We start from the raw sequence: 110,613 nt of genomic DNA, 5'->3' as shown, positions 1-110,613 counted from the left end.
CGCGCGTCCTGCCGAACTACTCTAACCCCGCGTACCGTGCCAGGACCGCTTATCCACAGGCCCATAGGATGGCAGCTATGGGCGGGGACGGCAGGGTCGGCGGACTCCGGCCGCTGCTGCTCTGGACGGGTGTCGGGGTCCTGCTCGTCGCCGCGTTCCTCGCCGCGCTCGGCGCCGTCCAACGGGCGTTCTACAGCCCGGAGGGTTTCGTCTCCGCCTACGTCGGGGCGCTCGCCGACCACGACCTGACCACCGCCCTGGCCATGCCGGGGGCCGCGCCGACGAAGCAGGCGCTCGCCACCGCAGGGCTCCCCGGGAACGCCTCCGCCGAGCTGCTGCGCTCCGACCTGCTCCCGGACTACAGCGGCGCCCACGTCGTCTCCGACACTGCCGCCCCGGGCGGCCGCCGCACGGTCACCGTGCGCGTCGACGCCGACGGGCACCCGCTCACCGCCGCGTTCGAGCTCCGGCAGACCGGCGCGATCCTCGGCCTGCTGCCGACCTGGGAGTTCGCGCGCACGCCGGTCGGCGTCGCGCACATCACCGTCGCGCACGCCCAGACCTTCACCGTCGGCGGCCGCACCGTGAGCCCGCGCGCCGCCGACCCCTCCCAGCCGGCGAGCGCCTTCACCGTGAGCGCCGGCTACCTCGTCCCCGCGCCGGCGCTCTACACGCTGGGCCACTCCGACACGTACACGCGCGCCACTCCGGTGGGGGTGACGACCGCCCCGGCCGCCACCGTTCAGGCGACGGTCGACGCGCAGCCGAACGACGCCTTCACCGCCGCCGTGCAGAAGGAGCTGAACGGCTTCCTGGACGAGTGCGCGAAGCAGCAGGTCCTCCAGCCCGCGGGCTGCCCGTTCGGCGCGGTGATCGACGACCGCGTGCAGGGCGCGCCGACCTGGAGGATGACGCAGTACCCGGAGGTCCACCTCGTGCCCGGCGAGAGCTCCTGGACGATGTCGCAGGCGGTCGGGGTCGCGCACCTCTCCGTGACGGTGCAGTCCATCTTCGACGGCAGCGTCGAGCACCGCGAGTCCGACGTGAAGTTCGCCGTCTCCCTCACCAGCGTGGTCATCCGCCCCGACGGCTCCCTCGACATCGTGGTGGGGCAGTAGCCGCTACCGCTGCGCCGTCCCGTCCCTGGACGCGAGCCGGGCGAGCTGCTCGTTGTACGCCTTCAGCTCGGCGTCGCCCGTGCGGTCCGCGTTGCGGTCCTGCCGCTTGGTCTCGCGCTCGTCGCTGCGGCTCCACTGGATCGCCACCACGATCGCGAGGATCACGGTCGGGATCTCGCCGATGCTCCACGCGATCCCGCCGCCGGTCTGCTGGTCGACCAGCGGCGTCGCGCCCCACGTCCGCCCCATCGCGCCGAACCAGTCGGCCAGCAGGAGCCCGTTCATCTGCATGATCGACAGCCCGAAGAACGCGTGGAACGCCATCGTGCCGAGCAGCAGCAGGAGCCGGAACGGGTACGGCAACCGGTACTTGACCGGGTCGATGCCGATCAGGGACTGCACGAACAGGTAGCCGGTGATCAGGAAGTGCACGACCATCCACTCGTGCCCGATGTGGTCGGTCGTCGCCCAGCGGATGAGCGGCGTGTAGTAGAACGCCCAGAGCGACCCGGCGAACAGCCCCGCCGCCACGAGCGGATGCGAGATGATCCCCGCGAACCGGGAGTGCACGGCGAGCAGGATCCACTCGCGGCCGCCGCGCGTGCCGTCCTGCCGTTTGCGGATGGCCCGGGCGGCGAGTGTCACGGGCGCGCCGGGCACGAGCAGCAGCGGCACCGCCATCGTCAGGACCATGTGCGCCGACATGTGCGCCGAGAACAGGTACTTCTCGTAGACGTTCACGCCGCCGTTGGTGATGTAGAAGAGCAGCACGATGCCGAGCGTCCACAGCACCGTGCGGTAGATCGGCCAGGCGTCGCCGCGCTTGTGCAGCCTCCACACGCCGGCCAGGTAGAAGAACAGCGCGAAGCCGCAGCCGAGCACCCAGAGCAGGTCGAAGTTCCAGCTCGTGAAGAGCCGGTCCCAGGTGAGCTCCGGCGGGAGCTTCTCGCCGGTGAGGATCTCCGCCGGTGTCGGCGTCGCGGCCCGCGTCTGCGGCACCGGCGTCACGGTGCGCGCGAGCGCCGCGGCGACGCCGGACGCGATGCCCATGAAGGCCAGCTCGGCGGTGACGATCCACCAGAACGTCCGGCCCTCGCCGAGCCGCTTCAGCCGGTCGATGAGGACGCGGCGCTGCATCAGCCCGAACAGCCCGAGGACAACCAGCACGGCGACCTTGACGAGCACGAGGATGCCGTACGGCGTCGCCAGCTCGGCCAGCGTCCCGACGCGCAGCTCGGCGTTCACGTACCCGGAGGTGGCCACGACGACGAAGCAGATCAGCGCGATGCTGGAGTACCGCTCCAGGACCGTCACCAGCCGGCCGTCGCCCAGGGTGCGCTTGATGACGATGAGGGTGAGGAGGCCGCCCAGCCAGATCGCGGCGAACAGCACGTGCAGCCCGAAGGAGGTCACCGCGGCGTCGTGCCCCGCCGCCTCCGAGCTGTGCCCCTGCTGCGCCATCGGCACGACCGCGGCCATCGCCAGCAGCGTGACGAAGATGATCGCCGTCTGGTTGCGCACTGCGAAGCAGAGCACCGTGACGGCGGCGGCGATGAGGGTGATGCCGAGCCACGCCTGACCCAGCGACACGCTGGTGATGAACGAGCTCAGCCCGTTGGTGAAGGTCTGGTCGAACGACCACGGCACGTTGGCGACGCTGACGAACGTGAACAGGCCGGTCACCGCGGCGGCGACCGTCATGATCGCCGCGCAGGCGGCGGCGAAGTCGAGCGCCGTGCCGTACTCGTCCCTGTCCTTGTTGAACGCGAAGCTGGCCAGGATCAGGGCGCCGACGGTGCCAGAGAGGCTGAGGTTGACGACGAGCGTCGAGATCGGCAGGCCCCAGCGCACCAGCGCGCCGGGGTCGAGGAGGAGGGGCGCGGCGGCCCCGCCGCCGAAGGAGAGCGCCGCGACGACGGACACGAGAGCGGCCGCCAGCAGCACGGCGGGACCGATCACGCGGAGAAGTCTGGGCACCCGTCAAGCCTACGTCTCCGCCGCTGTGCGCCTGCCCACAGCGCAGCGGCTCGCGCGAGCCGCGGATCCCTGTCGGCACAACGGAACGGGGGCGGCGCCGCTGCTGCGACACCGCCCCCGTGGAAGCCTGGTTCAGGCTGTTACTTGACGGCAGCCTTGAGCTTCGAGCCCGCGGTCAGCTTGACGCGGTGGCCGGCCGGGATCGAGATCTCCTCGCCGGTCTGCGGGTTGCGGCCGGTGCGAGCGGCGGTCTCGGTGCGCTCGGCGGCGAGCCAGCCCGGGATGGTGACCTTGCCGCCACCCTTGACGGTCTCGCTGATCGTGGCGAAGAACGCGTCGACGACGCTCGAGACGGTGGCCTGGCTCTGACCCGACGCCGCGGCGACGGCAGCAACGAGCTCGGTCTTGTTCAGGTTGTCAGCCATTGAGTGTCCTCCTCGGACCTTGTGCTGGTAGTTCAGCTTCTTGTGGAACGGTTGAGGCCACGGTGGGCCGTAACGTTTGGTCGGTTGACCGCCTCGAATGTATCAGAAACCCGCGGAAACACGCGGATTCTCGCGGATTTTTCGCCTCTTGCCAGGGCGCGTCCAGCCCCGGGTACGACGAAGGGGCGCCCGGCGGATGCCGGACGCCCCTCCAAAGGGTGTCGCGCTGCCGCTTCTCAGCGGCGGATGCTGGGGTGTTACCAGCTCGACTTGGTGATGCCGGGCAGCTCGCCTCGGTGCGCCATGTCGCGGAAACGGACACGCGAGATGCCGAACTTGCTGAGGTTTCCGCGGGGACGGCCGTCCACTGCGTCGCGGTTGCGAACGCGGATGGGGGAGGCGTCGCGGGGGAGCTTCTGGAGGCCGACGCGGGCGGCCTCACGCGACTCGTCGGTGCCGTTCGGGTCGACGAGGGCCTTCTTGAGCTCGGCGCGCTTCGCGGCGTAGCGCTCGACGATGACCTTACGCTGCTCGTTCTTGGCGATCTTGGACGTCTTGGCCATGTTTAGCGCTCCTCTCGGAAGTCGACGTGCTTGCGCACGATGGGGTCGTACTTCTTGAGCACGAGACGGTCGGGGTTGTTGCGGCGGTTCTTCTTGGTCACGTAGGTGTAACCGGTGCCCGCCGTCGAACGGAGCTTGATGATCGGACGGATGTCCTGCTGCTTCGCCATTGTTAGATCTTCTCCCCACGGGCCAGGAGGTCCTTCACCACGGACTCGATGCCACGGGCGTCGATGACCTTGATGCCCTTGGCGCTCAGCGTCAGGGTGACGTTACGACGAAGAGACGGGACGTAGTACGTCTTCTTCTGGATGTTCGGGTCGAACCGGCGCTTCGTGCGACGGTGCGAGTGCGAGATGTTGTGCCCGAAGCCGGGAACGGCTCCAGTCACCTGGCACACTGCTGCCATTGCTTTCTTCTCCAATACCGTGATGCAGTTGCATCACCCAAGGTCACTTGTCGGCGCACGACTTCCCACGTTTTCAGGTGTGGGGTTTCGTACACGGCTAACGGAGTGGGAGGAGCCCACTCAGCCAAACATCCATGCTACGGCACGGAGACGGGTCGGGACAAATCGCACAGGTGGTTGCACTACCGATTCAGGCTCCCCGACATCGCGGACCCCGCGGCCATCAGACCCCCGATGAGGATGAAGCCGATGATCACCACCCAGACGGCGAGGATCAGGCCGGAGAGGATGACGCCGGTGATCGCCATGCCTCGACCTGCGGGCTCCTTCCGAGGCCGACGATGCCGAGGATCAATGAGACGACCGGCACGAGGAACGTGAAGCCGAGCACGATCGAGGCCAACCCGAGGACCATCGAGGCGATGCTCATGCCCCGCGGCTGAGGTCCGGAGTACGGCTGAGGCGGAGCTGGCGGCATCACCGGGGCGTGCCTCTCTGGTTGCGGGGGTTCCTCTGGCGACAGCGGTCGCGACTCCGTACTCATGCAGCTCATTCCTCGCCTCACAGCATCCGGCTGGACGCCAGGAACCATCTAACCACGTAAGCAGTGATATACCGACCGTAAGTCGACGGGTGCCGACCCGCGGTGGAAGCTGTCAGACGCTCTCCGCCGCAGCCTTCGCCGTGCACCCCGCGCACAGTCCGAACACGTCCACCACGTGCTGCGCCTGCGTGAACCCGTGCGACGCCGCCGCCGCGCGCGCCCACTGCTCGACCTCGTCGGCCTCGATCTCCACCGTCAGCCCGCACTTGCGGCAGATCAGGTGGTGGTGGTGCCCGGTCGTGCAGGCGCGGTACAGGCTCTCGCCCTCCGGGGACTGCAGGGAGTCGGCGTCGCCTTCGGCCGCCAGGTCGGCGAGCGCGCGGTACACGGTCGCGAGGCCGATCGGGGAGCCCGTCTCGTGCAGCGTCAGGTGCAGTCCCTGCGCGCTGATGAAGCCTTCCGTCGAGGACAGGGCCTCGCGGACGGCCTCCCGCTGCCAGGTGTTGCGCTTCACTGTTCCAGGCTAGCCTCTCCGGCTCACGAGTCGCCGGGAACCTCGTGCGCCCACGAGCCGGCAGGCGACGTAGATGAGGAACGAGATGGTCGTCACGTACGGGCTGATCGGCAGGGAACTGCCGAGCGCGAGCAGGATGCCGCCCACCACCGAGAGCAGGGCGAAGCCCACGCTCAGCAGCGGGACGAACACCGGCGACGAGGAGATGCGCATCGCCGCGGCCGCCGGGGTGACGAGCAGCGACAGGACCAACAGGGCCCCGACGATCTGCACCGACACCGCGACGGCGAGGCCGAGCAGCACCATGAAGGCGAGCGCGACGAAACGGGTCGGGACGCCGCGGGAGGCTGCGACGTCGGCATCCAGGCTGTCGAACATGAGCGGGCGCCACATCAGCAGCAGGGCGATCACCACCACCGCGCCGATGACGAGCAGCGAACCGAGCTGCGGGTCGTCGACCGACACGATCTGGCCGGTGAGCAGCCCGAACTTGTTCGCGCTGCGGCCGGGATACATCGCGAGCGCGAGGATCCCGAGCCCCAGCCCGAAGGGCATCAGCACCGCGATGATCGAGTTGCGGTCCCGCGCCTTCGCCCCGAGCAGGCCGATCAGGATGGCGGCGATCAGCGATCCGGCGAGCGACCCGGCCACGACGTTCACACCGAACAGCAGCGCGACGGCCGCTCCCGCGAACGAGAGCTCGCTGATCCCGTGCACCGCGAACGCCATGTCCCGCTGCATCACGAAGACGCCGATCAGGCCGCCGACGACGCCGAGCACGGCGCCGGCGAAGATCGAGTTGCGCACGAGCGCGAGCAGCTCGCCGTAGTCGGTGAAGTTGAAGAGCTGCGACCAGAGATCGTTCATGCGGCCGGCTCCGGGTGCGAGGAACGGGTGTGGTCGTGGTGCGAGTGGGTCTCCGCATCCGGAATACCGACCACGACGATGCGCCCGCGGCTGCGGATGACGTCCACCGGCGTCCCGTACAGGTCGGTCAGCACCTCGCTTCGCAGCACCTCGTCCGGCGTTCCGGTGCGGAACCGGCCGCCGGCCAGGTAGAGCACGCGGTCGACCATCCCGAGCACCGGGTTCACGTCGTGGGTGACGAAGACGACCGCACTGGCGTGCTCGCGCCGGCGGCGGTCGATGAGCTCGCTGACCCCGCGCTGGTGCTGGAGGTCGAGCGACAGCAGCGGCTCGTCGCAGAGCAGCAGCGTCGGGTCCCCGGCGAGCGCCTGCGCGACCCGCAGCCGCTGCTGCTCGCCGCCCGACAGCGACCCGACCGGGGTGTCCGCGTACCGGCGCGCGCCGACGGAGTCGATGAGCCGCTCCACCTGCGCGCGGTCGGAGCGGTTCGGGAGGGGGAGGCCCCAGCGGTGCCCGTTGACGCCGAGGGCGACGAGGTCGCGGGCGCGCATCGGGGTGCCGGCCGGGATGAGCTTCTGCTGCGGGATGTAGCCGATGCGCCGGTCACCGCGCCGGACCGGGTGGCCGTCGAGCACGATGCTCCCGGAGTCCAGCGCCTGCTGGCCGAGGATCGTCTTCAGCAGGCTGGTCTTGCCCGATCCGTTCGGCCCGAGCACGGCGACGAACTCGCCGGCGTGCACGTCCAGGTCCAGCCCGCTCCACAGCGTGCGGTCGCCGAAGCCGAGGGCGGCGTCGCGCAGGCTGAGCACGACGTCGCGCTCGCCCGGGGCGGCCACGCGCTCGATCGGCTCGCTCATCGGGCCAGCGCCGCTCCCACGGCGTCGAGGTTCGCGTTCATCCAGCTCACGTAGTCCTTACCGGCCGGCAGCGTCTCCCGGACGGGGACGACCGGGATGCCCGCCGCCGTGGCGGCCGCCCGCACGCGGTCGGTCTCCGGCCCGCTGGTCTGTTCGTTGTAGGCGAGGAGCCTCACCTTGTGGGCGCTGAACAGCGCGAGGGTCTGCTGCAGCACGAGTGGTGAGACATCCGTCCCCGCCTCGATGGCGGCACTGAACTTCTCCGGCGTCTTGTTCACGAGTCCGCTCGCCTCCAGCAGGTAGAGCGGGACGGGCTCGGTGACCGCGACCCCTTCGCCGGCGTACGTCGCCTTGAGCTCGGCCTCCCGGTTCTGCAGGGCGGCGAGCTTGGCGGAGAAGGCGCGCGCGTTCGCCGCGAACGTCGCCTTCTGCGACGGGTCGGCCTTCGACAGCGCGTCCGTCAGGGCGGTCGTGAACTTCTGGACGGTGGGGAAGTCGTACCAGACGTGCTCGTTGAGCTCGCCGCCGACGGCCTTCTTGCCGGAGATGTCGACCACGTTCAGCACCGTGGCCTTCGTGTTCTTCGAGCCCGTGCGGAGGGTGTCCATGAAGTCGTCGTAGCCTCCGCCGTTCTCGATGAGGATGTCGGCCTTCGACACGGCGAGCTGGCTCTGGGCGCTCGCCTCGAACGAGTGCGGGTCCTGGGCCGGGTCGGTCATCAGGGCGGTCACGTCGACTGCATTGCCTGCGATGGTGGAGGCGATGTCGCCGTAGACGTTGGTGCTGGCGACGACGCGGACTTTGCCGTCGGCGGACGAGGATCCGGCGGCGCAGCCGGTGAGCGCCGCGACGGTCGCGGCGGCGAGGGCGAGAGTGAAGACGGAACGCTTCAACATGGGGACCTGTCTAATTCGTGGGTGTCCCACGAATCTATCCCTAATTGAGAACGATTGTCAAAATCAACTGCAGGCTCAGTCCAGCAGCAGCGCGGGCTCCTCGATGATGGAGGCCACGTCCGCCAGGAAGCGCGAGGCCACATCCCCGTCCACCACGCGGTGGTCGAACGACGCGCCCACCGTCGTGACGTAGCGCGGGCGCACCTCGCCGTCGACGACCCACGGCTTCTGCTTGATGGTGCCGAGCGCGACGATGCCGACCTCGCCCGGGTTCAGGATGGGCGTCCCGGTGTCCATCCCGAACACGCCGATGTTCGTGATGGTGATGGTGCCGTTCGCCATGTCGGCCGGGGGAGTCCGGCCCTCGCGTGCGATCAGGGTCAGCTCCTCGAGCGCCTTGGCCAGCTCGAGCAGGGTCATGCCCTGCGCCTCCTTCACGTTCGGGACGATGAGCCCGCGCGGCGTCGCGGCGGCGATACCGAGGTTCACGTAGTGCCGGACGATGATCTCCTCGTCGGTCCACGTGGAGTTCACGGTCGGGTTGCGGCGCACGGCCCAGATGATCGCCTTCGCCACGATGAGCAGCGGCGACACCTTCACGCCGACGAAGTCGGGCGAGGTCTTGAGGCGCTTGACGAACTCCATCGTGCGGGTGGCGTCGACGTCCACGAACAGGCTGACGTGCGGGGCGCTGAACGCGCTCGAGGTCATCGCGTTGGCGATCGCCTTGCGCACGCCCTTGACCGGGATGCGGTCCTCGCGGTCGTCCGGCCACGCGGGCGTCTGGATGTTGCGGAACACGCTCGCCTGGGTGGCCTCCCGGAGCACGTCCTCCCGGGTGATGTCGCCGATCGGGCCGGTCGGGGTCACGAGAGTGAGGTCGACGCCGAGGTCCTTCGCCAGCTTGCGGATCGGCGGCTTGGCGATCACGGGCGCACTGCCCACCGGGGAGGCGCCGGCCGGTGCCGACGCGGCAGAGGCCGCAGGCGCAGCGGAGCCGGGCGCGGCCGCGGCCGGTGCGGCGGGCGCAGGCGTGAAGGTCACCGGGATGGAGGCGGTGCCCGGGTGCGTCACCCGGCGCCGGCGGCTGGTCCCGTGGCCCGCGGCGCCGTAACCGACGAGCACCGCGCCCGGCTTGGGCTCGTCCGCCTCGTGCGACACGCTCTGCGCGGTGTCGGCCTCTGCCTCCTCGACCTCGCTCACCGGCTCGGCCGGTGCCGCAGCCGCAGGCGACCCGGCGGTGACGGTGATGATCGGCGTGCCGACTTCCACCGTCTGGCCCTCGGACACGAGCAGCTCGCCGACGGTCCCCTCGAACGGCGACGGCAGCTCCACGAGCGACTTGGCGGTCTCGATCTCCACGATCACCTGGTTGACCGCGACCGGCTCACCGGGCGCGACCTTCCACGAGACGATCTCGGCTTCGGTCAGACCCTCGCCGACGTCGGGCAGCAGGAACTGGGACTCGCTCATGTGCGGCTTCTTTCGTTCGGCGCGCGCTCAGTACGCGAGCGCGCGGTCGACGGCTTCGAGGATCCGGTCGGCGTCGGGCAGGTAGACGCCTTCCAGCTTGGCCGGCGGGAAGGGGGTGTCGAAGCCGGCGACGCGGAGCACGGGCGACTCGAGCGAGTAGAAGGCCCTCTCGGCGACCACCGCGGCGACCTCGGAGGCGACGGACACGGTGCCGGGCGCCTCCTGCGCGACGATGAGGCGTCCGGTCTTCTGCACCGACTGGAGCACGGGGGCGTAGTCGATGGGCGAGAGCGAGCGGAGGTCGACGACCTCCAGGCTCCGGCCCTCCTCGGCGGCGACCTCGGCGGCGCGCAGCGCGACAGGGACCATGCCCGCCCACGCCACGATCGTCGCGTCCGTGCCGGTGCGCACCACGCGGCTGGCGTGCAGCGGCACCGGGTTCTCCTCGGTGTCGACGTCGCCCTTCGGCCAGTAGCGGCTCATCGGCTCGAAGAAGATCACCGGGTCGTCCGAGGCGATGGCCTCCTGGATCATCCAGTAGGCGTCGTTGGGCGTCGACGGCGCGACCACGCGGAGGCCCGCGGTGTGCGCGAAGTACGCCTCCGGCGCCTCCTGGTGGTGCTCCACCGCGCCGATGTGACCGCCGTGCGGAATGCGGATGACGACCGGCATCGAGACCGCTCCGCTGTGCCGGTTGGTCAGCTTGGCGAGCTGCGTGGTGATCTGGTCGAAGCCGGGGAAGACGAAGCCGTTGAACTGGATCTCCACCACCGGGCGGTAGCCGCGCATCGCCAGGCCGATGGCCGAGCCGATGATGCCCGCCTCCGCGAGCGGGGTGTCGAGCACGCGCTTCGCGCCGAACTCGGCCTGCAGCCCTTCGGTGACGCGGAAGACGCCGCCCAGCGGGCCGATGTCCTCGCCCATCAGCAGCACCTTCGGGTCCGCGGCGAGCGCGCGCCGGAGGCCGGCGTTGAGCGCCTTCACCATCGGCATCGACTGGATGCGCGGGCCCGCGGGCTCGGCGGGGTTCTCCGCCTCGGGGGCGGCAGCCTCCTGCGGTTCGCCGACCTCGGACTCGGCGTCGATCGCCTCCGGCTGCTCCGGCACCGTCTCGTCCTCGACCACGAACTCGCGGGTCCACTCCTGCTCGGCCACGTGCTCCTCGAGCACGAGCGAGTCCGGGTCGCTCTCCACGATCTCCACCACGTCGATGGCCTGCGTGTCGTCGAACGGCTCGTCGTGCACGGCGCTGTCACCGTCCGGCGTCTCGTCCTCCATCAGTTCGGCCTCCACGTATCCGGTCTCGCCTCTCGGGTCGCTCATGCGTCACCTCCGAACGACGCTTCGTACTCCTGCAGCCAGCGCCGCTGCTCGTCCATCACGGGATGCGGCTCACTGTAGACGTTGTCGAACATGCTCTCGATCGGCGGCGCCTCGAGTGTCAGGGTACGACGGCGCACGTCGGCGGCCAGGTCAGCCGCCTCCTCCTCCGCCGCGTCGAAGAACGCCTGGCCCACGCCCTGGTTCTCCAGGAACGCGCGGAACCGCAGGATCGGGTCGCGCTCGGCCCAGTACGCCACCTCGTCGTCGGTGCGGTACTTGGTCGGGTCGTCGCTGGAGGTGTGCGCACCCATCCGGTAGGTGAGGGCCTCGATCATGCTCGGGCCCTCTCCGCTGCGCGCGTCGTCGAGGTGCTTCGCGGTCACCGCGTAGGCGGCGAGCACGTCGTTGCCGTCGAGCTGCACGCCCGGGATCCCGAAGCCGCTCGACCGCAGGTACAGCGGGGTGCGCGACTGCGTCTTCACCGGCACCGAGATGGCCCAGTGGTTGTTCTGCAGGAAGAAGACCTGCGGGGTCTGGTAGCTGGCGGCGAAGACGAAGGCCTCGCTGACGTCGCCCTGGCTGGTCGCGCCGTCGCCGAAGTAGGCGATCACGGCCTCGTCCACCTCGGCGTCGCCGGTGCCGACCTTGCCGTCGAGCTTGACGCCCATCGCGTAGCCGGTCGCGTGCAGCGTGTGCGAGCCGATGACGAGCGTGTAGAGGTGGAAGCCGTGGATGGCGGGGTCCGTCGGGTCCCAGCCGCCGTGCGTGGTGCCGCGCAGCAGGCCCATGATGCCGACCGGGTCGATGCCGCGGATCATGCCGACCACGTGCTCGCGGTACGACGGGAACAGGTTGTCCTGCGGCTTGGCCGCGCGGGCGGAGCCGACCTGGGCACCCTCCTGTCCGCGGCTCGGCACCCAGAGGCCGAGCTGGCCCTGGCGCTGGAGGTTGGCCCCCTCGTTGTCCACGGCGCGCACGCGAACCATGTCACGGTAGAAGGTGCGGTAGTCGTCCTCCCCGAGTCGCTCGAGGTAGGGGAGGTACTCTCCCGCCTGGTCGCTCGGCTGGAACCGGCCGTCTCGGGTCAGAAGCTGGACGGTGTTCGCCGGGCGCGGGGTATCGTTCGTCGCAACCACCGTTCTAACCTAACCGCTTGCCGGGGTGCCCATTTGGTAGGTTCCGCACAAGATCGGCGGTGACCTCCAGGAGTTTCTCCACAGATTCCTGCTCTCCGACGCTGATCCGGATGCCCTCCGGCGGGAACGCCCGCACGGTCAGCCCCGCGTCGAAGAACGCGTCGTTCGCGGCGGCGGTCTCCTCGCCGGTCGGCAGCCAGACGAAGTTGCCGTTCGCCTCCGGCACGTTCCAGCCCTGCTCCAGCAGCGCGTTCCGCAGCTTGTCGCGGCGCATGGCGATGCGCGCGACCCGCTCCATGAGCTCGTCCTCGGCGTCGATCGACGCGAGCGCGGCGACCCGGGAGGCGTCGGTCACCGACAGCGGGATGGCCGCCGACCGCGCCGCGTTCAGCACCGCCGCCGGCCCGACCGCGTAGCCGATGCGCAGCGCGGCGAGCCCGTACGCCTTCGAGAACGTGCGCAGCACCACGAGGTTCGGGTAGCGCGCGAGCAGCGGGATGCCGTCCACCGAGGCGTCGTCGGTGACGAACTCGTAGTAGGCCTCGTCCAGCAGCACCAGGAGGTCGCGGGGGACGGACGCCATGAACGCCTCGAACTCGGCAGCCGTGACGACCGGTCCGGTCGGATTGTTGGGCGTGCAGACGATGACGACGCGGGTGCGGTCGGTGATCGCCGCAGCCATCGCCGGGAGGTCGTGCCCGCCGTCGGCCCGGTTCGGCACCTGCACGCTGGTCGCGCCGGCGACGGTGACCAGTCCCGGGTAGGCCTCGAACGACCGCCACGAGTAGACGACCTCGTCGCCGACGCCCGCGGCGGCGGAGATGAGCTGCGCGAGCAGGGCGACCGACCCGCTGCCCAGGTGCACCTGGTCGACCTCGACGCCGTGCCGCTCGGCGAGCCGCCCGCGGAGGTCCGCGCCGCCCGCGTTCGGGTACCGGTTGAGCTCGCTGAGCGTACCGGCCACGGCCTCCACGACGGAGGGGAGCGGGGGATAGGGGTTCTCGTTGCTGGACAGCTTGAAACCGTCCGCCGGCGCCGGGCGCCCCTGCTTGTAGGCGGGGACCGCCACGATCTCGGGCCGCAGGCGCACGCGCGCGTCTTGGTCAGTCACAGACCCAACTTAGTCGCGGGCGCATACCGGCGGGAGCATTCCTCTCTATTGGGGGCGACGACGCAGGATGGTGAGGCGGATGGAGGAGTTGAGGAACGCGGCGGCGAGGAACAGCCCGAACACGACGCTGGACGCCGTCTCGGGATAGCGATCGGTGCGCACCGGGAGGAAGAAGGCCAGCAGTTCGATGAGCACGTAGATTCCGCCGATGAACCATCCCACCCTCGGGCGGGCGGTCAACCGCCACCACGGCCGCGGCGGTTGCACGGGCTCATCCTCACCCCGGAACGACCGTGCGAGCGCGATGATCGCGATCGGCCAGAGGACATTGCTGACCACCGTCACCACGGTGACCGGTGCGGCGAGCTGGGCGAGTTGCGTCAAGAGCCGCCACCCCACTTCCAGGAAGACGATGAACCCGAACTTGTGCCACGGATTCATCACCCGCAGCGGCCACCACTGGAGCGGCGGATACAGCTTCTTCTCGCGCTGGGCGGGGAAGGGCTCCGGCGTCACGAGGCCGTCTCTGTTCGACACGCGCCGACTCTAGCGGCGAGCCCCTGTCCGCCGCGCCTCCCGTTTGGGAGGATGTGCCCATGCGATTCCTGCTGAAGGTCATCATCAATGCGGTGGCCCTGTGGCTGACGACGCTCATCGTCAGCGGCGTCACCGTCGTCCCCTACGCCGCGGGCACCACGGCGACCGTCCTGACCTACCTGCTCGTCGCCCTCATCTTCGGCGTGGTCAACGCGATCGTCGGCACGGTGGTCCGCATCGTGGCTTTCCCGCTCTACATCCTGACCCTGGGCCTCATCTCGTTCATCGTGAACGGGCTGCTGCTGCTCCTGGTGTCGTGGATCAGCGGCCTGATGGGCTTCGGCCTCCACGTCGCGGGGTTCTGGTGGGGCGTGCTCGGCGCGCTGGTGCTCGGCATCATCGGCTGGCTGATCGGGCTGATCTTCCGGCCGTTCACGCGCGAGCGCTGACCGCCCTTCCGAGTGCGGGAGAATAGAGGCGAATCCACCACGCCGATCCCCGCGAGGAGCCCCATGACCGCCCTGCCTCCCCAGCCGCTCAGCCCCCTGGACGGCCGCTACCGGTCCGCGGTGATCGGCCTCGGCGACCACCTCTCGGAGGCCGGCCTGAACCGGGCCCGCGTCCAGGTCGAGGTGGAGTGGCTGATCTACCTGACCGGCCACCGGATGTTCGGCTCCTCCCCGCTCACCGACGAGCAGGTCGCCCAGCTCCGCGCCCTCGCCGACGATTTCGGCCAGCCTGAGATCGACCGGCTCGCCGAACTGGAGGCCACCACGAAGCACGACGTGAAGGCCGTCGAGTACCTGGTCCGCGAGCGTCTGCACGCGCTGGGCCTCGACCACATCGCCGAGCTCACCCACTTCGCCGCCACCAGCGAGGACATCAACAACCTCTCCTACGCGCTCACCGTGAACGCCGCCGTCGCGCAGGTCTGGCTGCCCGCGTTCCGCAACGTGATCGCCGAGCTGCGCGCCCAGGCCGTGCAGTACCGCGACGACGCCATGCTCGCCCGCACGCACGGCCAGCCCGCGACCCCGACCACGATGGGCAAGGAGCTCGCGGTGTTCGTGCACCGCCTCGACCGCATCCGCACCCAGGTGGAGGCCACCGAGTACCTCGGCAAGTTCAGCGGCGCGACCGGCACCTTCGCCGCGCACCTCGTGGCAGACCCCGACGCCGACTGGCCCCGCATTTCGCAGGAGTTCGTGGAGAGCCTCGGCCTCGACTGGAACCCGCTCACCACACAGATCGAGTCGCACGACTGGCAGGCGGAGCTGTACTCCCGCATCTCGCACGCCAACCGCGTCCTCCACAACCTGTGCACGGACATCTGGACCTACATCTCCCTCGGCTACTTCCGGCAGACCCCGGAGCCCGGCGCGACCGGCTCCTCGACCATGCCCCACAAGGTCAACCCGATCCGCTTCGAGAACGCGGAGGCCAACCTCGAGCTCTCGAGCGCCGTCCTGGACTCCCTCGCCGCCACGCTGGTGACCAGCCGCCTGCAGCGCGACCTGACGGACTCGACCACCCAGCGCAACATCGGCGTCGGGCTCGGGCACTCGCTGCTCGCCCTGGACAACATCCAGCGCGGCCTCGCCCAGATCTCGCTCGACCGCAACGCGCTCGCCACTGACCTCGACCTCAACTGGGAGGTGCTGGCGGAGGCGATCCAGACCGTCATCCGCGCGGAGGTCACAGCCGGCCGGTCCACGATCACCGACCCCTACGCGCTGCTGAAGGAGCTGACCCGCGGCAAGCGCGTGGACCACGAAGCCCTGACGGCGTTCGTGGCCGGCCTGGAGATCGGCCAGGCGGCGAAGAACCGCCTGCTGGCGCTCACCCCCGCGGGCTACGTCGGGCTGGCGTCGGAGCTGGTCGACCGGCTCTGACGCCGCCGGGGGTGGCTGCACGAGCGCCGGTCGCGTTGGGTCCCGCTTGGTTTGGCGTCCGGATCCGCGTCGGTTTCGACGTTCGCGACCCGTGCAAGGCTCGCCGTTGGGGACCGGCGCCGGCTCAGTACCGGCCGGGCGAACCGTCCTGCCTCAGTGCCCCCGGGGCGTCCCGCCGTCGCGGCGGTCGTCGCGGCCGGCTTCGCCCGGCTTCGCCGTGTCGCCGTGCCCCGCGGCCTTCTCCTGGGCTTCCACGTCCTGCTCGTGGATGTCCTCCACCTCGGCCGCGGTCGGCTTGAACGCGAGCGCGAACAGCGCCATCAGCACGAGCGAGAGGATGAAGGCGATCCCGAGGGCAACCCCCGCGAGGATGAACTCGCGCGTCGCGATCAGGACGATGAGGCCGACGAACACGGCGAGGCCCGCGGAGATGCCGAGCAGCTCGGCGGGCAGGAAGCGGTCGCGCCGGGTCGGCTGGAGGCTGTTGGTCACGCTGGGGTCTTTCTTTTCGCGCTTGGTCACGATCCGCTCTCCGTCCGGCGGGCGGCCGCGGCGGTGCGGGCCGCCGATCGCAGGGAGGCCGCGCCGATGCCCTGGAAGACCCCGACGATCACGGCCCAGGCGCCGAACAGGCCGATGGCGAGCACAGCGTCGGCCGGCACGAACAGGAGCACCAGAGCCAGGATCGCGGTGAGCGCTCCGGTGATGAGCCAGTCGCGCGCGGCCGCGTCGCTCCGGCGCTCGCGCATGCCGCTGTAGAGCTCGAGGATGCCGGTGAGCGCCGCCCACACGGTCACAACGTAGAGGTAGAGGCCGAGCCCGCTGGTGTTGAGGGCGATGGCGAGCACTCCGGCGAGGATGCCGATGCAGCCCTGCACGGCGAAGAGGGTGCGGGTGAGCCCCTTCGAGGCGAAAAGGAGGCTGAGGACGCTGGTCGCGAGGCCGTCGGCCACCGCGAAGACCCCGAAGACGATGAGGCCGAACTGCGGGGTGTGCGCGTCGCGGGTGAAGGTGACGACGGCGGCCGCGGCGAGCGCGACGATTGCGCGCACAGCGGGGACGACCCAATATCGGCTCGAGTTCGGATCGCCCTGATTCTGGGGAACGGCGGGTGCCACTCGGCGACCTCTCTCAGTCAGGATGCGGTCCCAGTCTAGTCGCGGGCTTCCTGCGCGTTTGCCGCGCGGAGGCCTCCCGCGGCCGCTGCGCCCGGCCGTCCGGCGCGGGTGAGGCTGCCTTCCTGACCCCTCAGAAACTCCTTTTACGGATGTCTGCTAGGCGACGGCGGGGAGTTCGTCGCCACCCGCACGTGCCCAGGCGACGATCCCCGCAATGGCGCCGACGACGAGCACGAACGCGCCGGTCGGCAGCACGGTGGCGCTGATCGGATGGTGCCAGCTCAGCGCGACGAGGATGCCGGCCACCGCCCCGAACACCGTCACGATCGAGAACATCCCCGAGACCGCGCGCGCGAGACCGGTCTGGAAGAGCGCGCGCACCCCGAGCGCAATGGCCAGGATGACCCAGGTGACGGCGAGCGGCGCCCCCACGACCGTCCCGAAGTCGTCCCTCAGCAGCACGCCCGGCACGATGTAGACGATGCTCGCCGCGAGCAGGAGGAGCGCGCCGACCGCGGAGAAACCGGCCAGCCGCCCGCGCTCGGACCGCAACCGCATGACCGGCTCGATCAGCGAGGTCCAGGTGAAGGCGAGCGCGAAGGACACCACCGCGAGAGCGACAGGACCTGCGCCCTGCAGCAACGGGATGAGGATGGTGTTCACCCCTCCATTGGATCGCGTGGGGCGGACCCGCGCGTCCTCCCTGAGGATGATCCGCGGTCGGAGCAGGCTCCGGGCCGGCTATCGGCTGGCCCAGCGCCGGCGCGCCGCCCGTGCCTACCTGGCGAGCTCGGCCTTCGCATAGCCGACGAGGGCGTTGGCGTGCCCGTGCCCCATCCCGTACTCGGACTTCAGCCAGCCGACGACCTCCATGTGCGTGGCCCCGGTGTCCAGCTGCTCCACGACCAGATCCAGCCACTCCTGCACGGGTCGCCCGTATTTCTTCTCGATGCTCGGGAAGTACGACGGCGGCCCCATGACCTTCTCGCCGGGTGCGATCACGGGCGCGACGACACGGTGCTCGGTCATGCGGGCAGTCTAACGCCGGCGGGGTCGCCCTCCTCATCCCCGCACCCCGGTCGACGGCCCGTGGTTGCACGGAGTGGATGGCCTCAGCTCGTCGAGGGCGCCGCGGAACTCGTGGGCGGCCGTGTTGCTGCTGGCGACTGTCAGGAGCGCAGCGGCTGCAGGAGACGATGCGGCTCCTTGAGCGCCGCACCGAAGATGTCGTTCGGATACGGGGTGGTCTTCTGGACCACGACGTCAGAAGCTTCAGGGATCGCACCGCAGATGCTGCAGGAGCCGTTGGCGTTCAAGTCCCCGTCGTCGGTGCGGTGCTTGTACTGCATGCGCCGCGCCGGCTCGACGTAGTTCTCGTTGCCCCACTGCGCCAGCCCGACCACGACCGGCCAGAGCGCTTGGCCCTTGGCGGTGAGCTCGTACTCGTCGCGGGCGCCGCTTCCCGCGACGCGGTCGACGACGCCTTCCTCGACGAGGTGGTTGAGCCGGTCGGTGAGCGTCGCCGGAGGGAGGCCGATGTGTTTGCGCAGCTCGCTGTACCGTCGGATCCCATAGAAGAGATCGCGAATGATCAGGAGCGTCCACCGCTCGCCCACGACCTCGAGCGAGCGCGCGACCGCGCAGTCCTGGCCTGCGTAATCGGTTCCCAACGGCATGACACCAGCGTATCACGAAGATTCAATGATTGAAGCTTGTCAGTTCAATGATTGATGTGCATACTGGTGCACATGGCTCAAACAACCTCGCCGGCACGACCGGCCGCCCGCCGCGACAGGGACGTGTCCGGGATCCGCGTGCCCCGCACCGTCGGCTTCGTCGCGATGTCCGGAGCGCTGCTGGCGTTCTTCGTGGCCGCCGGCGCACCGACGCCGCTGCTGCCGATCTACGAGGCGGAGTGGAAGTTCGCCCCCTCGATGCTCACCTTCGCGTTCGGCGTCTACGCCCTTGCGATGATCGTCTCGCTGCTGGTCGTCGGATCCCTCTCCGACTACATCGGCCGCAGACCCGTGCTGATCGGCGCGCTCGCTCTCGAGCTCGTCTCCGTGATCGTCTTCCTCTTCGCACCCTCCATCGGCTGGATCGTCATCGGGCGCGTCCTGCAGGGACTGGCGACCGGCGTCGCCTCCAGCACCTTCGGCGCCGCGATCGTCGAGCTCGCCCCGGAAGGGCGCAAGCGACTCGGCGCGGTCATGTCGAGCCTCGCGACCACCGCAGGCCTCGGCATCGGCGCTCTGTTCTCCGGTCTGGTCGCGCTGGCGATCCCGGCCGAAGCGGCGACGATCGTCTGGATCGTTCTCATCGTGCTGATGGCCGCAGGCACTGTACTGGCCTTCCTGACCCCGGAGACCTCCACCCGCCGTGCAGGCGCGGTGCGCTCGCTCATCCCACGGATGTCGATCCCAGCCACGGTGCGGCGGCTGTTCGCTGCCACCAGCCCCACGATCGTGGCGGTGTTCCTGGAGACCGCGTTCTTCCTCGGGCTGGTGCCCACGATCCTCGCGGCCGCGTTCGGCGTGACCACCCCGATCATCGGCGGCCTGATCAACTTCGTCATGTTCACGGCCGCCACCGCGGCCGCCGCGCTCACCGGTGGCGTGCACCCGCACCAGCTGAAGATCTGGGGAAACCTGGGCGTCACCATCGGCACCCTCCTTTTCCTCGGCGCGATCCCCACCGGGGCGATCTGGCTGGTCTGGGCTTCCGCGATCGTCGCCGGGGCTGGGATGGGAGCGGCGTTCTCCGGAAGCAGCCGCGGCCTCGTCCCTGAGGTGAAGCCCCACGAGCGCGCCGGACTGTTCGCCGCGTTCTTTACGGTCGCCTACCTGTCCTTCGGCGGCTCGGCCATCATCGCCGGCTTCATCGCCGCCGCGACCGGGGTCACCGCCATGGCGGTCGGCTTCAGCATCATCATGGCCGCCATCGCCCTCCTCGGCCTCGCCCTCAGCATCGGACTCTTCGCCCGCCGCCCCGGTAACCGCCGCAGCTGATTGGCCGGTCCCGGTTCACCAACCGCTCTGCAGCTCGCGAACGTGGGGGTCCGCCGCGTCAGCCTCGGCTCGGGAGTCGCCCAAGCCGCATACGGGGTGGCACTACGTGCATCGCGCGAGGTGCTCTCCGATGGGACCTGCAACGCCTTCTCTGAGCCACTAAGCGCTCCTAGCACCCCCAAAGAATTTGAGGCTGCCCTCTGTCGGATTCGGGTCCGACGTGGTGGCGCAGAGAGGGTTCCGCCTTTCGGGTAGGCGGTCCCTCCCCGGGGGTCTCATGACGCCCCCGCTTCATGAGACCCCCTGTGGAACGACCTACGAACCCTGTGGAACGACCTACGAACGCCCCGCTGCGCGTCGCACGACTCGCGCAGCACCCAGCTGTCAGCTGTCCCGCTCAGCTCCCGTGGCTGCGGGCGATGACTTACGCAGCTTCCGTACGCGGCATGACCCAAAACGGCAGCACCCCAGGTCGGCAACATCGGCACCGGCCGCTGGCCGCCGAATAGATCGTCCCGATCGCCAAAACGCACAACCTGCGTGGCGGAAAGTCAGTCCTTGTCGGCGGTTAACAGGTCCGATCAGATCGGCGCCATGTCCGTGAAGCGGGAGTACATGCCCTGGAAGGCGACCGTCACCGTGCGGGTCGGGCCGTTGCGGTGCTTCGCCACGATCAGGTCGGCCTCGCCGGCGCGGGGGTTGTCCTTCTCGTAGGCGGACTCGCGGTGGAGGAGGATGACGACGTCGGCGTCCTGCTCGATCGAGCCCGACTCGCGGAGGTCACTGAGGGCCGGGAGCTTGTCGGCGCGCTGCTCCGGGCCACGGTTCAGCTGGGAGAGGGCGATCACGGGGACCTGCAGCTCCTTGGCGAGCAGCTTCAGTGCGCGCGAGAACTCGCTGACCTCCTGCTGGCGGCTCTCGACGCGCTTGCCGCTCGTCATGAGCTGGAGGTAGTCGATGATGACCATTTTGAGGCCGACTCGCTGCTTGAGGCGGCGGCACTTGGCGCGGATCTCGACCAGGGTCATGTTCGGGCTGTCGTCGATGTAGAGCGGGGCGTCGTTGATGCGGCCGCGCGTGGAGGCGATGGTCGTCCAGTCGCGGTTGTCGACGGTGCCCTTGCGCATGTGCTGCAGCGGGACGGTGGCCTCGGCGGAGAGGAGGCGCATCGCGATCTCGCTGCGCCCCATCTCGAGCGAGAAGAAGATCGTGGGCATGTCGTGCTTGATGGCGGCGGCGCGCGCGAAGTCGAGGGCCAGCGTGGACTTTCCGAGCGCGGGGCGCGCGGCGACGATCACCATCTGGCCGGGGTGGAGGCCGTTGGTCAGCTCGTCGAGCTCGGCGAAGCCGGTCGGCACGCCGGTCATCGAGCCGTCCTTGTGCTTGGCCGCCTCGATCTCGTCGATCGCCACGGTGACGGCCTCGGTGAGCGGGACGTAGTCCTCGACCTCCTGGTGGCCGGTGACGGAGTAGATCTCGGCCTGGGCGTTGTTGACGAGGTCGAGGACCTCACCCTCGGCCTTGTAGCCCATCTGCGTGATGCGGGTGCCGGCCTCCACCAGGCGGCGCAGCAGCGCCTTCTCGGTGACGATGTTGGCGTAGTAGCCGGCGTTCGCGGCCGTGGGGACGAGGCTCGTGAGCGTGTGGAGGTACTCGGCGCCGCCGGCGCGGGAGAGCTCGCCCAGCTTGGTCAGCTCGTCGGTGACGGTGATGACGTCGGTCGGCTCGCCGTGAGAGTACAGCGAGAGGATCGCGTCGTAGATGATCTCGTGCTTGGGGATGTAGAAGTCGGTGCCGCGCACGACCTCGACCACATCCGCGACGGCGTCCTTGCTGAGCAGCATGCCGCCGAGGGCGCTCTGCTCGGCGAGCAGGTCGTGAGGAGGGGTGCGCTCCGGAGAACGGGCCTCGCCCGGTTCGCGGCTGTCGGCGAGACCGATATGGGCGATCGACACGTGCTCTCCTCACTTCTCCTGTTGTCGGACGCGCACCAGTCGGTGCGCCCCCCTTCAGCCTGCGCCGCCCAAGACCGGACGGCGCGCGGGCACGCCGAGTGCGGCCGCCCCGGGCAGCGTCGCCATGGTGCCGGGGAGGCCGCGCCGAGGCGCGTCCGCTCGCAGACTACGGACGGCCACCGACAACGTCCCGCAGCCTCCTGCGAGCCGATCCTCGGCGGTCGTCCGTCGACGTCGCTCCACCCTACGAACCGCTCGCCGCGGCCACAACTCCACCTGTGGATAACCCTGGGGAAAATCTGGGCGAAACGCCGACGGGTCTGTGCACAAGGTGTGGGAATCGCTGTGGAAAACTAAAAAGTTTCGGGATGAAACACCGCTCTGACCAGCAAATTCCGTTTCCCCAGGCTGTGTGTAAAAAGTTCTGTCCACCCTGTGGTCGACGCGCTCCGCCCGGGCGCGCGCGCTGTGGATGGAGCCGGGGAAAACTTCCTTAACGACGTGTAGCGGCGGGCTCTCGCCCGCCGCTACACTGTGAGATTTCGTCGCTACTTGGCGGCGACCACCTGCAGGGAGATGACGGCCGAGAGGTCGTCGTGCAGGCGGACGGTGGCCTCGTGGTCCCCGACGGCCTTGATGGCGTTGGGGAGCTCGATCTTGCGCTTGTCGAGCTCCCCGATGCCCGCGGCCTTGACCGCGTCGGCGACGTCGCCCGTCTTCACGGAACCGAACAGGCGGCCCTCGCGGCCGGCCTTGGCGACCAGCTTGACGCGGGTCGCCTCCAGCTTCGCCTTGAGGTCCTGAGCAGCCTCGATCGTGTGCAGCTCGCGAGCGGCGCGAGCCGCCTTGATCTGCTCGACCTGCTTCTCGCCACCACGGCTCCACACGATGGCGAAGCCCTGGGGGACGAGGTAGTTGCGTGCGTAGCCGTTCTTGACGTCGACGACGTCACCGGCGGAACCGAGGCCGGTGACCTCGTGCGTGAGAATAACCTTCGACATTCTGTCTCTCCTCCTTAACGGCCAGAGCCGGCGTAGGGGAGGAGAGCCATCTCGCGCGCGTTCTTGACGGCGCGGGCGATCAGGCGCTGCTCCTGCACGGAGACACCAGTGATACGACGGGCGCGGATCTTTCCACGCTCGGAGATGAACTTCCGCAGAGTCGCGACGTCCTTGTAGTCAATGACGCCGACGCGGACGGACTTCGCCGGTGCGGCGTTCTTCCCGTCCTTGCCCTTGCGGATCGGCTTGCGGCGGTCGCCGCTCGACTTTCCAGCCATGATTTCCTTTGCTTTCCCGCCTGGCAGGCAGGTGCCTGCCAGACAAACTCAGTTGTTGGGACCCGTTAGAACGGGGTCTCGTCGTTGTAGGAGCCCGGAGTGTTCCAGACGTCGGCGCCTGCGGACGGGTCCGCAGGGGCGGAGGCAGCCCACGGCTCCTCGACAGCGGGAGCACCGCCGCCGAAGCCACCGCCGCCGACACCGCCGGGACCGCGAGACGACTGGGCACGGGTCACCTGAGCGGTGGCGTACCGCAGCGACGGCCCGATCTCGTCGACCTCGAGCTCCATGGAGGTGCGCTTCTCGCCCTCCTTCGTCTCGTAGGAGCGCTGCTTGAGCCGCCCCTGAGCGATGACGCGGGACCCCTTGGTCAGCGAGCCTGCGACGTGCTCGGCGAACTCACGCCAGACGCTCGCGCGCAGGAAGAGAGCCTCACCGTCCTTCCACTCGTTCGCCTGACGGTCGAACGTGCGGGGAGTGGACGCGATGGTGAAGTTGGCGACAGCCAGCCCGTTCTGCGTGTAACGCAGCTCGGGGTCGGCCGTGAGGTTGCCCACCACGGTGATGACGGTCTCGCCGGCCATGGGACTAGGCGCCGGCCTTCTCGGAGGAAGCAGCGGCCTTGTCGGAGGTGGACGCCTTGCGGGCGGCCTTCTCGTCGGCGCGCTTCTGAGCGGCAGCGACCTGGGCGATGGCCTCTTCGGCACGCAGCACCTTGGTGCGCATGACGGCCTCGCTCAGCTTGAGCTGGCGGTCGAGCTCCTTGGTGGTGTCACCGGTCGCGGTGAGCTGCACGACGGCGTAGATGCCCTCGGACTTCTTGTTGATCTCGTACGCCAGGCGGCGACGACCCCAGATGTCGATGTTGTCGACAGATCCGCCGTCGTTACGAACGACGTTGAGGAACTTGTCGAGGCTGGGAGCTACGGTGCGCTCATCGATCTCGGGATCGAGGATCACCATCAACTCGTACTGATGCATGACTAACCCACCTCCTCTGGTCTCAGCGGCTGCAGACGTTCTGCAGCAGGAGGGTTGTACATCCGTTGCGTAGGCAGGACTCTGCCCGCGCAACTTATCAAGATTAGCGGATGTGCTGGTCCCGCGCCAACCGGGGCGCTGGGCGATGGTGTCTACGACGGTCTCTGCGATGCTCATGCGTCCAGCCTCCCGGCGAGCGGCGCACCGCGGGCGGGCTCGCGCAGATCTGTGGACAACTCGACCGAGGACCAACGCTGTGGGGGACCGGTGCCGTGGAGGACCGCCTACCGCGCCTCCCACCACGCGAGCAGCCGCCGTGTCGCCTCGTCCTCGCCGAGCGGTCCTTCGTCGAGCCGCAGCTCCAACAGATAGGAGAGCGCCTGACCGACCTCGCGTCCCGGCTTCAGCCCCAGCAGGCGCATCACCTGCTCGCCGTCGAGGTCGGGCCGGACGGCGTCCAGCTCCTCCTGCGCCTGCAGCTCGGCGATGCGCTGCTCGAGATCGTCGTACGCGAAACCGAGCCGGTCGGCCTTGCGCCGGTTGCGCGTCGTCACGTCCGCCCGGGTCAGCATGTGCAGGCGCTCCAGCTCGCCGCCGGCGTCGCGCACGTAGCGGCGGACGGCCGAGTCGGTCCAGTGCGCGTCCGAGTACCCGAAAAAGCGGAGGTGGAGCTCGATCAGGCGGGCGACCGAGTCGATCGTGGCCTTGTCGAAGCGCAGGGCGGTCAGCCGCTTCTTCGCGAGCTTCGCCCCGACGATGTCGTGGTGATAGAAGCTGACCGCGCCGCCCGGCTCGAACCGGCGCGTCGCCGGCTTGCCGATGTCGTGCAGGAGGGCCGCGATCCGCAGCACCAGGTCGGGCGCCTCCCCGGGGTGCCGCGCCTTCTCGTAGCCGATCGCCTGGTCGAGCACGGTCAGGCTGTGCTGGTAGACGTCCTTGTGGTGGTGGTGCTCGTCGACCTCCAGCCGCAGCGCCGGCACCTCCGGAAGCACCTGGTCGGCGAGTCCGGAGTCCACGAGGAGCTCGACGCCGGGGCGCGGGTCGTCGGCCGACAGCAGCTTGGTGAGCTCGTCGCGCACGCGCTCGGCGCTGACGATGCCGATCCGCTCGGCCATGCCGGCCATCGCGCCGCGCGTCTCGTCGTCGACCGTGAACCCGAGCTGCGCGGCGAACCGCGCGGCGCGCATCATCCGCAGCGGGTCGTCGCCGAAAGACACCTCGGGGCTCGACGGCGTGGTGATGCGCCGGTCCAGGAGGTCCTCCACGCCGCCGGAGGGGTCCACGAGCCGCACCTCCGGAACACGGAGGGCGAGGGCGTTGATGGTGAAGTCGCGGCGCAGGAGGTCGCCCTCGAGGGTGTCCCCGAACTGCACCTCCGGCTTGCGCGTCTCACCGTCGTAGCTGTCGCTGCGGTAGGTCGTGATCTCGACCGTGTCGTCGCCGAAGCGCGCCCCGATCGTGCCGAACGCGCGGCCGATGTCCCACACGGCGTCGGCGATCGGCCGGACGACGCCGAGGATGTCGTCCGGACGCGCGTCGGTCGTGAAGTCCAGGTCGTGCACCTCGCGGCCCAGGAGGGCGTCGCGAACCGGGCCGCCCACGAGCGACAGCTCGAAGCCGGCCGCGGCGAACGCCTGGGCGAGCCGATCGACCGTCGGGGTCTTCGCCAGGGCGCCGAGACGGTCGAGGGATTCGGCGACGGACTGCATGGTGCCTCAGTTTAATGGGAGGCCGGACGCGCCGCTCACCTCGGCGCGGGGCCGCGTGCTCGCCGGGCTCTCACAGGGGCCGGCCTCTAGAATCGTCGACATGGAGGCGGAACCGGGATCGTGCGTCGGCGCATGAGCGTACCCGGCTTCACCCTCCGGGGTGCCCGACTGCCTGCCGCCCTGATCGGCGTGGGCGTCGCCGTCGTCGCCCTGCTGGCCGGTCCCGCGACGAGCCCGGCGACCGCCGCCTCCGGCTCCTCGCACGTCGCGACGGCGTCCGTCCGCACCGCTGCGGACGCCTCGATCTCCGCGTCCCTCACCGCTGACAACGGCGGTGTGCTGGCGCCCGGACAGGAGCTGGTCGCCTCCATCGCGGTGACCAACCCCACCGACGCCGCCTACACGGCCGGCTCGGTCGGGCTGTGGCTCGACCCGCAGCCGCGCACGTCGCGCGCGGAACTCGCCTCCTGGCTCACCTCCACGAACGCGGTCGCGGACCGCGTCGACCTCGGCAAGGCGACCCTCCCCAACCTCGAGCCGGGCTCCAGCGTCGTGGTGCGCGTGAGCGTGCCCGCGGCGGCCATCCCGTTCGCCGCCAGGACCACCTCGGCCGTCTACGGGCTCGGCGCCTCGGTCGACATCGGCCCGGCGGTGGCGAGCGCCCGCGGCTCGGTCGTCTGGAGCCCCGCGGCCGCCGCGACCCGCTCCGCCGTCGGCGTCGTGATGCCGATCGTGAGCCCATCGACCGGCGACGGCCTCATCTCCGCGCAGGACCTGACCACATACACGGCGCCGAACGGCGTGCTGACCCGCGACCTCGACGGGCTCCAGAACCACGCCACCGTCGCGATCGGCATCGATCCGATGATCCTCGCGTCCATCCGCGTGCTCGGGAACGCCGCGCCCGCCAGCGCCACGGCGTGGCTCGAGCGACTGAGCACCCTGCCGAACGACACCTTCTCACTCGGTTACGGCGACGCGGACGTCGCCGGCCAGATCCAGGCCGGCCTGCCCGCGCCGCTGCAGCCGACTGCTCTGGGATACGCGCTCGACCCCAGGAACTTCTCGCCGACCCCGACGACGATCGGGGAGCCGCAGACCTCCACGCCCGCACCCGCGGCGACGCCGAGCCCGACGCCGACGCCCGGCACGGGGCCCGCGCTCCCCACCCTCGACCGGCTCCTGGCCTGGAACTACACCCTCCGCGGCATCGCGTGGCCCGGAGACGACACCCTCCGTTCGGCCGACCTCGCCCCCCTCGCCGCCGCCGGACTGGGGACCGTCATCGTCTCCGGCGGCAACACCAATGCCGCCAAGCTCGACTCCACCCCGAACACGCCCGCGCACAGCGGCTCGTCCACGCTGGCGGTCTCCGACCAGCAGCTCTCCGAGGCGCTCCGCCAGGCCGTTTCGGCGCCGAGCGACGTGGCCTGGAACGCGGCGATGTCGAAGCTGAACGCGCAGCTCCAGCTCATCAGCGCCGAGGGCACGACGCCGCGCCACCTGCTCCTCGCCCTCGACCGCTCCTGGCCGTCCAGCGGGACGCAGCTCCAGCGCACCCTGGACGCCCTGTTCACCAGTCCGTTCGCGGGACCGTCGACGTTCCCCGCTCTGCTCTCGTCGGCGGCGTCGTCGGAGTTGGCACTCACCGACTCGTCGGTGTCGCAGACCCGGATCGACAACATCCACCTGCTGCTGCAGGACGAGAAGTCGATCGACGCGTTCGCGACCATCCTCAGCGACCCGACGACGCTCACCGGGCAGACCAGGGCGCAGCTCCTCACCCTCCTCGCGGTCTCGTGGCAGAACCCCCGCACGGACTGGACGGCCGCGGTCAGCGGGAGCAGGCAGGCGACGATCAAAACCCTCCACGCGGTCCACATCCTGCCCACCGAGAACGTCAACCTGGTGAGCGCGCAGGGGTCGATCCCGTTCACGGTCAGCAACGAGCTGAGCACCGAGGCGGTCACGGTCGTGCTCAGCGCGCAGCCGTCGAACAGCCGGCTGGAGATCGACGCCCCCACCACGAAGACCATCCCGCAGGACTCCCGGGCGACGATGCTCGTGCCGGTGAAGGCCAAGGTCGGCAACGGCCAGGTCATCCTGTCGCTGCAGCTGTACAGCCCGACCGGCGTGCCGATCGGCGACCCCAGCTCGGTCACGGTGGACGTCCACGCCGACTGGGAGGGCATCGGGGCCCTGATCTTCGGCGGCCTGCTGGTCCTGCTGTTCGGGTTCGGGATCGTGCGCAACATCCTGCGCCGACGGAGTCAGCGCCGGAAGGACGGGGAGGACGACGATGCCACCGACCACGGTGCCACCGACGTCCCCGCAACCCACGATGCTGACATCCGCCCCGCCCCGGGAGGCACCGATGGCTAGCGTCGGCCGCGCGAGCGCGATGCTCGCCTCCGGCACCCTCGTCTCGCGCCTGCTCGGCTTCGCCAAGGCGTGGCTCCTGGTGCAGGCGATCGGCGCGGTGTCGTTCGCCGCGAACGCCTACGGCACGGCGACCACCATCCCGAACAGCCTGTACGCGATCATCGCCCAGGGCATCCTGAACGCGGTGCTCGTCCCCCAGATCGTGCGGGCGTCGGTCAATCCCGATGGCGGTCGGGCGTACATCAACAAGCTCGTCACGCTCGGGATGGTCGTCTTCGCGTCCATCGCGCTGGTCGCGACCTTCCTGGCTCCCGTGCTGATCGCGCTCTTCGGCGTCCCACCCGAGCAGCGCGAGCTGGCGACGGCGTTCGCGTACTGGTCACTGCCGCAGATCTTCTTCCTCGGGCTCTACACGCTGCTCGGGGAGGTGCTGAACGCCCGGAAGTCGTTCGGTCCGTTCACCTGGGCGCCGGTCGTCAACAACATCGTCGCCATCGTCCTGCTCGTGGCGTTCATCCTCGCCTTCGGCACGGCCGCGCACGGCGGCCACGGGCACGAGTGGTCGTTCTGGATGATCACCCTGCTGGCCGGGGGCGCCACCCTCGGGATCGCGGTGCAGGCGCTCGTCCTGTTCGTCTTCTGGCGCCGGGTCGGGCTGCGGTTCCGCTTCGACTTCGGCTGGCGCGGGGTCAACCTCGGGACGGCGGGCAAAGCGGCCGGCTGGACGTTCGCGATGCTCATCGCCACCCAGCTCGCCGGCCTGATCGAGATCAACGTCTCGAACTCCGCTGGGCCCGACTTCGCCGGTCCGTTCGTCATGCAGAACGCGTGGCTCATCTTCATGCTGCCGCACGGCATCATCGCGGTCTCGATCGTCACCGCCTTCTACACGCGGATGGCCGAGCACGCCCACCAGGGCGCGGTGGACTCGTTCCGGCAAGACTTCTCGTCGGCCGCACGCTCGATCATGCTCTTCATCGTGTTCGCCTCGGCCGCGCTCATCGTCACCGCGTACCCGATCGCGCGGGTGTTCACCGGCGACTACCAGGCGATGGGGCTCGTGCTCATCGCCTACCTGATCGGTCTGGTGCCGTTCTCGCTGGTGTTCATGGCCCAGCGCGCGTTCTACTCGCTCGGCGACACCCGGACCCCGTTCTTCTTCACTCTCGCGCAGGTCCTGGTGATCGTGGTCGGCGTGCTCATCTGCTTCACCGTGCCGCCGTCGATGCGTGCGGCGTCCGTCGCGCTCGTCGTGTCGCTGGCGAGCCTCGTGCAGGCCGTGCTCGCGTTCTGGCTGCTGCGCCGGCGGACGGGGGGAGTGGACGGCACCCGGATCTTCGGGGCGCTCTGGCGATTCCTCGTCGCCGGCGTCGCCGCGATCATCGCCGGCGCAGGCTTCCTCGTCATCCTCGGCGGGGTCGAGCCAGGGGCGTTCCCGGTGAGCCACCCCATCGCAGCCATCGTGTCCACCGCTGTCGTCGGCGTCGTCATGCTCGTCGTCTACCTGGGCTTCCTCGCAATCCTGCGTTCGAGCGACCTGGAGGCCGGTCTCGCACCCGTTCTGGAGCGCGCCGCGGCCCGATCCTCCGCTCGCAGGTGACACGGAATAGCATCCGCCTAGGATGTGTTCTACAGGGCGATGTCTCCGGACGGAGCATCGCAGACCATCAAGGAGTTCCTCCGTGCGGCAGATCATCATCATCGGTTCCGGCCCTGCCGGTTACACGGCGGCCATCTACGCCGCTCGCGCCAACCTCAAGCCGCTGCTGATCGCCTCCTCTGTCGAGGCCGGCGGCGAGCTGATGAACACCACGGAGGTCGAGAACTTCCCCGGCTTCCCCGACGGTGTCATGGGCCCCGACCTCATGTTCAAGATGCAGGCGCAGGCCGAGAAGTTCGGCACCGACATCGTCCTCGACGACGTCGTGTCGGTCGACCTCTCCGGTGACGTCAAGACGGTCACGCTCGGCTCGGGCGCCGTCCACGAGGCGCTCGCGGTCATCTTCGCCACGGGCTCCGCGTACCGCAAGCTCGGACTGGAGGACGAGGAGCGCCTGTCCGGTCACGGCGTCTCCTGGTGCGCCACCTGCGACGGCTTCTTCTTCCGCGAGCGCACGATCGCCGTCGTCGGCGGCGGCGACTCCGCGATGGAGGAGGCCACCTTCCTGACCCGCTTCGCCGACAAGGTGTACGTCATCCACCGCCGCGAGTCGCTGCGCGCCTCCAAGATCATGCAGGAGCGCGCCTTCGCCAACGAGAAGATCGAGTTCATCTGGAACTCGGAGGTCGTCGGCATCAGCGGCGACGAGCAGGTGCGCGCGGTGACGCTGCGCAACCTGGAGACCGGCGAGCAGAGCGAGCTGGAGCTGCAGGGTCTGTTCATCGCGATCGGCAACGACCCGCGCGTGCACCTGGTCCACGGCCAGCTCGACCTCACTCCGGAGGGGACCATCGCGGTCGCCGGCCGGAGCTCCAAGACGAAGGTCGCGGGCGTGTTCGCCGCGGGCGACGTGATCGACCCCACCTACCGCCAGGCGGTCACCGCCGCCGCGTCGGGGACGGTCGCCGCGCTCGACGCCGAGCACTACCTCACGACCCTCCCCAAGGACCTGCTGGAGCGCGCGGCGGAGGGCGCGTCCGGCGATCTCGAACTCACCACCACCGCATAAGGAGAATCAGCAACTATGTCAGCAGCACGTTCCGTCACGGACGCCACCTTCGAGCAGGACGTCCTCAGCAGCGGCAAGACCGTCCTCGTCGACTTCTGGGCCGAGTGGTGCGGCCCCTGTCGCGCCGTCGGCCCGATCCTCGACCAGATCGCCGCAGAGCACGCGGACAAGATCGAGATCGTCAAGCTCAACGTTGACGAGAACCCGCAGACCGCGGCGAAGTACCAGATCACTTCCATCCCCGCGATGAAGGTCTACCAGGGTGGCGAGGTCGTCAAGACCGTCATCGGCGCCAAGCCGAAGCCCGCCCTCGAGGCCGACCTGGCCGCCTACCTCGCGTAGCGCGACAGCCAGGCAGCTTCCACGCACTGTCAGACCCGTCCGGCGCTCATCCGCCGGGCGGGTCTTTCGCGTCTCCGGGAGTCGGCTCGATTTCCAGAGGGATACGTGCCGCCCCTAGCATGAATGAACGACACGAGAAACGGACGATTCGTGACAGAACAGGGCAGCCCTCGCCAGCAGGGCAACAATCTGGACCCGTGGTATCACCACTACGCGCAGCGCACCAGCGGCCTGGCCGCCAGTGAGGTCCGAGCCCTGTTCGCCGTCGCCAGCCGCCCCGAGGTGGTCTCGCTGGCCGGCGGCATGCCGTACGTCGCGGCGCTCCCCGAAGATCTGGTTGTCGGGGCGATGGACCGGGTGATGCGCGAGCAGGGTGCCGTCGCCCTCCAGTACGGCTCCGGCCAGGGGGTCCCCGCGCTGCGCGAGCAGATCCTGGAGGTCATGGCGCTCGAGGGGATCAGCGGCAGCGCCGACGACGTCATCGTGACGACGGGCTCGCAGCACGCGCTCGAGCTGTTCAGCAAGCTGTTCATCGACCCGGGCGACGTCGTGCTCGCCGAAGGCCCCAGCTACGTGACCGCCATGGTGATTTTTCGCTCGTACCAGGCGGAGGTCGACCATGTCCCGATGGACGAGCATGGCCTCATCCCGGAGGCGCTGCGCGAGCACATCGCCCGCCTGAAAGCAGCGGGCCGGCGGGTGAAGTTCCTCTACACGGTGCCCACCTTCCACAATCCGGCCGGTGTGACCCTGTCGTGGGAGCGGCGGCTCGAGATCCTCGAGATCGCCCGCCAGAACGACATCCTGGTGCTGGAGGACAACCCGTACGGGCTGCTCTACTTCGGTGAGAAGCCTCCTGCGGCGATGCGCTCGGTCGAGCGCGAGGGCGTCGTGTACCTCGGCACCTTCTCGAAGACGCTGGCGCCCGGGTTCCGGGTGGGCTGGGCGCTCGCCCCCCACGCCATCCGGGAGAAGCTCATCCTCGCCAACGAGGCGGCCGTCCTGAGTCCGAGCTCGTTCAGCCAGCTCGTCATCTCGGAGTATCTGCGCGATGCGGACTGGCGCGGCCAGATCGACACCTTCCGCGGCGTGTACCGGGAGCGCAAGGAGGCCATGATCTCGGCACTCGAGGAGTACCTCCCGGAATTGTCGTGGACGAACCCGAACGGCGGGTTCTATGTGTGGCTCACGCTGCCCTCGCACCTGGATTCCAAAGCCATGCTGCCGCGCGCCGTCACCGAACTCGTCGCGTACACCCCGGGCACCGCGTTCTACGGCGACGGCTCGGGCGCGCAGAACATCCGGCTGTCGTTCTGCTATCCCACACCGGAGAGCATCAAGGTCGGTGTCCGCCGGCTCGCCAACGTCATCAACGGCGAGCAGGACCTCCTGGACACCTTCGCCGGCACCGGACCACTCACCGCGTCGCGCGCCAGCCGCACCAGCCCGAATCCGCCGACGGATCTGCGCTGACCGGCGCGCCCCGCGCCATCCAGTACGCCCCGCCAGACGATCCAATGCCGAAGAAAGAGCAGATCATGGCCGAAAAAGAAGCACTCGACATCGTCGTTCTCGCCGGCGGCATCTCGCATGAGCGTGACGTCTCACTGCGCAGCGGACGACGCGTCGCCGACGGCCTCCAGTCGTTCGGACACCACGTCACCGTGCGCGAGCCGGACGGCGCGCTGCTCGGCTACCTGAGCGAGACGCGCCCGGACGTCGTCTGGCCCGCCCTGCACGGATCGAGCGGGGAGGACGGCGCACTCCGCGCGCTGCTCGAACTCGCCGGCGTCCCGTTCGTCGGCTCGACCACCGACGCCGCACGCCTCGCCTGGTCGAAGCCGACCGCTAAAACGGTCGTCGCACGCGCGGGCGTCGCCACCCCCGAGTCGATCACCCTCCCGAAGGAGACCTTCCGCGAGCTCGGCGCCAACAGCGTCCTCGCCACCGTGCTCAACGCTTTCGAAGTCCCGCTCGTGGTGAAGCCGGCGCACGGCGGCTCGGCACAGGGTGTCACCATCGTCACGGCCGCGGAGGAACTCCCACGGGCGATGGTCGACGCGTACACGTACGCGGACGTCGCGCTGATCGAGCGCAAAGTCGCCGGGGTGGAGGTCTCCGTGGCCGTGCTCGACACCGGAGACGGCCCGATCGCGCTTCCGCCGGTGGAGATCGAGCCGGTCGAGGGCATCTACACGTTCGACGCACGCTACAACGCGGGGGAGACCCGGTTCTACGTGCCGGCACGACTGGACGCGGCGACCACGGAGGCGGTCTCGGCCGCGGCGACTGCCGCGCACACCGCGCTCGGGCTTCGTCACCTGTCCCGCGTCGACCTGATCGTCGACGCGGCGGGCGTCCCGTGGTTCCTGGAGGCGAATGTCCTGCCGGGTCTCACGGAGACGTCCATCATGCCCCAGGCGATCGCGGCATCCGGTCGGGATCTCGGCGATGTCTACGCGACGCTTGCGGCGGCGGCAATCGCGGACGCGGGGGAGTGATAGCGGTTTCACGTGAAACGGGGGGAGGCCGAATCAGCCTCCCCCCGTTTCAGTTAAGGTGGGGTTTCACGTGAAACGGACCGACGACGTGTAGGTCGGCTGGCCGATCTCGTCCAGAATCCGGTTCAGGTCCTGGATCGTAGCGAAATCGACCACGATCTGGCCTTTTCGTGCACCCAACGAAATCTTCACACGGGTGTTGAGCCGGTCGCCCAGACGCTCGGCGACCTCATCGAGGTGGCCGCGGTGCTTTCCGGGGGAGGCCTTGGTCCGAACCGGCTTGGGCGATCTGCTCGCCGCGGCCTCCGCCGCACGGACGGAAAGATCCTCGTTGACGATCTTGTCCGCCAGCCGCACCATCGCTTCCTCATCGTCTCCGACCGACAGGATCGCGCGCGCGTGGCCCGCGCTGAGGACGCCGGCCGCCACCCGCGACTGCACCGGAGCCGGGAGCTTCAGCAGGCGGATCGTGTTGGTGATCTGCGGACGAGAGCGTCCGATCCGCGTCGCGAGCTGCTCCTGCGTGATCCCGAAGTCCGCGAGGAGCTGCTGGTATGCGGACGCCTCCTCGAGCGGGTTCAGCTGCGACCGGTGCAGGTTCTCGAGGAGGGCATCCCGCAGCATGTCCTCATCGGCGGTGTCCTTGATGACGGCCGGGATGCTGTCGAGTCCGAGTTCCTTGGTCGCGCGCAGTCGGCGCTCACCCATGATGAGTTCGTACTTGTCAGGCTGACCCGCGAGCGGCCGAACGACCACCGGCTGGAGCACGCCGACCTCGCGGATGCTCGCCACGAGCTCGTCGAGCGCCTCGCGGTCGAATTCGAGGCGCGGCTGGACAGCGTTGGGGACGATGTCAGCGGGGGAGAGGTTCGCGAGCCGGGCGCCGGGCACCGCCACGAGCTCCTCCGTCGCCACCGCGGTCCTCGCGGGGAAGAAGACATCCACCGGTCGCGACGACTGATCGCTCGTGGGGATGAGTGCGCCGATACCGCGTCCCAAACCAGTGCGCTTCGCTGCCATTAGCGGGGTACTCCTCTTCGTGCGATTTCAGCGGCCGCCTCGAGGTACGAGAGCGACCCGGACGAGTTCGCGTCATAGCTGATGACGCTCTGCCCATAGCTCGGTGCCTCCGAAATCCGCACGGAACGCGGAATGATCGTGTCGAGCACCTCGTCGGGGAAGTGTTCCCGGACATCGTCGGCCACCTGGTGGGCGAGGTTCGTCCGGGAGTCGTACATGGTCAGCAGAATCGTCGACACCCGCAGTTTCGGGTTGAGGTGACGCTCGATGAGCTGGATGTTCTTCAGAAGCTGGCTCAGGCCCTCGAGCGCGTAGTACTCGCACTGGATCGGGATGAGCACCTCGGTCGCCGCGACGAACGCGTTGATGGTGAGCAGTCCGAGCGACGGCGGGCAATCGATGAGGACGTAGTCGATGTCGTACTCATCGAGGAAGCGACCGAGCGCGCGGGAGAGCCGCTGCTCGCGCGCGACCATGGAGACGAGCTCGATCTCCGCGCCGGCGAGGTCGATGGTGGCGGGAACCACGAACAACCCGTCGAACTCGGGACTCTTCTGGATGACGTCCTCGATCTCCTTGTCGTTCACGACCACGTCGTAAACGCTCGGAGTACCTTCGCGATGCTCCACACTCAATGCCGTGGAGGCATTCCCCTGCGGATCGAGGTCGATTGCCAGCACGCGCGCCCCGGATTTGGCCAGAGCTGCCGCAAGGTTGACCACAGTGGTGGTCTTACCGACGCCGCCCTTCTGGTTGGAGATCGTGAAGATCCGCGTTTGTGACGGCAGCGGCAGCGTCGTTGAAGCGATAGCTTGTCTCCTCCTGGCCAGATCCTGAATCTCCCGGGCGAGTGGTGTCGTTGCGTCGAAGGTGGCTTCACCCACCTCTACGGGAGCATCCTGGTCGGGTTGTTTCACGTGAAACCTCGTCGCTTGGTTCGGTGTACGGCCTCGCCGCGGGGGAGAATCTGGAACGCGGTGCGAACCACTCGTCAACTCTAGCTTGCAAGTCCGACCACACCTCGCAGCACCGCGGAGGCTGTGGAGAACCCGGTTATCCTCAGCGCACCCGTGCCCGAATGACGCGCGTCACGTCGTCCAGCACGCCTTCGCCCAGTGTGAGGACCTCGACGTCGTGGACGCGGAACTTACGCAGCTCCTTCGCCGACGCCTCGACCTCCGCGGCAGCACCGGCGCCCTTCATCAGCACCAGTTCGCCGCCGTCACGGAGCAGGGGAGCGGTCAGGGGGATCAGCTTTCGGAAGGCGCTCACCGCTCGCGCGGTGACCTGGTCCAACGGTTCCGCCAGTCGCACATCTTCGGCCCGATCCCGCACAACGGAGACATTCGCGAGTCCGAGCTCGTCCACCTGCTCGGTGAGCCACGCAACACGGCGCTCCATCGGTTCGATAAGGACGAAGTCGACATCCGGGCGTGCGATGGCGAGTACCAGACCAGGCAGCCCCGCCCCGCTCCCGACATCTCCGACCCGGCCCGGCCTGAGCAGTGGCGCGACGATCGCGCAGTTCAGGATGTGCCGCGACCAGATGCGGGGGAGTTCGAGCGGACCGATGAGGCCGCGCTCTTCACCCTGCGCAACGAGGTGAGCGGTGAATGCGCGCGCGATATCCAACTGCTCGCCGAAGAGCTGTGCAGCGACCGCGGGTTCGGTCTCGACGGAATCAGTCACCGTTTCACGTGAAACTACGCAGGGGTGATGACCGTGTGACGGTCACGACCCTCGCCACGCGAGTTCGACACATAGCCGCGCTCGGACACGATGTCGTGGACGAGCTTGCGCTCGTACGACGACATCGCCGGGAGGGAGGCCTCGGTCGCGCCCTCTTCGAGCCGCGCGATCGCCCGGTCCACCAGGGTGGCGAGCTCCGCCTGGCGCGCGTCGCGCGAGCCGGCGATGTCGAGGATCAAACGCGAGAATTCGCCGGTCTGGTTCTGAACAGCGAGCCGGGTCAGCTCCTGCAGCGCCGTGACCGTGTCCGGCTTCGACAGCAGGCGCAGGTTGGTGCCCTCATCCGCATTCACCGAGATGTACGCGCGACCATTCCGGGTGTCGATGTCGATGTCACCATCGATGTCGGCGATATCGAGCAGCTCTTCGATGTAGTCCGCTGCGATGTCGCCTTCGCGGTCGAGGTCCGCGGCCGGCGCCGACTCGGCGTCGCCGTCGATGTCACTGGCGATGGGGGAGTGGACGGCTTCCTCGTCGGAAGGCGTGTACTCGGTCTGCACGTCGGTCATATCCCTACTTCTTTCCGGCCTGCTTCTTCGCGCGGTTCTTGTTCACCGGCTGCGTACGCTGGGTGGTCACGGGCTTCTGCGGCGCTTCGTTGACCTGCAGGACGACCGCGCCGTCCTGAACGAGCTTGCCCTTGCGGGCCAGGCGAGCCTCGCGGGCGATCGCCGCGTCGGAACCCGGTGTCGGCATGTTGCGGATCACCAGGAACTGCTGGCCCATCGTCCACAGGTTCGAGGTCAGCCAGTAGAACATGACGCCGAGCGGGAAGGCGAAGCCCGAGAACAGGAAGACGAAGGGGAGCAGGTACAGCAGGATGCGCTGCTGCTTGAACTGCGGGCTCGCCTTGGTCTCCGGCGACATGTTCTTGGAGACGATCTGGAGCTGGGTGAGGAACTGCGAGCCGGTCATCAGCACGACCATCGTCGCGGCGATCACCATGACGGCGACCTGCTGCGGGTGGGCGTTCAGCGCGCCCTGAAAGCTCTGGTGCAGCGGGGCGACACCGAACAGCGTGGCGCTGCCGAACTGCTCGGCCAGGGTCGCGTTCAGCGGGCCGACGCCTGCCTTGCCGCTCTGGGCGCCGTTGAGCACCTGGAACAGGGCGAAGAACACCGGCATCTGCAGCAGCAGCGGGAGGCAGGAGCTCAGCGGGTTCGTGCCCGTCTTCTTGTAGAGCTCCATGGTCTCGCGCGACATCGCCTCGCGGGAGAACTGGTCCTTCTTGCCCTTGTACTTGTCCTGGATCTTCTTGAGCTGCGGGGCGATCTCCAGCATCCGGCGCTGGTTCTTGATCTGCCGGACGAAGATCGGGATGAGGGCCGCGCGCACGACGACGGTCAGACCGACGATGGACAGCACCCAGGTGATACCCGCCGCCGGGTCCATTCCGATGGCGCTGAAGACCCAGTGCCAGGCGACGAGAATGAGTTCCACGACCCATTTGATGGGCCAGAGGATGGTACCGATGATGTCCATGTCTGGGTGCTAGGCCTTTCCCTGGCTGGTGGCGACGACGAATCCGAACGGAGTGACCCGGTAGCGGCGCTTCTTCTTGAGGGGGACGTCATCGACCCCTCCGGCTGCCCACGGGTGGCAGCGGGCGATCCGGCGAATGCCGAGCGCGCTTCCGACGATCACCCCATGCTCCTGAATCGCCTGCAGCGCATAGGCGGAGCACGAGGGGTAGTACCGGCACACGTCGCCGTAGAACGGGGAGATCACCGCTCGATAGGCCCGGAGCACCAACACGGCAGCGTTCCTCGGCACGAGGAGCACGGCGGCGATCGCGGTGTTCATGGACGGACGTTGCCTTCGCTGGTGTCCCTCGGACGGTTGTCGTGGGGACTGGTGGTGTGACGGCTGAGGAAACGGTCGGTGGCCCGCGAGACCTCACCGTGCAGATTAGCCCACGTCACTTGGGCGGAGGCTGGCAATGCCCGGATCACCACGTCGATGCCGGCGCCATCGGTGGCTGCCGGGGACAGGTGGGGGAGGAGGTCGTACGCCGCGGCCTTGAGACGGCGTCGCACGCGGTTGCGGACGACCGCGTTCCCGACCGCTTTGCTCACGATGAAACCGAATCGCACCACATCGGAGTCGCGGTTGAGCCGGACGTACGCGACGGTGTTCGCTCCGTTGAAGCGAGCACCTCGTCGCACGATCGCCCGGTACTCCGCGCCCCGCGTGATGCGATGGTTCTTCGCCAGCACGCGTCGCGCCCTACGCCGGAAGGGACTCTGACCCGGAAGGGGTCAGGCCGAGAGCTTCTCGCGGCCCTTGGAGCGACGCGCCGACAGGATGGCGCGACCGGCACGGGTGCGCATGCGGAGGCGGAAGCCGTGGGTCTTGGCGCGCTTGCGGTTGTTCGGCTGGAAGGTTCTCTTGCTCATATCAATCTCCGTGGTGGTCTCTTCACAGGCCGGTGCTGAGTGGAATTCGGCCAGCACGGGGAGGCCAGGAAAGTTTCAGGGCAGCCGAAACGGCTGAAGTCAACTTGTTAAAACTACGTCCTGAGGCCGACCGAGGTCAAACCGATCGTCCCGAAACCCTTGATTATGCACGGGATTAGCAAGAAGCGGGCGAGCGACGCGCCGGAGTATTCCTGGAACCGAATTTGATCCACACCTGTGGACAAGTTAGCGTGAACTCCTAAGTTATCCCCAGGCCATCCCAAAAACGGCCGGAGATCGCTACGGTATTGCACACACAGCGGTGGATAACTCTGTGAATACCCCATGGCGGCATCGTGCCGCCAGCCCGACGTGAGTCACACGGGGGACGACTCGTCTCACGCCGGGCCGACGGCATCCACAATTTCGAAGACGGGGAACGATGGCAGGCGGCGAAGAGTCCATTTCTGTGGCATGGCAGAGCGTGCTGGACAACCTCGAGACGGACGACCGCATCACCCCGCAGTTGCACGGCTTCCTCAGCCTGGTCGAGCCCAAGGGCATCATGGCCGGCACCTTCTACCTCGAGGTGCCCAACGAGTTCACGCGCGGGATGATCGAGCAGCGCAGCCGGGTCCCGCTCCTCAATGCGATCGGCAACCTCGACCAGGCGCTGGAGGTCAACACCTTCGCGATCGTGGTGAACCCCGAGATCCAGCAGGAGTCGATGGCCGGCCCCGCCGAGCCGGAGCCCGCCCCCTATCTGGACGCCGTCGCCCCGATGGTGGCGCCGCCGACCGAGATCACGGCGCCCCCGCGCAACGGCGACACCCGCCTCAACTCCAAGTACAGCTTCGACAACTTCGTCATCGGCCAGTCCAACCGATTCGCGCACGCGGCCGCGGTCGCCGTGGCGGAGGCGCCGGCGAAGGCGTACAACCCGCTCTTCATCTACGGCGACTCGGGCCTCGGCAAGACCCACCTCCTGCATGCCATCGGCCATTACGCGATGAGCCTCTACCCGGGCATCCGCGTCCGGTACGTGTCGAGCGAGGAGTTCACGAACGACTTCATCAACTCGATCGCGAACAACCGCGGCTCCTCGTTCCAGGCGCGCTATCGCAACATCGACATCCTGCTGATCGACGACATCCAGTTCCTGCAGCGAGCGGTCGAGACGCAGGAGGCGTTCTTCCACACCTTCAACACCCTCCACGACCACAACAAGCAGGTGGTCATCACCAGCGACCTGCCGCCGAAGCACCTGACGGGCTTCGAGGACCGGATGCGGTCGCGGTTCGAGTGGGGCCTGATCACCGACGTCCAGGTCCCGGACCTCGAGACCCGCATCGCGATCCTCCGCAAGAAGGCGCAGAGCGAGAAGATCCTCGTCCCGGACGACATCCTCGAGTTCATGGCTTCGAAGGTGTCGAGCAACATCCGCGAGCTGGAGGGGACGCTCATCCGTGTCACCGCCTTCGCGAGCCTCAACCGGACTCCGGTCGACATGCCGCTCGTGCAGACGGTGCTGAAGGACCTGATCACGCTCGACGACGACAACGTCATCGCGCCGACGGACATCATCACCAACACCGCGGAGTACTTCAAGCTCAGCGTGGACGACCTCTACGGGTCGAGCCGTTCGCAGGCCGTCGCCACCGCGCGCCAGATCGCGATGTACCTCTGCCGCGAGCTGACGAACCTGTCGCTGCCGAAGATCGGGCAGCTCTTCGGCGGCCGCGACCACACGACCGTGATGTACGCCAACAAGAAGATCAGCGAGCTCATGAAGGAGCGGCGCTCGATCTACAACCAGGTGACGGAGCTCACCAGCCGGATCAAGCAGAACCACCGCTACGGCAAGTAGCCGGCGGTCGGGCTCGAGCGCACGCCACGCCGCGGCGCTCGAGAAAGTTATCCACAGATTGATCCCCAGAGTGGGGAGAGTTCGTTATTAACACCTGGGGATAACTTGTGGAGAAGTTCCGGAAAGTCGGCCGTTTAATGGGGACGAACGGCTCAGGGCTGTGAAAAGCCGTCGATCGGGCTCGCGCTCGACATCCTTGTCAACAGTGGGATTCCACCGGTCATCAACAAGTCACGAGGGTGTAGTTCCCGCTGATTGCAAGGTATCCACCGAGTTATCCACAGTTTCCACAGCGGTTAACACCATTAATGATTAATCCTTCTCAGTTAAGGCCGGCCGACAACCTCAAGCGCTGGCCCGAATGACAACTTCTCGGCCGAAGGCCAAGCGCTAGGATCGGTGTCGTTCGTATCCGAGCGCCGACCAGGGGAGACTTCGTGAAGTTCCAAGCCAATCGGGATGTCTTCAGTGAGGCCGTCTCCTTCGCCGTGAAGCTTCTTCCGCAGCGGACCACCCTCCCCATCCTGAGCGGCGTCCTGATCGAGACCACCGACACCGGCCTGCAGCTCTCGTCGTTCGACTACGAGGTCTCCGCCCAGACGGAGATCGCCGCCGAGGTCGAGGAGCCGGGTCGCGTGCTCGTCTCCGGGCGGCTCCTGGCAGAGATCGCCGCCAAGCTCCCGAACGCACCCGTGCAGTTCTCCACCGAGGAGTCGAAGATCGTCGTCCGGGCGGGATCGGCGAACTTCACGCTGCTGTCCATGCCGGTCGAGGAATACCCGAGCATTCCGCAGGTCGGCGGGGAGGCCGGACTCGTGCCGGCCGAGGAATTCGCCGAGGCCGTCGCCCAGGTGGGTGTCGCCGCGTCGCGCGACGACGTCACTCCGGTGATCACGGGAGTGCAGCTCGAGGTCGGGAACAACACGCTCGGCCTGGTCGCGACCGACCGCTACCGCGTCGCCGTCCGCGAGATCGACTGGGACAACGGCACCACCTCCGGCGAGGCCCACACCGCACTCGTGCCCGCGCGCACCCTGACCGAGATCGGCAAGACCTTCGGCCACTCCGGCACGGTGTCCATCTCGATCACCAACCGCGACGACCGCGAGCTCATCGCGTTCACGGCCGACAAGAAGACCGTGACGTCGCTGCTGATCAAGGGCAACTTCCCGCCGGTCCGCCGGCTCTTCCCCGAGCAGGTCGACAACTACGCGGTGATGAACACCGCCGAGCTCATCGAGGCGACGCGCCGCGTCTCCCTCGTCCTGGAGCGCGAAGCCGCGCTCCGCTACACCTTCACCGCCGACGGACTGACGCTGGAAGCGATCGGTTCGGAGCAGGCGCAAGCATCCGAGAGCATCGACGCTCTCCTCACTGGCCAGGAGACGGTGGTTTCATTGAAGCCGCAGTTCCTGCTCGATGGTCTCGGTGCCGTGCACTCGGAATTCGTGCGCATCTCCTTCACCAAGACCGAGAACCCCAACAAGCCGGGTCCGGTGCTCATCACGAGTCAGACCTCCAAGGATCAGTCCGGTTCGGACTCCTACAAGTACCTGCTGCAGCCCAACCTGCTGCTTCGCTAGGACCCGGTCCCGCTCCACGAGAGAAGAAGGACAATCATGCACATCGGCCTCATCGGTCTCGGACGCATGGGCAACAACATGCGCGCTCGCCTGGAGAAGAAGGGCATCGAGGTCACCGGCTACGACACCAATCCCGCGGTGTCGGATGTGGCAACGCTCGCCGACCTCGTCGCCGCGCTCCCCGCTCCGCGCACCGTCTGGGTGATGGTGCCGGCCGGCGAGGTCACCGACTCGGTGATCTCCGACCTGGAACCGCTGCTCGAGAAGGGCGACCTCGTCATCGACGGCGGCAACTCGAAGTTCACCGAGGACTTCAAGCACGCCGAGCAGCTCGCCCCGAAGGGCGTCGACTTCATGGACGCCGGCGTCTCCGGAGGCATCTGGGGCCTGGAGAACGGCTACGGCTTGATGGTCGGCGGCTCCAAGGAGCAGGTCGAGCGGGTCATGCCGGTCTTCGACGCTCTGCGTCCGGACGGTCCGCGCGACGAGGGATTCGTCCACGTCGGCGAGGTCGGCGCGGGCCACTACGCGAAGATGGTGCACAACGGCATCGAGTACGCGCTGATGCAGGCGTACGCCGAGGGCTACGAGCTCCTGGACACCCGCAAGGACATCATCAAGGACGTCACCGGCACGTTCAAGGCGTGGCAGCGCGGCACGGTCGTGCGCTCCTGGCTGCTCGACCTCCTGGTGCGCGCCCTGGAGCAGGACCCGGAGTTCGAGCACATCGAGGGTTTCGTGCAGGACTCGGGCGAAGGCCGCTGGACCGTCGAGGAGGCGCTCAACAACGCCGTCCCCGTCCCCACGATCAGCGCCTCGATCTTCGCGCGCTTCGTCTCCCGCCAGAAGGACTCGCCCGCGATGAAGGCGGTCGCCGCCCTCCGCAACCAGTTCGGCGGCCACGCCGTGAAGGCCGTGGACTAACCCTCATTGAGAGTTACACATCTTTCCCTGACTGATTTCCGCAACTATCGCACAGCGGACGTCCCGTTCGCGGCCGGCGCCAATCTGTTCGTCGGCCGCAACGGTCAGGGCAAGACCAACCTCGTCGAATCGCTCGGCTACCTGAGCACCCTCGGGTCGCATCGGGTGTCGAGCGATCAGGCGATGATCCGCAAGGACGCCGACTCGGCGATCGTCCGGGCGCGCATCGAGCACGACGGCCGCGAGCTCCTGGTGGAGGTGCAGCTCAACCGTTCCTCGCCGAACCGGGCGCAGGTGAACCGCGGCGCGATCAAGCCGCGGGAGCTGCCGCGGTACTTCTCCAGCGTGCTGTTCGCCCCGGAGGACCTCGCACTGGTCCGCGGCGAGCCGGGGATCCGCCGGCGGTTCCTCGATCAGCTCCTGATCCAGCGGAATCCGCGGTTCTCGGCGGTCATCGCCGACTACGAGCGCGTGCTCAAGCAGCGCAACACCCTGTTGAAGTCCGCACGCGCCTCCCGCGTGAAGGGCGACCAGCTCGGCACGCTCGACATCTGGGACGAACGGCTGGTCGCGCTCGGCAGCGAGCTGCTGGACGCGCGGCTCGACCTGGTCGCGCGGCTGAGCGATCCGCTCGTCGCGGCGTACCGGTCGGTGGCCGGCGACGACCACCATCCCCGGCTCCTCCCGCAGCTCACCATCCGCGGCGCCCACGTCGACGACGAGGACGACGAGGACGACACCGCCGTAACCAGCTCAGCAGGTGACACGGCCGAGGTGTTCCGCGGCGCTCTGGCGGCCGTCCGCCCGAAGGAGCTGGAGCGCGGGCTCACCCTGGTCGGGCCGCACCGCGACGACGTGCTCTTCGAGCTCAACGGGCTGCCGGCCAAGGGCTACGCCAGCCATGGCGAGTCATGGTCGTTCGCCCTCGCTCTCAAGCTGGCCTCCGCCGAGCTGCTGCGCCGCGAGTCCACCACCGGCGACCCCGTGCTCATCCTGGACGACGTGTTCGCGGAGCTGGATCAGGCCCGCAGACGGATGCTTGCAACCGCCGTAGCCGGTTACGAGCAGGTGCTCATCACGGCCGCGGTCTACGACGACGTCCCCGAGACCCTCACCGCCCATACCGTGCGGATCGAGGCCGGGACTATCGTGGAATCGTGAGCGAGGCGTCGGCCGTCTACCTGCGGATGAAGGAGCTCTTCACGGGCACCCCCTCCCGCAGCCGGCGCGCGAAGCGAAACGAGATCGACCCTTCTGCGTCAAAGCCGTTCGGGTCCGGACGCGACCCGCGCGGCCTCGGCGACGTGGTCGACGCCCTCGCCCAGCAGCTCGGCTGGACGGCGCCGCTGGCGAAGTCCGATCTCCTGGAGGGCTGGGAGCAGCTCGCCGGCGAGGAGACCGCGAAGCACGCCGTGCCGGACCAGATCACGGACGGCGTGCTGGTGGTCCGCTGCGAGTCGACGGCCTGGGCGACGCAGCTTCGGATGATGCGTTCGGAACTCCTGGTGCGGATCGGCGAGCGGTTCCCGGACGCCGACATCCAGTCGATCCGTTTTCAGGGGCCGGACGCCCCCTCCTGGAAACGCGGCCCCAGGTCGATTCCAGGGCGCGGTCCGCGCGATACTTACGGCTGACTGCACAAAAGAGGTCGCCCGAGCAAAGAAAACGCGTCAGAGGCGCGATTTCGGGCGTTCCGGCTCCCCGCCCTTGGTAGAATGGAGAGTCACTGTCGAGTGCGGTCAGGAGCCAAATTTCATATGACGATGGAACCGAACAGGGCCGAGGCGGAACACGACTACGGCGCGAATGAGATCCAGATCCTCGAAGGTCTCGAAGCCGTCCGCAAGCGACCCGGAATGTACATCGGCTCCACCGGCCCCCGCGGCCTCCACCACCTCGTCTACGAGATCGTCGACAACTCGGTCGACGAGGCCCTCGCCGGCCACGCGGACAACATCGAGGTGACCATCCTCCCCGACGGCGCGGTGCGAGTGGACGACAACGGTCGCGGCATCCCGGTCGATGAGCACCCGGTCGAGAAGAAGTCGACGGTGGAGGTCGTCCTCACGATCCTGCACGCCGGCGGCAAGTTCGGCGGCGGCGGTTACGCGGTCTCCGGCGGCCTGCACGGTGTCGGCAGCTCGGTCGTCAACGCGCTGTCCTCCCGGCTCGACGTCGAGGTCCACCGGCAGGGGTACGCGTGGCGCCAGAGCTACCGCGACGGTGTCCCGCAGGCGCCGCTCGAGCAGGGCGAGAAGTCCGACCGCACCGGAACCATCATCACGTTCTGGCCGAGCCCGGTGACCTTCGAGACCGTGGTCTTCGACTACGACACCCTCCGCACCCGGTTCCAGCAGATGGCCTTCCTCAACAAGGGCCTGCGCATCTCCCTCCGAGACGAGCGCGCCCCCGAGGTCGAGCCCGTGGAGGGCGAGGTCGAGGAGGAGGCCCAGGTGTTCGCCCCCCGCTCGGACGTCTTCCTCTACGAGCGCGGTCTGACCGACTACGTGCACTACCTCAACGCCGCCAAGAAGGCCGAGGTCGTACATGACGAGATCATCTCGTTCGAGTCCGAGGACAACGACCGCAAGATCGCGCTCGAGGTCGCGATGCAGTGGACGACGAGCTACAACGAGTCCGTCTTCACCTACGCGAACACGATCAACACCCACGAGGGCGGCACGCACGAGGAGGGTTTCCGAGCTGCGCTGACCACGCTCGTCAACCGTTATGCGCGCGAGAAGAACATCCTGAAGGAGAGGGACGACAACCTCTCCGGCGAGGACGTGCGCGAAGGCCTCACCGCCGTCATCTCCGTCAAGCTGTCCGAACCGCAGTTCGAGGGCCAGACCAAGACCAAGCTCGGCAACACCGAGGCCAAAGCGTTCGTGCAGAAGGTCGTCGGCGACCAGCTCGGCGACTGGTTCGACCGCAACCCGAACCAGGCGAAGGAGATCATCCGCAAGGCCCTCTCCGCCGCCACCGCGCGCCTCGCCGCCCGCAAGGCGCGCGAGACCGCGCGCCGCAAGGGCCTTCTCGAGAGCGGCGGGATGCCGGGCAAGCTCAAGGACTGCGCGTCCAAGGACCCGACGCTGTCCGAGATCTTCATCGTCGAGGGCGACTCGGCCGGCGGCTCCGCCGTGCAGGGCCGCAACCCGGAGACGCAAGCGATCCTCCCGCTGCGCGGCAAGATCCTCAACGTCGAAAAGGCCCGGCTCGACCGCGCCCTCGCGAACAACGAGGTGCAGGCGATGATCACGGCGTTCGGCGCCGGCATCGGCGAGGACTTCAACCCGGAGAAGGCGCGCTACCACAAGATCGTGCTGATGGCCGACGCCGACGTGGACGGCCAGCACATCACGACCCTGCTGCTGACGCTGCTGTTCCGCTACATGCGGCCGCTCATCGAGCTGGGCTACGTGTACCTCGCGCAGCCGCCGCTGTACCGGCTGAAGTGGTCGAACGCCGACCACGAGTACGTCTACTCCGACCGCGAGCGCGACGCGTTCCTCGCGGAGGGCCTGGCCGCCGGCAAGCGCATTCCCAAGGACAACGGCGTGCAGCGGTACAAGGGTCTGGGCGAGATGGACTACAAGGAGCTGTGGGAGACCACCATGAACCCGGAGACGCGCACGCTGCTCCAGGTGACGCTCGACGACGCGGCGGCGGCCGACGAGATCTTCGCCACGCTGATGGGCGAGGACGTCGAGTCGCGCCGGTCCTTCATCCAGAAGAACGCCAAGGACGTGCGCTTCCTCGACATCTGAGGACGCGCGACGACGAGACCCCACGGTCTGAGAAGAGAGCACTGTGACGGACGAGACCCCCACCGGCGAAGGCTTCGGCATCCACGGCAGGATCGACCAGGTCGACCTGCAGTCGGAGATGCAGCGGTCGTACCTCGACTACGCGATGAGCGTCATCGTCGGGCGCGCGCTGCCCGAGGTGCGCGACGGCCTGAAGCCGGTGCACCGGCGCGTGATCTACGCGATGTTCGACGGCGGCTACCGTCCGGACAAGGCGTTCTCGAAGTGCGCCCGCGTCGTCGGCGACGTGATGGGGCAGTTCCACCCGCACGGTGACTCCGCGATCTACGACGCCCTCGTGCGCCTCGTGCAGCCGTGGAGCCTCCGCTACCCGCTCGCGCTCGGCCAGGGCAACTTCGGCTCGCCGGGCAACGACGGCGCCGCGGCCCCGCGGTACACCGAGACCAAGATGGCCCCCCTGGCGCTGGAGATGGTCAGGGACATCGACGAGGAGACCGTCGACTTCCAGGACAACTACGACGGCCGCACCCAGGAGCCGGCGGTCCTCCCCAGCCGTTTCCCGAACCTGCTGGTCAACGGCTCGGTCGGTATCGCGGTCGGCATGGCCACGAACATCCCGCCGCACAACCTCCGGGAGGTCGCCGACGGCGCCCTCTGGCACCTCGCCAACCCGGACGCGTCGCGCGAGGAGCTGCTCGAGGAGCTCATCAAGCGGATCAAGGGCCCGGACTTCCCGACCGGCGCGCAGATCCTCGGCGTCAAGGGCATCCAGGACACCTACCGCACCGGCCGCGGCTCGATCACCATGCGCGCCGTCGTCAGCATCGAGGAGATCCAGGGTCGCGTCTGCCTGGTGGTCACCGAACTGCCCTACCAGGTGAACCCCGACAACCTGGCGATCAAGATCGCCGAGCTGGTGAAGGACGGCCGGGTCGGCGGCATCGCCGACATCCGCGACGAGACCTCGGGCCGCACCGGTCAGCGCCTCGTCATCGTCCTGAAGCGCGACGCGGTCGCGAAGGTCGTGCTGAACAACCTCTACAAGCACACCCAGCTCCAGGAGAACTTCGGCGCCAACATGCTGGCGATCGTGGACAACGTCCCGCGCACGCTGGCGCTGGACGGCTTCATCACGGCGTGGGTCGAGCACCAGATCGAAGTGATCGTGCGTCGCACCCGCTTCCGCCTCCGTAAGAAGGAGGAGCGCGCCCACATCCTGCGCGGCTACCTCAAGGCGCTCGACGCGCTGGACGAGGTCATCGCCCTCATCCGCCGGTCGCCGACCGTCGAGGACGCGCGCGAGGGGCTCAAGGGGCTGCTCGACGTCGACGACGTGCAGGCGGACGCCATCCTCGCGATGCAGCTCCGTCGCCTCGCCGCCCTGGAGCGCCAGAAGATCATCGAGGAGCACGACCAGATCGAGCTCGAGATCGCGGACCTCAAGGCCATCCTCGCGGACCCGGCCCGCCAGCGGACGATCGTGAGCGAGGAGCTCACCGAGATCGTCGACCGCTTCGGCGACGACCGCCGCACCGAGATCATGTTCGGCTTCGACGGCGACATGAGCGTCGAGGACCTCATCCCCGAAGAGGAGATGGTGGTCACCGTCACGCGCGGCGGCTACATCAAGCGGACGCGCAGCGACAACTACCGCAGCCAGCACCGCGGCGGCAAGGGCGTCAAGGGCGCCCAGCTCCGCGGCGAGGACGTGGTCGACCACTTCTTCGTGACGACGACGCACCACTGGCTCCTCTTCTTCACGAACAAGGGCCGCGTCTACCGTGCCAAGACGTACGAGGTGCAGGAGGCCGGCCGCGACGCCAAGGGTCAGCACGTCGCCAACCTGCTCGCCCTGCAGCCGGACGAGGAGATCGCGGAGATCCTGGACATCCGGGACTACCAGGCCGCGAAGTACCTGGTGCTCGCCACCCGCGACGGTCTCATCAAGAAGACCGCCCTCGAGGAGTACGACACCAACCGCTCCGGCGGCATCATCGCGATCAAGCTGCGCGAGGACGACGAGCTCGTCTCCGCCCTGCTGGTCGAGGAGGACTCCGACCTCCTGCTCGTCTCCCGCAAGGGCATGTCGATCCGGTTCACCGCGACCGACGAGGCGCTGCGCCCGATGGGCCGCTCCACCTCCGGCGTCATCGGCATGCACTTCCGCGGCGAGGACCGGCTGCTCGACGCAGCGGTGGTCTCCGACGAGGGCTACGTCTTCGTGGTGACCGAGGGCGGCTACGCCAAGCGAACCTCGGCCGACCAGTACCGCCTCCAGAACCGCGGCGGACTCGGCATCAAGGTCGCCAAACTGAGCGACGACCGAGGGGATCTGGTGGGTTCTCTCATCGTCGACGAGGACGACGAGGTCCTGGTGGTTCTTGCCAGCGGCAAGGTGGTACGCTCTGCCGTGGCCGAGGTACCCGCCAAGGGCCGAGACACTATGGGTGTCGTTTTTGCACGTTTTGCCGAGACCGACAAGATCATCGCTCTCGCGAAGAACACCGAGCGCAACCTGGATTCCCAGGAAGCCGATGCAGAATCGGTAGCCGACGATGAAACCGGTCGTGCCGGGAAGGATGAAGCCGTAGATGAGCAGTAGCGTCGCCGAGAAACTCGCGAGGAAGTCGACCCGACGACCCACGTCCGCCAAGCAGGTGCGACTGAAGCTCGTCTACGTCGACTTCTGGTCGACCGTGAAGCTCTCGTTCCTCGCAGGCATCTGCCTGGCGATCATCGCGATCGTCGGCACCTTCCTGATCTGGACCGTCCTCGACCGCACCGGCATCTTCGACCAGCTCAACGGGCTGGTGAAGGACGTCTCCGGCGCCAGCGGCGGCGACCTCCGCTCCGTGCTCGGCCTCGGCCAGGTCATGGGCTTCTCGCTGGTGGTGGGCATCCTCGACATCGTCGTGGTGACCGCCCTGGGCGCCGTGTTCGCGCTGCTCTACAACCTGTCGGTCAAGATCACGGGCGGCCTGCTCGTGGGCTTCACCAACAACTGAGCGGGGTCGGCACTCGATTTCACCATCCGGGCTCAGATCAGGTACCCTCATATCTGTTGCCCATTCGGGGATATAGCTCAGGCGGTTAGAGCGCTTCGCTGATAACGAAGAGGTCCGAGGTTCAAGTCCTCGTATCCCCACCATGTGCCCATCACCGGCACCACCGCCCGGGGCCTTAGCTCAGTTGGTAGAGCGCCTGCTTTGCAAGCAGGATGTCAGGAGTTCGAATCTCCTAGGCTCCACAGTGTTATTTCAACGCGAGTGTAATTTCGTCGCGATCAGACGCTGGGCGGACTGATCGGACGCGCGGGGACCGTGCTCGAATAGGCGATGCTCGTCGTGACGCTGCCGAGAGTTCCTACGGCGCCGGACACCTGCTCCAGGTGCCGCATCGACGTCGCGACCACCTTCAGGATGAAGCAGTCGTCGCCTGTGACGTGGTGGGCCTCCACGACCTCCGGCGTCTGCGCCAGCAACTCGTGCAGCGGAGCGTACTGGCTGCTCGGGTAGCGCAGCCGCAGGAACGCCAGGATGCCGTAGCCGAGCCGCTCCGGATCCACAACCGCGCGATAGCCGGAGATGACGCCGGCCTCCTCCAACCTCCGAACGCGCTCCGCCACCGCACTGTTCGACATGTGGACGGTACGGGCCAGTTCGGCGATCGACTGCCGGCCGTCGCGCTGCAGTTCCGCCAGAAGGGCACGATCCACGGTGTCGGCGGTGAACGGGGGATTCGCGGTCATGGCGCGATTCTGGCACGGAAATCGTGGTGGAAGGCGTCGGATGCCGTGGATCGTCTGTTCAGATCGCGCTTCGGCCTTTCTATTGTTGTGTGCATGACGATGACGACCACCTCCGAGGCCGTGCAGCACTTCGCGGCGAAGCTCCGGTTCGAGACCGACCCCTCCGACGTGCGAGCGGCGCAGCTCGCGGGGGAGGAGTTCGTGTTGATCGACAGCCGGGGGGACGCGGCCTGGCGGCAGGGCCGGATCGCCGGCGCGCTCCACCTCCCGACGGCATTGATCCCCGAGCGGGCCGCCGAACTCGTGCCGGCAGGCCGACCAGTGGTCGTGTACTGCTGGGGCCCCGGCTGCAATGGGTCGACTCGAGCCGCGCTGGCCTTCAGTCTCCTCGGCTACGAGGTGCGCGAGATGATCGGCGGCTTCGAGTACTGGGCGCGCGAGGGTCTCCCGGTAGAGGACGACAACGGCCCCATCACGCGCGGCGCTGACCCGCTGACCGCGCCGGTAGACGCCGTGAGTTGCGCCTGCTGACGAACGCCTACTTCAGCAACCGCGACAGCACCCGATCCGCCAGCGGCTTCCCACCCGTCTGGCACGTCGGGCAGTACTGCAGCGTGGAGTCCGCGAAGATCACCTGGCGGATCGTGTCGCCGCACACCGGGCACGGCTGCCCCGTGCGGCCGTGGACGCGCATCCCCGACTTCTTCTCACTCTTCAGCTCCGACGCGGCCAGGCCCTCCGAGCGGGAGAGGGCCTCGTGGAGTGTCTCTTCGAGCGCGGCGTAGAGGCGGTCGATCTCCTCTGCGCTCATCGAGGCCGGCTTGAACGGCGACATCTTCGCGACGTGCAGGATCTCGTCCGAGTAGGCGTTGCCGATCCCGGCGATCAGAGCCTGGTTGCGGAGCACCCCCTTGATCTGCGCGCGGCCTTGGCCGGCGAGGATGGCCGCGAACGCGTCCCGTGTGAATGCGGGGTCGAGCGGGTCGGGGCCGAGGCGGGCGACGCCCGGAACCTCCGCCGGGTCGTGGACGATCGAGATGGCGAGGCTCTTCTTCGTGCCGGCCTCGGTGATGTCGAGGCCGGAGCCGTCGTCGAGGACCAGACGCGCCGCGAGCGGTCCCCTGCCCGGTCGGCCGGTCGGCGGAGGGGGAGGGGTCTCGCGCCAGCGGATCCAGCCGGCTCGCGCGAGGTGGATGACGATGTGGAGGTCACCGGCAGCGATGTCCAGGAACTTGCCGTGCCGGGTGACACCCGAGATCGTCAGGCCCTTCAGAGCGTCGGGCGGCGGATCGAACGTCTTCAGCGCGGAGAACGCGACGATGCTGAGCCGGTCGATGACGCGGCCGGCCAGGCGCTCGCCCAGGTCGGCGGCGAGGGCGGTGACTTCCGGCAGTTCGGGCACCACCCCATACTGCCGCGCTCCACCGACGCGCGGCAGTACCGACGAGCGGCAGTAGGGTGTCGGAATGGACATCAGGGTCGCCGCCTACGGCGTCATCGTCGACGGGCCGCGCATCCTGCTCGCGCACTGGAACGAGGGCGGCCATTCCGGGTGGACGCTGCCCGGCGGCGGGATCGAGCCGGGCGAGGATCCGGTCGACGCGGTGGTGCGCGAGATCGAGGAGGAGACCGGATTCCTGGCGCGGGCGGACGAGCTGCTCGGCATCGACTCGAAGATCGTTCCGGCCGAGGCGCGCTTCGTCCCGGAGGCCGGGCCGCTGCACGCGCTCCGGATCGTCTACAGGGCGACCGTCACCGGCGGGCGCCTGAGGAACGAGCGCGACGGGACGACCGACGAGGCGGCATGGTTCGCCCTCGCGAGCCTCCCGAACCGGCGGGTCGACCTGGTCGACGTCGCGCTGCGGATGGCCGGACTCACGCCGCCCGGGTGACCGTGCGCTGCTCGGACGGGATGATGATCCACATCGCGATGTAGGCGATGAACTGCGGTCCCGGCAGCAGCAGGGACAGCAGGAACAGGACGCGCACAGTCAGCGGCGTGAGACCGAAACGGCGCGCGAGTCCGGCGCACACGCCGCCGAGGATGCGGCCATCGAGGGGTCGTTCGAGAGTGTTCATGCTCCCAGCCTCGCCGCAGGGCGACGCCGGCACCATCGGGGAAACCCCCGATTCGACCCTGGGGTCTGCACAACTCGGGCGGGACTACTCCGAAGCGGGAGTGGTGGGCTCCTCGTCGGCGACCCACAGCTCGTCGTCGGCGCGGAACGTCTGCCACACCGCGTAGAGCAGGCCGGCCGCCGCGATGACGCCGAGACCGACCGCGATGATCGTGCCGGCGCCGGGACCCGAGTTGCGGCTCGCGGCGGACGCCTTCTTCGTGATCTCCTTGCGCGCCTTGGTGAAATCACCGGCGAAGGCGGCGCTGCGCGCGGCCCGGGCGTGGTCGACGACCGAGAGCGCGGTTCCGACGGCGGTGCCGACGGCCGGGATCACATCCCCCACGAGACGCTCGCGGGCCACACCCGCGTAGTGCCCGGCCGAATCCTTGGCCGACTGGGCCACGGGGCGGACATAGGACTCGTAACCCTCGCGCACCCGCGGCGCGAGCTCCTCACGGGAGTAGTGCGCGGCCTGCTTGCGGGCCGCGGCCGCCAGAGCGTTGGCGTTCGCCAGCACTTCCTGCTGCTGCTCCCACAGCTCCTGCGCGTCACTCCGCAGACGGTCGAGCTCCTTCTGGCGCTTCCGTGTCAGGCTCATTCTGGACCTCCATTGCGTCGGCTGGGCGAACTCACTCCATCTTGCCACCGAAAGCCCTGAGGATGGCCCGAGAGCCGAAGAGGCTTCCCGAAACCCAACAGGGCCCTGTGCAAGAATTGGTGCCATGTCTAAGCACACCGCTGTCGCCACGCTCCACACTAACTACGGAGACATCAAGGTCAACCTCTTCGGCAACCACGCTCCGAAGACGGTCCGTAACTTCGTGGGCCTCGCGACCGGTGAGATCGAGTGGACCCACCCCTCCACCGGCGAGAAGACGAACAAGCCGCTCTACGACGGCGTGGTCTTCCACCGCATCATCCCCGGCTTCATGATCCAGGGCGGCGACCCGCTCGGCCAGGGCATCGGCGGCCCGGGCTACCAGTTCGACGACGAGATCAACCCGGAGCTCGACTTCACCCAGCCGTACATCCTGGCGATGGCCAACGCCGGCGTCCAGGGCGGCCGCGGCACGAACGGCTCGCAGTTCTTCATCACCGTCGCGCCCACCACCTGGCTGCAGGGCAAGCACACCATCTTCGGCGAGGTCGCGGACGACGCGTCCCGCAAGATCGTGGACAAGCTTGCCGAGCTGCCGACCGACGCGCGCGACCGTCCCCTCGACGACGTCGTGATCGAGTCGGTCGAGATCGACCAGGCCTGAGGCCTCCCCGGGGAACGGGCGCAGAAGGAACCATGTCTCAGCCCGTCGACGCTCCGGCGAGCGTCTGCTACCGGCATCCCGATCGCGTCAGCCACGTGCGCTGCCAGCGCTGCGGCCGCGCGATCTGCGGTGAGTGCCAGACTCCGGCCGCGGTGGGAGTGATCTGCCCGGAGTGCATGGCGCAGCAGCGCGCCTCCGCGCCGCGCACACGGTCGCCGTGGGTGTCCCGGCTGACCGGGCCGGGCGCGCCGGTGGTCACGTACGCGATCATCGGTCTCTGCGTCGTGGTGTTCATCCTGCAGAACCTGCCGATCATCGGCTCGCAGGTCACCAACGCGCTGCTCTACGCGGGCGCGTACTCGTACCCCACCCATGCGCTGTCGCCGGTGCTCGCGTTCGAGCCGTGGCGCATGCTGACCTCGGTCTTCCTGCACGCGAACATCATCCACATCGCGCTCAACATGTACACGCTGTGGATCTTCGGCATGGCGCTGGAGCCCGTCCTCGGACGTGCGCGTTTCCTCACGCTGTTCCTGATCAGCGGCTTCGCCGGCTCGCTCGGCGTGCTGCTCCTCGCTCCCGCGGGCCAGCCGGTGATCGGCGCGTCCGGCGCCATTTTCGGCATGCTGGGCGCGTTCTTCGTCATCCAGCGACGGCTCGGCGGCAACGCGACGCAGATCCTCGTGCTGGTCGGGCTCAACCTGGCGATCGGGTTCCTGCCCGGCATGAACATCGCCTGGCAGGCGCACGTCGGCGGACTCGTCGGCGGCGCCCTGGCCGGGCTGGTCTACGTCGAGACGCGCACGCCGTCACGGCGCCGCTGGCAGATGCCGCTCATCGTGCTGCTCTGCGTCGTGCTGGTCGGCGCGAGCCTGCTGCACTTCGTCTGACGCGGGCTGGTTTCCCACAACGCGTGGATAAGTTATCCACAGCCTTATTAACAGTGGGGATAATTACACCGGTGTAACTCTCCACAGGCTTATTAACACTGGGGAGAAAGCCGACTGCGGGGGTGTGGGCTGTGGGGAGAACTGCTGTGGATAAGTGGAGTACGGCGGGCGAGAGCGCGGTCAGCGCCAGCGGGTGGTCATCAGGAAGCCGATGAAGGCGATCCCGAAGCCGACCAGGATGTTCCATGCGCCGAGGGCGGGGATCGGGTACTGGTTCTGGCTGACGTAGAAGACGATGATCCAGATGAGCCCGAGCAGCATGAAGCCGAACATGACGGGCTTGAACCAGACGGGGTTGGGGGCGTCCTCGCCGGTTGCGGCCGAGCTGCGCTCGGGACGGGCGGAGCGCTCGAGCTTGGTCTTGGACTTGGTGCGTGCCATAGCACACAAGTGTAGCGGGAGCGTTCTGAAGGTTCATGGCGACGGAGGCGTGGGGTTCCCGGGAAACACCCGGTTTGGCGGGGGTCCGCCCTGCTTAGAATGTGTCATATGACCGAGCCCGTCGAGCCCGAGCGCCATCGCGCCGGCTCTCGTCGCGCGGCCCGGCCGGTCCGACGCAAACGCAGCGCCGGCGAGGTCATCCTCACAGTCATCGGAGAGCTGCTCATCACGGCCGGGGTGCTGGTCGGCCTGTTCCTCGGCTGGCAGGTGTGGTGGAACAACCTCGTCCTGTCGGGTCAGCAGACCTCGGCGGCCCAGGAGCAGAGCAAGAAATGGATCGACGACGCGATCAAGGCGCCGCGGCCGACGCCCACGGACCCGTCGTCGCCGGAAGCGGTCGACCCGCCCGTGATGGCCCAGCCCGCGGACTACGAGCCGTTCGCCGTGATCTACATCCCCCGGCTCGGGCCGGACTGGAAGCGCACGATCCGCGAGACGGTCGACGTCGAGAAGGTGCTCAACAGCTTCACCGCGGGGGTCGGCCACTACGCCGGCACCGCGATGCCCGGGGAGGTCGGCAACTTCGCCGTCGCCGGCCACGACTCGGGCTGGGGCAACACCTTCATCGACCTCTCCAAGCTGCACCTCGGCGACCGGATCTACGTACAGACCAAGGACGGCTGGTACACCTATGTCTTCCGCAACTTCGAGTTCGTGCAGCCGACGCAGGTGCAGGTGATCGCCTCCGTGCCGCACCATCCCGACGTGCAGCCCATCGACCGGCTCATGACGATCACGACCTGCAACCCGCCGTTCCACGCGGGAGAGCGGCTGATCGCCTACAACGTCTACGCGGGCTTCCAGCCCACCCAGGACATTCCGGACGAGATCCGCGCCGCGGTGACGGGAGGCTGAACCATGTACGGAGCACTCTGGCGCATCCTCCCCGGGCCGGTCTGGCTGCGCATCGTCATCCTGGTGGTCCTGTTCGCGGTCGTGCTGTGGGCACTGGTGACCTGGGCCTTCCCGTGGGTGGATTCGCTCCTCGGACCCCAGGAAGGTACCGTTGGGCCGTGACCCGCGTACTCGTCATCGACAACTACGACAGCTTCGTCTACACGCTCAACGGCTACCTGCGTGAGCTCGGCGCCGAAACCGAGGTCGTGCGCAACGACGACATCGCGATCGAGGACCTCCCGGCGCGGGTGGCCGAGTTCGACGCGGTGCTCGTGTCTCCCGGGCCAGGCAAGCCGGCCAATGCCGGGGTGTCCATCCCGGTCGTCGAGCTCGCCCTGAAGGCGGGGACGCCGCTGCTCGGCGTCTGCCTCGGGCACCAGGCGATCGCGGAGGCGTTCGGCGGCGTTGTCACCAACGCCGAGGAGCTCATGCACGGCAAGACCTCGCAGGTGGAGCACGACGACAGCCTGCTCTTCGACGGCGTGCCGCAGCCGTTCACCGCGACGCGATACCACTCGCTGGCGGTCGTCAACGGGACCATCCCCGATGACCTCGTGGTCACCGCGCGCACGGCCGGCGGCGTCATCATGGCGCTGCAGCACCGGACCGCGCCCATCTACGGCGTGCAGTTCCACCCGGAGTCCGTGCTCACGGAGGGCGGCTACCGGATGCTCGGCAACTGGCTCGAGAAGGCCGGTCTCGCGGGCGCGGCGGAGGCTTCGCGTTCGCTCAACCCGCTCGTCAAGCTCGGCTGAACCGGAGAACTCCCCGAACCGCGCGGGTCAGCCCGAGCAGTAGGTGAGCCCGACCGTGCTCCCCTGAGGCACGTCGCCCGGTGCGACCGACTGCGTGTGCACCAGCGGCGCACCGCTGTTCTGCTTGCAGGTGGGGTCGGCCTTCGGATCGGCGGTCAGGCCGAGCTGCTGGAGAAGCGAGGTCGCCGCGGGCAGGGATTGGCCGGTGAGGTCGGTCAGGGTGACCTTGCCGCTCGAGACCGTGAGGCCGATCGCGTCGCCCTCGTGGGCGTTGCTGCCGGCGGCGGGCGAGGTCTGGATGACCACGTTGGCCGGCACCGTCGCCGAGTTCTGCGTCGTGACCGGGCCGAGGGTGAGCCCTGCCGTCGTCAGCGCCTGTTTCGCGGCGTCCTGGGTCATGTTGGTGAGGTCGGGGACGGTCACGGCCTTCTTGCCCGTCGAGACGAAGACGTTGATGGTGTCGCCGGTGGCGACGACGATCCCCGCCGCCGGGTCGGTGCGGATGACCTGACCCGACCCGTAGGTGGAGCTGGGCTCCGTCGACTGCGTCCATTTGAGCTTGAGGTCTTCGAGCTGCTTCGTCGCCTTGTCGAGCGTCTGCCCGGACAGGTTGGGGACTTGGCGGGAGCTGTCCGGCATGGTCGTGCTCGGCGCGATCCGCAGCACCCAGGCCAGGACGGCGACGATGATGACCGCCATCACCGCGATGCCCGCCCAGATCCAGATGACCGGGGGGCGGCGCTGGGTGCGGACCATCGTCTGGTCCTCGGCGAGCTGGCGGAAGGCGGCCTCCGGACCCGACACCGAGCTCGGCGGCGCGCCGAAGAGCGTCTCGGAGAAATCGTCCGCCTGCTTGTGGACGGGGACGCGCCCTGCGGCGGCCTCCTCCAGGTCCTGACGGAAGTCGGCGACCGTCTGGTACCGCTCGAAGCGGTCCTTGGTGAGGGCGCGGGCGACCACGGTGTCCATCGCCGGCGAGACCTTGGGGTTCACGGTGCTCGGCGCGACGGCGGTCTCGCTGACGTGCTGGTAGGCGACGGCGACCGGGGTGTCGCCCCGGAACGGCGGCCGGCCGGTCAGCATCTCGAACAGGACGACGCCGGTCGAGTAGAGGTCGGTGCGGGCGTCGACCGTCTCGCCCTTGGCCTGCTCGGGCGAGAAGTAGCTGGCGGTGCCGAGCACGGCGGTCGTCTGCGCGACCGTGGCGGAGGAGTCGCTGATGGCGCGGGCGATGCCGAAGTCCATCACCTTGACCTGGCCGGTGGTCGTGATCATCACGTTGCCTGGCTTGATGTCGCGGTGCACCACGCCCGCCCGGTGCGAGTATTCGAGGGCGGTCAGGATGCCTTCGGTGATCCGGATGGCCTCCGCGACCTCGAGCGGGCCGCGCTTGATGAGATCTTTCAGAAGGACGCCGTCGACGAACTCCATCACGATGAACGGCAGCTGCGCCTCGTGGCCGTTCGGCTCGCGGACGGTCTCCTCGCCGGCGTCGAAGACGCGGACGATCGTGGGGTGCGTCATCCGCGCCGCGGCCTGGGCCTCCTGGCGGAAGCGCGTGCGGAACGCCGGATCCAGAGCCAGGGACGGCTTGAGCAGCTTGATGGCGACCGTGCGACCCAGCCGGGTGTCCGTTCCGCGGTGCACGTCGGACATGCCGCCGCGACCGACGAGCTCGCCCACCTGATATCGGCCCGCGAGCAGGCGGCTATCTGGGCTCACGTCGGGCTCCTTCTCGGGTGGTGGCTGGTGGCTGACGGCTAGTGTAGCGGGCCGACTCTGGACGTCTCCCCCGGGCGGGGGGAGACCGCCCGTCGTCAGTGCGGTGCGGCTCCCGTCACGGGGTCGGCAGCGAGGTCGCGCCGCCGGTGGGGACGACCGTGTAGGGCGTCGTCGGCGACTGGGCGGACTCCACGGACTCGCCCTGGTTGCAGAAGATGGTGTAGCTCAACGTGTAATTGCCTGCTGCCGTCGGCGTCCACGTAGTTTTGGAGTCGTTCACCGGCTGCTGCTGCTTGCCGTCGACGTACAGGGCGCGCCCGGTGAGGGTCTGGCCCGCCGGGCAGGTCGCCGAGCCGAACGACACCGTGATCGGCGAGTTGGCCGCTCCCTGACCCGACGGCGGGTTGGCCGAGACCGTGTCGCTCGGCGTCGGGATCGGGGTCACCGGTCCGTACACCTTGACGGTGATCGTCGTGCCTTTCTGCACGGGGCCGGTCGGGTTGACCGAATACACCGTGTTGACCTGACCGGCCGAGGACGCCGCGGAGCCGGTCTGCACATCGGCGACCATTCCGACGCCCTGGAGCTTCTGCCGGGCCTGATCGGCGGTGAGCCCGAGGTAGTCGCCCTCGTTGATCTGGACGGTGGTGCTCGTGTCGGTCGGCGTCGGTGTCGGCGACGGCGCCGGCGGCGGCGTCGTGTGGACGACCGGGGGAGCGGTCGAGGTCGGAGCGGGCGTCTTGGGCTGGGCGAGCAGCGCGATGATCGTTCCGATGAGCACCAGGGCCAGGAGCGCGATGAGGGCGATCAGCGGCCACGTCCACGGGCTGCGCTTCTTCTCCTCGACCGGCTCCTCGGTCTCCTCTTCGACCACGGCTCCGGCAGCGGCGGCGGGAAGCACTGTCGTCGCCTGCGTCGGAGCGGCATTGGGGGAGGTCATCAGCACTGTCGCGGCGTCGGCGGCGACCGCTGCGCCGAGCACGGCGGGGACCGAGGCGGCCGCGGCGCGGATGTCGCCGCGGCGCAGCGCCTGCGCCGCGCGTGCCAGGTGCGCCGCCGAGGCGGGACGGTCGGCGGGGTTCTTGGCGATGCAGGCGAAGACGAGGTTGCGGACCGGCTCGGCGACCGTGGCCGGCAGCTCCGGCGGCGCCTCGTTGATCTGCGCCATCGCGATGGCGACCTGCGACTCGCCGGTGAACGGCCGGCGGCCCGCGAGGCACTCGTACGCGACGATTCCGAGCGAGTAGATGTCGGTGGTCGGCGACGCCGGGTGGCCGGAGGCCTGCTCGGGCGACAGGTACTGCACCGTTCCCATGACCTGGCCGGTGGCGGTGAGCGGCACCTGGTCGGCGATGCGGGCGATGCCGAAGTCGGTGATCTTGACCCGGCCGTCCGGCGTGATCAGGAGGTTTCCCGGCTTGATGTCGCGGTGGACCAGCCCGGCGGCGTGGGCGGCGTGCAGCGCTGCGGCGGTCTGCGCGACGATGTCGAGGGTGCGGTCGGTGCTGAGGACATGCTCGCGCTCGAGGATGGTGGAGAGCGCCTCGCCGGGCACCAGCTCCATCACGAGGAAGGCGCTGCCGTCCTCCTCGCCGTAGTCGTAGACGTTCGCGATGCCTTCGTGGTTGACGAGGGCGGCGTGCCTGGCCTCCGCGCGGAAGCGCTCGAGGAAGCCGGGGTCGCCGAGGTACTCGTCCTTGAGGATCTTGATCGCGACGGTGCGGCCGATGACCAGATCGGTCGCCTGCCAGACCTCGCCCATGCCGCCGATCGCGATGCGCGACTGCAGCTCGTAACGTCCTCCGAAGGTGAGCCCTGCTGTGGGTCTCATTTATTCAGCACCGCCTCTAGTACTTTTCTCGCGATCGGTGCGGCGACGGAGTTCCCCGTGCCGCTCTGACCGAGTCCACCGCCATTTTCAACGACTACCGCCACAGCGAATTGAGGGTCGTTCGCCGGCGCGAATCCTGTGAACCACAGGGTGTATGGGTCGGTCGCGCCGTTCTGCGCCGTCCCCGTCTTACCCCCGACCTGAACCCCGTCTATTCTTGCATTGCTCGCAACGCCGTGATCGACGCCGTCGACCATCATCTGCTTGATGGTGTCGGCGTTCTGCTGGCTCATCGGCTCTGAGAACTGCTGGGGCTGGAAGGTCTCGATCGGCTGCAGATCCGACGAGCGGATCGAGTCGACCAGGTTCGGTGTCATGAGCTTTCCGCCGTTCGCGACCGCCGCCGACACCATCGCCATCTGCAGCGGGGTGGCGCGGTCGTCCTTCTGGCCGAACGAGCCGAGCGCCCGCTCCGCCGGGTCGGTGTAGAGCGGGTAGACGCTCTTCTCGACCGGGATCGGGATGCTCAGCGACTGGTTGAAGCCGAACTTGTCGGCCTGGTCTTTGATGACCTGCGGCTGCAGCTGCATCCCCAGCTCGGCGAACGGGATGTTGCAGGAGAGGATCTGCGCGGTCGCGATCGACACGGTCGCGCCGGGGCCGCAGGTGGTCAGCGAGTCGTTCTTGACGACTGTGGGGGAGTTCGGGAGCGGCAGGGCGGCCACGTTCGGGAGCTGGCTGTCCTTGGTGAACTGGCCCGTTCCGAAGGCGGCCGCGCTCATCACCGGCTTGAACGTGGAGCCGGGCGGGTTGAGGTTGCCGCCGATGGTGCGGTTCGTGAGCGGGCTGCCCGACGTGTCGAGGAGCTGCTGGTAGGCCGTGTTGACGGCCGCCGTGTCATGGGAGGCCAGCATGTTCGGGTCGTAGGTGGGCTTGGAGACCATCGCGAGGATCTTGCCGGTCTTCGGCTCCAGGAGCACCACCGCGCCCTGGTGGTTGCCGAGCGCGTCCCAGGCCGCCTGCTGCGCCTTCGGGTTGATCGTGGTCTCCACCGACGCGCCCTGAGGGTTCTTGCCGGTGAGGATCGAGTTGATCCGCTCGAAGAACGCCGAGTTGGACGTGCCGGACAGCCGGTCGTCGAGGGCGCCCTCCAGACCGGTCGCCTCGCCGTTGACCGGGTAGAAGCCGGTCACGGCCGAGTAGAGCGGACCGTTGCTGTATGTGCGCTGCCACTTGTACACGTCGTTCGACGGCACGGACTGCGCAATCGGCTGGCCGGCGACGAGGATCGCGCCACGCTGGGCCGCGTAGCTGTCGTTGCGCGCGCGGGTGTTCCGCGCGTCGGCGGCCAGGCTGTCCGCCTGGAACGCCTGGAGGATCGACGTGGACACCAGGAGTGCCAGGAACATCACCAGCACAATCGTGCTGACTCGCTTGATCTCGCGATTCATCGTTCAGCTCACCACCAGACGGGGTTGGTTGCGGACGGTGTCGGACAGCCGCAGCAGCAGCGCCACGATGATCCAGTTGGCCACCAGGGACGAGCCTCCCGCCGCGAGGAACGGCGTCGTCAGGCCGGTCAGCGGGATGACGCGCGTCACGCCGCCGATGACGATGAAGCACTGCAGCCCGACGGTGAACGACAGCCCGACGGCGAGCAGCTTGCCGAAGTCGTCCTGGCCGGCGAAGCCGATCCGCAAGCCCCGCGCCACGAAGACCAGGTACAGCGCGAAGATCGCGAACAGGCCGGCCAGGCCGAGCTCCTCGCCGATGCTGGCGATGATGTAGTCGCTCTGCGAAACCGGGGTGACCCACGGCTGGCCCTGGCCGAGCCCGGTCCCGATCAGGCCGCCGTGGGCGAGGCCGAAGAGGCCCTGGACGAGCTGGAAGCTGCCGCCCTGCGCGTCGTAGACCTTCTGGGAGAACGGGTCGAGCCAGTTCGCGAACCGGTCGTGCACGTAGGGGAGGAGCTGGCTGGCGACGATCGCACCGCCGCCGATCAGCAGGACGCCCAGGATGACCCAGCTGATCCGGGCGGTGGCGACGTACACCATCACGAGGAACAGCCCGAAGATCAGGAGGCCGGTGCCCAGGTCGCGCTGGAACACGATGACGGCCATCGACATCAGCCAGACGATCAGCAGCGGGCCGAGGTCGCGGCCGCGCGGGAAGCGGATGCCGAGGAACTTCCGGCCCACCATCGAGAGCGAGTCCCTGGCCTGCACCAGGTAGCCGGCGAAGAAGACCGCGAGGCAGAGCTTGGCGAGCTCGCCGGGCTGGAAGCTGAACGGGCCGATGCCGATCCACACCCGGGCGCCGTAGATCTCCCTGCCGATGCCGGGCAGCATCGGCAGGAGCAGCAGCACGAGCGCGGCCAGGCCGAAGATGTAGGTGTAGCGCTGCAGGACGCGGTGGTTGCGGATCACGACGATGACCGCGATCGCGCACGCGATGGCGATGGCGGCCCAGGCGATCTGCTTGACGCCCGCGCTCTCCCAGCCGGAGTCCTTGAAGTGGATGTCGATGCGGTAGATCTCCGCGATCCCGAGCCCGGTGAGCACCGTGGCGATCGGGAGCAGGAACGGGTCGGCCTGCGGGGCGACGATCCGCAGCGCGATGTGCATCCCGATCACGAGGGCGGCCAGGCCGGCCCCGAGGTAGACGAGCGTGAGGTCGAGGTGGCCCAGCGCGCCGAGCTGCACCAGGACGACCGCCACCGCGTTGATGCCGCACGCGATGAGCAGCAGGAACAGTTCGAGGTTGCGCTGTTTGGCGGGCAGGCGCAGTCGTCTCACCGGGCCGGTGGCCGGCCTGGCCTGCTTCCGCTCGCTCACGCTAGTGTCTTGCGGCATCGGTCAGTTGGTCCACGATCGCTCGGGCGGCCGCCAGGTCGTCCGCGTTGATGGTCTGCTGCACGAGTTGTTTGTCGTACTGCGGGAGGCGCTTCACGGTCACGTTGGACTCCTCGTACACGTGCGAGAGCACGATCGGCCCGAGATTCTGCTGAACGCCCTGGTAGATCGCGACCTTGCCGGCGGGCGACGAGCCGACGAAGAAGCGGGACTGGGTCCACTGGTAACCGAGCAGCACGGCGAGCACGATCGCGACGACGAGCGCCGCCAGCCCGATCATCCAGGTGAGCCGGCGGCGGCGCGCACGGCGCTCGTCCTCCTCGATCAGCTCGTCCAGGTAGTCGTCGGACTGCGGCTCGAAGTGCGTCGGGCCGGTGGCCGGCCGCACCGGGTGGAGGCGGAGGGTCGGGAGGCGCGTGGCACGGGTCGCCGGCTTGGGCTCGCCGAACTGGAGCGGAACGGATGCAGAGCCGACGGTGATCGGCTCCTTCACGACATCGCCGCGGGCCACGTCCGCGATGTCGAGGACCACGACGGTGACGTTGTCGGGCGCGCCGGCGTCAAGGCTCTGCTTGACGAGCTTGTCCGCGACCTGCTTGGGCGCGTCGCGCGCGGACAGGGCGGCGATCAGGTCGTCGTGCTTCACGACGCCGCTGAGCCCGTCCGAGCAGATCAGCCAGCGGTCGCCCGGCTTGGTGGCGAGGATGAGGGTGTCGATCTCGGGGGAGGCGTCGACGTCGCCGAGCACCCGCATCAGCACGGAGCGGCGCGGGTGGACCATCGCCTCCTCCTCCGTGATGCGGCCGCTGTCGACCAGGCGCTGCACGAAGGTGTGATCGACGGAGACCTGGCTGAGCTCGCCGTCGCGGAAGAGGTAGATGCGGGAGTCGCCGATGTGGGCGATGGCCATCTGGTCGCCGACCCGCATCAGCGCGCTGACGGTTGTGCCCATCCCGGTGAGCTCGGGATGCTCGAAAACCGTCTCGGCGAGCAGTGAGTTGGCGGCGATCAGCGCGGACTGGAGGGCGAACTCGGCTTCGGACGCCGTCTGGTACTCGCCGTCGGCCTCCCGGATGCGGTTGACGGCGATCGCGCTGGCGACGTCGCCGCCGGCGTGGCCGCCCATGCCGTCGGCCACCACGAACAACTCACGACCCGCGTAGCCGGAGTCCTGGTTGTTCGCGCGGATCTTCCCGACGTGGGAGACGGCCGCTGCCCGATTGCCTGCCACGGGTTACCGTCGCAGCTCGAATGTGGTCGTCCCGATCTTGATCGGGGTGTCGAGCGGAACCTGGGTCGGGACGGTGACGCGGCGGCCGTCGAGGAAGGTGCCGTTGGTCGAGTCCAGATCCTGGATCATCCACTCGTCGTTCCACAGGAGCAGGCGGGCGTGGTGGGTGGAGGTGTAGTCGTCGCGGATGACGAGGCCGGACTCGCTGGACCGGCCGATGGTGATGGGGTCGCGGCCGAGCGCGAGCTCGGTGCCGGCGCGCGGGCCGGAGGTGAGGACCAGGCGGTGGGCCGTCTGGACGCTCGCGTTCGTGCCGCCGACGGCGGTGTTCGCGCCGGCCGGGAGGGTGGAGACGGGGGCGTGCTTCATCACCGGCTCGGTCGGGCCGGCGGGGGCGGGGGCGGCGGACGCCAGGGGAGCCGCGACCGGAGCGGCCGCAGGCGCCGGGAACGGCGAGGCGGGCGCCTGCGACTCCGGCAGCTTGCGCACACGTTGGCCGAACAGGTCGGTGCGGAGGGCGTAGACGATGCCGAACACGAACAGCCACAGCAGCAGCAGGAAGCCGAACCTCAGTACGAGGAGGGTCAGCTCGCTCGGGTTCACGAGGCGCTCCAGAAGTTGTCGCCCTGCGGGGAGCCGGAGGAGGGCGCCGCCTGCGGGAGCACCCGGAAGACGATGCGGGTGCGGCCGATGGTGACGACGGAGTCGGGTTCGAGGATCGCCTTCTTCACCGGCTGCCCGTTCAGCGTCGACCCGTTGGTGGAGCCGAGGTCCTCCACCTGGGCGCGGCGGCCGTCCCAGGTGATCATGACGTGCCGCCGGGAGATTCCGGTGTCCTCGACCGTGATGTCCGCATCCTGACCGCGGCCGACGACCGTGCGGGCGCTGGTGAGCGGGTAGTGCCGCCCGTCGATGTCGAGCACCGGCGTCCAGGCGACGTCGCCCTTCACGTTCTCGGAGTCGATCTGCAGCATCCCCACGGTGATGTCCGGGTCCTCCCGGAGGTCGATGGAGAGGCCGCCGGCGAACGCGTAATGCTGGCTGGCGGCGTGCTTCTGGGCGAATGACACGAGCTCATCGGTGAGCGCGGCGCCCATCGAGCTCATGCGCGCGAAGTCGGCTGCGGACATCCTCAGGACGAAGCGGTTCGGCGCGAGCACGCGGTCCCGGGCGACGACGGCCGCCTTGGTGTCCATCTCCTTGCGGATGGCAGCGGTGAGCTCGACGGGCTGCAGCCCGGAACGGAAGGTCTTCGCGAACGCGCCGTTGACGGCGCGCTCGAGCCCCCGCTCGAAGTTGTCCAGAATGCCCACTAGTCTCCCGCTCCCGGCTTGGCCAGCTACATGCATGTTAGTCGGAACGCCCTGGAAGACACCCCCGCACGGCTTGCTCACAGGTGAAGCCCTCTCCGGGAAGGGGCCGTGGATTCGTGGTCGGAGACGCTGTCGTGTTAGTCTTCCTGGGTTCGCGCGAGTGGCGGAATTGGCAGACGCGCTGGCTTCAGGTGCCAGTGCTCGAAAGGGCGTGGGGGTTCAAGTCCCCCCTCGCGCACGAATGAACGAACGCGAAGGGCCGGAACGACTGGTGAAGTCGATCCGGCCCTTTGTGTTTCGCTGTCGAATCGCCTGGACGAGGTTCGGACAGGCTGAGACGCCTAGTAGAAAGTGTCTCTGTGTGCCGCTGACTTAGGCGGTGCGTGTCAGCAGAGTGGCTGGATGTCGCCGGCAGCATCGTGGCCCCATGACGTCGCGGCACGGATGCTGGTCACCCAGTCGTGGTCACTGTCTTCTCCGCCGCTGGTATTGAAGACGAGGACGCCACCTGTGGCGTTGAGGGTCCACTCGCGGTACCCGCCGTAGCGCGGGTCCCACGTGTCGTTCGTCTTCTGGATGCCCGGGTACGCAGCTTTGAGATCGGTCACCGTGGACCCGAAGGTGATTCCGGTGTCGGTCCGGGCTTCGCCATCGATCTTCTCCGGCTGTGCTTCCTTGCTGTCCACGGCTGCGTACACGTAGCGGACACGGTTGCCGATCTGGCCGACGGTGAGCTCCCACTCCTGCTTCCCGGAGGTGCGCCCGTTGCCGCTGGACCAGTGGTACAGGTCGATGCAGCCGCTCGGCTCCTTGGTGAACAGGGCATCGTTGAGCACGACGGTCGCGTCCTTGCCGAGCTCGATCGGACCGTACCCGGCGGTCGTGAACCGCCAACCGCTGTCGTACGGTGCGTTCGTCGTGGGCGCAGGAGTCGGCTGGACGACCGGCCCGACACTCGGTGTGGGGGCCGGGGTCGCGGCGGGGGCCGGCGTGCTCGTGGCCGCGTGCGTCGTGGGTCGTGGGGCGGGCGCGGCCCGGTCGTCACCGCCGACGGTGCAGCCGCTGAGCGCGATCGTGGCGCCGGCGACCAGCAGTGCGGCGATGAGCTTCTCCATCTTTCCCCCGGTCGAAGTGCGTGCGCTCAAGCTGCAGCGGCCCGATGCGGTGACTATTCACGGTAGCGAACCGAGCGGCCCAGCCGTCCGCTCGGTGGCACCCCAGATCGGGGTGTGTCCCGCGTGCTGCTTACCGGCCCCGACATGCGCCGGTTCGGGTGACCGGTCGAGTCGCAACACCCGCGCCATCACTGGGATCGCGCGGTCTCGTGGAACTTTCGGACCCTGAGCCTGGAATACCGCGCGGTATGGTCCCAAACAGCCCAGTCACCGCGTGGGTCTCCAGATTGTGAAAACCGCCCACGAACGAAGAAAGGCCGGTCTGGGGAAACGTCGGGGCCGGCCTTTCGTGCTTCTCGCGTCGCCGAACCTCGAGCTAGCGACGCAGGGTCGTCGATGGGCGCTCGCCGAAGGCGCGGGAATACTCGGCCGCGAATCGGCCGAGGTGTACGAAGCCCCACCGCATGGCGACGTCCGTCACCCTGACCGTTCCGGGCTCTGCCGCCGAGAGTTCACGCTGCACCTCCTCGAGTCGTAGTCGGCGCAGATATGTCGTGGGGGTCGTGTCCAGTGACCGGCGGAATTCTTCCTGCAGGCTGCGGACGCTCACCGATACCTCCGCGGCAAGCTCGGCAACAGTCCACGGATGTGCTGGATCGCTGCGCAGCAGTTCCACCGCCTTCACGAGGGGTCGCGTGCCCGCAGCGGGTGCGGGGGCGGCCAGTGCGGCCGTGTAGTTGTGTGGCTGCGCGAACAGCAGAGCCTGGATCAGGCTCCGCTCCAGCTGTTGCACGGCGAGCGGGTGGGTGAGTGGGCCCGCCGCCTGCGACGCGGCGCTGTCGATGATGTGGGCGGTGTGGAGGATCGACTTTCCTCCGGGGCTGTCGATGTTCAGTTCGGCCTCGAATTCCAGCGGGCGGCGGGCGCGGGCACCGAGCAGGTGCTCTAGTTCGAGCTGCAGCTGGCCTTTCGGGATCATCAATGCGATCTGCGAGAAGTTCCCACCGAAGTGGAGTTCGAGGGGTCTGCCGGGCGTGAAGACAGCGGCTGTGCGTGGTGTGCCGAATACGGGAGCCTGAAAAGCCGCCCGCATTGTTGCACGGCCGGCCGTGGGGATATTCACAATGAAGTTCGCCGCTTCCACGGTATCGATGCGCACAGCGTCCTGGAATCGAACGAAGGCGCACGTGGTCGTCCCCCCCGTCAGTGCGTTCAGGGTCATGTCGATGGTGCTCGTCGACCTGACGGACGGGAAGTCCAACGGCAGGAAGACATCTGAGAGGACACGACGGACCTCATCGACATCAGGTTGGCACGGGATGCGGCGGCCGCCGAACATCTCGTTTGCTTCCGTGTGCACAGGGAACGAAGGCTCGCCCATGTGTTGACTCCTGCCTGCGGCCGCTGGGCCGAATCGCGTGCATGTGCATGTGCATGTGCCTGTGCTGAGCGCGGTTCGGGCTTCTGGCTGGAACAGGAGGCACCCGAAATCGGTGCCTGGGTTAGACCTTACGTTGGTCCCCGCAGCCCTGCCTGTCATGTCGCGATGACACGCCCACCATGCGCGGTCGGCGACGGCTCCATACCGATCGTCCGGAGATGGCCCTCGTTCCGGTGGATGTGTCCTCCTCCGGGCGCCTCGTGCTCCGCTAGCCTGACCTTCGGCCGCTCAGTGGCGAGCGGTGTCTCTCATGGAGGTGACAGTTGACCACAGCCGATGTCCGTGAAGCGGGCGACAAGGGTCTCAAGGGCGGCGCTCTCGGTCTGGTGTCGAGCGTGGTGGTGGGCGTCGCGTCCACAGCGCCGGCTTACAGCCTGGCTGCGAGCCTCGGGTTCATCGTCGTAGGCGGAACGCTGGCGGCGGGGGTGAAGGCGCCCGGGATCGTGTTGCTGGCGTTCATCCCGATGTACCTGATCGCCGTCGCCTACCAGGAGCTCAACAAGGCGGAGCCGGACTGCGGCACGACCTTCACCTGGGCGACGCGGGCGTTCGGCCCGGTGACGGGGTGGATGGGCGGCTGGGGCATCATCGTCGCCGACGTGATCGTGATGGCGAACCTGGCGCAGATCGCCGGCCAATACTCGTTCACGTTCGTGGGCGGCTTCGGGCTGCCGGCGGTCGGCGCGCTCGCCAACAACACGGTCGCCGTGACCATCGCGGGTCTGGTGTGGATCGCTCTGATGACGTGGATCTGCTACCGCGGCATCGAGGTCTCCGCGCGGGTGCAGTACGTGCTGCTCGCGTTCGAGGTCGTCATCCTGATCTTCTTCGCCGCGTTCGCGCTGGTGAGGGTCTACACCGGAACCGCCGAGCCGTACTCGCTGATCCCGCAGTGGTCGTGGTTCAACCCGTTCACCCTCGACTTCGGGCAGACGATCGCCCCGGCGCTCCTGACCGCGATCTTCATCTACTGGGGCTGGGACACCGCCGTCTCGGTGAACGAGGAGACCAAGGACCCGGGTAAGACCCCCGGCCGTGCGGCGATCATCTCGACCCTGCTGCTGCTCGCCACGTACGCCGTGGTCACGGTCGCCACTGTCGCGTTCGCGGGTGTCGGCACGAAGGGCATCGGGCTGGCGAACCCGGCCAACTCGTCCGACGTGTTCTCGGCGATCGGGCCGACGCTGTTCGGCGGGGGAGCGGTCGGGGCCATCCTGATGACGCTCCTCGGCTTCTCGATCCTGACCTCCGCGTCCGCGTCCACGCAGACGACGATCCTGCCGACCGCCCGGACGGCCCTGTCCATGGCGGTCTACAAGGCCATCCCGGAGAAGTTCGCCCGGATCCACCCGCGGTTCCTGACCCCGACCTGGTCGACCATCGGCATGGGGCTCATCTCCGCCGTGTTCTACCTCGTGTTCACGGCCATCAGTGTGAGCCTGCTGAACGCACTGATCGGGTCGATCGGCCTGATGATCGCGTTCTACTACGGCCTGACCGGGTTCGCCTGCGTGTGGTTCTACCGGAAGACGCTGTTCAGCAGCGCGCGCCACGCGATCATGCGCGGCCTGTTCCCGCTCGCGGGCGGCCTGATGCTGCTGGCGGTGTTCATCTACGGGGTGATCAGCTTCTCGGCGCCCGACTGGCTCACCGACGCCAACGGTAAGAACGTGACCATCTTCGGGATCGGCGCGGAGGCCGTGGTCGGCGTCGGCGGCATCCTGATCGGCGCCGTCCTCCTGATCATCTGGCGGATCGTGCGTCCCGACTTCTTCCAGGGCCGCACGCTGCCGCGACGCTCCGACGACCTCGTGCTGTCGCCCGCCGGCGTGGAGCCCACCTTCGGCCTCCCCGACTCCGGCACGCTCCCGACGTTGATCGCGCCGGACCTGTCCAACCTGCCGCCCGGGCGCACGGCCCTCAACGCGGAGACCCTCGAGCCGGTCGACGAGCCGGCGGACCTGCCGCCGGCGGACCCGAGCCTCCCCCGAAACGTCTGACACCGAACCGGAGTGATCCCCAGCATGCGCATTCTTCTCATCGGAGCCGGCGGCGTCGGCAACGCCATCGCCAAGATCCTGGCGCGCCGCTCGTTCTACGAGAGTGTGGTCGTCAGCGACTACGACCAGGGCCGCGCCCAGGCCGCCGTCGACTGGATCGCAGAACGGCACGGGGCGGAGGTGGCCGCACGGTTCACGGCGACCCGGATCGACGCGTCCGACAGCGGGTCGGTCGCGGAGGTCGCCAAGGCCGCAGGCGCGACGCACGTGATGAACGCGGTCGAGCCGAAGTTCGTGGAGTCGATCTTCGCGGGAGCTCGGGACGCGGGCGCCGACTACCTGGACATGGCCATGAGCCTGTCGCACCCGCACCCGACCGACCCCTACGCGCAGACGGGCGTGAAGCTCGGCGACGCCCAGTTCGCGGAGGCGGACGAGTGGCAGGCCGCCGGGCGCCTCGCGCTGGTGGGCATCGGCGTGGAGCCGGGCCTCTCCGACGTCTTCGCCCGCTACGCAGCGGACGAGCTGTTCAGCGAGATCGACGAGCTCGGCACGCGCGACGGGGCGAACCTCGTCGTCCGCGATGACGAGGGCAACGAGATCTTCGCGCCCTCCTTCTCGATCTGGACGACCATCGAGGAGTGCCTGAACCCTCCCGTCGTCTGGGAGAAGGAGCGCGGCTGGTACACGACGCCGCCGTTCAGCGAGCCAGAGGTGTTCGACTTCCCAGAGGGCATCGGGCCGGTCGAGTGCGTCAACGTCGAGCACGAGGAGGTGCTGCTGATGCCGCGCTGGGTCGACGCGAAGCGCGTCACCTTCAAGTACGGCCTCGGCGAGGAGTTCATCGGCGTCTTGAAGACCCTCCACCTGCTCGGTCTCGACTCGACCGCGCCCCTGCGCGTCCGCAGTGCCGCCGGTCCCGTGGAGGTCGCCCCGCGGGACGTCGTGGCAGCCTCCCTCCCGGACCCGGCCACCATCGGACCCCGCATGACCGGCAAGACCTGTGCCGGCCTGTGGGTCACCGGAACCGGCAAGGACGGCGCGCACCGCGAGGTCTACCTCTACCATGTCGCCGACAACGAGTGGACGATGCGCGAGTACCAGTCCCAGTGCGTGGTGTGGCAGACCGCACTGAACCCGGCGATCGCGCTCGAGCTCCTCGCGACGGGCGCGTGGCAGGGCTCCGGCGTCCTCGGCCCGGAGGCCTTCCCGGCTCAGCCCTTCCTCGAGCTCATGGCCAGGCCGGAGGCCGAGGGCGGCTACGGCCAGGCGTGGGGGCTGCGGGAGCACTGAAGCGCGCCGGCTCCGGCATAGTAGGACCATGACGCGCGACGCCCCTGCCCACCCCAGGGTCGTCCTCGTCACCGGACCGCCCGGCGCAGGGAAGACGACCGGCTCCCGGATCCTCGCCCGCCACTACGGGTGGGCGTACCTGGACGCCGACACGATGTACCAGCCGATGCTGTCCGCCCTCATCCACGCGGCAGGGTTCCCGGCGCACGACCGCTCGCCGGAGACGCTGATCCGCGCGGGCCGCAACCCCGGCAACGACGCGCTGGAGGATGTCATCATCGACAACGTCAGCGCCGGCGTCAGCGTCATCGCGACGAACACGTTCCGGTCGCGACTCAGCACGCCGGGGTGGCTGGAGTCGTTCCGGGAGCGGGTGGCTGCCCACGGCGGCCGGGTGGTCGTGATCTGGGTGATCGCGGCCGAGCCGATCATCCGGGAACGCATCCTCGCGCGCCAATCCTGGCGAGACGCGTGGAAGCTCGCCAACTGGGACCGCTGGGCGAAGGCTGCACTGCGGCCGGCACCTCCCGGGGTTGACGCAGTGATCACCAACGACGGGGATCTGTCGGCGTTCGAGGAGGCGCTCATCGACGTGTGCGACACCCTGCTCGAGGTGGGTTCCCGGCGACAGCGCACCGTCCGCTGACAGCCCTCGAAGCGTCGTTCAGCGTGTGAGGCGCACCCGCACGAGCCGGTACCCGACCCCCACGACCAGCACCACGACACCCGCGGCGATCGACACCACGGGCAGGGTCACCACCAGCACGAGGCACCCCACCGCTCCCGCGACGGCCAGCGCGCGCGGATACCGGCGGTTGGCCCGGTCCTGCGTCCACGCCGACAGGTTCGCGACGAAGTAATACAGGAGCACGCCGAACGACGAGAAGCCGATCGCCCCGCGGAGGTCGGTGACCGCGATGAGCACGCACACCACCAGTCCGAGCGCGAGCTCCGCGCGGTACGGGACGTGGAACCGCGGGTGCACGGCGGCGAACCAGCCCGGGAGGTCGCGGTTGCGGGCCATCGCGAGGCTCGTCCGTCCGATCCCGGCGATCATGGCCAGCAGAGCGCCGAGCGCCGCGGCGGCCGCGCCGATCCGGATCACCAGGCCGGGCAGCGCCGCTCCGGTGGTTTCGGCGACCGCGCTCAGCGGGGCCGGCGCCGCCGCGAGTCCCGCAGGGCCGAGCGCGTGCAGCGCCGAGACGGCGACGAGCGCGTACACGACCAGCGCGATCGCGAGCGCGGTCGTGATGGCGCGCGGGATGGTGCGGGCCGGGTCGACGACCTCCTCGCCCATCGTCGCGATGCGGGCATAGCCTGCGAACGCGAAGAAGAGGAACCCGGCCGACTGGAGGACGCCGTAGAGCGTCGGTGTCGTGCCGGGTGCGGCGGCGCTCGCCGCAGTGTGCGTGAAGCCGATGACGACGGCCACGGTGAGTGCGAGCAGCGCCACCCCGACCAGGATGCGGGTGAGGAGCGCCGTCCGCGTGATCCCGAGCGTGTTGACCACCGTGAGCACGATCACCGCGAGGATGGCGACCGGCTTGACCCAGGCGGCGGGCGCCGCGTAGGTGGCGAAGGTGATCGCCATCGCGGCCGAGCTGGCGGTCTTGCCGACCACGAACGACCAGCCGGCGACGAAGCCGGGCCACTCGCCCAGCCGCTCGCGCCCGTAGACGTACGTGCCGCCGGAGGTCGGGTACTGCGCCGCGAGCTGGGCGGAGGAGGTCGCGTTGCAGAAGGCGATGAATCCGGCCACCACGAGACCCACCAGCAGCCCGGCGCCGGCCGCAGCGGCGGCGGGGGCGAACGACGCGAAGATCCCGGCGCCAATCATGGAGCCGAGGCCGATCATCACGGCGTCGCCGAGGTTCAAGCGCCGGGCGAGCGCGCCCGAGGGCGGGGAGGTGGGGGTGGTCACGGGTGGCAGCTTAGTCGTGGCGGGTGACGCGCAATTAGACAGGTTGAACTGCACAGTTGAGACTGAACAGCTAAACTGACGGTATGCCCGATCCCTCCGCCTCGTCCGTCCGCGCCGCGCTCGACCTCCGGGTCGCGTTCGCGCGGCTCCGCCGCCGGCTGCGCGAGGTGGCGAGCGAGCCCGCGGGCCTCAGCGCGCAGCAGTCGTCGGCGCTGGCGCGCATCGGCAAGGGCGAGGCCAGCACGGCCTCCCGTCTGGCCGAGCTGGAGGGCGTGCGCCCGCAGTCGATGGCCACCACGATCGCGTCGCTCGAGGAGCTCGGCCTCGTCGTCCGCACGCCCGACCCCACCGACGGCCGCCGGCAGCTCGTCTCGCTGACCGACGCCGGCCGGGAGGCCGAGAGCGGCAACCTCGACGCTCGACGCGAGTGGCTGGCCCACGCGATGGAGGAGCGGCTGACCGAGGAGGAGCGCCAGACGGTGCTCGCGGCGACGGCTCTGATCGAGAAGCTGGTGCGCCCGTGATCGACCTCATCGCCGCCAAGCCCGGCCCCGCCGGCCGGTTCGACCGCCGGCTGCTCGCGCCGATGATGATCGGCGCCGTCCTCAACCCGGTCAACTCGTCGATCATCGCCGTCGCGCTCGTCCCCATCGCCACGGCGCTCGGCGCACCGGCCTCCGAGACGGCGTGGCTGGTGTCGTCCCTCTACCTCGCGACCTCCATCGGGCAGCCGCTCGTCGGGCGGCTGGTCGACATGTTCGGGCCGCGGCGCCTCTCCATCGCCGGCGCCCTCCTGACCGGGATCGCGGGTGTGATCGGCGTGTTCGCGCCGAACATCGCCGTGCTGGTGATCGCGCGGATCATCCTCGGCTTCGGCACCTGCGCGGGCTACCCGGCGGCCATGTACCTGATCCGCAGCGAGGGGACCCGGACCGGGATGCGGAGCCCGGCCGGCGTGCTCACCGCCCTGTCGGTCACGACCCAGACCATCGCGGTCATCGGGCCGACGCTCGGCGGCCTCCTCATCCAGGTGGGCGGCTGGCGCGCGACGTTCGCGGTGAACATCCCGCTGGCGATCGCGTCGCTGGTGCTCAGCCTCCTCTTCCTGCCGAAGACGACCGCGCTCGACGCGAACCGTCCACCCCGCGGCCGTCTCGACTACCTCGGCGTCGCGCTGTTCGCCGGCACGCTGGTGAGCCTCCTGCTCTTCCTGATGGACATCCACCTCGCGCAGCTCTGGTTGCTGGCGCTCGCCGCCGCCTTCGGCACGGCCTTCGCGCTGTGGGAGCTGCGCCGCCCCGACCCGTTCATCGACGTGCGCGTGTTCGCGGGCAACGTCCCTCTGCTGGTCACGTACGCGCGCGCCGTGCTCGCGGCGACGGTCTCGTACTGCTACCTCTACGGGTTCACACAGTGGCTGGAGGGCGGCCGCGGCCTGTCGCCGGCTGCCGCGGGGCTCATCCTGCTGCCGACCTTCGGGGTCGGGATCCTGGTCGCGTCGGTGTTCGGGCGCAGGCCGGAGATCCGCTGGAAGCTCCTCGCCGGCGCTGCGGGCCAGATCGTGCTGGCGGTGCTGCTGCTCCTGGTCGGGGCGGAGGCCGCGCTCTGGTTCCTGGTGCTGATCGCGATCGTCACCGGGGTCCCGCAGGGGCTGGTGAACCTCGCCATCCAGAACACGCTCTACCATCAGGCCGACCCGGCCCGGATGGGGGCGACGTCGGGGCTGCTGCGCACGTTCATGTACCTGGGCGCGATGCTCGCCTCGGCCGCGACCGGAGCCTTCTTCCACACCACGGCGGACACCGGGGGACTGCACGACCTGGCCTGGTTCATGCTCGGCGCGAGCGTGCTGTTCCTGGCGATCACGCTGCTGGACCGCTCCCTGCGCCGCGTCGACCGCCTCGCGACCGGCGCGGCGACGGAGTGACCGCGAGCGGTTCCACGCCCGCGCCGCCGGGCAGCACTGCGCCGTAGAATCCTCTCGTGTCCGAGGACGTCCCGGTGCTGAGCGAGGCGCTGTTCGACGTGTTCGCGAGCGGGAGCTGGATCTTCCTGCCCGCCGGTCCCGCGCGCGGCGTCGCGACCGAGCTGGAGGCCGAGATCCTCGACGAGCAGTTCTCCTGGTGCGAGAACCCGCACCTCGGCGAAGGCTCCGGGCTGCTCGTCCTCACCTCCGCTATGAACGGCTGGATGCTGCTGCACGGCGCCACCGAGACCGTCGGCTGGGCGGCTGCCCTCCTCAGCGAGCATCGCGACGTCTACCGGGCCACGATCGACGTGCGGCTGCCGGCGATGAGCTGGAGCTTCCTCGAGCGTGGCGCGGCGACCCGCTCGGTGTCGGTGGAGCTGGGCGACGACGGCGACCTGGTGACCCGCACCTCCGGCCACCCGCTCCCGTTCGAGTCGGACGGCGTGGACCTCCCCGGCACCGGCACCGGCTTCGACGCCTTCTTCTACCCGGTCGCCATCCTGGCCGAGCACGGTGTCACGCTGGGCGACCTGGAGGCCGCTCTCGACCGCCCCAGCGTCACGCTGCGGGTGCGGTGACCCGGTAGCGCAGCATCACGGTCCCGGACGGGAAGGCGTGCTCCTCCTGCAGATCGAGGGAGAGCATCAGGTCGGTCGGCAGCGCGGACGTGCCCCCGCCGACGGACACCGGGACGAGGTAGAGCACGACCTCGTCGACCAGTCCGGCGCGGAAGGCCTCCGCCGCCAGCGTGGGGCCGCCGATCGACACGTCACCGGGCGCGGCCTCCACCAGCGCGCGGACCGCGGACGGGTCGAAGACCGGCTCGATGGTCGTGCGCGGCGTCGTCACCCCGGTGAGCGAGGACGAGTACACGATCTTGTCGGCGCTGCGCCAGATGTCCGCGTACTCGCGGATCACGTCCGGCGCGCCGTCGCCGCCCATGTCCTGCCAGACCCGCATGGTCTCGAACATGCGGCGGCCGTAGAGGTAGGTGCCGATGCCGCGCTCGCGGGCGTTGACGGCGGCGTGCACCTCCTCGTCGGGTGCGGCCCAGTCGAACGAGCCGGAGGTGTCGACGGTGTAGCCGTCGACGGACGCGAGAGCCGAGAAGACGAGAGACATGCGGCGACTCTAGGCTTCCCAGGCGCTGAGGGGGAGGGCCGACTCAGTGCGGCAGGAGCACGGCCAGCGCCCGCAACTCGTTCCCGAAGACCAGCGGCACGACCAGGTCGAGCACGAGTCCGATCACGAGAACCAGTGACGCGGCGCCGGCCGCGAGGATGACCAGCGCGGAGAGCAGCCTGAGCGAGGCGTTGTCCGCCACGCCCGCGAGCATTCCCCGTGCTCGCACCAATCCCCCCTGGTAGTGGCGGTGCTCCCGCGTGATCATCGTCTCCCCCTCCTCGGCCGGCCCCTCGCCCGGCCGATGGGCGGCCCGCCCGCGGAGCGAGCCGGCCACGACATCAAGTCAAGCGGGGGAGCGCGGCCGGGGCATCGGCCGGAGGTCGGGAGGGGGTCATCCCGTGGGATGATCCGCGGTCACCGTGCACCCGTAGCCGGTGTCGGGCGCTCCAGGCACGTCGCCCGTCGCCGAGGCGAGGCGGCGGGCGAGCTGCTCGCGGCGCGCCTCCAGGACCGCGATCGCCGCGTCCACTTCGGCGAGGCCGTCGAGGTACGCGGCGACGGAGGCGGGGCACTCGTCGCTGCGGGCGTGCCCCGAACCGAGGCAGGCGATGAAGGGTGCGGCCTTGCCGGGCGGGATGCCGGTGGCGGCGAGCTCGCGGATCTCGCGGACCGCGCGGAGCTGGGCGTCGTCGTAGTCGCGGTAGCCGTTCGGCAGCCGCTCGGGCGCGACCAGTCCGAGGCGCTCGTAGTAGCGCACCGCCTTCACCGTCACGCCGGCTCGGCCGGCCAGCTCGCCGATCTGCATGTTCCACCTCGCGGAGCGGGGATGACGCGCTCCGCCGACAGCGTAAACCCTGACCCCCGGGTCATGGTCGAATCGCGTTACACTATTAGTTAGTGCCCTAACTAACCAATGGTCGGGCCCTCACCATTCAACCGTCGGGAGAGTCGAAAATGTCCGGTCGCTTCGCGCAGTGGTATGCGCGCTGGAACGCCAAGCTGATCCGTGTGGCCGGTCCCGCGCAGCTCGGCGCCGGGCACCCCGAAGGCCCCGACCTCCGTTCGCCGGCCGCGCCGTGCCCCATCTGCGGACGACCGATGACCGAGCACTCCGTGCTGCGGCCCGAGGGTCAGCGCGACGCCAGCCGGCTGGTCTGCCCGACCGCCGCCTGAAGGGCGCGTGACGCTCAGGACTCGCGCACGGCCGCCGCGATGATCGCGCGCAGGCTCTCCCGCAGGTTCACGATGTCCTCCATCGGCAGGCCGAGGCGTTCCACGATCCGCGGCGGGATCGTCTCCGCCTCGGTGCGCAGCTCCCGTCCGGCGGGCGTGAGGGTGACCTCCAGCGCACGCTCGTCGGCGACGCTCCTCCGGCGCTCGACGTAGCCGTTCGCCTCCAGCCGCTTGAGCAGCGGGGAGAGGGTGGCGGGCTCGAGCTGCAGCGCGTCGCTGAGCTCCTTCACCGACCGCGGCTCGCGCTCCCAGAGGGCGAGCATCACCAGGTACTGCGGGTGGGTCAGGTTCAGCGGCTCCAGCACGGGCCGGTACAGGGCGATCACGCTGCGGGCGGCGACGGCGAGGCCGAAACAGACCTGGTTCTCCAGGGCGAGGGGGTCTTCGGGCACGTCGGCCATTCTAGGCGTCAGCCCGGCCATCCCGCCTTACTCACTCGGCCCGGGAGAACTCCGAGGCCCGCGCGATCTGATCCGGGGTGAGCGCGACGCCCGTGTACCGCTCGAACTGCCGGGCCGCCTGCAGGGCGATGACCTCCGCGCCGGTGATCAGCCGCTTGCCGGCCGCCCGTCCCGCCGCGACGAGCGGCGTCTCGGACGGGAAGGCGACGACATCGAACACGACGGACGAGCGCTCGACGAACGCGTCGTCGAACGACTGGGCGGCCTCATCGGCTCCGCGCATCCCGAGCGGGGTGACGTTCACGATCACGTCGAAGTCCGGCTCGGGCTCGGCCGCGGTCCAGGTGTACCCGTACTTCTCGGCGAGGGCGGCGCCGGCGACCTCGTTGCGGGCGAGCACCGTCAGGTCGTCGAACCCTGCGCCGCGGAACGCCGCGACCACCGCCTTGGCCATGCCGCCCGACCCGCGCACGATGACGCGCGACGCGGGATCGACCGCGTGCTCGGAGAGCAGCTGGGCCACCGCCTCGTAGTCGGTGTTGGAGGCCGTGAGCAGCCCGTCCTCGTTGACGACGGTGTTGACCGACTCGATCGCCAGCGCCGACGGCTCCAGGTTGTCGACCAGCGGGATGATGGCCTCCTTGAACGGCATCGAGACGGAGCAGCCGCGGAAGCCGAGCGCCCGGATGCCGCGGACGGCGCCCTCCAGGTCGTCGGTGGTGAACGCCTTGTAGACGAAGTTCAGTCCGAGCTCGTCGTATAGGAAGTTGTGGAACCGGGTGCCGATGTTGCTCGGACGGCCGGATAGCGAGATGCAGACCTGCATGTCCTTGTTCAGGATGGGCATGAGTCCATTGTGGCAGGGCGGCTGAACACCTTCGCAGCCGCCCCTATCGAACCGTTACGTTCACAACTTGACTACATCTCAGCGATCATTCACTCTTATCGCATGACCGCCGCTTCGGGTCTTCCCCCGCGTGGCGCACGCAATCCCGGGTCGCAAGGTGCGCTGAGGCACTTGAACCAGGAGCGACTCGTCGAGTTCCTCCTGGCCAACGGACCATCCACCCAGGCTGAGCTGGCGCGCGGGACCGGACTCTCCACCGCCACCGTGTCCAACATCGTGCGCGACATGGCGATGAAGGGCGTCGTGGAGACCTCGCCGGTGACCTCCAGCGGACGCCGCGCGCTGCTCGTGCAGCTCACCGACACCGGAGACATCGCGGTCGGCGTGGACTTCGGCCGGCGGCACGCGCGCATCGTGCTCTCGACCCTCGGCTACGAAGTGATCGCGGAGGAGGAGATGGCGCTGCCGCTCGGCTACGACGTCGCCGGCGCGGTGCGGCAGGTCGCGGAACTGCTCGACCGGATGCTCCTCGCCGGCGGCCACGACCGGCAGTCGGTGCTCGCGATCGGGATCGGCATCCCCGGTCCCATCGACCGACGCACCGGAACGGTGCTGCAGGGCGCCATCCTCCCCGAGTGGGTGGGGGTGCGGCTGCGCGACCTCGAGGAGGCCTTCCGGTTCCCGGTGGTCGTGGACAACGACGCGAACCTCGGCGCGCTCGCCGAGGTGACGTGGGGCGCCAACCGCGGGGTCCGCAACCTGATCTTCGTCAAGATCGGCACCGGCATCGGCGCCGGGCTGATCCTCAACGGCCTGCCCTATTACGGGTTCCTCGGGATCACCGGCGAGCTCGGCCACACCCCGGTCGTCGAGCAGGGCGTGATCTGCCGCTGCGGCAACCGGGGCTGCCTGGAGACCGTCGCGTCCACGAGCGTGATGCTCGAGACGCTGGGGCACGGTGCCGACGCCCCGGTGAGCACAGCGGACATCCTGCGGAGGGGTCGCGAGCGCGATCCGGCCGTGCTCCGCGTGGTCAGCGACGCGGGCACGGCGATCGGCGGGGCCATCGGCAGCATCGCCAACGTCATCAACCCGGAGCTGGTGCTCATCGGCGGCCCCTTGGTGGGGCTGGGGGAGGCGCTCCTCGACCCGATCCGGCGCGGCATCCAGCACAACGCGATCCCGATCATCGCCGGGACCACGGTCGTGCGGATCTCGTCCCTCGGCGACCGCGCCGAATCGCTCGGCGCCGCGGCCCTGGTCATCCAGGGCGCTCTCGCCGGCGCGGAGTAGCCCCGGCATTCGCACGGACGCCGCGTTCGCGCTGGGCCGTTACCGATCCGTTGTCTTCACTATTTGACGTCAAGACTGAATTTAGCGTTTACTACTTAGGCGCAACCCACGCACCCGCACAGCGGAACCCAGCCCGAAAAGCACACCAAGGAGCGACGATGCCGTCGAACGCAGTCATCCTGCAGATGCGCGCCATCACGAAGGAGTTCCCGGGCGTCAAGGCGCTCGAGGATGTCTCCCTCACCGTCCACGCCAACGAGATCCACGCCATCTGCGGAGAGAACGGCGCGGGCAAGTCCACGCTGATGAAGGTCCTCTCCGGCGTCTACCCGTTCGGGACTTATACGGGAGACATCGTCTACCAGGGCGACGTCATGCGGTTCAAGGACATCCGGTCCTCCGAGCAGCGCGGCATCGTGATCATCCACCAGGAGCTCGCCCTCATCCCCGAGCTCTCGATCACCGAGAACATCTTCCTCGGCAACGAGCCGGGCCGCGGCGGCGTCATCGACTGGGGCCAGGCCAAGCGCCGCGCCGTCGAGCTGCTCGCCCGCGTCGGGCTCAGCGACGACCCGGACACGCAGATCAAGAACATCGGCGTCGGCAAGCAGCAGCTCGTCGAGATCGCCAAGGCGCTCAACAAGGACGTCAAGCTCCTCATCCTGGACGAGCCGACCGCCGCGCTGAACGAGGCGGAGTCCGCCCACCTGCTCGACCTGATCGTGGGTCTGAAGCACAAGGGCGTCAGCTCCATCATCATCAGCCACAAGCTCAACGAGATCGAGAAGGTCGCCGACCAGATCACGATCATCCGCGACGGCCGCGCGATCGAGACCCTCGACGTGAAGGGCGACGGTGTGGACGAGGACCGCATCATCCGCGGGATGGTCGGCCGTACCCTCGAGAGCCGCTTCCCCGAGCGCACGCCCAACATCGGCGACGTCCTCTTCGAGGTGCGCGACTGGGTCGTGCAGCACCCGCAGGTCGCCGACCGGCTCGTGGTCAAGAACTCCAGCTTCACCGTGCGCCGCGGCGAGATCGTCGGCTTCGCCGGCCTCATGGGCGCCGGGCGCACCGAGCTCGCGATGAGCGTCTTCGGCCGCTCCTACGGCACCTTCGTCTCCGGCGAGGCGTACAAGGACGGCAAGCCGATCCAGCTCCGCACGGTCTCCGAGGCCATCGACAACGGCCTCGCCTACGTGAGCGAGGACCGCAAGGTGCTCGGCCTCAACCTCCTCGACGACATCAAGCAGTCGATCGTCGCGGCCAAGCTGAAGAAGATCGCCAAGCGCGGGGTCGTGAACGACCAGCAGGAGTACGCGGTCGCCGAGGAGTACCGAAAGAACCTGCGGATCAAGACCCCCGACGTCGACCGCGGTGTGAGCACCCTCTCCGGCGGCAACCAGCAGAAGGTCGTGCTGGCCAAGTGGATGTTCACCGACCCGGACATCCTCATCCTCGACGAGCCCACCCGCGGCATCGACGTCGGCGCCAAGTTCGAGATCTACGGCATCATCCAGCAGCTCGCCGCGCAGGGGAAGGGCGTCATCGTCATCTCCTCCGAGCTGCCGGAGCTGCTCGGCATCTCCGACCGGATCTACACGATCTTCGAGGGGCAGATCACCAACGAGCTTCCCATCGCGGAGGCCACCCCCGAAACCCTCCTGAAAAGCATGACCTCGGCCAAGAAGAAGGCAACCCGATAATGACCACTCAGATCGAAGCGAAGAAGAAGTCCGGCGGGATCCGCGACCTCGGCAAGATGTTCGGCGGCGGCCAGTCCACCGGACGCCAGTTCGGCATCCTCGGCGCGCTCGTCGTCATCGTCCTGCTGTTCGAGCTGCTCACCGGCGGCAAGACCCTCGACCCGGTCAACCTGATCAACCTGGTCAACCAGAACGTCTACGTCCTGGTCCTGGCGATCGGCATGGTCATGGTTATCATCGCCGGCCACATCGACCTCTCGGTCGGCTCGGTCGCCGCGGTGGTCGGCATCATCGTCGCGCAGGCGATGACGCAGTGGCACCTGCCCTGGGGGCTCGCCATCGTGCTCGGCCTCCTCGTCGGCGCCGCGATCGGAGCCTGGCAGGGCTGGTGGGTCGCATACGTCGGCGTCCCCGCCTTCATCGTGACGCTCGCGGGCATGCTCATCTTCCGCGGCCTCAACCAGCTCATCGGAAACGCCAACACCATCCCGGTGCCGGACGGCTTCACCTTTATCGGCGGCGGCTTCCTCCCCGAGTGGGGCCCGGAGACCGGCTACAACAACTCGACCCTGCTGCTCGGCATCGTCATCGCCGTCGTCATCGCGGTGCTCGAGGTCCGCACCCGCCGCAACCAGACGAAGATGGGCTCCGAGAAGGCGCCGCTCTGGGTCAGCGTGTTCAAGGTCGTCGTCCTCGACGCCGTCGTGATCTACTTCACGTTCCTGTTCGCGGGAGGCCGCGTCGGCACGTCGTTCCCGGTCTCCGGCATCATCCTCGGCGTCCTGATCATCCTGTACTCGTTCATCACCCGGAACACGATCTTCGGCCGCCACATCTACGCGGTCGGCGGCAACTCGCACGCTGCTGAGCTGTCCGGCGTCAAGATCAAGCGCGTCAACTTCTACGTGATGATGAACATGTCCGTGCTGGCGGCGCTCGCCGGCATGATCGCCGTCGCCCGCTCGATCTCGTCCGGCCCGCAGGACGGCCTCGGCTGGGAGCTCGACGCGATCGCGGCCGTCTTCATCGGTGGCGCAGCGGTCTCCGGCGGCATCGGCACCGTGGCCGGCTCGATCGTCGGTGGTCTCGTCATCGCCGTCCTCAACAACGGCCTCCAGCTCCTCGGCGTGACCAGCGACTGGGTGCAGATCATCAAGGGCCTCGTCCTCCTGATCGCCGTCGGCATCGACGTCTACTCGCACCGCCGCGGCGGCCCGTCCCTGATCGGGCGCTTCCTGGGCGGCCGCGGTCGCCGGGAGTCCGCGGTGGACGCCGCCGGCGCCGAGCAGCCCGCCGTGCTGCCGACCTCGGACCCCGCCGAGGACTCGGCCCGGTCGCTGACCTCCTGAACCCGCACCTCCCTTCGAAGAACCTGCACCATCACAACCAGAGAAAGAGATAAGAATGCGCAAGATCGCACTCGCGACCGTGGCTGTCGCCGCTGCCGCAGCGCTGGCCCTGTCGGGCTGCTCGAGCCGTGACGGCTCCGGCAGCACGTCGACGGCCGCCGGCTTCGCCAAGGACGCCTCCATCGGCGTCGCCCTCCCGACCAAGACCTCGGAGAACTGGGTGCTCGCGGGCGGCCTGTTCACCGACGGCCTCAAGGCTGCCGGCTTCAAGGGCGACGTGCAGTACGCGGGCGGCTCCGGCGTCTCGGACCAGCAGTCGCAGATCCAGTCGATGATCACCAACGGCGCCAAGGTCGTCATCATCGGCGCCGTCGACGGTGGCCAGCTCGCTGCGCAGGCCAAGGCCGCGCACGACGCCGGCGCGACCGTCATCGCCTACGACCGCCTCATCCTCAACACCAAGGACGTCGACTACTACGTCGCGTACGACAACGAGAAGGTCGGCGAGCTCCAGGGCCAGGCCCTCCTCGACGGCATGAAGGCCAAGTACCCGGGCAAGACCAAGTTCAACATCGAGCTGTTCTCCGGCTCGCCCGACGACGCCAACTCGAAGGTCTTCTTCGACGGCGCCATGAAGATCCTGCAGCCGAAGATCTCCGACGGCACGCTGAAGGTCGTCTCCGGTGAGACCGACATCAAGCAGACCGCCACCCAGGGCTGGCTGCCGGCGAACGCGCAGACCCGCATGGACACCCTGCTCGCCAAGAGCTACGGCTCGACCGAGCTGGACGGCGTCCTGTCGCCGAACGACACCCTCGCGCGCGCCATCATCACCTCGGTGAAGGGTGCAGGCAAGCCGGTCCCGACCGTCACCGGTCAGGACTCGGAGGCCGAGTCGGTCAAGTCGATCATGGCGGGCGAGCAGTACTCGACCATCGACAAGGATACCCGCAACCTGGTCAAGCAGGCCATCCAGATGGTCAAGGACCTGCAGGCGGGCAAGAAGCCGGCGACGAACGACGACAAGTCGTACGACAACGGCGCGAAGGTCGTCCCGGCCTACCTGCTGAAGCCGCTCATCGTCACCAAGGCGAACGCGGCGCAGGCGTACGCCAACGACCCGACCCTGGAGCCGCTGACCAAGTAGTCGGCGCCGCCCTCGGGCAGTTCTGAACAGAGCAGAAGGCCGGTCCCTCTTCGGGACCGGCCTTCTGTGTCCCCCCTGGACAGTTCCCCCGGGATTTCCCCCTCTGGCGGCCGTGGTCTCACGCTAGGCCGCCCGTGGGGTCGCGGCATCAGGGCCACCACGGATATCGGCACCCGTGGTGGCCCTGAGCGGAATGGGGGTCGACGGCCCGGTTCACAGCTCGGTGAGCACCTCGCTGATGCGCGTCACGGACTCCTCGATGAGCGCGACCGCTGCCTGACCGTCCCGGCGCGCGGTGGCCTCGCGGAGCTCGCGGGCGAAGCGATCGAGAGCGAGCGGGTCGAGGCGGCCGTGCAGCTTGCGGCCGAGCCGCCGGACCTGGGGAAGCACGTTGCCGAGCGCCCGGATACGGACCTCGTTGTCCTCGATCCGCGCGAACGCGATCACGAGCTGTGCGAAGACGGTGACGAACCGGGCGGTGTCGTCGCTCGTCGCCGCGGCCGAGAGCTCGCACTGGAGGTCGGCGATCAGGTCGTCGTCCTCGGCCTCCCAGAACGGGAGCCCGCGCAGCGCCGCGCCGGACCACAGGTCGCCGGCGACCTGAACCGACTCCAGCACGCCGCGGATGTCGAACTGGGCCACGCGCGTGTAGCGGTTGCGCTCCATCTCGATCAAGCCCTGTTCGGCGAGGCGGTCGAGGGCGTGGCGGATGGGGGTGCGGGAGATCCCCAGCCATTCGACGAGGTCGGCGTCGCGCAGGCGTTCGCCCGGCTCGAGGGTGCCGTCCATGATGGCGGCTTCGATGCGCACGTAGGCCTCTTCGGAGAGGGAGATCCGGGCGACGTGATCGGTGGGCATGGGCATGGGCGGGTGCTCCTGGGTTGTGGGTAGTGGGTTTGGGGGGTGGAACGAACAGTTTGCTCTGGTCAGATGCCTACTGGTAAACTATAAATATACCAGAGCAAAACCAAGTTCACGAAACGAGCCCCCCATGACCCTCGAAGAACTCCGCGCCCGCTTTCCCTCGCTCGCGGCAGACCGACGCCTCCTCCGCAACGATGTCTACGAGGTGCTCCTCGCCGGCATCCTCATCGGCGACCTCGCACCGGGCGAGCGCCTCAAAGACGGGGAGCTCACCGAAGCCCTCCGCGTCTCGCGCACACCCGTGCGTGAGGCGATCGGCCGATTGCAGCAGGTCGGGCTGATCCGCACGGCCCCCAACCGATATACGCAGGTGTCGCCCCTCGAGTTGCGCGAGATCGTGGATGTTCTCGGCGTGCTCCGACTCCTGCTGCCCCCGGCGATCCGCCATGCCCTCCGCGGCCTGGATGTGGACACGGAGCTGGAGCTCACGGTCGTGGCCGAACGGCTCGAACGCGAGGCCGACGGCGGTGCGACCGACGCCACGCCCATCGACGCGTTCGCGCGTACGGCCGCAGCCATCCTGGCCGTGATCCCCGACCGTGTGCTGGCGGAGTCGATCGAGAACCTCATTCCGCGCTTCGTCCGCTTCGTGACGCTGTCGGACGACGGCGCGGCGGCGGTCTCGCGCGAGCGGGTGCTGGACTTCGTCCGGGCGGTGGTCCAGGGCGACGAGAGGGCGGTGACCGTCCTCGACGAGACCCTGCTCGAACTCTCGGAGGTGCTCAGCCCGCGCGTCGGCGGAGCCGGCTGAGCACGGCCGCCGGGAACACCAGCAGCAGGAGCACCAGCACCAGCAGGATCCCGGCGCCCGCGACGATCGCCGCCGTGAGGCCCAGAGTCACGTCGAAGACGAAGAAGACCACGCCGGAGGTCAGCAGGGCCACCAGGCCCAGGTTGATCTTCAGCAGCCGGTTGGCGATGGAGACGGACTGCGTCTTCTCGTGGTGCCGGAAGAGCTGGCGGTGCAGCGCGACCGGGGCGAGCCCCAGCGCTGTGCTGCCCGCGGCGAGCAGGACGAGGACCAGGTAGAAGCCCACCTGGAACGCGTCCAGCGTGCCGAAGCGCGCCTGGAACGCGATCGCGAGCAGGAAGCCGCTGATGAGCTGGGTGCCCGTCTGGGTCACCCGGAGCTCCTGCAGGATCTCGTTCCAGTTGCGGTCGGCGCGCTGGGTCGCGGACTCCGGGCGCCCGTCGTCCGGGTCGATGTCGTCCGTGTCCGGTGTCTGTGGCCCCGGTGTCTGTTGCCCCGGCGTCTGCGTCATCGGTGCCCCGGCGTCTGCGTCATCGCCCCATCGTCGTCCGGGGAGGGGAGGCGCGCAACGGGTTGACGCCCTGCGCTGCCAACGCCGCGCGGTAGAACCGTACGAGTTCGGCCGCGCTGGGCCGCTTCGCCGCCATGGTCGCCGTGTCCGACCTCCGGGCGGCCATGTGGTGCCGCCACGACTCGGCGGCGCAGCGGTGGTCCCAGGCGACCGCGGCCGCGGCCTCCAGCGTGCGGCACCAGCCGATCAGCTCCCGGCCCTCGGAGCTCGGCGCCCACGTGACGACCCGGTACCAGACGTCCGGCCGGTTGAGGTCGCCGAACGCGAACCGCCGGACGACCGCGTACGGCGTTCCGAGGGCGCCCTGGCTCAGCACCCATTCCGTGGGCTGCGCGTTCGCCACGGGATGCCAGGATACGGTCACGTCAGAACGTTAGAGACGGCCGCCGACACCGATCAGGTCAGGAGCCGGATGAGCGCCGCGACCACGGCGGCGGCAGGCACCACGACGATGAACGGCACGCGCAGCGCGTACAGCCCGGCGGCGATGGCGACCGCCGGGAGCCGCGCGTCCAGGTGCAGCGACTGCCCGGCGCCGAAGGTCTGCACGCAGATCAGAGCGGCGAGCAGCGCAGCGGTCAGGAGGTCGCTCGTGCGCGCGACGACGGGGTGGTCGAGCGCCCTGGGCGGGACGAGCCAGCCCGCGGCCTTCAGCGCGAGCACGGCGATCGAGCCGAGCAGGATGATGTTCCAGATCGTCACGGCTCGACCTCCCGCTCCATCGGGATCGGGTCGGGGTGCGGCCGGTCGTCGCCGCGGCCGAACAGGTTGAGGACACCGAACACGATCGCGACGACCGCCGCCGCGAGCACCGGCAGACCCGGCATGAGGACGGGTGTCAGCAGCGTCGCGACGAACCCGGCCGCGACGGCGACCGCCTGGGTCTGGCGCGCCTTCAGCCGCGGCCAGAGCAGCCCGAGGAAGGCCGCGGCCGCAGCCGCGTCGAGACCGTACGCCTTCACATCGCCGATCAGGTTGCCGAGGAGTGCCCCGGCGAGCGTCATCAGGTTCCAGCCGAGGTAGACGACGAGGCCGGTCGTCCAGAACCCGATGCGCTGTGCCCGCGGCTCGGTCTGGGCGGTGGCGACGGCCGTGGACTCGTCGATCGTGAGCTGGGTGGCCGCGGAGCGCCGCCAGAACCCCGGGCCGATGATGCGCGAAAGGCGCAGCGCGTAGAAGGAGTTGCGCACGCCGAGCAGGGCGGCGGAGGCGATGGCCGTGCCGCCCGCGGCGACGCCGCCGGAGGCGAGCACGCCGATGAGGGCGAACTGCGAGCCGCCGCTGAACATCACGAGGCTGAGGACGCAGGCCTGCCAGACGTCGAGGCCGGACGCGGTCGCGAGCGCGCCGAACGAGATCCCGTACAGCGCCGTCGCGACGCCGACCGCCCAGCCGGAGCGGGCGGCGGCGCGCTCCTGCGCGCTGCGGGGGATGCGTGCCATCCTGTCGGGGCCAGCGGGCCGGGGGCTACTCGGCGGCGCCGGCGCCCGGCCGGAACAGCCGGGCCACGACGTCTTCCGCGGTCGTGTCGCCGAGCGTCCAGGGCTGGAAGATGACGCGGTAGACGATCGGGGCGATGACGACGTCCATCACATCGTCTTCGGTCACCGAGGTCTCCGGGTGACGTGCCAGCAGCATCCCGGCCTCCGTGCGCCGGTTTCGGAGGCAGTCGGAGGTCCGCTCGCCCGCCGCGCTCGCACCGCCGCGCAGGAGGGCGGCGTTCACCGGCTTGCGGAAGTGGGCGACGATCCCGCGCGCCCAGTCGGTGAGGTCGTCGCGCAGGTCGCCGCGGTCGGCGAGCGGCCGCTCGGGGTCGAGGTGGTACGTGGCGATGTCGTTGATGAGGGTCGGGAGGTCGCCCCAGCGCCGGTAGATGCTGGTCGGGTTGACGCCCGCGCGCTCGGCGATCATCGGGACGGTGACGCGCTCGGGCCCCTTCTCGCGGACGAGCTCCTCGACGGCGGTGCGCACGCTGTGGATGACCGCGGCGCTGCGTCCGCCCGTCCGCTTCGACGGTGTGGTCGTAGTCATGGGAATAGCTTAAAGCAAAAATCGTTGCTTTTTATCAGATCCCGCTCTATAGTCCGATAAAGCAATCAGCTTTGCTTTTAGGAGGCCGAGATGTCCACTTCAGGGGAGAGCTGCCCGACCCTCGCCCGACCGGCGGTCGCGACCGGCCCGGTCGCCGTGAACGAGCCCCGGCAGCGTTCACTGCGGCGTTCGCTGCGACTCCGTCCGACTACTGCCTTCGCCGGCACCGCCCTGGCGTTCGTCGCCGTGGCGCTCGCCGTCGGGGCGCCCAGCCCGCTGTTCGTCCTGTACCAGCGGGAGTGGGGCTTCCCGTCGTGGCTGCTGACGGTCGCCTTCGCGATCTACGCGGTGACGCTGCTGATCACGCTGCTCGTCGCGGGTTCGCTGTCCGACCACATCGGGCGCCGTCCCGTGCTGGTCGGCGCGCTCGCGCTCCAGGTGGCGGCGATGCTCCTGTTCCTGTTCTCGAAAGACATCGGCTCGATCATCGCCGCCCGCTCGGTGCAGGGCGTCGCCACCGGGGCGGCGATGAGCACCTTCACCGCCTCCCTGGTCGAACTGGCGCCCGAGCGGCAGAAGAAGCTCGGCGCGACCATCGGCTCGACGGCTCCCGTCGGCGGGATCGCGCTGGGCGCGTTCTTCACCGGGCTGGCCGTTCAGTTCACGGCCCAGCCGACGACGCTCGTCTTCGTCACGCTGGCGCTGCTGTTCGTCGCGGGCATCCTCGTCGTGCTCGCGTCGCCGGAGACCGTCGCGGCCCGTCCGGGAGCGCTGCGCTCGCTGACGCCGCGGCTGTTCATCCCGCGTGCGGCGCGGGGCGAGTTCGTCGGTGCGCTGCCGCTGTTCCTGGCGACGTGGATGCTCGCCGGGCTGTTCATCGGGCTGTCGCCGTCGATCCTGCACGGCGTCTTCCACCTGGACTCCGGCCTCCTGAACGGCGCCATCGTCGCCGTGCCGCCGGCGGTCGGAGCCGTCGCCGGGCTGCTGCTGACCCGCGCACCGGCGCGGACCACGACCGTCTGGGCGATGGCGGCGATCATGGCCGGGATCGCGCTGACCGCCCTCGGGATCGGCACCGCGCTCCTGCCGGTGCTGTTCGCCGGCGCGGTGGTCGCGGGAGGCGGTTTCGGGGCCGGGTTCTCGGCGATGCTGCGGATCATCGCCCCGCTCGCGCCGAACGACCAGCGCGCGGAGCTCTTCGCCGGGGTGTTCCTGGTGAGCTACCTGGCCTACGGAGTCCCGGCGCTCGCCGCGGGAAAGCTGATCGGCGTCGTCGGTCTGCTGCCCACCGCGCTCGGCTACGCGGCGGCCATCGCCGTCGCCGCCGCGGTGGCGATGGTCGTGCAGACCGTGCGACTGGCGCGCGGCGTGCGCGCAGAGGCGGCGGCCGCCGCGGAGGCCGCCCTCACGCCACGTCGATGAGCACCTTTCCCACGACGCCGTCCTTCACGGCGTCGTGGGCGGCGGCCGTCTCCGCCAGCGGGAAGCGCGTGATCGGGAGGCCGTGCTCGGCACCCACCGGCAGCGCGCCCGCCGCCACGGCCGCCGACACCGCCCGCACCGCGGCCGCCTTGGCCTCCGGCGCGACCGTGTAGGTGAGCACGAACTGCCAGCGCAGGTTCTTCTGCATCGACGGGCGGATCGGCATCGTCACCTCGGTCGATCCCGGAGCGTCGGCGTAGACCGAGATCGTGGCGCCCCGGGCGGTGACCTTCGTGTCGAGCTCGGCGTTGGCGCTGGCGTTGACCTCCACGACGATGTCGACCCCGCGCGGCGCGAGCGCGCCGATCGCCTCGGCCGTGTCCGGTTCGCGGTAGTTGACGACGTGGTGCGCCCCCGCGGCCCGCGCGAGCTCGGCCTTCTCGTGGGTGCTGACCGTCGCGATCACCGTGGCGCCCGCCCACACGGCGAGCTGGATGGCCGCGTGGCCGACCGCTCCCGCGCCGCCCGCGACGAGCACCGTGCGGCCTTCGAGCGACCCGGGCGAGAGCTCGGGCGCCGCCCCTTCGTAGGCGGTGAGCGCGCGGTGCGCCGTCAGCGCGGGAATGCCGAGCGAGGCGCCGACGTCGAAGCTCACCCCATCCGGCAGCGGTACGACGAGCTTCTCCGGGACGACGACCCACTCCTGGGCCGTGCCGTCCGGGCGCTGGTAGGCGGCGTCCCACACCCAGACCCGGTCGCCCGGGCGCACAGTGGTGACGCCGGCGCCGACCTCGTCGACCACTCCGGCGCCGTCCTGGTTCGGGACCTGCGGCCGGGGGAGGTCCGACGGGCCGCTGCCCTGGCGGGCCTTCCAGTCGGTCGGGTTGACGCCGGAGACGTGGATGCGGACGCGCACCTCGCCGTCGCCGGGGTGCGGCTCGGGGCGCTCGCCGTAGACGAGAACGTCGGAGTCGCCGGTCCTGGTGTAGCTGACAGCCTTCATGGCTCAAGCCAACCACGGGAGAAGGGCCGCCGTCAGCCCGCGGAGCAGGCTCCCGAACTGGTCGGCGCCGAGCCGACCGTGCCGAGCACCGGACGGAGCTCGTCCAGGGTGAGCGCGTAGCCGGTCTGCGGGTCGATCGTGGAGCGGGCGAAGACGACACCGGCGACGTCGCCCGCGGTGTCGAGCAGCGGGCCGCCGGAGTTGCCCGGGCGGATCGTGCCGCGCAGCGAGTAGATCTGCCGCTCCACCGAGCCGGTCTGGTAGATGTCCGTCCCGCGGGCGGTGAGCCGGTCGCGGACGCGCTGCGGGGTGATGGTGAACGGGCCGTCGCCGGGATAGCCGGCGGCGTACGCCTGGTCGCCCGCGCCCAGGTCGTGCCCGAGGTGCAGCGCGGGCGCCTGCAGGTCGGTGACGGCGAGCACGGCCAGGTCGCGCTCCGGGTCGAACGCCACGAGCGTGGCCCTGTCGACGGTCGTGCCGCCGGACTCCCGCACGACGATCGAGGAGGCGCCAGCGACGACGTGCGCGTTGGTGACGACGCGGCCCGGTTGGACCACCCAGCCGCTGCCCTCGGAGTCCACGCCGCAGGCCGGCTTGGACGCCAGCACGGTGACGGTGGACTGCTGCGCCTGGGCGACGGCGGCGGGGACGTTCGGGTCGGGAGCGCCGATGGTCTTGATGGACTCGCCGCCCTCGAAGACCTTCGGAAGGCCCGCGCCGGCGAGGGCGTCGTCCACCGCCCCGAGCACGGTCGAGGACGGGACCGGCGCGATGCTGTTCAGGGTGGAGACGACCTGCGAGGAGTTCGCGGCCTGCACGACGGTCGCGAGGCTGGTGGCCATCGCGAAGCCGGCGACGAGCCAGACGACGACGGCCCAGGTGACGAAGCCGAGCACGGCCCCGATCAGCGAGTCCAGCCACTTGATCGGGCCGTGGCGGAGCACCTTGCCGATCACCGCCGCCGCCGCGGTGGCCAGCGCGTAGACGATGCCCGCGCACACGACCAGCACCACAGCGGCCACGATCGAGCGCTGGCTGACGCCCGTCAACCCGGAGCCGGCCATCCAGTTGACCACCATCGGCGCCAGGAAGAGGCCGAGCGACAGTCCGACGGCGAGACCGATCAGCGCGCCGGCGGCACGGATCGCGCCATTGCTCCAGCCCGCCGTCATCGCCACGACGGCGAGCACCAGCAGCACGACGTCGACCACGATCTCCACGGCTCACACGATGCCCCACCAGGCTGGACGCGGGCTGGGGTACAGATGTACGGAACCGGAAACCCGCCGCCGCGTGGGTATATTACGAAGGAATCGCCGGGGTGCCCGTACCGGTGTGGAGGAGGAAGCCGTGCCGAAGGGAGCGAACCTCCCGGCGATCGCCGCGTTCAACGAGACCGTGGTGCTGGACGCCGTGCGGCGGTCCGGTGGCGGCCTCAGCCGCGTCGAGCTCACGACGGTCACGGGCCTCTCCGCGCAGACCGTGACGAACGTCACCAGGCGCCTGCTCCACCAGGGGCTGATCCGGGAGGCCGGCAAGCAGAGCGAGGGCAGCCCAGGCAAGCCGCGCACCCTGCTGCGGCTCGACCCCGCAGGCGCGTACGCGGTCGGCGTCCACCTCGACCCCACGGTCATCACGTGCGTGCTGCTCGACCTGGAGGGCGACGTGGTCGAGCACCTGCGCCGGCCGTCACCTCCGGACGGCGACGCGAAGGCGACGCTTGCCGTCATCCTGGACGCCATCCGCGTTCTGCTCTCGACGCCGGGCGTGGACGCGTCGCGGGTGATCGGCGTGGGCGTCGCCGCGCCGGGACCCATCGACGCGGACACCGGCGTCGTCGTGCGGCCGCCGCTCATCCCGGGCTGGAACGACTTCCACCTGCGCGACGAGCTCACCGCCGCGACGGGCCTCCCCTCGCTGGTCGCGAAGGACGTGATCAGCGCCGCCGTGGCCGAGCGCTGGCACGACCCGGCAGGAGCCAGCAAGGACTACGCGTTCATCTACTACGGCACCGGCGCCGGCATCGGCCTCGTGCTGGGCGGCGAGGTCTACACCGGCTCCACGGAGAACGCGGGCGACGCCGGCCACGTGCTGGTCGACCCGGGAGGCGCGCTGTGCGCGTGCGGCCGGCGCGGCTGCTGGGGCGAGTCGGTACGACCGCACCGACTGGTGATGCAGGGCCTGTGGGCGGGCGTCCTGCCCGCGCCGGCGGGCGCCTCTGTCGTCGACGGCGTGGACCTGGACCTCGACGTGGAGACAGTGGACGCGCTCTTCACGCTTCTGACGGAGGCCGCCGACGCCGGCGACGACCGCGCCGCCGCGATCATCGACCACTCCATCCGCAACACGGCGTACTACGTGTCCAACCTCACCGCCCTCCTCGACCTCGACCGGGTCGTGTTCGGCGGCCCGTCCTGGTCGAGGGTCGAGCGCCGCTACCTGGCGCAGCTCGCCGACCGGCTGGCGGAGATCGACATGGGGATCCTGACCCACCCGGTGCTGCTCGAGGGCACCGCGGTGGGAGAGGACGTGGCGGCGGTGGGGGCGGCGTGCCTGGTGTTGAACGAGACGTTCTCGCCGCGGGTGGGGCGGGGGTGAGGGAACTCCGCCCCACCCGGGGGCGCCTCAGCCGCGGGTCACCTTGTTGACGTTGATCGTGGAGGTGAGGGTCACACTCTGGCCGCCCGCGACGTAGACCCCGGTGTTGCCGTACCAGAAGGTCGTGAGGAACGAACCTGCCTGGACCCGGCTGACGCCAGGGCAATTCGTCGCGAGCGACCCGGTGCCCTCGAAACCGGCGGGTGACTTGCCGCCGTTCAACCATGCGCACGCCGATGTCGTCGTGCATCCCGCGTAGAGCTGCGCCAGGAACGGCGTGATCGTCAGGGGCTTCACCTTGGCCGCGAGGTACTCCTCCGCGATGGGGTCGTAGAGGATGTCCGCCGGCTTGCCGGACTCGACGATCGCCTGAACCTCGGCGGGCGTCTGCGTCTGGGCAAGTGCCTCGAGTTGCCGCGTCGTCGTGTCATCCGACGTGACCGGTGCCCCCTCGCCGAGCGCTCGAAGGCTTCCTTCGTCCGCCTGGGCGGGAAGAGCGAAGGACATCAGGAGCGCGCCTGCTCCTATCGCCGACGCCAATACGGTCCTGATCTTCATGGAGTGATTCCCTTGCTTCCTTGCGAAACGACCACTGAATCGTGGGTGTTCGGGGATCGTCTCACCGGCTGCGGGTGAGAAACAAGAGTAAGCCAGGTTTCTATTCTAGAACTTTAAGTATTGCATCGACGCCTCATGCGCGTCCGACGGCGTTGCCGCCACCCCCACCCGAGGGCAGACCCCCGATTTCCCGCGCACTCTTTACTTATAAATCAATTTGATTTATAAATTACGAAGAGTCCGCGGCATGGGAGCCGAAGGACCCCAATGCAAAGGAGCATCGATGAAGCGAAGCAGGGTTGTGGTCGCAGCAGTCGCCGCCGCCGCGCTCGTCGCACTGGCGGGCTGTTCGTCGTCGTCCGGGGGCGGTGACAGCAAGACCGTCAAGGTCGCCTTCCAGGATTTCGGGTCGGACATCATGGCCAACTTCATGAAGAAGGCCAAGGCCGACTTCGAGAAGGCCAATCCCGGCACCAAGGTCGACCTGATGCCCATCAAGGCCGCCGAGAACGACTACTACACCAAGCTCGCGCTGATGAACCGGGCCGCCACCACCGCGCCCGACGTCATGAGCGAGGACACCTTCCTGATCCGCGCCGACGCGCAGGCGGGCTACCTCGCGCCGCTCGACTCCTACGTCTCGAAGTGGTCGGACTGGTCCAACTTCTTCGACAACGCCAAGGACGCCGGCAAGGGCGACGACGGCAAGGTGTACGGCATCCCCACCGGGACCGACACCCGCGGGCTCTGGTACAACAAGCAGATCTTCGCCAAGGCCGGCATCCCCACGCCGTGGCAGCCGAAGAACTGGGCGGACGTCATCAGCGCGGCCAAGAAGATCAAGGCCGCCGACCCCGGCGTCATCCCGCTCAACATCTTCTCCGGCAAGGCCGCCGGTGAGGCCAGCTCGATGCAGGGCTTCGAGATGCTCCTGTACGGTGCGAGCGCGAAGGGGCTCTACGACGACTCGAACTCCAAGTGGATCACCGGGTCGAAGGCGTTCACCGACTCGCTCGACGTGATCAAGGAGGTCTACCAGGGCGGCCTCGGCCCGAGCCCGGAGATCACCAGCGACACCAACTACCAGAACACCGTCAACAACGAGCTGGTGCCGCAGGGCAAGCTGGCGATCAACCTCGACGGCTCCTGGGCCTCCAACGCGTGGCTGCCCACCGGCGCCACCCCCTGGGCCGACTGGGACAAGGTGATGGGCACCGCCAAGATGCCGACGCAGAACGGCGGCGCGCCCGGCTCGGTCAGCCTCTCCGGCGGCTGGACGTTCTCGATGGGCTCCAAGAGCTCGGCGAAGGACACGGCGTGGAAGTTCATCACCTTCGTGACGGACAAGCAGCGCTCGCTCGAGTACAACATCAACACGGCCGGCATCCCGGTCCGCAAGGACGTCGCGAACGACGAGAAGTACAAGACGTCCAACCCGACGTCGGAGTTCTTCTCCTCGCTGGTCGCTGTCACCAAGTTCCGCCCGGCCACCCCGGACTACCCGAAGATCTCCAACGGCATCCAGGTGGCGATGGAGTCGGTGATGACCGGGCAGGCCACTCCGGCACAGGCCGCCAAGACCTACGACGACTCGGTCGTGGGGATCGTCGGCAAGGGCAAGACGGAATCCAAGTAACGTGACCTCCACCCTGGATGCCGTCGGCTCCGACGCGCGCGGCCGGACCACCCCGGTCCGGCCGCCGCGCGGGCCGAAGACACGTTCGCGCGCACACGCTCGGCGCTCACTCGCCCGGGCCGTCCCCCTCATCCCGGCCATCGGCCTGCTGGTCGTGTTCCTGGTCGGGCCGATCCTGTCGTCGTTCTACGGCTCCTTCACGAACATGTCGCTCACCGGCTCCGCCGCAGCGTCCGCGGAGTGGGTGGGCCTCCAGAACTACATCGACCTGTTCAACAGCCCGGACTTCCCGGTGTCGGTGTGGCTGACGCTGGTGTTCCTGATCGGCTCGGCGGTCATCGGCCAGAACATCGTCGGCATGGTGCTGGCCCTGCTGATGCGCGGCGGCAGCCGCTGGGTCGGCGCCCTGGTCTCCACCTTCGTGGTCGGCGCGTGGGTGCTGCCGGAGATCGTGGCGGCGTTCGCGTCGTACGCGTTCTTCAGCCAGCACGGCACGCTCAACGCGATCCTCGCCGGCTTCGGCATCACCGGGCCGTCCTGGCTGTTCGCGTTCCCGATGCTGTCGATCATCCTCGCCAACACCTGGCGCGGCGCGGCCTTCTCGATGCTGGTCTACTCGGCCGCGCTGCAGGAGGTTCCGCCGGAGATCACAGAGGCGGCGGAGGTCGACGGCGCCAACGGGGCCAAGCGCTTCTTCCTGGTGACGCTGCCGATGATCCGGCGCAGCATCTCCACCAACCTCATGCTCATCACGCTGCAGACGCTCTCGGTCTTCACGCTCATCTACGTGATGACCGGCGGCGGCCCGGGCAACAAGAGCATGACCCTGCCGGTGCTGGCCTACCAGGAGGCGTTCAAGTTCTCCGAGCTCGGCTACGGCACCGCGATCGCGACGATCCTGCTGCTCGTCGGGGCGGTCTTCGCGATCGTCTACGTGCGGGCGCTCAAGACGGAGGTGGACTGATGAAGCTCTCGTCGCCCAACGGCATCGCCCTCAAGTGGACGGCCAACATCCTGCTGCTGCTCATCGGTGCGGTCTTCGTGCTGCCGCTGGTGTGGGTGGTGCTGGCCTCCTTCGACGGCAGCGCGACACTCTCGGTCGCCTGGCCGGCGCAGTGGACGCTGGAGAACTTCCAGAAGGTGCTCACGCCCGAGCTGGCCTTCCTGCCGCTGTGGAACAGCCTCCTGCTGTCCGCCGGGTGCGCCGTCCTCACCGTGATCGTCGCGGTGCTGGCCGCCTACCCGCTGTCGCGGTACCGCAACCGGTTCAACCGGCCGTTCCTCTACGCCATCCTGTTCGGGACCTGCCTGCCGATCACCGCGATGATGGTGCCGGTCTACAGCCTGTTCGTGTCGCTCAACCTGATCGACTCGCTCGGTGGGACGATCCTGTTCATGGCGGCGTCATCGCTCCCCATGGCGATCTGGATGACGAAGAACTTCGTCGACTCGGTGCCGATCTCCCTGGAGGAGGCGGCCTGGGTCGATGGAGCGTCCAGCATGAAGACCCTGTGGACCGTCGTCGTCCCGCTCGTGCGGCCGGGGATCGCCGTGGTGTTCATCTACGTGTTCGTCGCCGCGTGGGGCAACTTCTTCGTCCCGTTCGTGCTGCTGCTCAGCCCCGGCAACCAGCCGGCTGCCGTGAGCATCTTCACGTTCTTCGGGCAGTACGGCGCGGTCGCCTACGGCCAGCTCGCCGCCTACTCGCTCATCTACTCCGTGCCCGTCATCGCGCTCTACGTGATCGTGTCCCGTGCGCTGGGCGGTTCGTCCGCGCTCGCCGGGGCCGTCAAGGGCTAGCCGTACCTCTTATATAGAAGGAGTCCTCCTTGTACCAGCAGAACCAGCTCGCCGAGTTGCGGGTCGACCGTTTCGTCCGCGAGCGCCTGACGCCCGCCCTCGAGCGGGCATCCGTCCCGGTGACCGTGGCGGCGTGGGCGGTGCCGGACGAGCCGGTGCCGTTCGCGCAGGCGGTGCAGGGCGACTTCGAGCCCTTCGCCGTCGGGAGGCCGTGGGGGCGGCCGTGGGGCACGGTCTGGTTCCGCGTGACCGGGACGGTCCCGGCCGAGTGGGAGGCCTCCGCCGACGAGGTGGAGCTGGTCGTGGACCTCGGGTTCACGGCCGGCCAGGTCGGCTTCCAGGCGGAGGGCCTGGTCTGGGCGACCGACGGCACGATCGTGAAGGCGCTGGAGCCGCTGAACAACTACGTGCGGCTGCAGACGGCGCCGGGGGAGTCCTTCGAGCTGTTCGTGGAGGCGGCCTCCAACCCGGACGTGGGGTCGGACTGGTCGTTCCGGCCGACGCCGGTCGGCCGTAAGTCGACCGCGTCGCCGGACCCCATCTACACGCTGCGGCGCGTGGACGTCGTCCACCGCGACCGCGAGGTGTGGGAGCTGATCCAGGACATCTTCACGGTCCGCACGCTCGCGGCCGAGCTCCCCGCGACCTCCCCGCGACGGGCGGCGCTCTTCGCAGCGCTGGAGGACGCGGTGACGGCGGTCGACCCGTTCGACGTCGGCGCGACCGCCACGGCCGGTCGCGCCGCGCTTGCCGACGTGCTGGCCTCGCCAGCGGCGGCGACCGCGCATCGGGTGTTCGCCGTCGGCCATGCGCACATCGACTCCGCCTGGCTGTGGCCGGTGCGCGAGACGATCCGCAAGTGCGCGCGCACGTTCTCCAACGTCCTCGACCTCATGGACCAGGACCCGGACTTCGTGTTCGCCTGCTCGTCGGCGCAGCAGTTCGAATGGATGCAGCGCTTCTATCCCGAACTGTTCGAGCGCATCCGCGTGCGGGTCGCCGAGGGCCGGTTCGTGCCGGTCGGCGGGATGTGGGTGGAGTCGGACACCAACCTGCCCGGCTCGGAGGCGATGGCCCGCCAGTTCGTGGAGGGCAAGCGGTTCTTCCGGGAGGAACTCGGCTACGAGCCGCGCGAGGTCTGGCTGCCCGACTCGTTCGGCTACTCGGGCGCGCTCCCGCAGATCGCGCGCGAGGCCGGGATGGACCACTTCCTCACCCAGAAGATCTCGTGGAACGAGACCAACCGGTTCCCGCACCACACCTTCGAGTGGGAGGGCATCGACGGTACGCGCATCTTCACGCACTTCCCGCCGGTCGACACCTACAACTCCATCCTCTCCGGGGGTGAGCTGGCGCACGCCGAGCAGAACTTCGCGGACAAGGGCCGGGCGAACACCTCCCTCGTACCGTTCGGCTTCGGCGACGGCGGCGGCGGCCCGACCCGCGAGATGGTCGCGGCGGCCGCCCGCACGGCCGACCTGGAAGGGTCCCCGACCGTCCGCGTCGCGGCGCCGTCCGCGTTCTTCGCCGCGGCGCGCGCCGAGTTCGACCCGGCGCCGGTGTGGGCGGGCGAGCTCTACCTGGAGTTCCACCGCGGCACCTACACATCGCAGGCGCGCACCAAGCAGGGCAACCGCCGCAGCGAGGCGCTGCTGCACGAGGCGGAGCTCTGGGCGGCCACGGCGACCGTGCGGACGGGCGCGGCCTACCCGGCGGAGGAGCTGCGCGCGGCCTGGCGGACGGTGCTGCTGCAGCAGTTCCACGACATCCTGCCCGGCTCGTCCATCGGGTGGGTGCACGACCAGGCGGTCGAGAACTACGCCCTGGTGGCGCGCAGCCTGGAGGACGTGATCGGGCGGTCGCTGGCGGCGCTCGCCGCTGACGAGACGGCCGACACCACCACGGCCGGCGCGGTCGCGAACGCCTCGCCCTACCCCGTGGACGGGATCGCCCCCGGCGGCGCCGGCGTCCCGGCGCGCGGCTCCGACGCCCGCCTCGAGCGCGACGGCGACGGCTTCCGGCTGGTCAACGACCGCATCGCGGTCACCGTCGACGCCGAGGGCCTCATCCCCTCGATCGTGGAGGTCGCGAGCGGCCGGGAGGTCGTGCCCGCGGGCACGCGTGCCAACCTCCTCCAGCTCTTCCGGGACACCCCGACGCAGTGGGACGCCTGGGACGTCGACATCGAGTACCGGCTCGCGGGGGAGGACCTGACGGCCGTGGAGTCCCTCGAGGTCGCCGCCGAGACGCCCGAGGCGGTGTCGCTGCGTCTGGTCCGCCGGTTCGGCGCCTCCACGGTGACGCAGACGCTGACCCTCGCCGCCGGCTCGCCCGCACTCGACATCGAGACGCACGTCGACTGGCACGAGCGCCAGCGGATGCTGAAGCTCGGCTTCCCGGTCGACGTGCACACCGCGTCGGCCCGGTCGGAGATCCAGTTCGGCCACATCGACCGGCCGACGCACACCAACACGAGCTGGGACCTCGCCCGGTTCGAGACCAGCGCGCACCGCTGGGTGCATGTGGCCGAGCCCGGCTTCGGCGTCGGCGTCGCCAACGACGCGACCTACGGCCACGACATCACCCGCCACGAGCGGGCCGGTGGGGGGACCTACTCACTGGTCCGACAGTCCCTGCTGCGCGCGCCGCTCTTCCCGGACCCGGAGGCCGACCAGGGCGAACACACGCTGCGCAGTTCGATCGTGGTCGGCGGTGTGGACGCGGCGATCGAGGCGGGCTACCGGCTCAACCTCCCGCTGCGCCCGGCGGAGGCCGCGGTCGAGCCGCTCGTCGCCTCCTCGTCGGCCGCGGTCGTGGTCGAGACGGTGAAGCTCGCCGAGGACGGCACCGGCGATGTGGTCGTGCGGCTCTACGAGGCGCACGGTTCGCGGGCCGCGACCACGCTCGCGGTCGGCTTCCCGTACGAGCGCGTCGAGCGCACCGACCTCCTGGAGCGCCCGACCGGCGACGCCGAGACGACACTCGCGCTGCGCCCCTTCGAACTCGTCACGCTGCGGTTCGTCCGCGGCTGACCCAGACCGCCCGCCCCGGGCCGCGCGAACCCCGGGGCGGGCAACATTCCATACCGGCCCGTCGCGCAGGCGGGCCGGCGTCGGCGCGCGCCCGGTGTCCGCATCGGGGGGGTCGCACGTCCCGAACTGGGGGCGTGCGACCCTGCCGAAGCATTCCTTGCTCCCGGTTAGTCTTTCCCACGTGGTGGTCGGTATGTGGCGCAGGCGGGTCCTCGTGGTCGAGGACCACGCCCTGATGCGCGCGCTCGTGGCCGACGCCTTCGCGCAGCGCGGGTTCGAGATCAACGCGGCGTCCTCCGCGGTCGAGGCGCTGCGGCTCGTGGCCGCCACCGACCCCGACCTGCTCGTCACGGACATCGACCTCGGCTCCCGGCCCAACGGGGTGGAGCTGGCGACGATCGTCCGGCAGCGTGCCCCGCACGTCGCGGTGATGTTCCTGAGCAACCTGTCGCGGGAGGCCGCCGCCGCCCAGGCCCGCGACGCCGTCGAGGGGGCCTCGTTTGTCAACAAGGGTGCGATCGGCTCGGTCGAGGAGCTGGTCGACGCGGCCGAGGCCGTCCTCGCCGACCGCCCGGTCGAGCACCTGACCGGAACGACCGGCTCGCAGGGCGCCCTGCTCGCGCTCAGCCCGGCCCAGCGCGAGACCACCCGGCTGCTCGCCGCGGGTCTGACGAACGCGGAGATCGCGCGGCGACGCGGCGTCTCGGTGCGGGCGGTCGAGAAGAGCGTGGAGCGCGTCTTCCACGCGCTCGGCCTCGCCCAGGAGGGCATCGCCCCGCGCGTGGCGGCCGCGACCCTCTACACGGCGACCTACGGCGACCCGGGGTCGGGATTGTGAAGCCCTCCGCCCTGTCCCGGATCCGGCGCATCGTCGCGCAGGCCACCGGCCGTCACGCCATCACCCGGTGGACGTGGCTGATCACGATCCCGGCGGCGCTGACCGTGATGTCGGGTCTCCAGTACGTCACCGGGGGCCTCTGGGCGATCCTCGCGGTCGCCTCCGTGACACACCTGGTGATGGGCGTCCTCCTTCTCGTCGGCTGGGCGCTGCTCCGGGTCGCGCCGGCGCCGGCACGGGCGGCGACGGCGATCGCCGTGTTCGCCGTCATCGGCGTCCTCCGTCCTGTCGTCTTCCTCGCCACGGGACGGGTGCTGGGCATTCCCGTCTCGGCCGGCGACCTCGGCGGCCGGATGATGATCAACCTGGTGACGAGCGTCGCCGTGTTCGCGCTCATCGCGATCGGCGTGGAGCTCGTCGAAGACCATCTCGCCGTCTATCGACGGTTGCGTGCGGCGCAGGAGGCGTCCGCTCGCGACGCGGTGCTGGCGGCCGACCGTGCGCGCGGCCTCCGGGACTCCGCCCTGGACGCCGTCTCCGCGGGACTGGAACGAGCGAGCGCCGCGGCCGAGAGCCACGGAGTCCGTCCCGCCGACGCGGCGAGACTGCTCCGCGAGGTGGCGGAGCAGGTCGTGCGCCCCGCCAGTCACCGCGTCTTCGACACGGACGCTCCCACCGGTGAGGCGGTCATGGCCTGCCCTGTGCGCCGGCGCGACTGGCTCGCAGCCGTGCTCGGGGGGATGCAGGCGGCCCCTCCGCTGCTGCTCGCCGTGCTCTTCGCGGTGATGGTGCTCCCGTTCGGCATCTGGCAGTACGGTCTGCTGCTGTGCCTCCTCCCGCTGGCGTGCGGCCTCCTCGTGCTGTGGGGCGCGAACGCACTGCTGAGGGTCGTCGTGGCCGGCATTTCACCGGTGCTGCGCCCGGCAACCCTCTTCGTCGGTTACGCCGCGATCGGTGTGCTGCTCTCGGTGACGAGTGAGGTCACGGTCCGTCTGATGGGCCTCGACCCCGAACTGGTCTGGTTCGAGGCCGGCACGTACTGGCTGGTCGGCCTCGGCGTCGCGTTCGTCGCCTCGCTCGCGGCCCAGGTGCGCCGGGATCAGAGCGAGCTCGAGGAGGCCGTCCAGGACAACATCCACGCGGCCGCCGCCATCCGGAGCGCCTTCGAGCGGGAGCGGGCCGCGCTCGCGAGACTGCTGCACTCGGGCGTGCAGTCCGAGCTCATCGCCTCCGCCCTCGCCCTGTCGGCGGGGCCGTCGGCGGATGCCTCGGCCGAGCTGCGCAGGGTGGTGTCGAGCATCCGCGCCGAGCTGAGCGGGCCGCGAGCGGAGCCGGACGCCGCCGAGCGGATCGCCGCGCTGGTCGAGAGCTGGGGGTGCGCCATCCCGCTGCGCTCGTCGTTCTGCGACGGCGTCTGGGAGCGCCTGCGCGAGCCCGTGCGCGCCGCGGCGGTGATCGACGCGATCTCGGAGGGGCTCGCGAACGCGGTGCGCCACGGAGACGGGTCGGAGGTCACGCTCGCGGTGCTCGCAGCGCCCGGCGACGGCGTCTCGGTCGTGATCGGCTCCGGTGGGGTGCTGTCCGCTGCCGTACCCGGGATCGGGCTCCGCCAGCTCGCCGAGCGCGGAGAGGTCGCGCTGCGCGAGGTCGCCGGGCGCGTCGAGCTCGCGGTGGCCATTCCGTAGCGTCCGCCGGGACGCCGGACGCCCGTCGTAGCAGCCGTACCCGGCACCGCCTGAGTGGACTCGAAGGGTTACCGTCGGGGGAACGGAACCCGCATCCGAGAGGCGACCCGCATCCGAGTGGCGACCCGCATCCGAGTGGCGACCCGCATTCGAGTGGCGTCAGGGCCGGGGTGTTTCCGCGCGACCCGAACGCGCGGAATGCGCCCCGTCCCCGGCATTCCGCACGATTCGCCGGAGAGCGTGCGTCATCCGCCTGATCGTCTCGCCGCCGGCCCTTTGCCCGATTTTGAGCGATCTATTCGTCTGCATTGATAGAACGTCCAGCGGAAATTTGATAAGAATAGTCGGGTACGCCTGAACGCGTCGTCCCCCCGCGACGCTCGGACCAGACCGTCCCAGGCGAAGTCAGATCGTCCCCGGTTCGTCCCAGGAAGGCCAGCTTGCCCGAGTCCTCTGCCCCTTTGCGGCCTCGCCGCGACTCTCAGGGACCCGTCGTACTCGACGTGGAAGAGCAGACGCAGGCGGTCGCCGACCCCATCGCGGACTTCACCCGCGCTGAGTCGCTGACCCCGCCGGCGCACGTCGTCCCGGCGGCGGCCGCCGCACCGGCGCCGCTGAGCCGCCGCGCCGCGCTGGAGGCCGAGCGTGCTCAGGCGCGCCGCACGCGCACGGAGAAGCCGCGGTCGGCGCAGGTCGCCGCCGTTGCACCGAAGGCCGTCGCGCCCGCGGCGAAGGCCGTCGCACCCGCGCCGCAGGCCGCTGTGCCGATGCCGCGGGCCGCTGGTGAGGACGACCTGGCATCGCTGTTCGCCGAGCGCGTCGTGGCCGAGACCTCGGCCCCCCGGAACACCGACGCGGCGCCGCACACTGCTCCGCGGAAGCGGAAGCGCGTCGTCCGCGAGCGCGTCGTCGTCAAGCCGACCCGCCCGTCCCGCGCCGAACGTCGCGCCGCCGCCCAGCAGTCGGCCGCCGCCGCGCAGGTCTCCGCCGGCCCGTCGATCGCCGACCCCACGAACCCGCGCCACCCGCGCGCCGGCATCTACCGCAAGCTGCACACCGAGGGTCGCCACCGTCGCGGCTTCCACCTCTTCGTGCTCGTCGCGCTGACCGCGTTCTTCGGCACCGCCTCGCTCCCGGCCTACGCGACGACGGGCGAGGCCTCCGTCGGCGGCGCCGCGCGCACCGCCCTCGCCGTGCAGACCCTGACCGGAGGCGACGCCACCGCGCAGGTCGTCTCCCGCGACGGCCTCGGCATCGCCGAGAGCCCGCAGATGCTCGACGCCACCACCAACAGCAGTGTGTCGCCCACCGTGCAGGCCCTGGCCGTGCAGCTCATGGGCGCCGTCGCCGCCGGCCGCCTCGTCGGCTCCACCCCGAACCACATCCCCGAGATCGCGAACCTCGCCGAAGGCAAGGTCGTCCCCAACTGCGGCGTCGACTACCGCGTCCTCCAGGCCATCTCGGTCGCGCTGGACAACTTCAGCCAGGTCGGCATCAGCGACATCAACCGCAAGTGCACGGGCCAGATCGAGGGCGCCGGCGTCGACTCCGCGCACTACGCGGACGGCGGCGGCCACGCGGTCGACTTCTTCCTCCTCAACGGCTCGGCGCTGACCGGCGGCGACGCCAAGTCGCTCCAGCTCATCCGCCTCCTCGACCCGCTGGTCCCGAAGGGCTCCGGCCTGGGCCAGTCGGAGTGCCGCAGCTCGATCAGCGTGCAGAACTTCGCGCCGTTCGACGACACCTGCAACCACCTCCACATCGACTTCCTGAAGTCCCAGGGGGCGACGCTCAAGTACGGGTGAGCCGCGCGTGGCCGCGCCGCCGAAGCGACGCGACCACGAGGCCCGCGGTCAGTTCCCCTTCACGTTGACGATCTGGCGCAGCGTGTGCCGCACCTCGACCAGGTCCGCGGCGTCCGCCATCACCTGGTCGATCGGTTTGTACGCCTGGGGGATCTCGTCGAGGAACGCGTCCGTATCGCGGAACTCGATCCCCGCCATGGCCTCCCGGAGTTGGTCGATCGTGAACGTCCTCCGCGCGGCCGACCGCGAGTACTGCCTCCCGGCGCCGTGCGGCGACGAGTGCAGCGCGAGCGGGTTCCCGCGGCCGGCGACGACGTACGACGCCGTCCCCATCGAACCGGGGATGAGCCCGGGCTGACCCTCGCGGGCCGAGATGGCGCCCTTGCGGGACACCCACACGTCCTTGCCGAAATGCCGCTCGCGCTCCGTGAAGTTGTGGTGGCAGTTGATCCGCTCCTGCTCCACCACGGCCGTCCCGAAGTAGTCGGCGGTCTGGCGGATGACGCGGTCCATCATCTCCTCGCGGTTGAGCAGCGCGAAGTGCTGAGCCCACCGCAGCTCGGCGATGTACGCGTCGAATTCCGGGGTGCCCTCGACCAGGTAGGCCAGGTCGCGGTCTGGCAGGTCGATCCACCACCTTGTCATCAGCGCCTGAGCGACCTTGATGTGGTGGCCGGCGATCCGGTTCCCGACGCCGCGGGAGCCCGAGTGCAGGAACAGCCACACGGTGTCGGTCTCGTCCAGGCTCACCTCGATGAAGTGGTTGCCCGAACCGAGGGAGCCGAGCTGGCGCTGCCAGTCCTTCACGTAGACGGCCGGGTCGAAGCCGGCCTCGGCGGCCAGCCTGGTGAGCTCGTCGACGCGCGGCTTCGCAGTCGCGACGACGCGGTTGTTCCGGCCTCCGGCCGAGAGCGGGATCGCGCGCTCGATCGCCTCGCGCAGCGCCGACAGCGGCGCCTGCGCCGCCTCGACGTCGTCACGGGTGAACTGGGTGCGCACGGCGATCATGCCGCAGCCGATGTCCACGCCGACGGCCGCGGGCATCACCGCGCCGAGGGTCGGGATGACCGAGCCCACGGTCGCGCCGAGGCCCAGGTGCGCGTCCGGCATCAGGGCGAGGTGCGGGTGGATGAACGGCATCCGCGATGTGGTGACCGCCTGGTCCCTGGTGCTGTCCTCCAGCAGGGAGGCCCAGTTCAGCAGGCGGTTCGAGATTCTCTCCATTGTCCTTTCGTCTCTTCTCGTGGTGGTCCGGGAACGGCCCACGCACCTCGAAGAGAGGAGGAGAGGACAGCCCCGGGAACGGTCGGGGCTGTGCGGCATCCGTGTGGATGCGGTGCTACAGCCCCCGCGAGCGCTCATTCTGCGGGAGGGCGCGCTGATAGCGCTTCAGGTCGGGGCTGTGGTGCCGCATCCTGATCCCTTCCGTTCGTGAGCGTTCCGCTGGGGCCGTCCTGCGCCGGATGGCGCAGGATTCCAGACCTTACACGCTCGCGGCTCGCGGTGTCCAGCACCCGAGACTCACCCCAACGGCACCGCCGCCCCCGACCCGAGCCGCTTCATCACCAGCGTCGACGTCATCCGCTGGATCCCCGGCAGCCCGCCGAGCTCCCCGTCGTACAGCTCCTGGTAGGCCGCGAGGTTCGGCGTGAGGATGCGCAGCATGTAGTCCGGGTCGCCGAAGAGGCGCTCGGCCTCGATCACGTTCGGGATGGCGACGACCGCCTCCTCGAACGCGCCGACGGTGTCGGGGTCGGTGCGGCTGACCGTCACGAACACGATCGCCTCGAACGTCAGCCCGACCGCGGCCGGCGACACCACCGCGCGGTAGTGCTCGATGACGCCGGACTGCTCCAGTTCCCGCACCCGGCGGTGGCATGCGGAGAGGCTCAACCCCACCCGCGCGGCCAGCTCGGTCACGCTGATCCGGCCATCCTGCTGGAGGGTTGAAAGAATCTCCCGGTCAAGCGTGTCCACGTGAACTATTCTCCCGCTGATTCGGCGATTCCGCCGCAGATATCGAAGCACCTTTCGCAAACATTCCCGTATCTTCTCCGACATGAATCCCGCACTGGTCGCGCAGTTCTGGGCGATCGCCGTTCTGCTGACGCTGACGCCCGGCGCCGACTGGGCGTACATCATGGGGGCCAGCGCGCGCGCGAAGTCCGCCGCGCCGTCGATCCTCGGGATGCTGACCGCCTACGCGATGGTGATCGCGGCCGTCGCGCTCGGCGTCGGGACGCTCGTCACGCGGTTCCCCGTCGTCCTCACGGTGCTCACCGTGGGCGGCGGCGCCTACCTGGTCTGGCTGGGGATCACGGCGCTGGTGAAGCGGTCGGAGCCGGTCGGTCCGCACGGCGAGCCGATCGCCGGGAGCGCGGCCTCCCAGTTCCTCCGCGGCGTCGGGGTCTCCGGGATCAACCCCAAGGGTCTCCTGCTGCTGCTCGCACTCCTGCCGCAGTTCACGTCCCCGACCGGGATGCCGCCCGCCGCCCAGATGCTGGTGCTCGGCGCGCTCCACCTGGTCGACATCGCAGTGATCTACTCCGGTGTCGCGCTGCTCGCCCGCCGGCTGCTGCGGTCCCGGCCGCGCGCCCTCGCCATCGTGGCGAAGCTGTCGGGGGCGATGATGGTCCTCATCGGCGTCAGCCTGCTCGTCGAGCGGTTCCTCCAGCACTGAGGCGGGCTGGACTCAGAACAGGTTCAGCGCCGCCCACTGCAGCAGGATGACCGTCTTCCCGTCCACGATCCGCCCGTCCGCGACCATCGCCAGCGCCTCGTCGTACCCGACGACGACCGGCTCGATCTCCTCGCCCTCCTCGGCCACGCCGCCCCCGCCGACGATCTCGCCCGGCCGGTACTCGGCCGCGTAGAAGTGCACCCGCTCGGTCACCGAGCCGGGGCTCATGAACAGGTCGAACAGGTGACGGAGGTCGCCCACCCGCACCCCGAGCTCCTCGGCCGCCTCGCGGCGGATCGCCTCCTCCGGGGCATCGCCGTCGAGCAGGCCGGCGGCGGCCTCCACCAGCATCCCGTCCGGGTGGCCGTTGACGTAGGCGGGGAGGCGGAACTGCCGCGTGAGCAGCAGCGTGCGCGCAGCCGGGTCGTACAGCAGCACGGTCGCGCCGTTGCCGCGGTCGTAGGTCTCCCGCGTGTGCGTCACCCAGGCGCCGTCGCGGCCCCGGTAGTCGAAGGTTGTCCGGCGGAGGACGTGCCAGCCGTCCGACACCACCTCCACGTCCGTCACGCGCACCGCGGGGTTCCCGTCGAGGTCACGGCCGGTGCGCTGCAGTCCCGTGCGTCCGCGGCTGTCTGGGACGTCGTGCCCGGGTCGTGCGTCCTGCTGTTCCGTGGATCCCTCACCGCTCATGGCAGGAGAGTATCGGAGCCCTCTGCAGCGCGAACATACGACCCGACGATCTCGCGGACCTCGACGCCGCCGCCCTGCCAGGTGGCCGGGTTGCGCCGGGCGATGGCGAGGGCGGCCTCCCGGTCGGCGGCCTCCACGATGCCGATGCCCGCGACGATCTCCTTGCTCTCGGTGTACGGGCCGTCCGTGACGCCGTCGCCGCGGACGGAGGTCGCCTCCGTGAACGGTGCGAGCGCGAACGCCGCGGTCAGCGAGCCGTCGGCGATCAGGTCCTCCGAGTGGCGGTCGTGCTCGGCGAGCTCCTCGGGTGTGCCGGCGACGCCGGTGCCGTAGATGAAGATGGCGAACTGGGCCATGAGCGATCCTTTCCGTCATCAGGACGTCGAACCGGCAGGCGCGGAATCGACAGCGTCAGCGGAGTTTGCGCCGCATCGCGCGCACGGCCAGGATGTCCGCCGCGTCCGCGTCCTCCGCTTTCACGATCGCCTTGTCCGACTTGAGCGGCAGGTGGTAGCCCTTCTCGACCTCCACACCGGCCAGGATCAGCCGGGCGCGGGCGATCTCGGCGTCGAAGACCGCCCCCAGCAGCAGCACGACGTTGGCGATCCAGATCCACAGCAGGAACACGATGATGCCGGCGAGCGTGCCGTACGTCTTGTCGTAGTGCCCGAAGTTCGCCACGTAGAAGGCGAACAGCGCCGAGGCGACGCCGAGCAGGACGATCGCCACGGTCGCTCCGGGGGTGAGCCAGCGGAATTTCGGCTGGCGCACGTTCGGCGTCGCCGAGTACAGCAGCGCGACCAGCAGCACCAGGGCGAACACCACGACCGGCCAGCGCAGGACCGACCACGCCGTCTGCGCGGCGCCGCCGATGCCGAGGAGGTTCCCGAGGGTCTGGAGGATCGGCCCGGAGATCACGAGCAGCACCGCCACGATCGCGATCAGCACCAGGGACGCGATCGTCACCCCGAGCTGCACCGGGCGCAGCGTGAACGCCGAGCGCCCCTCCCGCACGCCGTACACCCGGTTGAGCGCTCGCCCGAAGCCGCCGACGTAACCGGACGCCGACCAGACGGCGCCGACGATGCCGACCGCCAGCGCGACGCCGGTGGCGGGAGATTTCGCGAGCGCCTCGATCGGGCCCTGGACGGTTGTGAGCATCCCGGGCGCGAGCTGGTCGACCATCCCGAACAGTGCGTGGATCCCCGCCGAGCTCTGCCCGACCAGCCCGAGCACGCTGACGAGCGCGATCATCGCAGGGAACAGCGACAGCACGCCGAAGTAGGTGAGCCCCGCCGCCAGGTCGGTGCACGACGCCTGGCCGAAGCTGCGCAGGGTGCGCTTGAGGATGTAGCCCCACGGCAGGCGGGGTCGGGAGGCCTCAGCGGCCACGCGCGACCCCTCGCGCCACGAGTGCGGCGGCGCCGGCCAGCATCGCCAGGAACACCGACGCGGCGACGACCGGGTGCGACCGGATCTGCACGCGCACGTTGAACGTGGCGAAGAGGTCGTCGAGGGTGCTGGCGAGCTGGTCGCGGGTCTCCTCCAGCTCGAGCTTCAGTGTGTTCATCCCCTTGTCGCTCACGGCTGCTCCCCCTTCAGTGCCTGGGCGTCGGCCTTCAGCTCAGACCCCAGGTCGTCCGGTACGGGCGGCATCCCGCGCTTCAGCATGGCCCGGCCGATCAGGGCCAGGACGATCGCCAGGACGATCAGGATGCCGGCGACGATGAGCGCC

At 69.3% G+C, this 110,613-nt stretch carries 117 protein-coding genes and 3 tRNA genes (1 of these 120 running past the window's edge); 50 read left to right on the top strand and 70 right to left on the bottom strand.

All coding sequences use genetic code 11. The features are described 5' to 3' along the window. Window positions 1–77: 77 nt before the first annotated feature. The gene (locus ABIA36_RS08120; RefSeq protein WP_369961782.1) at window positions 78–1,118 is read left to right on the top strand and encodes a hypothetical protein; all 1,041 of its coding nucleotides are present in this window, start codon (window positions 78–80) and stop codon (window positions 1,116–1,118) included. A 3-nt stretch (window positions 1,119–1,121) separates the two neighbouring features. Here the strand turns inward: ABIA36_RS08120 and ABIA36_RS08115 are convergent, their stop codons facing one another. The 15 genes from ABIA36_RS08115 to ABIA36_RS08045 form a co-directional block, all read right to left on the bottom strand. Continuing rightward, window positions 1,122–3,095 carry a cytochrome c oxidase assembly protein gene (locus tag ABIA36_RS08115; protein WP_369961781.1) on the bottom strand — a complete coding sequence of 658 codons (1,974 nt, stop codon included), beginning with the start codon at window positions 3,093–3,095 and terminating at the stop codon, window positions 1,122–1,124. 140 nt (window positions 3,096–3,235) lie between these two features. After that, window positions 3,236–3,520 carry an HU family DNA-binding protein gene (locus tag ABIA36_RS08110; protein ID WP_369961780.1) on the bottom strand — a complete coding sequence of 95 codons (285 nt, stop codon included), beginning with the start codon at window positions 3,518–3,520 and terminating at the stop codon, window positions 3,236–3,238. Window positions 3,521–3,777: 257 nt separating this feature from the next. Then, a complete protein-coding gene (rpsN, locus tag ABIA36_RS08105; protein WP_179604180.1) occupies window positions 3,778–4,083 on the bottom strand; it encodes a 30S ribosomal protein S14 in 306 nt (101 codons plus the stop codon). 2 nt (window positions 4,084–4,085) lie between these two features. Further along, window positions 4,086–4,253: a 50S ribosomal protein L33 gene (gene rpmG / locus ABIA36_RS08100; RefSeq protein ID WP_369961779.1), complete on the bottom strand. Its 168-nt coding sequence runs from the start codon at window positions 4,251–4,253 to the stop codon at window positions 4,086–4,088. Window positions 4,254–4,255: 2 nt separating this feature from the next. After that, window positions 4,256–4,492 carry a 50S ribosomal protein L28 gene (gene rpmB / locus ABIA36_RS08095; RefSeq protein ID WP_018188988.1) on the bottom strand — a complete coding sequence of 79 codons (237 nt, stop codon included), beginning with the start codon at window positions 4,490–4,492 and terminating at the stop codon, window positions 4,256–4,258. 182 nt (window positions 4,493–4,674) lie between these two features. Next, window positions 4,675–4,800, bottom strand: a complete 126-nt coding sequence (locus tag ABIA36_RS08090) for a hypothetical protein (protein ID WP_369961778.1) — start codon at window positions 4,798–4,800, stop codon at window positions 4,675–4,677. A 348-nt stretch (window positions 4,801–5,148) separates the two neighbouring features. Then, on the bottom strand, window positions 5,149–5,550 hold the full coding sequence (locus ABIA36_RS08085; RefSeq protein ID WP_369961777.1) for a Fur family transcriptional regulator: 402 nt from the start codon (window positions 5,548–5,550) through the stop codon (window positions 5,149–5,151). Between the two features lie 9 nt (window positions 5,551–5,559). Continuing rightward, the gene (locus ABIA36_RS08080; protein ID WP_369961776.1) at window positions 5,560–6,417 is read right to left on the bottom strand and encodes a metal ABC transporter permease; all 858 of its coding nucleotides are present in this window, start codon (window positions 6,415–6,417) and stop codon (window positions 5,560–5,562) included. Further along, window positions 6,414–7,274, bottom strand: a complete 861-nt coding sequence (locus tag ABIA36_RS08075; protein ID WP_369961775.1) for a metal ABC transporter ATP-binding protein — start codon at window positions 7,272–7,274, stop codon at window positions 6,414–6,416. Before ABIA36_RS08075 ends, ABIA36_RS08080 begins: the two co-directional genes overlap by 4 nt. Then, complete coding sequence (locus ABIA36_RS08070; RefSeq protein ID WP_369961774.1) at window positions 7,271–8,170, bottom strand: metal ABC transporter solute-binding protein, Zn/Mn family; 900 nt, start codon at window positions 8,168–8,170, stop codon at window positions 7,271–7,273. Before ABIA36_RS08070 ends, ABIA36_RS08075 begins: the two co-directional genes overlap by 4 nt. Before the next feature lie 75 nt (window positions 8,171–8,245). Continuing rightward, window positions 8,246–9,643: a dihydrolipoamide acetyltransferase family protein gene (locus ABIA36_RS08065; RefSeq protein ID WP_369961773.1), complete on the bottom strand. Its 1,398-nt coding sequence runs from the start codon at window positions 9,641–9,643 to the stop codon at window positions 8,246–8,248. Window positions 9,644–9,670: 27 nt separating this feature from the next. Beyond that, window positions 9,671–10,636: an alpha-ketoacid dehydrogenase subunit beta gene (locus ABIA36_RS08060; RefSeq protein ID WP_369962096.1), complete on the bottom strand. Its 966-nt coding sequence runs from the start codon at window positions 10,634–10,636 to the stop codon at window positions 9,671–9,673. Between the two features lie 326 nt (window positions 10,637–10,962). Then, a complete protein-coding gene (locus tag ABIA36_RS08055; RefSeq protein ID WP_369961772.1) occupies window positions 10,963–12,102 on the bottom strand; it encodes a thiamine pyrophosphate-dependent dehydrogenase E1 component subunit alpha in 1,140 nt (379 codons plus the stop codon). A 4-nt stretch (window positions 12,103–12,106) separates the two neighbouring features. Further along, complete coding sequence (locus ABIA36_RS08050; protein ID WP_369961771.1) at window positions 12,107–13,213, bottom strand: pyridoxal phosphate-dependent aminotransferase; 1,107 nt, start codon at window positions 13,211–13,213, stop codon at window positions 12,107–12,109. 45 nt (window positions 13,214–13,258) lie between these two features. Next, window positions 13,259–13,750, bottom strand: coding sequence for a hypothetical protein (locus tag ABIA36_RS08045; RefSeq protein ID WP_369961770.1), 492 nt, complete (start codon window positions 13,748–13,750; stop codon window positions 13,259–13,261). 59 nt (window positions 13,751–13,809) lie between these two features. On the opposite strand from ABIA36_RS08045, the gene ABIA36_RS08040 reads away from it, so the two are divergent. Together ABIA36_RS08040 and purB are read left to right on the top strand one after the other, a co-directional pair. Further along, window positions 13,810–14,199 carry a phage holin family protein gene (locus ABIA36_RS08040; RefSeq protein WP_369961769.1) on the top strand — a complete coding sequence of 130 codons (390 nt, stop codon included), beginning with the start codon at window positions 13,810–13,812 and terminating at the stop codon, window positions 14,197–14,199. Between the two features lie 63 nt (window positions 14,200–14,262). Further along, window positions 14,263–15,642 carry an adenylosuccinate lyase gene (purB, locus tag ABIA36_RS08035; protein ID WP_369961767.1) on the top strand — a complete coding sequence of 460 codons (1,380 nt, stop codon included), beginning with the start codon at window positions 14,263–14,265 and terminating at the stop codon, window positions 15,640–15,642. A 153-nt stretch (window positions 15,643–15,795) separates the two neighbouring features. Here purB and ABIA36_RS08030 read toward each other — a convergent pair whose 3' ends face one another. From ABIA36_RS08030 to ABIA36_RS08010, 5 genes are all read right to left on the bottom strand, one after another. Beyond that, window positions 15,796–16,164 (bottom strand): hypothetical protein, encoded by a 369-nt coding sequence (locus tag ABIA36_RS08030; protein ID WP_369961765.1) that lies wholly within the window; start codon window positions 16,162–16,164, stop codon window positions 15,796–15,798. Then, entirely contained in the window at window positions 16,161–16,694 is a 534-nt protein-coding gene (locus ABIA36_RS08025; protein ID WP_369961764.1) for a DUF308 domain-containing protein, read from the bottom strand. Before ABIA36_RS08025 ends, ABIA36_RS08030 begins: the two co-directional genes overlap by 4 nt. Window positions 16,695–16,916: 222 nt before the next feature. Beyond that, window positions 16,917–17,423 carry a hypothetical protein gene (locus ABIA36_RS08020; RefSeq protein WP_369961763.1) on the bottom strand — a complete coding sequence of 169 codons (507 nt, stop codon included), beginning with the start codon at window positions 17,421–17,423 and terminating at the stop codon, window positions 16,917–16,919. A gap of 114 nt (window positions 17,424–17,537) precedes the next feature. Beyond that, the gene (locus ABIA36_RS08015) at window positions 17,538–17,789 is read right to left on the bottom strand and encodes a DUF4287 domain-containing protein (RefSeq protein ID WP_369961762.1); all 252 of its coding nucleotides are present in this window, start codon (window positions 17,787–17,789) and stop codon (window positions 17,538–17,540) included. 140 nt (window positions 17,790–17,929) lie between these two features. Then, entirely contained in the window at window positions 17,930–18,436 is a 507-nt protein-coding gene (locus tag ABIA36_RS08010; RefSeq protein WP_369961761.1) for a winged helix-turn-helix transcriptional regulator, read from the bottom strand. Between the two features lie 72 nt (window positions 18,437–18,508). Between ABIA36_RS08010 and ABIA36_RS08005 the strand changes: the two genes are divergently transcribed. Then, window positions 18,509–19,768, top strand: a complete 1,260-nt coding sequence (locus ABIA36_RS08005; RefSeq protein WP_369961760.1) for an MFS transporter — start codon at window positions 18,509–18,511, stop codon at window positions 19,766–19,768. A 581-nt stretch (window positions 19,769–20,349) separates the two neighbouring features. Here ABIA36_RS08005 and dnaB read toward each other — a convergent pair. The 6 genes from dnaB to ABIA36_RS07975 form a co-directional block, all read right to left on the bottom strand. Further along, on the bottom strand, window positions 20,350–21,723 hold the full coding sequence (gene dnaB / locus ABIA36_RS08000) for a replicative DNA helicase (RefSeq protein WP_369961759.1): 1,374 nt from the start codon (window positions 21,721–21,723) through the stop codon (window positions 20,350–20,352). A 548-nt stretch (window positions 21,724–22,271) separates the two neighbouring features. Beyond that, a complete protein-coding gene (gene rplI / locus ABIA36_RS07995) occupies window positions 22,272–22,724 on the bottom strand; it encodes a 50S ribosomal protein L9 (protein WP_369961758.1) in 453 nt (150 codons plus the stop codon). 14 nt (window positions 22,725–22,738) lie between these two features. After that, window positions 22,739–23,002, bottom strand: a complete 264-nt coding sequence (gene rpsR / locus ABIA36_RS07990) for a 30S ribosomal protein S18 (RefSeq protein ID WP_018189012.1) — start codon at window positions 23,000–23,002, stop codon at window positions 22,739–22,741. Between the two features lie 65 nt (window positions 23,003–23,067). After that, a complete protein-coding gene (locus ABIA36_RS07985; RefSeq protein ID WP_369961757.1) occupies window positions 23,068–23,586 on the bottom strand; it encodes a single-stranded DNA-binding protein in 519 nt (172 codons plus the stop codon). Window positions 23,587–23,590: 4 nt separating this feature from the next. Further along, window positions 23,591–23,983, bottom strand: coding sequence for a 30S ribosomal protein S6 (gene rpsF, locus ABIA36_RS07980; protein ID WP_369961756.1), 393 nt, complete (start codon window positions 23,981–23,983; stop codon window positions 23,591–23,593). A 284-nt stretch (window positions 23,984–24,267) separates the two neighbouring features. Further along, window positions 24,268–25,692, bottom strand: a complete 1,425-nt coding sequence (locus ABIA36_RS07975) for a CCA tRNA nucleotidyltransferase (RefSeq protein WP_369961755.1) — start codon at window positions 25,690–25,692, stop codon at window positions 24,268–24,270. Window positions 25,693–25,824: 132 nt separating this feature from the next. Here ABIA36_RS07975 and ABIA36_RS07970 point away from each other — a divergent pair, with 132 nt between their 5' ends. From ABIA36_RS07970 to ABIA36_RS07945, 6 genes are all read left to right on the top strand, one after another. Beyond that, window positions 25,825–28,074: a DUF6049 family protein gene (locus ABIA36_RS07970; RefSeq protein ID WP_369961754.1), complete on the top strand. Its 2,250-nt coding sequence runs from the start codon at window positions 25,825–25,827 to the stop codon at window positions 28,072–28,074. Continuing rightward, complete coding sequence (gene murJ, locus ABIA36_RS07965) at window positions 28,067–29,674, top strand: murein biosynthesis integral membrane protein MurJ (protein WP_369961753.1); 1,608 nt, start codon at window positions 28,067–28,069, stop codon at window positions 29,672–29,674. The genes ABIA36_RS07970 and murJ overlap by 8 nt, the downstream gene beginning before the upstream one ends. Window positions 29,675–29,756: 82 nt before the next feature. Further along, window positions 29,757–30,743: a thioredoxin-disulfide reductase gene (gene trxB, locus ABIA36_RS07960; protein ID WP_369961752.1), complete on the top strand. Its 987-nt coding sequence runs from the start codon at window positions 29,757–29,759 to the stop codon at window positions 30,741–30,743. 15 nt (window positions 30,744–30,758) lie between these two features. Continuing rightward, window positions 30,759–31,085, top strand: a complete 327-nt coding sequence (gene trxA, locus ABIA36_RS07955; RefSeq protein ID WP_179604159.1) for a thioredoxin — start codon at window positions 30,759–30,761, stop codon at window positions 31,083–31,085. 150 nt (window positions 31,086–31,235) lie between these two features. Then, window positions 31,236–32,558: a PLP-dependent aminotransferase family protein gene (locus ABIA36_RS07950; RefSeq protein WP_369961751.1), complete on the top strand. Its 1,323-nt coding sequence runs from the start codon at window positions 31,236–31,238 to the stop codon at window positions 32,556–32,558. Window positions 32,559–32,623: 65 nt separating this feature from the next. Then, window positions 32,624–33,586: a D-alanine--D-alanine ligase gene (locus ABIA36_RS07945; RefSeq protein ID WP_369961749.1), complete on the top strand. Its 963-nt coding sequence runs from the start codon at window positions 32,624–32,626 to the stop codon at window positions 33,584–33,586. A gap of 66 nt (window positions 33,587–33,652) precedes the next feature. Here ABIA36_RS07945 and ABIA36_RS07940 read toward each other — a convergent pair whose 3' ends face one another. From ABIA36_RS07940 to rpmH, 8 genes are all read right to left on the bottom strand, one after another. Next, window positions 33,653–34,606 carry a ParB/RepB/Spo0J family partition protein gene (locus ABIA36_RS07940; RefSeq protein WP_369961748.1) on the bottom strand — a complete coding sequence of 318 codons (954 nt, stop codon included), beginning with the start codon at window positions 34,604–34,606 and terminating at the stop codon, window positions 33,653–33,655. Further along, window positions 34,606–35,523, bottom strand: coding sequence for a ParA family protein (locus ABIA36_RS07935; RefSeq protein WP_369961747.1), 918 nt, complete (start codon window positions 35,521–35,523; stop codon window positions 34,606–34,608). Before ABIA36_RS07935 ends, ABIA36_RS07940 begins: the two co-directional genes overlap by 1 nt. Window positions 35,524–35,665: 142 nt before the next feature. After that, a complete protein-coding gene (rsmG, locus tag ABIA36_RS07930) occupies window positions 35,666–36,295 on the bottom strand; it encodes a 16S rRNA (guanine(527)-N(7))-methyltransferase RsmG (protein WP_369961746.1) in 630 nt (209 codons plus the stop codon). Window positions 36,296–36,309: 14 nt separating this feature from the next. Continuing rightward, window positions 36,310–36,864 carry a protein jag gene (locus ABIA36_RS07925; RefSeq protein WP_369961744.1) on the bottom strand — a complete coding sequence of 185 codons (555 nt, stop codon included), beginning with the start codon at window positions 36,862–36,864 and terminating at the stop codon, window positions 36,310–36,312. 4 nt (window positions 36,865–36,868) lie between these two features. Next, entirely contained in the window at window positions 36,869–37,837 is a 969-nt protein-coding gene (yidC, locus tag ABIA36_RS07920; RefSeq protein ID WP_369961743.1) for a membrane protein insertase YidC, read from the bottom strand. A gap of 9 nt (window positions 37,838–37,846) precedes the next feature. Continuing rightward, complete coding sequence (gene yidD / locus ABIA36_RS07915) at window positions 37,847–38,158, bottom strand: membrane protein insertion efficiency factor YidD (protein WP_369961742.1); 312 nt, start codon at window positions 38,156–38,158, stop codon at window positions 37,847–37,849. After that, the gene (rnpA, locus tag ABIA36_RS07910; RefSeq protein WP_369961741.1) at window positions 38,155–38,571 is read right to left on the bottom strand and encodes a ribonuclease P protein component; all 417 of its coding nucleotides are present in this window, start codon (window positions 38,569–38,571) and stop codon (window positions 38,155–38,157) included. The genes yidD and rnpA overlap by 4 nt, the downstream gene beginning before the upstream one ends. Before the next feature lie 42 nt (window positions 38,572–38,613). Then, window positions 38,614–38,751 (bottom strand): 50S ribosomal protein L34, encoded by a 138-nt coding sequence (rpmH, locus tag ABIA36_RS07905; RefSeq protein ID WP_021763546.1) that lies wholly within the window; start codon window positions 38,749–38,751, stop codon window positions 38,614–38,616. A gap of 442 nt (window positions 38,752–39,193) precedes the next feature. Here rpmH and dnaA point away from each other — a divergent pair, with 442 nt between their 5' ends. From dnaA to ABIA36_RS07855, 10 genes are all read left to right on the top strand, one after another. Next, complete coding sequence (dnaA, locus tag ABIA36_RS07900; RefSeq protein WP_369961740.1) at window positions 39,194–40,618, top strand: chromosomal replication initiator protein DnaA; 1,425 nt, start codon at window positions 39,194–39,196, stop codon at window positions 40,616–40,618. A 437-nt stretch (window positions 40,619–41,055) separates the two neighbouring features. Further along, window positions 41,056–42,201, top strand: coding sequence for a DNA polymerase III subunit beta (dnaN, locus tag ABIA36_RS07895; protein WP_369961739.1), 1,146 nt, complete (start codon window positions 41,056–41,058; stop codon window positions 42,199–42,201). A gap of 36 nt (window positions 42,202–42,237) precedes the next feature. Next, window positions 42,238–43,125, top strand: coding sequence for a phosphogluconate dehydrogenase (NAD(+)-dependent, decarboxylating) (gene gnd / locus ABIA36_RS07890; RefSeq protein WP_369961737.1), 888 nt, complete (start codon window positions 42,238–42,240; stop codon window positions 43,123–43,125). Window positions 43,126–43,131: 6 nt separating this feature from the next. Beyond that, on the top strand, window positions 43,132–44,286 hold the full coding sequence (gene recF / locus ABIA36_RS07885; protein WP_369961736.1) for a DNA replication/repair protein RecF: 1,155 nt from the start codon (window positions 43,132–43,134) through the stop codon (window positions 44,284–44,286). A 26-nt stretch (window positions 44,287–44,312) separates the two neighbouring features. Beyond that, window positions 44,313–44,759 carry a DUF721 domain-containing protein gene (locus ABIA36_RS07880; RefSeq protein WP_369962095.1) on the top strand — a complete coding sequence of 149 codons (447 nt, stop codon included), beginning with the start codon at window positions 44,313–44,315 and terminating at the stop codon, window positions 44,757–44,759. A 123-nt stretch (window positions 44,760–44,882) separates the two neighbouring features. After that, the gene (gene gyrB, locus ABIA36_RS07875) at window positions 44,883–46,892 is read left to right on the top strand and encodes a DNA topoisomerase (ATP-hydrolyzing) subunit B (RefSeq protein WP_369961735.1); all 2,010 of its coding nucleotides are present in this window, start codon (window positions 44,883–44,885) and stop codon (window positions 46,890–46,892) included. Window positions 46,893–46,935: 43 nt separating this feature from the next. Then, window positions 46,936–49,494 (top strand): DNA gyrase subunit A, encoded by a 2,559-nt coding sequence (gene gyrA, locus ABIA36_RS07870; protein ID WP_369961734.1) that lies wholly within the window; start codon window positions 46,936–46,938, stop codon window positions 49,492–49,494. Further along, on the top strand, window positions 49,484–49,897 hold the full coding sequence (locus tag ABIA36_RS07865) for a DUF3566 domain-containing protein (RefSeq protein WP_369961733.1): 414 nt from the start codon (window positions 49,484–49,486) through the stop codon (window positions 49,895–49,897). Before gyrA ends, ABIA36_RS07865 begins: the two co-directional genes overlap by 11 nt. A 66-nt stretch (window positions 49,898–49,963) precedes the next feature. Next, window positions 49,964–50,040 (top strand) — tRNA-Ile (locus tag ABIA36_RS07860). A gap of 26 nt (window positions 50,041–50,066) precedes the next feature. Next, window positions 50,067–50,139: transfer RNA gene (locus ABIA36_RS07855), tRNA-Ala, on the top strand. Between the two features lie 36 nt (window positions 50,140–50,175). Here ABIA36_RS07855 and ABIA36_RS07850 read toward each other — a convergent pair. After that, the gene (locus ABIA36_RS07850; protein ID WP_369961732.1) at window positions 50,176–50,640 is read right to left on the bottom strand and encodes an Lrp/AsnC family transcriptional regulator; all 465 of its coding nucleotides are present in this window, start codon (window positions 50,638–50,640) and stop codon (window positions 50,176–50,178) included. A gap of 93 nt (window positions 50,641–50,733) precedes the next feature. Between ABIA36_RS07850 and ABIA36_RS07845 the strand changes: the two genes are divergently transcribed. Next, the gene (locus ABIA36_RS07845; protein ID WP_369961731.1) at window positions 50,734–51,171 is read left to right on the top strand and encodes a rhodanese-like domain-containing protein; all 438 of its coding nucleotides are present in this window, start codon (window positions 50,734–50,736) and stop codon (window positions 51,169–51,171) included. 7 nt (window positions 51,172–51,178) lie between these two features. Here ABIA36_RS07845 and ABIA36_RS07840 read toward each other — a convergent pair whose 3' ends face one another. Continuing rightward, window positions 51,179–52,042: an Fpg/Nei family DNA glycosylase gene (locus ABIA36_RS07840; RefSeq protein ID WP_369961730.1), complete on the bottom strand. Its 864-nt coding sequence runs from the start codon at window positions 52,040–52,042 to the stop codon at window positions 51,179–51,181. Window positions 52,043–52,106: 64 nt separating this feature from the next. Between ABIA36_RS07840 and ABIA36_RS07835 the strand changes: the two genes are divergently transcribed. After that, window positions 52,107–52,532 carry an NUDIX hydrolase gene (locus ABIA36_RS07835; RefSeq protein WP_369961729.1) on the top strand — a complete coding sequence of 142 codons (426 nt, stop codon included), beginning with the start codon at window positions 52,107–52,109 and terminating at the stop codon, window positions 52,530–52,532. Here ABIA36_RS07835 and ABIA36_RS07830 read toward each other — a convergent pair. Next, window positions 52,516–52,719 (bottom strand): PspC domain-containing protein, encoded by a 204-nt coding sequence (locus ABIA36_RS07830; protein WP_369961728.1) that lies wholly within the window; start codon window positions 52,717–52,719, stop codon window positions 52,516–52,518. The two genes, ABIA36_RS07835 and ABIA36_RS07830, sit on opposite strands and share 17 nt — an antisense overlap. A gap of 84 nt (window positions 52,720–52,803) precedes the next feature. Beyond that, window positions 52,804–53,358 (bottom strand): hypothetical protein, encoded by a 555-nt coding sequence (locus ABIA36_RS07825; RefSeq protein ID WP_369961727.1) that lies wholly within the window; start codon window positions 53,356–53,358, stop codon window positions 52,804–52,806. Between the two features lie 124 nt (window positions 53,359–53,482). On the opposite strand from ABIA36_RS07825, the gene ABIA36_RS07820 reads away from it, so the two are divergent. Beyond that, window positions 53,483–54,022 carry a peptidylprolyl isomerase gene (locus ABIA36_RS07820; protein ID WP_369961726.1) on the top strand — a complete coding sequence of 180 codons (540 nt, stop codon included), beginning with the start codon at window positions 53,483–53,485 and terminating at the stop codon, window positions 54,020–54,022. Between the two features lie 32 nt (window positions 54,023–54,054). Further along, window positions 54,055–54,912: a rhomboid family intramembrane serine protease gene (locus ABIA36_RS07815; protein ID WP_369961725.1), complete on the top strand. Its 858-nt coding sequence runs from the start codon at window positions 54,055–54,057 to the stop codon at window positions 54,910–54,912. A gap of 180 nt (window positions 54,913–55,092) precedes the next feature. Here ABIA36_RS07815 and ABIA36_RS07810 read toward each other — a convergent pair whose 3' ends face one another. After that, complete coding sequence (locus ABIA36_RS07810) at window positions 55,093–55,353, bottom strand: cell division protein CrgA (RefSeq protein WP_179604135.1); 261 nt, start codon at window positions 55,351–55,353, stop codon at window positions 55,093–55,095. A 108-nt stretch (window positions 55,354–55,461) separates the two neighbouring features. On the opposite strand from ABIA36_RS07810, the gene ABIA36_RS07805 reads away from it, so the two are divergent. Genes ABIA36_RS07805 through ABIA36_RS07795 form a run of 3 tightly spaced genes read left to right on the top strand, consistent with a single transcriptional unit; the run spans window position 55,462 to window position 57,065 of the window. Beyond that, window positions 55,462–56,268, top strand: a complete 807-nt coding sequence (locus tag ABIA36_RS07805; protein WP_369961724.1) for a class E sortase — start codon at window positions 55,462–55,464, stop codon at window positions 56,266–56,268. A gap of 3 nt (window positions 56,269–56,271) precedes the next feature. Further along, a complete protein-coding gene (locus ABIA36_RS07800) occupies window positions 56,272–56,430 on the top strand; it encodes a hypothetical protein (RefSeq protein ID WP_369961723.1) in 159 nt (52 codons plus the stop codon). Beyond that, window positions 56,427–57,065: an aminodeoxychorismate/anthranilate synthase component II gene (locus ABIA36_RS07795; RefSeq protein ID WP_369961722.1), complete on the top strand. Its 639-nt coding sequence runs from the start codon at window positions 56,427–56,429 to the stop codon at window positions 57,063–57,065. The genes ABIA36_RS07800 and ABIA36_RS07795 overlap by 4 nt, the downstream gene beginning before the upstream one ends. Before the next feature lie 27 nt (window positions 57,066–57,092). Here the strand turns inward: ABIA36_RS07795 and pknB are convergent, their stop codons facing one another. The 7 genes from pknB to ABIA36_RS07760 all read right to left on the bottom strand — a co-directional run bounded on the left by pknB (window position 57,093) and on the right by ABIA36_RS07760 (window position 66,014). Continuing rightward, entirely contained in the window at window positions 57,093–58,787 is a 1,695-nt protein-coding gene (gene pknB / locus ABIA36_RS07790; protein WP_369961721.1) for a Stk1 family PASTA domain-containing Ser/Thr kinase, read from the bottom strand. A gap of 115 nt (window positions 58,788–58,902) precedes the next feature. Then, entirely contained in the window at window positions 58,903–60,618 is a 1,716-nt protein-coding gene (locus ABIA36_RS07785; RefSeq protein ID WP_369961720.1) for a serine/threonine protein kinase, read from the bottom strand. Continuing rightward, complete coding sequence (locus tag ABIA36_RS07780) at window positions 60,615–62,069, bottom strand: peptidoglycan D,D-transpeptidase FtsI family protein (RefSeq protein WP_369961719.1); 1,455 nt, start codon at window positions 62,067–62,069, stop codon at window positions 60,615–60,617. Before ABIA36_RS07780 ends, ABIA36_RS07785 begins: the two co-directional genes overlap by 4 nt. Window positions 62,070–62,072: 3 nt before the next feature. Then, complete coding sequence (locus ABIA36_RS07775) at window positions 62,073–63,470, bottom strand: FtsW/RodA/SpoVE family cell cycle protein (RefSeq protein ID WP_369961718.1); 1,398 nt, start codon at window positions 63,468–63,470, stop codon at window positions 62,073–62,075. After that, window positions 63,454–64,701, bottom strand: coding sequence for a PP2C family serine/threonine-protein phosphatase (locus ABIA36_RS07770; protein ID WP_369961717.1), 1,248 nt, complete (start codon window positions 64,699–64,701; stop codon window positions 63,454–63,456). Before ABIA36_RS07770 ends, ABIA36_RS07775 begins: the two co-directional genes overlap by 17 nt. 3 nt (window positions 64,702–64,704) lie before the next feature. Further along, window positions 64,705–65,304, bottom strand: a complete 600-nt coding sequence (locus ABIA36_RS07765) for an FHA domain-containing protein (RefSeq protein WP_369961716.1) — start codon at window positions 65,302–65,304, stop codon at window positions 64,705–64,707. Continuing rightward, complete coding sequence (locus ABIA36_RS07760) at window positions 65,301–66,014, bottom strand: FhaA domain-containing protein (RefSeq protein ID WP_369961715.1); 714 nt, start codon at window positions 66,012–66,014, stop codon at window positions 65,301–65,303. The genes ABIA36_RS07765 and ABIA36_RS07760 overlap by 4 nt, the downstream gene beginning before the upstream one ends. Window positions 66,015–66,168: 154 nt before the next feature. On the opposite strand from ABIA36_RS07760, the gene ABIA36_RS07755 reads away from it, so the two are divergent. After that, window positions 66,169–66,252 (top strand) — tRNA-Leu (locus ABIA36_RS07755). 148 nt (window positions 66,253–66,400) lie between these two features. Here ABIA36_RS07755 and ABIA36_RS07750 read toward each other — a convergent pair. Together ABIA36_RS07750 and ABIA36_RS07745 are read right to left on the bottom strand one after the other, a co-directional pair. Then, window positions 66,401–67,129, bottom strand: a complete 729-nt coding sequence (locus ABIA36_RS07750; protein ID WP_369961714.1) for a hypothetical protein — start codon at window positions 67,127–67,129, stop codon at window positions 66,401–66,403. Window positions 67,130–67,505: 376 nt separating this feature from the next. Beyond that, entirely contained in the window at window positions 67,506–68,510 is a 1,005-nt protein-coding gene (locus tag ABIA36_RS07745; RefSeq protein ID WP_369961713.1) for an AraC family transcriptional regulator, read from the bottom strand. Between the two features lie 323 nt (window positions 68,511–68,833). Here ABIA36_RS07745 and ABIA36_RS07740 point away from each other — a divergent pair, with 323 nt between their 5' ends. The 3 genes from ABIA36_RS07740 to ABIA36_RS07730 are packed head-to-tail and all read left to right on the top strand — an operon-like array spanning window position 68,834 to window position 72,509. Continuing rightward, entirely contained in the window at window positions 68,834–70,570 is a 1,737-nt protein-coding gene (locus tag ABIA36_RS07740; protein ID WP_369961712.1) for an APC family permease, read from the top strand. A 24-nt stretch (window positions 70,571–70,594) separates the two neighbouring features. Further along, window positions 70,595–71,863, top strand: a complete 1,269-nt coding sequence (locus ABIA36_RS07735) for a saccharopine dehydrogenase C-terminal domain-containing protein (protein WP_369961711.1) — start codon at window positions 70,595–70,597, stop codon at window positions 71,861–71,863. A gap of 28 nt (window positions 71,864–71,891) precedes the next feature. Continuing rightward, window positions 71,892–72,509 (top strand): AAA family ATPase, encoded by a 618-nt coding sequence (locus ABIA36_RS07730; protein ID WP_369961710.1) that lies wholly within the window; start codon window positions 71,892–71,894, stop codon window positions 72,507–72,509. An 18-nt stretch (window positions 72,510–72,527) separates the two neighbouring features. Here the strand turns inward: ABIA36_RS07730 and ABIA36_RS07725 are convergent, their stop codons facing one another. Further along, on the bottom strand, window positions 72,528–73,718 hold the full coding sequence (locus ABIA36_RS07725) for an APC family permease (protein WP_369962094.1): 1,191 nt from the start codon (window positions 73,716–73,718) through the stop codon (window positions 72,528–72,530). A 149-nt stretch (window positions 73,719–73,867) separates the two neighbouring features. On the opposite strand from ABIA36_RS07725, the gene ABIA36_RS07720 reads away from it, so the two are divergent. From ABIA36_RS07720 to ABIA36_RS07710, 3 genes are read left to right on the top strand one after another with little or no spacing between them, the layout of a single operon-like run. Then, window positions 73,868–74,308: a MarR family winged helix-turn-helix transcriptional regulator gene (locus tag ABIA36_RS07720; protein ID WP_369961709.1), complete on the top strand. Its 441-nt coding sequence runs from the start codon at window positions 73,868–73,870 to the stop codon at window positions 74,306–74,308. Further along, on the top strand, window positions 74,305–75,711 hold the full coding sequence (locus ABIA36_RS07715; RefSeq protein WP_369961708.1) for an MFS transporter: 1,407 nt from the start codon (window positions 74,305–74,307) through the stop codon (window positions 75,709–75,711). Before ABIA36_RS07720 ends, ABIA36_RS07715 begins: the two co-directional genes overlap by 4 nt. A gap of 56 nt (window positions 75,712–75,767) precedes the next feature. Continuing rightward, window positions 75,768–76,331, top strand: coding sequence for a hypothetical protein (locus tag ABIA36_RS07710; RefSeq protein WP_369961707.1), 564 nt, complete (start codon window positions 75,768–75,770; stop codon window positions 76,329–76,331). On the opposite strand, the gene ABIA36_RS07705 is transcribed toward ABIA36_RS07710, so the two are convergent. From ABIA36_RS07705 to ABIA36_RS07695, 3 genes are read right to left on the bottom strand one after another with little or no spacing between them, the layout of a single operon-like run. Beyond that, window positions 76,312–76,875 carry a dihydrofolate reductase family protein gene (locus tag ABIA36_RS07705; protein WP_369961706.1) on the bottom strand — a complete coding sequence of 188 codons (564 nt, stop codon included), beginning with the start codon at window positions 76,873–76,875 and terminating at the stop codon, window positions 76,312–76,314. The two genes, ABIA36_RS07710 and ABIA36_RS07705, sit on opposite strands and share 20 nt — an antisense overlap. 43 nt (window positions 76,876–76,918) lie before the next feature. Further along, the gene (locus ABIA36_RS07700; protein WP_369961705.1) at window positions 76,919–77,212 is read right to left on the bottom strand and encodes a hypothetical protein; all 294 of its coding nucleotides are present in this window, start codon (window positions 77,210–77,212) and stop codon (window positions 76,919–76,921) included. A gap of 57 nt (window positions 77,213–77,269) precedes the next feature. Then, window positions 77,270–77,683: a MerR family transcriptional regulator gene (locus ABIA36_RS07695; RefSeq protein ID WP_369961703.1), complete on the bottom strand. Its 414-nt coding sequence runs from the start codon at window positions 77,681–77,683 to the stop codon at window positions 77,270–77,272. A 149-nt stretch (window positions 77,684–77,832) separates the two neighbouring features. Here ABIA36_RS07695 and ABIA36_RS07690 point away from each other — a divergent pair, with 149 nt between their 5' ends. After that, a complete protein-coding gene (locus tag ABIA36_RS07690; RefSeq protein ID WP_369961701.1) occupies window positions 77,833–78,051 on the top strand; it encodes a hypothetical protein in 219 nt (72 codons plus the stop codon). A gap of 14 nt (window positions 78,052–78,065) precedes the next feature. Here ABIA36_RS07690 and ABIA36_RS07685 read toward each other — a convergent pair whose 3' ends face one another. Together ABIA36_RS07685 and ABIA36_RS07680 are read right to left on the bottom strand one after the other, a co-directional pair. Continuing rightward, on the bottom strand, window positions 78,066–78,503 hold the full coding sequence (locus tag ABIA36_RS07685) for a MarR family winged helix-turn-helix transcriptional regulator (protein ID WP_369961700.1): 438 nt from the start codon (window positions 78,501–78,503) through the stop codon (window positions 78,066–78,068). Between the two features lie 40 nt (window positions 78,504–78,543). Beyond that, on the bottom strand, window positions 78,544–79,359 hold the full coding sequence (locus ABIA36_RS07680) for a shikimate 5-dehydrogenase (protein WP_369961698.1): 816 nt from the start codon (window positions 79,357–79,359) through the stop codon (window positions 78,544–78,546). Between the two features lie 102 nt (window positions 79,360–79,461). On the opposite strand from ABIA36_RS07680, the gene ABIA36_RS07675 reads away from it, so the two are divergent. From ABIA36_RS07675 to ABIA36_RS07660, 4 genes are all read left to right on the top strand, one after another. Then, window positions 79,462–80,652 (top strand): ROK family protein, encoded by a 1,191-nt coding sequence (locus ABIA36_RS07675; protein ID WP_369961697.1) that lies wholly within the window; start codon window positions 79,462–79,464, stop codon window positions 80,650–80,652. 158 nt (window positions 80,653–80,810) lie between these two features. Continuing rightward, on the top strand, window positions 80,811–82,358 hold the full coding sequence (gene mmsA / locus ABIA36_RS07670) for a multiple monosaccharide ABC transporter ATP-binding protein (RefSeq protein WP_369961696.1): 1,548 nt from the start codon (window positions 80,811–80,813) through the stop codon (window positions 82,356–82,358). Next, window positions 82,358–83,707: a multiple monosaccharide ABC transporter permease gene (gene mmsB, locus ABIA36_RS07665; RefSeq protein WP_369961694.1), complete on the top strand. Its 1,350-nt coding sequence runs from the start codon at window positions 82,358–82,360 to the stop codon at window positions 83,705–83,707. Before mmsA ends, mmsB begins: the two co-directional genes overlap by 1 nt. 55 nt (window positions 83,708–83,762) lie before the next feature. Next, a complete protein-coding gene (locus ABIA36_RS07660; RefSeq protein ID WP_369961693.1) occupies window positions 83,763–84,854 on the top strand; it encodes a substrate-binding domain-containing protein in 1,092 nt (363 codons plus the stop codon). Between the two features lie 213 nt (window positions 84,855–85,067). Here ABIA36_RS07660 and ABIA36_RS07655 read toward each other — a convergent pair whose 3' ends face one another. Then, the gene (locus tag ABIA36_RS07655; RefSeq protein WP_369961692.1) at window positions 85,068–85,718 is read right to left on the bottom strand and encodes a GntR family transcriptional regulator; all 651 of its coding nucleotides are present in this window, start codon (window positions 85,716–85,718) and stop codon (window positions 85,068–85,070) included. A 127-nt stretch (window positions 85,719–85,845) separates the two neighbouring features. Here ABIA36_RS07655 and ABIA36_RS07650 point away from each other — a divergent pair, with 127 nt between their 5' ends. Continuing rightward, window positions 85,846–86,529, top strand: a complete 684-nt coding sequence (locus ABIA36_RS07650; protein WP_369961691.1) for a GntR family transcriptional regulator — start codon at window positions 85,846–85,848, stop codon at window positions 86,527–86,529. Here the strand turns inward: ABIA36_RS07650 and ABIA36_RS07645 are convergent. From ABIA36_RS07645 to ABIA36_RS07625, 5 genes are read right to left on the bottom strand one after another with little or no spacing between them, the layout of a single operon-like run. Beyond that, window positions 86,501–87,040, bottom strand: a complete 540-nt coding sequence (locus ABIA36_RS07645) for a DUF6328 family protein (protein ID WP_369961690.1) — start codon at window positions 87,038–87,040, stop codon at window positions 86,501–86,503. The genes ABIA36_RS07650 and ABIA36_RS07645 overlap by 29 nt on opposite strands. Before the next feature lie 19 nt (window positions 87,041–87,059). Then, window positions 87,060–87,464, bottom strand: coding sequence for a hypothetical protein (locus ABIA36_RS07640; protein WP_369961689.1), 405 nt, complete (start codon window positions 87,462–87,464; stop codon window positions 87,060–87,062). 32 nt (window positions 87,465–87,496) lie between these two features. Beyond that, window positions 87,497–87,802 carry an AzlD domain-containing protein gene (locus ABIA36_RS07635; RefSeq protein ID WP_369961688.1) on the bottom strand — a complete coding sequence of 102 codons (306 nt, stop codon included), beginning with the start codon at window positions 87,800–87,802 and terminating at the stop codon, window positions 87,497–87,499. Next, complete coding sequence (locus ABIA36_RS07630; RefSeq protein WP_369961687.1) at window positions 87,799–88,542, bottom strand: AzlC family ABC transporter permease; 744 nt, start codon at window positions 88,540–88,542, stop codon at window positions 87,799–87,801. Before ABIA36_RS07630 ends, ABIA36_RS07635 begins: the two co-directional genes overlap by 4 nt. Window positions 88,543–88,567: 25 nt before the next feature. Then, entirely contained in the window at window positions 88,568–89,131 is a 564-nt protein-coding gene (locus tag ABIA36_RS07625) for a TetR/AcrR family transcriptional regulator (protein WP_369961686.1), read from the bottom strand. Between the two features lie 90 nt (window positions 89,132–89,221). Here ABIA36_RS07625 and ABIA36_RS07620 point away from each other — a divergent pair, with 90 nt between their 5' ends. Beyond that, window positions 89,222–90,553 carry an MFS transporter gene (locus ABIA36_RS07620; protein ID WP_369961685.1) on the top strand — a complete coding sequence of 444 codons (1,332 nt, stop codon included), beginning with the start codon at window positions 89,222–89,224 and terminating at the stop codon, window positions 90,551–90,553. Here ABIA36_RS07620 and ABIA36_RS07615 read toward each other — a convergent pair. Both ABIA36_RS07615 and ABIA36_RS07610 read right to left on the bottom strand, forming a co-directional pair. Then, a complete protein-coding gene (locus tag ABIA36_RS07615; protein WP_369961684.1) occupies window positions 90,537–91,556 on the bottom strand; it encodes an NADPH:quinone reductase in 1,020 nt (339 codons plus the stop codon). The two genes, ABIA36_RS07620 and ABIA36_RS07615, sit on opposite strands and share 17 nt — an antisense overlap. Before the next feature lie 32 nt (window positions 91,557–91,588). Further along, window positions 91,589–92,776: a MarP family serine protease gene (locus tag ABIA36_RS07610; protein WP_369961683.1), complete on the bottom strand. Its 1,188-nt coding sequence runs from the start codon at window positions 92,774–92,776 to the stop codon at window positions 91,589–91,591. Between the two features lie 130 nt (window positions 92,777–92,906). Between ABIA36_RS07610 and ABIA36_RS07605 the strand changes: the two genes are divergently transcribed. Then, entirely contained in the window at window positions 92,907–94,154 is a 1,248-nt protein-coding gene (locus ABIA36_RS07605; protein WP_369961682.1) for an ROK family protein, read from the top strand. A gap of 27 nt (window positions 94,155–94,181) precedes the next feature. Here the strand turns inward: ABIA36_RS07605 and ABIA36_RS07600 are convergent, their stop codons facing one another. After that, window positions 94,182–94,712 (bottom strand): hypothetical protein, encoded by a 531-nt coding sequence (locus tag ABIA36_RS07600; RefSeq protein WP_369961681.1) that lies wholly within the window; start codon window positions 94,710–94,712, stop codon window positions 94,182–94,184. A 283-nt stretch (window positions 94,713–94,995) separates the two neighbouring features. On the opposite strand from ABIA36_RS07600, the gene ABIA36_RS07595 reads away from it, so the two are divergent. The 7 genes from ABIA36_RS07595 (at window position 94,996) to ABIA36_RS07565 (ending at window position 105,508) form a co-directional block, all read left to right on the top strand. Then, the gene (locus ABIA36_RS07595; protein ID WP_369961680.1) at window positions 94,996–96,348 is read left to right on the top strand and encodes an extracellular solute-binding protein; all 1,353 of its coding nucleotides are present in this window, start codon (window positions 94,996–94,998) and stop codon (window positions 96,346–96,348) included. A 1-nt stretch (window position 96,349) separates the two neighbouring features. Beyond that, window positions 96,350–97,312 carry a carbohydrate ABC transporter permease gene (locus ABIA36_RS07590; RefSeq protein WP_369961679.1) on the top strand — a complete coding sequence of 321 codons (963 nt, stop codon included), beginning with the start codon at window positions 96,350–96,352 and terminating at the stop codon, window positions 97,310–97,312. Then, on the top strand, window positions 97,312–98,148 hold the full coding sequence (locus ABIA36_RS07585) for a carbohydrate ABC transporter permease (RefSeq protein WP_369961678.1): 837 nt from the start codon (window positions 97,312–97,314) through the stop codon (window positions 98,146–98,148). Before ABIA36_RS07590 ends, ABIA36_RS07585 begins: the two co-directional genes overlap by 1 nt. A 29-nt stretch (window positions 98,149–98,177) precedes the next feature. Beyond that, on the top strand, window positions 98,178–101,180 hold the full coding sequence (locus tag ABIA36_RS07580; RefSeq protein ID WP_369961677.1) for an alpha-mannosidase: 3,003 nt from the start codon (window positions 98,178–98,180) through the stop codon (window positions 101,178–101,180). 181 nt (window positions 101,181–101,361) lie between these two features. Continuing rightward, complete coding sequence (locus ABIA36_RS07575) at window positions 101,362–102,018, top strand: response regulator (protein ID WP_369961676.1); 657 nt, start codon at window positions 101,362–101,364, stop codon at window positions 102,016–102,018. Beyond that, a complete protein-coding gene (locus ABIA36_RS07570; protein WP_369961675.1) occupies window positions 102,015–103,703 on the top strand; it encodes a hypothetical protein in 1,689 nt (562 codons plus the stop codon). Before ABIA36_RS07575 ends, ABIA36_RS07570 begins: the two co-directional genes overlap by 4 nt. Window positions 103,704–104,206: 503 nt before the next feature. Then, on the top strand, window positions 104,207–105,508 hold the full coding sequence (locus ABIA36_RS07565) for a hypothetical protein (RefSeq protein ID WP_369961674.1): 1,302 nt from the start codon (window positions 104,207–104,209) through the stop codon (window positions 105,506–105,508). A 48-nt stretch (window positions 105,509–105,556) separates the two neighbouring features. Here the strand turns inward: ABIA36_RS07565 and ABIA36_RS07560 are convergent, their stop codons facing one another. Then, entirely contained in the window at window positions 105,557–106,732 is a 1,176-nt protein-coding gene (locus ABIA36_RS07560) for an RtcB family protein (RefSeq protein ID WP_369961673.1), read from the bottom strand. 297 nt (window positions 106,733–107,029) lie between these two features. Further along, window positions 107,030–107,485 carry an Lrp/AsnC family transcriptional regulator gene (locus ABIA36_RS07555; protein WP_369961672.1) on the bottom strand — a complete coding sequence of 152 codons (456 nt, stop codon included), beginning with the start codon at window positions 107,483–107,485 and terminating at the stop codon, window positions 107,030–107,032. Between the two features lie 82 nt (window positions 107,486–107,567). On the opposite strand from ABIA36_RS07555, the gene ABIA36_RS07550 reads away from it, so the two are divergent. Then, window positions 107,568–108,188 carry a LysE family translocator gene (locus tag ABIA36_RS07550; protein ID WP_369961671.1) on the top strand — a complete coding sequence of 207 codons (621 nt, stop codon included), beginning with the start codon at window positions 107,568–107,570 and terminating at the stop codon, window positions 108,186–108,188. A 12-nt stretch (window positions 108,189–108,200) separates the two neighbouring features. On the opposite strand, the gene ABIA36_RS07545 is transcribed toward ABIA36_RS07550, so the two are convergent. The 5 genes in view from ABIA36_RS07545 to ABIA36_RS07525 are tightly spaced (at most 55 nt apart) and all read right to left on the bottom strand, a layout consistent with a single transcriptional unit that may run on beyond the window. After that, complete coding sequence (locus ABIA36_RS07545) at window positions 108,201–108,878, bottom strand: NUDIX domain-containing protein (protein ID WP_369961670.1); 678 nt, start codon at window positions 108,876–108,878, stop codon at window positions 108,201–108,203. Further along, window positions 108,875–109,234, bottom strand: a complete 360-nt coding sequence (locus tag ABIA36_RS07540; RefSeq protein WP_369961669.1) for a YciI family protein — start codon at window positions 109,232–109,234, stop codon at window positions 108,875–108,877. The genes ABIA36_RS07545 and ABIA36_RS07540 overlap by 4 nt, the downstream gene beginning before the upstream one ends. A gap of 55 nt (window positions 109,235–109,289) precedes the next feature. Then, window positions 109,290–110,270: a YihY/virulence factor BrkB family protein gene (locus ABIA36_RS07535; protein WP_369961668.1), complete on the bottom strand. Its 981-nt coding sequence runs from the start codon at window positions 110,268–110,270 to the stop codon at window positions 109,290–109,292. Continuing rightward, on the bottom strand, window positions 110,260–110,463 hold the full coding sequence (locus tag ABIA36_RS07530; RefSeq protein ID WP_369961667.1) for a DUF3618 domain-containing protein: 204 nt from the start codon (window positions 110,461–110,463) through the stop codon (window positions 110,260–110,262). The genes ABIA36_RS07535 and ABIA36_RS07530 overlap by 11 nt, the downstream gene beginning before the upstream one ends. Next, window positions 110,460–110,613: the final stretch of a phage holin family protein gene (locus tag ABIA36_RS07525; RefSeq protein WP_369961666.1), read on the bottom strand. Its footprint extends 278 nt past the window's final position; only the last 154 of its 432 coding nucleotides appear in the window; its start codon lies beyond the right edge, outside the window — the gene reads right to left on this strand; the stop codon is at window positions 110,460–110,462. The genes ABIA36_RS07530 and ABIA36_RS07525 overlap by 4 nt, the downstream gene beginning before the upstream one ends.

The sequence above is a fragment of the Leifsonia sp. EB34 genome, from assembly GCF_041260585.1.
GTDB lineage: Bacteria > Actinomycetota > Actinomycetes > Actinomycetales > Microbacteriaceae > Leifsonia.
Note: the sequence above shows the minus strand (reverse complement) of the source record. Positions and strands in the feature narration are given on the sequence as shown.

Excerpts from the sequence above, each read along its gene's own strand:
- ABIA36_RS08120 (WP_369961782.1), top strand. The coding sequence starts at position 78 with ATGGGCGGGGACGGCAGGGTCGGCGGACTCCGGCCGCTGCTGCTCTGG.
- ABIA36_RS08110 (WP_369961780.1), bottom strand. The coding sequence starts at position 3,520 with ATGGCTGACAACCTGAACAAGACCGAGCTCGTTGCTGCCGTCGCCGCG.
- rpsN (WP_179604180.1), bottom strand. The coding sequence starts at position 4,083 with ATGGCCAAGACGTCCAAGATCGCCAAGAACGAGCAGCGTAAGGTCATC.
- rpmG (WP_369961779.1), bottom strand. The coding sequence starts at position 4,253 with ATGGCGAAGCAGCAGGACATCCGTCCGATCATCAAGCTCCGTTCGACG.
- rpmB (WP_018188988.1), bottom strand. The coding sequence starts at position 4,492 with ATGGCAGCAGTGTGCCAGGTGACTGGAGCCGTTCCCGGCTTCGGGCAC.
- ABIA36_RS08090 (WP_369961778.1), bottom strand. The coding sequence starts at position 4,800 with ATGGCGATCACCGGCGTCATCCTCTCCGGCCTGATCCTCGCCGTCTGG.
- ABIA36_RS08080 (WP_369961776.1), bottom strand. The coding sequence starts at position 6,417 with ATGAACGATCTCTGGTCGCAGCTCTTCAACTTCACCGACTACGGCGAG.
- ABIA36_RS08075 (WP_369961775.1), bottom strand. The coding sequence starts at position 7,274 with ATGAGCGAGCCGATCGAGCGCGTGGCCGCCCCGGGCGAGCGCGACGTC.
- ABIA36_RS08070 (WP_369961774.1), bottom strand. The coding sequence starts at position 8,170 with ATGTTGAAGCGTTCCGTCTTCACTCTCGCCCTCGCCGCCGCGACCGTC.
- ABIA36_RS08065 (WP_369961773.1), bottom strand. The coding sequence starts at position 9,643 with ATGAGCGAGTCCCAGTTCCTGCTGCCCGACGTCGGCGAGGGTCTGACC.
- ABIA36_RS08060 (WP_369962096.1), bottom strand. The coding sequence starts at position 10,636 with ATGCCGATGGTGAAGGCGCTCAACGCCGGCCTCCGGCGCGCGCTCGCC.
- ABIA36_RS08040 (WP_369961769.1), top strand. The coding sequence starts at position 13,810 with ATGCGATTCCTGCTGAAGGTCATCATCAATGCGGTGGCCCTGTGGCTG.
- purB (WP_369961767.1), top strand. The coding sequence starts at position 14,263 with ATGACCGCCCTGCCTCCCCAGCCGCTCAGCCCCCTGGACGGCCGCTAC.
- ABIA36_RS08015 (WP_369961762.1), bottom strand. The coding sequence starts at position 17,789 with ATGACCGAGCACCGTGTCGTCGCGCCCGTGATCGCACCCGGCGAGAAG.
- ABIA36_RS08010 (WP_369961761.1), bottom strand. The coding sequence starts at position 18,436 with ATGCCGTTGGGAACCGATTACGCAGGCCAGGACTGCGCGGTCGCGCGC.
- ABIA36_RS08005 (WP_369961760.1), top strand. The coding sequence starts at position 18,509 with ATGGCTCAAACAACCTCGCCGGCACGACCGGCCGCCCGCCGCGACAGG.
- rplI (WP_369961758.1), bottom strand. The coding sequence starts at position 22,724 with ATGTCGAAGGTTATTCTCACGCACGAGGTCACCGGCCTCGGTTCCGCC.
- rpsR (WP_018189012.1), bottom strand. The coding sequence starts at position 23,002 with ATGGCTGGAAAGTCGAGCGGCGACCGCCGCAAGCCGATCCGCAAGGGC.
- ABIA36_RS07985 (WP_369961757.1), bottom strand. The coding sequence starts at position 23,586 with ATGGCCGGCGAGACCGTCATCACCGTGGTGGGCAACCTCACGGCCGAC.
- rpsF (WP_369961756.1), bottom strand. The coding sequence starts at position 23,983 with ATGCATCAGTACGAGTTGATGGTGATCCTCGATCCCGAGATCGATGAG.
- ABIA36_RS07975 (WP_369961755.1), bottom strand. The coding sequence starts at position 25,692 with ATGCAGTCCGTCGCCGAATCCCTCGACCGTCTCGGCGCCCTGGCGAAG.
- ABIA36_RS07970 (WP_369961754.1), top strand. The coding sequence starts at position 25,825 with ATGAGCGTACCCGGCTTCACCCTCCGGGGTGCCCGACTGCCTGCCGCC.
- murJ (WP_369961753.1), top strand. The coding sequence starts at position 28,067 with ATGGCTAGCGTCGGCCGCGCGAGCGCGATGCTCGCCTCCGGCACCCTC.
- trxA (WP_179604159.1), top strand. The coding sequence starts at position 30,759 with ATGTCAGCAGCACGTTCCGTCACGGACGCCACCTTCGAGCAGGACGTC.
- ABIA36_RS07945 (WP_369961749.1), top strand. The coding sequence starts at position 32,624 with ATGGCCGAAAAAGAAGCACTCGACATCGTCGTTCTCGCCGGCGGCATC.
- ABIA36_RS07940 (WP_369961748.1), bottom strand. The coding sequence starts at position 34,606 with ATGGCAGCGAAGCGCACTGGTTTGGGACGCGGTATCGGCGCACTCATC.
- ABIA36_RS07925 (WP_369961744.1), bottom strand. The coding sequence starts at position 36,864 with ATGACCGACGTGCAGACCGAGTACACGCCTTCCGACGAGGAAGCCGTC.
- yidC (WP_369961743.1), bottom strand. The coding sequence starts at position 37,837 with ATGGACATCATCGGTACCATCCTCTGGCCCATCAAATGGGTCGTGGAA.
- yidD (WP_369961742.1), bottom strand. The coding sequence starts at position 38,158 with ATGAACACCGCGATCGCCGCCGTGCTCCTCGTGCCGAGGAACGCTGCC.
- rpmH (WP_021763546.1), bottom strand. The coding sequence starts at position 38,751 with ATGAGCAAGAGAACCTTCCAGCCGAACAACCGCAAGCGCGCCAAGACC.
- dnaA (WP_369961740.1), top strand. The coding sequence starts at position 39,194 with ATGGCAGGCGGCGAAGAGTCCATTTCTGTGGCATGGCAGAGCGTGCTG.
- gnd (WP_369961737.1), top strand. The coding sequence starts at position 42,238 with ATGCACATCGGCCTCATCGGTCTCGGACGCATGGGCAACAACATGCGC.
- ABIA36_RS07880 (WP_369962095.1), top strand. The coding sequence starts at position 44,313 with ATGAAGGAGCTCTTCACGGGCACCCCCTCCCGCAGCCGGCGCGCGAAG.
- gyrB (WP_369961735.1), top strand. The coding sequence starts at position 44,883 with ATGACGATGGAACCGAACAGGGCCGAGGCGGAACACGACTACGGCGCG.
- ABIA36_RS07865 (WP_369961733.1), top strand. The coding sequence starts at position 49,484 with ATGAGCAGTAGCGTCGCCGAGAAACTCGCGAGGAAGTCGACCCGACGA.
- ABIA36_RS07850 (WP_369961732.1), bottom strand. The coding sequence starts at position 50,640 with ATGACCGCGAATCCCCCGTTCACCGCCGACACCGTGGATCGTGCCCTT.
- ABIA36_RS07845 (WP_369961731.1), top strand. The coding sequence starts at position 50,734 with ATGACGATGACGACCACCTCCGAGGCCGTGCAGCACTTCGCGGCGAAG.
- ABIA36_RS07835 (WP_369961729.1), top strand. The coding sequence starts at position 52,107 with ATGGACATCAGGGTCGCCGCCTACGGCGTCATCGTCGACGGGCCGCGC.
- ABIA36_RS07830 (WP_369961728.1), bottom strand. The coding sequence starts at position 52,719 with ATGAACACTCTCGAACGACCCCTCGATGGCCGCATCCTCGGCGGCGTG.
- ABIA36_RS07825 (WP_369961727.1), bottom strand. The coding sequence starts at position 53,358 with ATGAGCCTGACACGGAAGCGCCAGAAGGAGCTCGACCGTCTGCGGAGT.
- ABIA36_RS07820 (WP_369961726.1), top strand. The coding sequence starts at position 53,483 with ATGTCTAAGCACACCGCTGTCGCCACGCTCCACACTAACTACGGAGAC.
- ABIA36_RS07815 (WP_369961725.1), top strand. The coding sequence starts at position 54,055 with ATGTCTCAGCCCGTCGACGCTCCGGCGAGCGTCTGCTACCGGCATCCC.
- ABIA36_RS07810 (WP_179604135.1), bottom strand. The coding sequence starts at position 55,353 with ATGGCACGCACCAAGTCCAAGACCAAGCTCGAGCGCTCCGCCCGTCCC.
- ABIA36_RS07805 (WP_369961724.1), top strand. The coding sequence starts at position 55,462 with ATGACCGAGCCCGTCGAGCCCGAGCGCCATCGCGCCGGCTCTCGTCGC.
- ABIA36_RS07800 (WP_369961723.1), top strand. The coding sequence starts at position 56,272 with ATGTACGGAGCACTCTGGCGCATCCTCCCCGGGCCGGTCTGGCTGCGC.
- ABIA36_RS07785 (WP_369961720.1), bottom strand. The coding sequence starts at position 60,618 with ATGAGACCCACAGCAGGGCTCACCTTCGGAGGACGTTACGAGCTGCAG.
- ABIA36_RS07780 (WP_369961719.1), bottom strand. The coding sequence starts at position 62,069 with ATGAATCGCGAGATCAAGCGAGTCAGCACGATTGTGCTGGTGATGTTC.
- ABIA36_RS07775 (WP_369961718.1), bottom strand. The coding sequence starts at position 63,470 with ATGCCGCAAGACACTAGCGTGAGCGAGCGGAAGCAGGCCAGGCCGGCC.
- ABIA36_RS07750 (WP_369961714.1), bottom strand. The coding sequence starts at position 67,129 with ATGGAGAAGCTCATCGCCGCACTGCTGGTCGCCGGCGCCACGATCGCG.
- ABIA36_RS07745 (WP_369961713.1), bottom strand. The coding sequence starts at position 68,510 with ATGGGCGAGCCTTCGTTCCCTGTGCACACGGAAGCAAACGAGATGTTC.
- ABIA36_RS07735 (WP_369961711.1), top strand. The coding sequence starts at position 70,595 with ATGCGCATTCTTCTCATCGGAGCCGGCGGCGTCGGCAACGCCATCGCC.
- ABIA36_RS07730 (WP_369961710.1), top strand. The coding sequence starts at position 71,892 with ATGACGCGCGACGCCCCTGCCCACCCCAGGGTCGTCCTCGTCACCGGA.
- ABIA36_RS07725 (WP_369962094.1), bottom strand. The coding sequence starts at position 73,718 with ATGATCGGCCTCGGCTCCATGATTGGCGCCGGGATCTTCGCGTCGTTC.
- ABIA36_RS07720 (WP_369961709.1), top strand. The coding sequence starts at position 73,868 with ATGCCCGATCCCTCCGCCTCGTCCGTCCGCGCCGCGCTCGACCTCCGG.
- ABIA36_RS07705 (WP_369961706.1), bottom strand. The coding sequence starts at position 76,875 with ATGTCTCTCGTCTTCTCGGCTCTCGCGTCCGTCGACGGCTACACCGTC.
- ABIA36_RS07695 (WP_369961703.1), bottom strand. The coding sequence starts at position 77,683 with ATGCAGATCGGCGAGCTGGCCGGCCGAGCCGGCGTGACGGTGAAGGCG.
- ABIA36_RS07690 (WP_369961701.1), top strand. The coding sequence starts at position 77,833 with ATGTCCGGTCGCTTCGCGCAGTGGTATGCGCGCTGGAACGCCAAGCTG.
- ABIA36_RS07680 (WP_369961698.1), bottom strand. The coding sequence starts at position 79,359 with ATGCCCATCCTGAACAAGGACATGCAGGTCTGCATCTCGCTATCCGGC.
- ABIA36_RS07675 (WP_369961697.1), top strand. The coding sequence starts at position 79,462 with ATGACCGCCGCTTCGGGTCTTCCCCCGCGTGGCGCACGCAATCCCGGG.
- mmsA (WP_369961696.1), top strand. The coding sequence starts at position 80,811 with ATGCCGTCGAACGCAGTCATCCTGCAGATGCGCGCCATCACGAAGGAG.
- mmsB (WP_369961694.1), top strand. The coding sequence starts at position 82,358 with ATGACCACTCAGATCGAAGCGAAGAAGAAGTCCGGCGGGATCCGCGAC.
- ABIA36_RS07660 (WP_369961693.1), top strand. The coding sequence starts at position 83,763 with ATGCGCAAGATCGCACTCGCGACCGTGGCTGTCGCCGCTGCCGCAGCG.
- ABIA36_RS07655 (WP_369961692.1), bottom strand. The coding sequence starts at position 85,718 with ATGCCCATGCCCACCGATCACGTCGCCCGGATCTCCCTCTCCGAAGAG.
- ABIA36_RS07650 (WP_369961691.1), top strand. The coding sequence starts at position 85,846 with ATGACCCTCGAAGAACTCCGCGCCCGCTTTCCCTCGCTCGCGGCAGAC.
- ABIA36_RS07645 (WP_369961690.1), bottom strand. The coding sequence starts at position 87,040 with ATGACGCAGACGCCGGGGCAACAGACACCGGGGCCACAGACACCGGAC.
- ABIA36_RS07630 (WP_369961687.1), bottom strand. The coding sequence starts at position 88,542 with ATGGCACGCATCCCCCGCAGCGCGCAGGAGCGCGCCGCCGCCCGCTCC.
- ABIA36_RS07625 (WP_369961686.1), bottom strand. The coding sequence starts at position 89,131 with ATGACTACGACCACACCGTCGAAGCGGACGGGCGGACGCAGCGCCGCG.
- ABIA36_RS07620 (WP_369961685.1), top strand. The coding sequence starts at position 89,222 with ATGTCCACTTCAGGGGAGAGCTGCCCGACCCTCGCCCGACCGGCGGTC.
- ABIA36_RS07615 (WP_369961684.1), bottom strand. The coding sequence starts at position 91,556 with ATGAAGGCTGTCAGCTACACCAGGACCGGCGACTCCGACGTTCTCGTC.
- ABIA36_RS07600 (WP_369961681.1), bottom strand. The coding sequence starts at position 94,712 with ATGAAGATCAGGACCGTATTGGCGTCGGCGATAGGAGCAGGCGCGCTC.
- ABIA36_RS07595 (WP_369961680.1), top strand. The coding sequence starts at position 94,996 with ATGAAGCGAAGCAGGGTTGTGGTCGCAGCAGTCGCCGCCGCCGCGCTC.
- ABIA36_RS07585 (WP_369961678.1), top strand. The coding sequence starts at position 97,312 with ATGAAGCTCTCGTCGCCCAACGGCATCGCCCTCAAGTGGACGGCCAAC.
- ABIA36_RS07560 (WP_369961673.1), bottom strand. The coding sequence starts at position 106,732 with ATGGAGAGAATCTCGAACCGCCTGCTGAACTGGGCCTCCCTGCTGGAG.
- ABIA36_RS07550 (WP_369961671.1), top strand. The coding sequence starts at position 107,568 with ATGAATCCCGCACTGGTCGCGCAGTTCTGGGCGATCGCCGTTCTGCTG.
- ABIA36_RS07545 (WP_369961670.1), bottom strand. The coding sequence starts at position 108,878 with ATGAGCGGTGAGGGATCCACGGAACAGCAGGACGCACGACCCGGGCAC.
- ABIA36_RS07540 (WP_369961669.1), bottom strand. The coding sequence starts at position 109,234 with ATGGCCCAGTTCGCCATCTTCATCTACGGCACCGGCGTCGCCGGCACA.